The sequence below is a fragment of the Paraflavitalea pollutisoli genome (genome assembly GCF_029360705.1).
Taxonomy (GTDB): domain Bacteria; phylum Bacteroidota; class Bacteroidia; order Chitinophagales; family Chitinophagaceae; genus Paraflavitalea; species Paraflavitalea pollutisoli.
Genome location: NZ_JARKMX010000008.1, coordinates 1,098,633 through 1,213,975, shown reverse-complemented (window position 1 = coordinate 1,213,975; position 115,343 = coordinate 1,098,633). Strand labels below are relative to the sequence as shown.

The 115,343-nt window shown below is 52.0% G+C and carries 80 protein-coding genes (2 of these 80 cut by a window edge); 34 read left to right on the top strand and 46 right to left on the bottom strand.

Annotation, left to right across the window (positions count from 1 at the left end):
• The 5 genes from P2W70_RS18660 to P2W70_RS18640 all read left to right on the top strand — a co-directional run.
• Window positions 1-1,064: the 3' end of a SusC/RagA family TonB-linked outer membrane protein gene (locus P2W70_RS18660; protein WP_276483025.1), read on the top strand. It extends 2,332 nt beyond the left edge of the window; 1,064 of the gene's 3,396 nt are visible here — the last part of the coding sequence; its start codon lies beyond the left edge, outside the window; it ends in the stop codon at window positions 1,062-1,064.
• 94 nt (window positions 1,065-1,158) lie between these two features.
• Window positions 1,159-4,269: a SusC/RagA family TonB-linked outer membrane protein gene (locus P2W70_RS18655; protein WP_276483024.1), complete on the top strand. Its 3,111-nt coding sequence runs from the start codon at window positions 1,159-1,161 to the stop codon at window positions 4,267-4,269.
• A 35-nt stretch (window positions 4,270-4,304) separates the two neighbouring features.
• Window positions 4,305-5,945 carry a SusD/RagB family nutrient-binding outer membrane lipoprotein gene (locus tag P2W70_RS18650; protein WP_276483023.1) on the top strand — a complete coding sequence of 547 codons (1,641 nt, stop codon included), beginning with the start codon at window positions 4,305-4,307 and terminating at the stop codon, window positions 5,943-5,945.
• Window positions 5,946-6,372: 427 nt separating this feature from the next.
• On the top strand, window positions 6,373-7,515 hold the full coding sequence (locus P2W70_RS18645) for an endo-beta-N-acetylglucosaminidase H (protein WP_276483022.1): 1,143 nt from the start codon (window positions 6,373-6,375) through the stop codon (window positions 7,513-7,515).
• 255 nt (window positions 7,516-7,770) lie between these two features.
• Complete coding sequence (locus tag P2W70_RS18640; RefSeq protein WP_276483021.1) at window positions 7,771-8,559, top strand: alpha/beta hydrolase; 789 nt, start codon at window positions 7,771-7,773, stop codon at window positions 8,557-8,559.
• A gap of 129 nt (window positions 8,560-8,688) precedes the next feature.
• Here P2W70_RS18640 and P2W70_RS18635 read toward each other — a convergent pair whose 3' ends face one another.
• The 8 genes from P2W70_RS18635 to P2W70_RS18600 form a co-directional block, all read right to left on the bottom strand.
• Complete coding sequence (locus P2W70_RS18635; RefSeq protein ID WP_276483020.1) at window positions 8,689-10,332, bottom strand: TldD/PmbA family protein; 1,644 nt, start codon at window positions 10,330-10,332, stop codon at window positions 8,689-8,691.
• Between the two features lie 75 nt (window positions 10,333-10,407).
• Window positions 10,408-11,745, bottom strand: a complete 1,338-nt coding sequence (locus P2W70_RS18630; RefSeq protein ID WP_276483019.1) for a TldD/PmbA family protein — start codon at window positions 11,743-11,745, stop codon at window positions 10,408-10,410.
• A gap of 87 nt (window positions 11,746-11,832) precedes the next feature.
• The gene (locus P2W70_RS18625) at window positions 11,833-13,470 is read right to left on the bottom strand and encodes a TldD/PmbA family protein (RefSeq protein ID WP_276483018.1); all 1,638 of its coding nucleotides are present in this window, start codon (window positions 13,468-13,470) and stop codon (window positions 11,833-11,835) included.
• A 97-nt stretch (window positions 13,471-13,567) separates the two neighbouring features.
• Entirely contained in the window at window positions 13,568-15,358 is a 1,791-nt protein-coding gene (locus tag P2W70_RS18620) for a hypothetical protein (protein WP_276483017.1), read from the bottom strand.
• A complete protein-coding gene (locus tag P2W70_RS18615; RefSeq protein ID WP_276483016.1) occupies window positions 15,355-17,526 on the bottom strand; it encodes a hypothetical protein in 2,172 nt (723 codons plus the stop codon). Before P2W70_RS18615 ends, P2W70_RS18620 begins: the two co-directional genes overlap by 4 nt.
• Window positions 17,519-19,018, bottom strand: coding sequence for a BatA domain-containing protein (locus tag P2W70_RS18610; protein WP_276483015.1), 1,500 nt, complete (start codon window positions 19,016-19,018; stop codon window positions 17,519-17,521). Before P2W70_RS18610 ends, P2W70_RS18615 begins: the two co-directional genes overlap by 8 nt.
• 86 nt (window positions 19,019-19,104) lie before the next feature.
• Complete coding sequence (locus P2W70_RS18605; RefSeq protein ID WP_276483014.1) at window positions 19,105-19,986, bottom strand: DUF58 domain-containing protein; 882 nt, start codon at window positions 19,984-19,986, stop codon at window positions 19,105-19,107.
• Window positions 19,987-20,068: 82 nt separating this feature from the next.
• A complete protein-coding gene (locus tag P2W70_RS18600; protein ID WP_276483013.1) occupies window positions 20,069-21,064 on the bottom strand; it encodes an AAA family ATPase in 996 nt (331 codons plus the stop codon).
• Between the two features lie 251 nt (window positions 21,065-21,315).
• Between P2W70_RS18600 and P2W70_RS18595 the strand changes: the two genes are divergently transcribed.
• Both P2W70_RS18595 and P2W70_RS18590 read left to right on the top strand, forming a co-directional pair.
• The gene (locus tag P2W70_RS18595) at window positions 21,316-21,942 is read left to right on the top strand and encodes a DUF4159 domain-containing protein (RefSeq protein WP_276483012.1); all 627 of its coding nucleotides are present in this window, start codon (window positions 21,316-21,318) and stop codon (window positions 21,940-21,942) included.
• 354 nt (window positions 21,943-22,296) lie between these two features.
• Complete coding sequence (locus P2W70_RS18590) at window positions 22,297-24,297, top strand: ATP-binding protein (RefSeq protein WP_276483011.1); 2,001 nt, start codon at window positions 22,297-22,299, stop codon at window positions 24,295-24,297.
• A 58-nt stretch (window positions 24,298-24,355) separates the two neighbouring features.
• Here the strand turns inward: P2W70_RS18590 and P2W70_RS18585 are convergent, their stop codons facing one another.
• Window positions 24,356-24,922: a hypothetical protein gene (locus tag P2W70_RS18585; protein ID WP_276483010.1), complete on the bottom strand. Its 567-nt coding sequence runs from the start codon at window positions 24,920-24,922 to the stop codon at window positions 24,356-24,358.
• 170 nt (window positions 24,923-25,092) lie between these two features.
• On the opposite strand from P2W70_RS18585, the gene P2W70_RS18580 reads away from it, so the two are divergent.
• Window positions 25,093-25,446 (top strand): nuclear transport factor 2 family protein, encoded by a 354-nt coding sequence (locus P2W70_RS18580; protein WP_276483009.1) that lies wholly within the window; start codon window positions 25,093-25,095, stop codon window positions 25,444-25,446.
• Between the two features lie 62 nt (window positions 25,447-25,508).
• On the opposite strand, the gene P2W70_RS18575 is transcribed toward P2W70_RS18580, so the two are convergent.
• From P2W70_RS18575 to P2W70_RS18560, 4 genes are all read right to left on the bottom strand, one after another.
• Entirely contained in the window at window positions 25,509-25,820 is a 312-nt protein-coding gene (locus tag P2W70_RS18575) for a carboxypeptidase-like regulatory domain-containing protein (RefSeq protein WP_276483008.1), read from the bottom strand.
• Window positions 25,821-26,209: 389 nt separating this feature from the next.
• Window positions 26,210-27,292 carry a WD40/YVTN/BNR-like repeat-containing protein gene (locus tag P2W70_RS18570; RefSeq protein ID WP_276483007.1) on the bottom strand — a complete coding sequence of 361 codons (1,083 nt, stop codon included), beginning with the start codon at window positions 27,290-27,292 and terminating at the stop codon, window positions 26,210-26,212.
• Window positions 27,293-27,310: 18 nt separating this feature from the next.
• Window positions 27,311-27,583 carry a MoaD/ThiS family protein gene (locus tag P2W70_RS18565; protein WP_276483006.1) on the bottom strand — a complete coding sequence of 91 codons (273 nt, stop codon included), beginning with the start codon at window positions 27,581-27,583 and terminating at the stop codon, window positions 27,311-27,313.
• A 9-nt stretch (window positions 27,584-27,592) separates the two neighbouring features.
• Window positions 27,593-28,201 (bottom strand): DinB family protein, encoded by a 609-nt coding sequence (locus P2W70_RS18560; protein ID WP_276483005.1) that lies wholly within the window; start codon window positions 28,199-28,201, stop codon window positions 27,593-27,595.
• Between the two features lie 284 nt (window positions 28,202-28,485).
• On the opposite strand from P2W70_RS18560, the gene P2W70_RS18555 reads away from it, so the two are divergent.
• On the top strand, window positions 28,486-31,407 hold the full coding sequence (locus tag P2W70_RS18555) for a glycosyl hydrolase 115 family protein (protein WP_276483004.1): 2,922 nt from the start codon (window positions 28,486-28,488) through the stop codon (window positions 31,405-31,407).
• A gap of 3 nt (window positions 31,408-31,410) precedes the next feature.
• Here the strand turns inward: P2W70_RS18555 and P2W70_RS18550 are convergent, their stop codons facing one another.
• From P2W70_RS18550 to P2W70_RS18535, 4 genes are all read right to left on the bottom strand, one after another.
• Window positions 31,411-33,555: a DUF5916 domain-containing protein gene (locus tag P2W70_RS18550; RefSeq protein WP_276483003.1), complete on the bottom strand. Its 2,145-nt coding sequence runs from the start codon at window positions 33,553-33,555 to the stop codon at window positions 31,411-31,413.
• Window positions 33,556-33,690: 135 nt separating this feature from the next.
• Window positions 33,691-34,083: a sugar-binding protein gene (locus P2W70_RS18545; protein WP_276483002.1), complete on the bottom strand. Its 393-nt coding sequence runs from the start codon at window positions 34,081-34,083 to the stop codon at window positions 33,691-33,693.
• Between the two features lie 141 nt (window positions 34,084-34,224).
• Window positions 34,225-35,541 carry a S41 family peptidase gene (locus P2W70_RS18540; RefSeq protein ID WP_276483001.1) on the bottom strand — a complete coding sequence of 439 codons (1,317 nt, stop codon included), beginning with the start codon at window positions 35,539-35,541 and terminating at the stop codon, window positions 34,225-34,227.
• 182 nt (window positions 35,542-35,723) lie between these two features.
• Window positions 35,724-36,848 (bottom strand): RtcB family protein, encoded by a 1,125-nt coding sequence (locus P2W70_RS18535; RefSeq protein WP_276483000.1) that lies wholly within the window; start codon window positions 36,846-36,848, stop codon window positions 35,724-35,726.
• A gap of 480 nt (window positions 36,849-37,328) precedes the next feature.
• Here P2W70_RS18535 and P2W70_RS18530 point away from each other — a divergent pair, with 480 nt between their 5' ends.
• From P2W70_RS18530 to P2W70_RS18515, 4 genes are all read left to right on the top strand, one after another.
• Window positions 37,329-39,707, top strand: coding sequence for a tetratricopeptide repeat-containing sensor histidine kinase (locus tag P2W70_RS18530; protein ID WP_276482999.1), 2,379 nt, complete (start codon window positions 37,329-37,331; stop codon window positions 39,705-39,707).
• 97 nt (window positions 39,708-39,804) lie between these two features.
• Window positions 39,805-42,096, top strand: coding sequence for a histidine kinase dimerization/phosphoacceptor domain -containing protein (locus P2W70_RS18525; RefSeq protein WP_276482998.1), 2,292 nt, complete (start codon window positions 39,805-39,807; stop codon window positions 42,094-42,096).
• Window positions 42,097-42,185: 89 nt separating this feature from the next.
• Window positions 42,186-42,632 carry an SRPBCC family protein gene (locus P2W70_RS18520; protein ID WP_276482997.1) on the top strand — a complete coding sequence of 149 codons (447 nt, stop codon included), beginning with the start codon at window positions 42,186-42,188 and terminating at the stop codon, window positions 42,630-42,632.
• Window positions 42,633-42,639: 7 nt separating this feature from the next.
• Window positions 42,640-43,224, top strand: coding sequence for a hypothetical protein (locus tag P2W70_RS18515; RefSeq protein ID WP_276482996.1), 585 nt, complete (start codon window positions 42,640-42,642; stop codon window positions 43,222-43,224).
• A gap of 52 nt (window positions 43,225-43,276) precedes the next feature.
• On the opposite strand, the gene P2W70_RS18510 is transcribed toward P2W70_RS18515, so the two are convergent.
• The 10 genes from P2W70_RS18510 to P2W70_RS18465 all read right to left on the bottom strand — a co-directional run bounded on the left by P2W70_RS18510 (window position 43,277) and on the right by P2W70_RS18465 (window position 54,153).
• Window positions 43,277-44,365, bottom strand: coding sequence for a type I restriction endonuclease (locus P2W70_RS18510; protein ID WP_276482995.1), 1,089 nt, complete (start codon window positions 44,363-44,365; stop codon window positions 43,277-43,279).
• A 280-nt stretch (window positions 44,366-44,645) separates the two neighbouring features.
• Window positions 44,646-45,632 (bottom strand): T9SS type A sorting domain-containing protein, encoded by a 987-nt coding sequence (locus P2W70_RS18505; RefSeq protein ID WP_276482994.1) that lies wholly within the window; start codon window positions 45,630-45,632, stop codon window positions 44,646-44,648.
• A gap of 7 nt (window positions 45,633-45,639) precedes the next feature.
• Entirely contained in the window at window positions 45,640-46,821 is a 1,182-nt protein-coding gene (locus P2W70_RS18500) for a tail fiber domain-containing protein (RefSeq protein WP_276482993.1), read from the bottom strand.
• A 279-nt stretch (window positions 46,822-47,100) separates the two neighbouring features.
• Window positions 47,101-48,036 (bottom strand): subclass B3 metallo-beta-lactamase, encoded by a 936-nt coding sequence (gene bla, locus P2W70_RS18495; RefSeq protein WP_276482992.1) that lies wholly within the window; start codon window positions 48,034-48,036, stop codon window positions 47,101-47,103.
• A gap of 30 nt (window positions 48,037-48,066) precedes the next feature.
• Window positions 48,067-49,461, bottom strand: a complete 1,395-nt coding sequence (locus P2W70_RS18490; RefSeq protein WP_276482991.1) for a DUF1254 domain-containing protein — start codon at window positions 49,459-49,461, stop codon at window positions 48,067-48,069.
• Between the two features lie 104 nt (window positions 49,462-49,565).
• On the bottom strand, window positions 49,566-51,197 hold the full coding sequence (locus tag P2W70_RS18485; RefSeq protein ID WP_276482990.1) for a tetratricopeptide repeat protein: 1,632 nt from the start codon (window positions 51,195-51,197) through the stop codon (window positions 49,566-49,568).
• A gap of 131 nt (window positions 51,198-51,328) precedes the next feature.
• Window positions 51,329-51,733 carry a hypothetical protein gene (locus tag P2W70_RS18480; RefSeq protein WP_276482989.1) on the bottom strand — a complete coding sequence of 135 codons (405 nt, stop codon included), beginning with the start codon at window positions 51,731-51,733 and terminating at the stop codon, window positions 51,329-51,331.
• Between the two features lie 151 nt (window positions 51,734-51,884).
• On the bottom strand, window positions 51,885-52,349 hold the full coding sequence (locus P2W70_RS18475) for a T9SS type A sorting domain-containing protein (protein WP_276482988.1): 465 nt from the start codon (window positions 52,347-52,349) through the stop codon (window positions 51,885-51,887).
• 22 nt (window positions 52,350-52,371) lie between these two features.
• The gene (locus tag P2W70_RS18470; RefSeq protein WP_276482987.1) at window positions 52,372-53,187 is read right to left on the bottom strand and encodes a hypothetical protein; all 816 of its coding nucleotides are present in this window, start codon (window positions 53,185-53,187) and stop codon (window positions 52,372-52,374) included.
• Between the two features lie 129 nt (window positions 53,188-53,316).
• Window positions 53,317-54,153, bottom strand: a complete 837-nt coding sequence (locus tag P2W70_RS18465; protein WP_276482986.1) for an AraC family transcriptional regulator — start codon at window positions 54,151-54,153, stop codon at window positions 53,317-53,319.
• A gap of 146 nt (window positions 54,154-54,299) precedes the next feature.
• Between P2W70_RS18465 and xylA the strand changes: the two genes are divergently transcribed.
• Window positions 54,300-55,628: a xylose isomerase gene (gene xylA / locus P2W70_RS18460; RefSeq protein WP_276482985.1), complete on the top strand. Its 1,329-nt coding sequence runs from the start codon at window positions 54,300-54,302 to the stop codon at window positions 55,626-55,628.
• A gap of 1 nt (window position 55,629) precedes the next feature.
• On the top strand, window positions 55,630-56,721 hold the full coding sequence (locus tag P2W70_RS18455) for a glycoside hydrolase family 43 protein (protein ID WP_276482984.1): 1,092 nt from the start codon (window positions 55,630-55,632) through the stop codon (window positions 56,719-56,721).
• An 87-nt stretch (window positions 56,722-56,808) separates the two neighbouring features.
• On the opposite strand, the gene P2W70_RS18450 is transcribed toward P2W70_RS18455, so the two are convergent.
• The 3 genes from P2W70_RS18450 to P2W70_RS18440 form a co-directional block, all read right to left on the bottom strand.
• Window positions 56,809-57,990, bottom strand: coding sequence for a M23 family metallopeptidase (locus P2W70_RS18450; protein ID WP_276482983.1), 1,182 nt, complete (start codon window positions 57,988-57,990; stop codon window positions 56,809-56,811).
• 6 nt (window positions 57,991-57,996) lie between these two features.
• Entirely contained in the window at window positions 57,997-58,452 is a 456-nt protein-coding gene (locus P2W70_RS18445; RefSeq protein ID WP_276482982.1) for a hypothetical protein, read from the bottom strand.
• A gap of 353 nt (window positions 58,453-58,805) precedes the next feature.
• Window positions 58,806-59,636 carry a hypothetical protein gene (locus P2W70_RS18440; protein WP_276482981.1) on the bottom strand — a complete coding sequence of 277 codons (831 nt, stop codon included), beginning with the start codon at window positions 59,634-59,636 and terminating at the stop codon, window positions 58,806-58,808.
• A gap of 622 nt (window positions 59,637-60,258) precedes the next feature.
• On the opposite strand from P2W70_RS18440, the gene P2W70_RS18435 reads away from it, so the two are divergent.
• Window positions 60,259-60,903: an NAD(P)-dependent oxidoreductase gene (locus P2W70_RS18435; protein ID WP_276482980.1), complete on the top strand. Its 645-nt coding sequence runs from the start codon at window positions 60,259-60,261 to the stop codon at window positions 60,901-60,903.
• Window positions 60,904-60,978: 75 nt separating this feature from the next.
• Here the strand turns inward: P2W70_RS18435 and P2W70_RS18430 are convergent, their stop codons facing one another.
• Window positions 60,979-61,479 carry a RidA family protein gene (locus P2W70_RS18430; protein ID WP_276482979.1) on the bottom strand — a complete coding sequence of 167 codons (501 nt, stop codon included), beginning with the start codon at window positions 61,477-61,479 and terminating at the stop codon, window positions 60,979-60,981.
• Window positions 61,480-61,719: 240 nt separating this feature from the next.
• Here P2W70_RS18430 and P2W70_RS18425 point away from each other — a divergent pair, with 240 nt between their 5' ends.
• The 6 genes from P2W70_RS18425 to P2W70_RS18400 all read left to right on the top strand — a co-directional run bounded on the left by P2W70_RS18425 (window position 61,720) and on the right by P2W70_RS18400 (window position 74,723).
• Window positions 61,720-63,156, top strand: coding sequence for a hypothetical protein (locus tag P2W70_RS18425; RefSeq protein ID WP_276482978.1), 1,437 nt, complete (start codon window positions 61,720-61,722; stop codon window positions 63,154-63,156).
• A gap of 78 nt (window positions 63,157-63,234) precedes the next feature.
• On the top strand, window positions 63,235-63,741 hold the full coding sequence (locus P2W70_RS18420) for a glycoside hydrolase family 88 protein (RefSeq protein WP_276482977.1): 507 nt from the start codon (window positions 63,235-63,237) through the stop codon (window positions 63,739-63,741).
• Window positions 63,742-63,759: 18 nt separating this feature from the next.
• Window positions 63,760-67,935 carry a hybrid sensor histidine kinase/response regulator transcription factor gene (locus tag P2W70_RS18415; RefSeq protein ID WP_276482976.1) on the top strand — a complete coding sequence of 1,392 codons (4,176 nt, stop codon included), beginning with the start codon at window positions 63,760-63,762 and terminating at the stop codon, window positions 67,933-67,935.
• 233 nt (window positions 67,936-68,168) lie between these two features.
• The gene (lacZ, locus tag P2W70_RS18410) at window positions 68,169-71,288 is read left to right on the top strand and encodes a beta-galactosidase, LacZ type (RefSeq protein WP_276482975.1); all 3,120 of its coding nucleotides are present in this window, start codon (window positions 68,169-68,171) and stop codon (window positions 71,286-71,288) included.
• Between the two features lie 43 nt (window positions 71,289-71,331).
• Entirely contained in the window at window positions 71,332-72,570 is a 1,239-nt protein-coding gene (locus P2W70_RS18405) for a DUF2264 domain-containing protein (protein ID WP_276482974.1), read from the top strand.
• A gap of 20 nt (window positions 72,571-72,590) precedes the next feature.
• Window positions 72,591-74,723 carry a glycoside hydrolase family 43 protein gene (locus tag P2W70_RS18400; protein WP_276482973.1) on the top strand — a complete coding sequence of 711 codons (2,133 nt, stop codon included), beginning with the start codon at window positions 72,591-72,593 and terminating at the stop codon, window positions 74,721-74,723.
• A 67-nt stretch (window positions 74,724-74,790) separates the two neighbouring features.
• On the opposite strand, the gene P2W70_RS18395 is transcribed toward P2W70_RS18400, so the two are convergent.
• Complete coding sequence (locus P2W70_RS18395) at window positions 74,791-75,153, bottom strand: hypothetical protein (protein ID WP_276482972.1); 363 nt, start codon at window positions 75,151-75,153, stop codon at window positions 74,791-74,793.
• Window positions 75,154-75,387: 234 nt separating this feature from the next.
• Between P2W70_RS18395 and P2W70_RS18390 the strand changes: the two genes are divergently transcribed.
• On the top strand, window positions 75,388-78,006 hold the full coding sequence (locus P2W70_RS18390; RefSeq protein ID WP_276482971.1) for an alpha-L-arabinofuranosidase C-terminal domain-containing protein: 2,619 nt from the start codon (window positions 75,388-75,390) through the stop codon (window positions 78,004-78,006).
• Window positions 78,007-78,098: 92 nt separating this feature from the next.
• Here the strand turns inward: P2W70_RS18390 and P2W70_RS18385 are convergent, their stop codons facing one another.
• The 5 genes from P2W70_RS18385 to P2W70_RS18365 form a co-directional block, all read right to left on the bottom strand.
• A complete protein-coding gene (locus tag P2W70_RS18385; protein WP_276482970.1) occupies window positions 78,099-78,932 on the bottom strand; it encodes a class I SAM-dependent methyltransferase in 834 nt (277 codons plus the stop codon).
• A 275-nt stretch (window positions 78,933-79,207) separates the two neighbouring features.
• Window positions 79,208-79,741 carry a hypothetical protein gene (locus P2W70_RS18380; protein WP_276482969.1) on the bottom strand — a complete coding sequence of 178 codons (534 nt, stop codon included), beginning with the start codon at window positions 79,739-79,741 and terminating at the stop codon, window positions 79,208-79,210.
• A 6-nt stretch (window positions 79,742-79,747) separates the two neighbouring features.
• Window positions 79,748-80,725: a fasciclin domain-containing protein gene (locus tag P2W70_RS18375; protein WP_276482968.1), complete on the bottom strand. Its 978-nt coding sequence runs from the start codon at window positions 80,723-80,725 to the stop codon at window positions 79,748-79,750.
• A 253-nt stretch (window positions 80,726-80,978) separates the two neighbouring features.
• Window positions 80,979-81,689, bottom strand: a complete 711-nt coding sequence (locus tag P2W70_RS18370) for a hypothetical protein (RefSeq protein WP_276482967.1) — start codon at window positions 81,687-81,689, stop codon at window positions 80,979-80,981.
• 31 nt (window positions 81,690-81,720) lie between these two features.
• A complete protein-coding gene (locus tag P2W70_RS18365; RefSeq protein ID WP_276482966.1) occupies window positions 81,721-81,978 on the bottom strand; it encodes a hypothetical protein in 258 nt (85 codons plus the stop codon).
• Window positions 81,979-82,518: 540 nt separating this feature from the next.
• Here P2W70_RS18365 and P2W70_RS18360 point away from each other — a divergent pair.
• The 3 genes from P2W70_RS18360 to P2W70_RS18350 all read left to right on the top strand — a co-directional run bounded on the left by P2W70_RS18360 (window position 82,519) and on the right by P2W70_RS18350 (window position 86,096).
• Window positions 82,519-83,592, top strand: a complete 1,074-nt coding sequence (locus P2W70_RS18360; RefSeq protein ID WP_276482965.1) for a saccharopine dehydrogenase family protein — start codon at window positions 82,519-82,521, stop codon at window positions 83,590-83,592.
• Between the two features lie 5 nt (window positions 83,593-83,597).
• Window positions 83,598-84,503, top strand: coding sequence for a DUF1338 domain-containing protein (locus P2W70_RS18355; protein WP_276482964.1), 906 nt, complete (start codon window positions 83,598-83,600; stop codon window positions 84,501-84,503).
• A gap of 726 nt (window positions 84,504-85,229) precedes the next feature.
• Window positions 85,230-86,096, top strand: a complete 867-nt coding sequence (locus P2W70_RS18350) for a HEPN domain-containing protein (protein WP_276482963.1) — start codon at window positions 85,230-85,232, stop codon at window positions 86,094-86,096.
• A 52-nt stretch (window positions 86,097-86,148) separates the two neighbouring features.
• On the opposite strand, the gene P2W70_RS18345 is transcribed toward P2W70_RS18350, so the two are convergent.
• Both P2W70_RS18345 and P2W70_RS18340 read right to left on the bottom strand, forming a co-directional pair.
• A complete protein-coding gene (locus P2W70_RS18345) occupies window positions 86,149-86,790 on the bottom strand; it encodes a DUF6266 family protein (RefSeq protein ID WP_276482962.1) in 642 nt (213 codons plus the stop codon).
• Between the two features lie 904 nt (window positions 86,791-87,694).
• On the bottom strand, window positions 87,695-88,102 hold the full coding sequence (locus P2W70_RS18340; protein ID WP_276482961.1) for a DUF4421 family protein: 408 nt from the start codon (window positions 88,100-88,102) through the stop codon (window positions 87,695-87,697).
• 412 nt (window positions 88,103-88,514) lie between these two features.
• Here P2W70_RS18340 and P2W70_RS18335 point away from each other — a divergent pair, with 412 nt between their 5' ends.
• The 5 genes from P2W70_RS18335 to P2W70_RS18315 all read left to right on the top strand — a co-directional run bounded on the left by P2W70_RS18335 (window position 88,515) and on the right by P2W70_RS18315 (window position 97,680).
• On the top strand, window positions 88,515-89,093 hold the full coding sequence (locus P2W70_RS18335; RefSeq protein WP_276482960.1) for an RNA polymerase sigma factor: 579 nt from the start codon (window positions 88,515-88,517) through the stop codon (window positions 89,091-89,093).
• Window positions 89,094-89,151: 58 nt separating this feature from the next.
• Window positions 89,152-90,213, top strand: a complete 1,062-nt coding sequence (locus P2W70_RS18330) for a FecR family protein (RefSeq protein WP_276482959.1) — start codon at window positions 89,152-89,154, stop codon at window positions 90,211-90,213.
• A gap of 40 nt (window positions 90,214-90,253) precedes the next feature.
• On the top strand, window positions 90,254-93,535 hold the full coding sequence (locus P2W70_RS18325; RefSeq protein ID WP_276482958.1) for a SusC/RagA family TonB-linked outer membrane protein: 3,282 nt from the start codon (window positions 90,254-90,256) through the stop codon (window positions 93,533-93,535).
• Window positions 93,536-93,554: 19 nt separating this feature from the next.
• A complete protein-coding gene (locus tag P2W70_RS18320) occupies window positions 93,555-95,174 on the top strand; it encodes a RagB/SusD family nutrient uptake outer membrane protein (protein ID WP_276482957.1) in 1,620 nt (539 codons plus the stop codon).
• A 139-nt stretch (window positions 95,175-95,313) separates the two neighbouring features.
• Window positions 95,314-97,680, top strand: coding sequence for a glycoside hydrolase family 127 protein (locus P2W70_RS18315; protein ID WP_276482956.1), 2,367 nt, complete (start codon window positions 95,314-95,316; stop codon window positions 97,678-97,680).
• Here the strand turns inward: P2W70_RS18315 and dusB are convergent.
• The 5 genes from dusB to P2W70_RS18290 all read right to left on the bottom strand — a co-directional run bounded on the left by dusB (window position 97,675) and on the right by P2W70_RS18290 (window position 105,657).
• Window positions 97,675-98,712, bottom strand: a complete 1,038-nt coding sequence (dusB, locus tag P2W70_RS18310; protein ID WP_276482955.1) for a tRNA dihydrouridine synthase DusB — start codon at window positions 98,710-98,712, stop codon at window positions 97,675-97,677. The two genes, P2W70_RS18315 and dusB, sit on opposite strands and share 6 nt — an antisense overlap.
• A 96-nt stretch (window positions 98,713-98,808) precedes the next feature.
• The gene (locus P2W70_RS18305) at window positions 98,809-100,026 is read right to left on the bottom strand and encodes a family 16 glycosylhydrolase (RefSeq protein ID WP_276482954.1); all 1,218 of its coding nucleotides are present in this window, start codon (window positions 100,024-100,026) and stop codon (window positions 98,809-98,811) included.
• Between the two features lie 147 nt (window positions 100,027-100,173).
• The gene (locus P2W70_RS18300; RefSeq protein WP_276482953.1) at window positions 100,174-101,067 is read right to left on the bottom strand and encodes a PKD domain-containing protein; all 894 of its coding nucleotides are present in this window, start codon (window positions 101,065-101,067) and stop codon (window positions 100,174-100,176) included.
• Between the two features lie 18 nt (window positions 101,068-101,085).
• Window positions 101,086-102,588 (bottom strand): RagB/SusD family nutrient uptake outer membrane protein, encoded by a 1,503-nt coding sequence (locus tag P2W70_RS18295; protein WP_276482952.1) that lies wholly within the window; start codon window positions 102,586-102,588, stop codon window positions 101,086-101,088.
• A gap of 21 nt (window positions 102,589-102,609) precedes the next feature.
• Window positions 102,610-105,657 (bottom strand): SusC/RagA family TonB-linked outer membrane protein, encoded by a 3,048-nt coding sequence (locus P2W70_RS18290; RefSeq protein WP_276482951.1) that lies wholly within the window; start codon window positions 105,655-105,657, stop codon window positions 102,610-102,612.
• Between the two features lie 340 nt (window positions 105,658-105,997).
• On the opposite strand from P2W70_RS18290, the gene P2W70_RS18285 reads away from it, so the two are divergent.
• From P2W70_RS18285 to P2W70_RS18275, 3 genes are all read left to right on the top strand, one after another.
• On the top strand, window positions 105,998-108,901 hold the full coding sequence (locus tag P2W70_RS18285) for a ligand-binding sensor domain-containing protein (RefSeq protein ID WP_276482950.1): 2,904 nt from the start codon (window positions 105,998-106,000) through the stop codon (window positions 108,899-108,901).
• A gap of 252 nt (window positions 108,902-109,153) precedes the next feature.
• On the top strand, window positions 109,154-110,032 hold the full coding sequence (locus P2W70_RS18280) for a DUF6089 family protein (RefSeq protein ID WP_276482949.1): 879 nt from the start codon (window positions 109,154-109,156) through the stop codon (window positions 110,030-110,032).
• A 150-nt stretch (window positions 110,033-110,182) separates the two neighbouring features.
• Window positions 110,183-112,117: a menaquinone biosynthesis decarboxylase gene (locus tag P2W70_RS18275; RefSeq protein ID WP_276482948.1), complete on the top strand. Its 1,935-nt coding sequence runs from the start codon at window positions 110,183-110,185 to the stop codon at window positions 112,115-112,117.
• Between the two features lie 136 nt (window positions 112,118-112,253).
• Here the strand turns inward: P2W70_RS18275 and P2W70_RS18270 are convergent, their stop codons facing one another.
• Together P2W70_RS18270 and P2W70_RS18265 are read right to left on the bottom strand one after the other, a co-directional pair.
• Window positions 112,254-114,152: a DUF3857 domain-containing protein gene (locus P2W70_RS18270; RefSeq protein WP_276482947.1), complete on the bottom strand. Its 1,899-nt coding sequence runs from the start codon at window positions 114,150-114,152 to the stop codon at window positions 112,254-112,256.
• A gap of 6 nt (window positions 114,153-114,158) precedes the next feature.
• Window positions 114,159-115,343, bottom strand: the 3' portion of a protein-coding gene (locus P2W70_RS18265) for a DUF3857 domain-containing protein (RefSeq protein WP_276482946.1). Its footprint extends 765 nt past the window's final position; 1,185 of the gene's 1,950 nt are visible here — the last part of the coding sequence; the start codon falls outside the window, past its right edge; the stop codon is at window positions 114,159-114,161.

The window sequence follows — 115,343 nt, the reverse complement described above, 5'->3', positions numbered from 1 at the left end:
CGCCCGTGAGTGCGCCGGTGGGGGTGCCGGGTAAGGGACTGAAACCGGAGAAGAACCGTTCGCTGGAGGTAGGCCTGCAGTGGAAGTCGATGGACAACCGGGTGCAGTTGGATGCATCCTGGTACCGGTCAAATATCGTGAACCAATACTTTAAAGGAGTGGCATTGCCACCGGGCCTGGGTTCTGGTGGGTATGCCGATATCAATAGCGGTAATATCAGGAACGCGGGCGTGGAAGGCAGTGTGCGGGTAAGCTGGTGGAAGGCTACGGATTTCGAATGGGCTACCACGTTCAATGCGTCGCACAACAGCAACCGGGTGTTGGAACTGTTTGATCCCGCAATCGTACCGAGTACCACCCCCAATCAGCTTTACCGCTTGCAAGGCGGTACGGGCGGCTACGATGGTATTTTGAAGCAGGGTGGCAGTTATGGCGATTTTTATGGTAGTGGCTACCAGCGTGACGATCAGGGGCGCATCATCGTGTCGTCCGTATCTGGCTTACCCCTGGTGGCGGATGACCTGTTCCTGGGTAATCCCAATCCCAAACTGATCCTGGGCGTGCAAAACAGCATCACATTCCGCAATTGCACGGTCAGTTTTGTGGTGGATGGAAAATTTGGTGGTAAGGTAATGAGTATTGCAGAAGCTTATATGGACCAGTTGGGGGTGAGCAAGCGTTCGGGCAATGCACGCGACCGCGGCGGCCTGGTATACCTGGAGCATGCCGTCGATGAACATGGTCAGCCCTGGAAAACCGGAATCGAAGCTGAACGGTTCTATAAATTCATTGGAGGCAAAACGCCGCTGGCAGAAGCTTATATGTTCGATGCTACGGCCATTCGCTTGCGGGAAGTATCTGTTGCTTACCGGCTGCCGTTGCGCAACAAAAAGCTGGGCGACCTCCGGTTTGGTATCGTGGGCAGCAACCTGTTGTTCCTGAAACGTAGTGCACCCTTCGACCCCGAGCAGGTGGCGGGCGTAAACCCTGGTGGAGTAGGAGTAGATGTGTTTGGTTTGCCTTCCTACCGCAGCATTGGTTTTAGTCTGCAGTATTCGTTATAAAAAAGGTTAACTTTTTTTTAATTCAATAGGTACCCTTTTTTCGCCTGTGAGTCTTTTTGGAGGACTAATCATCAAACCTCTAAAATGATTGCTTATGAAACGATCTCTCCTTGGTTTCGGGCTGCTATTTGTTTCCGTAACGGTTTTCTCCCAAACCCGGACCGTGTCGGGCGTGGTCACAGAAGCCGGTGGTAAAGTAGTCAGTGCGGTATCCATCAAAGCAAGAGTGAGTGGCGCAGGGGCCGTATCCAACGACAACGGCCGCTTTACGATCGGGGTAGTCAACAACGATACCCTCGAGATCACCTCTACTGGTTTTGCGCGCCTGCTAATGCCCGTGGGCAGCAGCAATGAATTATCACTCGTACTCCAGGCCGATGCTAAAAATCTTGAAACGGTGGTCGTTACGGCCCTCGGTATCACGCGTAAGGCCAGGTCGGTTACCTATTCCACGCAGAGTATTGGTAACGAAGATTTGAGTACGGTAAAGAACACCAACGTACTGAACAGCCTCAATGGTAAGGTGGCGGGTGTGCAGGTCAACCGAACCTCTGGCGGTGCTGGTGGTTCCGTAAGGGTCACCTTGCGTGGTGACAAATCTACCCGCAACAGCCAACCGCTGTACGTGGTAGACGGTATGCCCATCGTGAACCAGATCGGCGGTCCGGATGCAGGCCTATATAATGGTGCACCCGATGCCGGCGACCTGTTGAGTACCATGAACCCCGACGATATCGAGTCGATGAGTGTGTTGAAAGGCGCCTCAGCTTCGGCTTTGTATGGTAGCCAGGGTAGCAATGGTGTTATCCTCATTACGACGAAAAAAGGTAAGAGTGGCACCGCCCGGCTTGATTTTTCGAGCAGTGTAACCATGGATAAAGTATCTGTATTGCCCAAGCTGCAATACGACTATGCGCAGTCTACGCCGGCTACGGCTGCTTCACCCGGTAGTGAAGACTCCTGGGGGGCAAAAGGCGCCGCCAATACTTCCGGCGACTATGTGAAGGACTTCTTCCAGACTGGTCTTACCTTCATCAACTCGGTAGGGCTTACCACGGGTAACGACAAATCGACCAACTACCTGTCTTATTCCAATACAGACAATAAAGGTATCCTGCCTTCGAGCACCCTGCGTCAACATACGTTGACCTTCCGTCAAACGACCAAGTTGTTGCAGGACAAGCTGATCCTCGACGGTACCTTCACCGGTAGCCTGCAAAAGGCACACAACCGGATGACACCGGGTATCTACTTCAACCCGCTGACCGGTCTGTACCTGTTTCCCCGCGGACAGAATTTCAACACTTTCAGAGACAATTTCGAATACCAGTCTCCTTCCCGTTACCTGTATGCACAGAACTGGTGGAACATCAACTATGACAAGGATCTCGCCAATGGCGGCGGTTGGGTAGGACAGGATTACCAGCAGAACCCTTACTGGGTAATGAACCGCAATACGGTAGATACCCGCAACCAGAATGTGTATGCTGCCTTGCTTGCCCGGTACGCCATAACACCCTGGTTGAGCCTGCAAATGCGTGGTAACATCAATAATTTCATCAACGAGTACCAACGTAATGTATACGCCAGTACGCAGGGAACACTGGCCCGCTTCAATGGTAACTACAATTCCACGCGTACCAATACCACCAACCTGTATGGTGATGTACTGATCATCGGTGATCGTCAACTCACCCAGGATATTGGTTTGAACTTCACTGCCGGTGCGGTGGTACAGGACCAAAGAGGTAAAATGCTGATCATAAACGGCTCGCCTACCGTTCCCAACGTATTCCTGGAATCGGCCCTCGACAAGGCTACGATCGATGTGCGCAACTACGACAATGGCAACCCTGCCCGTCGCAAAGTACAGTCGCTGCTGGGGTCTATTCAGTTGAACTGGAAGAACAGGATCTTCGTAGATTTCAGTGATCGTAACGACTGGTCATCTACGCTGGCCTTTACGCCTACCGAAAAGAAAGGCTACAACTACTACTCCGTCGGTGCGAGCGGCATCCTGAGCGATCTGTTCCGGTTGCCTGCTGCTATCGATTTTGCGAAAGTACGCGTGTCATACGCCGTGGTGGGTAACGATATCGGTGCGTTCAGCACGCTGCCGTTGTATACCTTCAGCCAGGGCGGTATGTCTTCGCCTCCCAACAGCTATCCATTGAGCGCTGCCAATCTGGATATCGACCTGAAGCCTGAAAAGAGCAAGGCTTTTGAGGTGGGTACACAATGGGGCTTTATGCAAAACAGGTTAACCCTCGATGTGACCTATTATAAAACGAACACGACCAACCAGTACTTCAGCGGTCTGTCGCTGCAAGGGTATTCGACCAAGTCGGACATCAATACCGGTAATATCCAGAACAGTGGTGTAGAAGCTTCCGTATCGTACAAAGTATTCAACTCCAAAAAGCTGAACTGGACTACAACGGTCAACTTCTCCCGCAACCAAAACAAAATCGTGCAGTTGTTTGATCCTGCCGTGGTGCCTGGTGCTACCAAAGATGCGAAGTATGTACTGGGTCAAAGCGGAAGCTATACAGCCCTGATGGAAGGCATTGCTTTCGGTACACTCTTTGGTCGTACATTCAAGACCGATGCACAGGGACGCACGGTTGTAGATGCTACGACGCACCTGCCTGAGTTTGTGGACAGCTTCTTTGCGAATCCCAACCCCAAATTCATTTTGGGCTGGAACAATACCTTCACGTTCGGCAACTTCACAGTCGGTATGCTGATCGACGGCAAGTTTGGTGGTAAAGTGCTGAGCATTACCGAAGCTTACCTGGATCAGTTTGGTGTGAGCCAGCGTACCGCTGATGCCCGCAACAGTGGTGGTAAGGTGAAGATCGACAATGCTGTCGACAATGCAGGCCATGCGTGGAGTGGTGATGTAGATGCTGCTACGTACTATCGCCATATTGGTGGTAAAACACCTGCGGGTGCGGCCTATTCGTACAGCGCCACCGCAGTACGTATGCGCGAGATCTCTATCGGCTACCAGATACCTTTGAACAGCAAAGTGGTGAAGAACCTGCGGATTGCTGCTATCGGCAACAACCTGTTCTTCTTCAAACGGGATGCACCGTTTGATCCTGAGCAAGTGGCTGGTGTCAATGCCGGTGGGGTAGGTATCGATGCGTTTGGTTTCCCTGCCTACCGCAGCTATGGTCTCAGTCTTAAATGTTCTTTCTAAAACAGGTATTTCTCCACGAATAAACGCATTCAATTATGAGCAAATCATCTTTATATAAATTGACGGCTGCCTGTTCGATTGCTGCGATGCTGGGAACAGGGTGTGCCAGGGATTTTCAGGATATCAATACCAATCCGGCGGGTGTAACAGTGGATGTGTTCCTCGCCGATTTTCAGGCGGTCATCCTTCCCCTGCAAAATGGACAACGTAGCCTGGTGCATTATGTGAACTGGCAGTACCAACTGCAGCAGAACCTCAATGCCGATATTTACAGTGGCTATATGATGAGCCCTACACCGTTCAATGGGGGCAACAACAATGGCAACTACTTCATGATGGACAACTGGAACGAGTGGGTGTTGAACATCGCTTATGATGGTGTGCTGCAGGCGACTTCCGACTTCGATAAATTCAGCCAACGTTATAAGGGCGCAGACCTGAATGACGCTGCAGCCATGGCCAAGATCCTCAATGTGATCGGTATGCACAAAGCAGCCGATGTATTTGGGCCGGTGATCTATACAAGATTTGGCAAACCCAATCCCGATCTGTCGATCGACTATGATTCGCAGCAGGATGCCTACAAGGCTTTCTTTGCCGACCTCGACGTAGCGGTGACCAACCTGAAGCCGTATGTAGCAGGTACCAAGAAAGTGGGTACGGCGTTCTCGAAAGCCGACCTGATCTATGGCGGCGATGCGGCCAAATGGTTGAAGCTGGCCAATACCTTGCGCCTGCGCCTGGCGCTGCGCATTGCTTATGCCGATGCGGCTACCGCGAAAACCCAGGGCGAAAAAGCACTGGATCCTGCCAATGGCGGATTGCTGTCGTCGATCGCAGAAGATGCCCTGGTAAAATATGGTACAGAAAGTCCCATTGGTGTGATCATCAATGATTGGGATGATATCCGTGCCGGTGCACCGCTGAGCTCGCTGATGAACGGTTACAGCGATCCCCGTATTGGTAAATACCTGTCACCCGCTTCTGATGCGGCTGTGGCTGGTCAATACATCGGTATCCGTAATGGAGTAGCCATCGACGCCAAGGCGCGTTATTCAGGTTATTCCAAGCCCATTGCATTGGCTGCTGTCGGTAATTATTTCGATAAGGCAGGCGGCCGCGCGAAGATCGCTTCTTCGGCAGAAGCCTGGTTCCTGAAGGCAGAAGCAGCGCTGCGTGGTTGGGCCAATGCCGGCGATATTCAGGTGAACTATGAAACCGGTATCGACCGTTCTTTTGAAGAATGGGGGGCTGGTTCTGCTACCGCCTATAAGGCGAACTCCACGAGTAAAGCGGCGCCTTATGTAGATACCAAATCACAGGTGGCAGGGGCCAACAACGTTCCTGCGGGGAATGCCAACCTGAGCACCATTACCATCAAATGGGATGGCGCTTCGACCAACGAACAGAAACTGGAAAGGATCATCACCCAGAAATGGCTGGCGGTGTATCCGGATGGCCAGGAAGCCTGGAGCGAGTTTCGCCGTACAGGTTATCCCAAACTGTTTCCGGTAGTGGTGAACAACAGCGGTGGTACGGTGACTGGTTTTATCAAGCGCCTGCCGATCCCGTCCAAGTTCAAGAACAGCAACAAGGCCGGTTACGACAAGGCGGTTGCTACGCTGGGTGGTCCCGACAATCCCGGCACCAAGCTCTGGTGGGATAAAAAACCATAGGCTGACCCAAACAACCAATAGTTGAGCATTTGCAAAGCCCGGGCGGGGGCCCGGGCTCTTTTTTTGCCCCATCGATAGGTATTCGTAGTCAGTACGTGCCATTCTCCCGATTTGCACCCCAGGCACCCTCTTCCGTGCCAGTATAACCATGGGCGGTTACAATAGCCGCATCAACCGTTAACCCCACGAAAGCAACCCTTGTTGCGTGCCGGCCCTTTACTACACGATCCCGACTCTCCGCCGAACTGATCTTATTTAGTCACCAAACCCGGTTGCCTATGGTAGCATGAACGATCTGTGCCCGTAGCGTATTCTTTTATTCATTAAACCACTTATTATGGTAAACCTATTCTATCTGAACAAAAGAAATCTAACGGTATCGGTCCTCTTAACGATGGCTTGCTTAACTTATTCCTGTAACAAAAACATGCCTGGCAACGATGAAGCCGTGACGGGCAACGATGAAGAAGTGGCCACCAATGCGGTCGGTGTAGCCGGCCCCAAAGCGGTGGTGTATGTAGAGGTCAACAGCAATGATTTTGCCAATGTGGGCAAGTATTCGCTGTCGACGGGTCAACCGCTATTCGACATCGGGATCATCTTTGCCGCCAACATCAATTACAACACGTCGACACAGTCGGCTTATCTGCACTTCAATACGCAGGTAACGAACGTTCTCAACAACCGCGCTACCACCATTCAACCGGTGCAAGCGAAAGGCATCAAGGTACTGCTGTCCATTTTGGGTAACCATCAGGGGGCAGGCATTTGTAATTTCCCCAGCCAGGCCGCCGCACAGGCTTTTGCCCAGGAGCTGGCCAATGCGGTCAACACCTATGGGCTCGATGGCATCGACTTCGATGATGAATATTCAGACTACGGCACCAATGGTACGGGCCAGCCGAATGCCAGTTCTTTCGTATACCTGGTGACGGCTTTGCGCAACCTGCTGCCCAACAAGATCATTTCCTTTTATTACTATGGGCCTGCTACGTCGCGTTTGTCGTACAACGGCGTAACAGTAGGCTCCAAAGTGAACTATAGCTGGAATGCGATTTACGGTACCTGGTCGGTGCCCAATGTGCCGGGGCTCACGGCCGCCAACCTGGGACCAGCTGCCGTCAACATCACATCGACCAGTTCTTCCACCGCTGCCTCCCTGGCCACGCAAACGAAGAACAACAACTACGGTATCTACCTCACCTACAACCTGCCCAACAATGATGTGAGTGGCTACCTCAGTAATATTTCCAATGTGCTGTACAGTCAGCCCACCGTGTACAACGGCGGTACGGGAACTACGGGCGTGAAGTTTTACCAGCACATCAATTACGGGGGCACTGCTACCAGCAGTATCCCGAAGGGCAATTATACGCTGGCACAGTTGCAGGCCTATGGGTTTGTCGACAACTGGGCTTCTTCACTCCAGGTGCCTGCCGGGTGGACGGTCATTATGTATACAAACAACAATTGGACGGGTACGTCCTGGACCCTGACGGCCAACAACGCTAATTTCACGGCGCTGTCGCCGACTGCGAATGACGTCGTTACGTCTGTCAGGATCCAATAATAGCAGTTTTAGTAAGCAAGGCCGCGTGCGTCTGCACGGGGCCATTTTTTTGCCTGCTATTGTGAGATCGATCCAGCGGGGCGAATTGGGGGCTGCTGCCCGGACGCATTCCGTATGATTTGGATACCAGGGGATTAATTGAATAAGGCAGGGGTATGCCTGCATAAGACAGGAAAATGTACAAGTTTTCCCCTTATTTGTCAATTGAAGGGGTTGGTGGGTAACTGTACTTTTGGGCTACAAACCAACCAGCTTATGTCTACCATCAATTCAAAATCAGTCATGTTCGTTACCGGCGCCTTCGTTATTCACAAGGGCTGGGACGACTGGGTCAAATACTTTGAAAGTAAAGGCTACAACTGTATCGCGCCCTCCTGGCCCTATAAGGATGGTGCTACTGCAGCAGAACTGCGCAACCGTCAGCCCAATGACACCAAACTGGCGCGGCTTACCCTCGCTGAAGTGATCGACTCCTATGCCAAACATGCGCAAAGTTTCCGGGAGAAACCCATCATCATTGGCCACTCGCTGGGTGGTATGATGACACAGATCCTGGTGAACCGGGGCTATGCGGCGGCTGGTGTAGCCATTCACCCGGTGCCACCATTGGGTGTGTTCCCTTACGAATTCTCTTTCCTGAAAGCTGGCTGGAAATCGCTGGGATTGTTTACCTCGCTAAACAAGACCTACCTCATGTCGCTGAAGGACTGGCAATATGCTTTTGTCAATGGTATGCCGCTCGAAGAGCAAAAAGCTACCTGGGAGGCCAATACGATTCCGGAGTCGAAGACGGTAGCCCGTGGTGGTCTGTCATCGATGGCCAAGCTCGATTGGAAGAAACCTCATGTGCCGTTGCTGATTACATCGGGTAGCGAAGACAATATCATTCCCGCGCATTTGAATTACCGCAATTACAAGGCGTACAAGCAAAATGGTTCTATACTCGAATACAAAGAGTTCAAAGGACGCAACCACTATGTACTGGGACAATCTACCTGGAAAGAAGACGCTGATTATATATTAGACTGGTTGAAGAAAATTTAGTTGTAAGGGTCAGGCATTTTAGTTTAGGCAGGCAAAAAAGCAAACAGGATGGAGGTAAGCCATCCTGTTTTGCTGTTTATGGTAGACTATTTTGTCTTCCTTGTTGCCTCTATACCTCGATGCCTTCCTCTACCCAATCTTACGACCAGTATTAATCACATTGACGCCTTCAAACTTGGCGGTTGAAGAGCCATGTGATACAGCGCTTGACTGCGAAGGTTGTCCTTTCCCATCGTTGAAGGTGCCGAAGAGGCGATAGTCGCTCTGGTCGGCGATATCTGTCATCGAATTCCAGAACTCCTGGGTATTGGACTGATAGGCTACATCGTTGAGCATGCCGACGATCTGTCCGTCTTTGATCTCATAGAACAGCTGACCGCCAAACTGGAAGTTGTAGCGTTGCTGATCGATGGAGTAGGAGCCCCGGCCTACGATGTAGATACCTTTCTTCACACTCTTGATGATGTCTTGTACGCTGCGCTTGTTCTTGTTGGGCATCAGCGATACGTTGGGCATGCGCTGGAATTGCACACTATCCCAGCTATCGGCATAGCAACAACCCTGCGAAGCTTTGAGGCCCAGGATATGAGCCTGGTCGCGAATGGTTTGGTAATTGACCAGGATGCCATCCTTGATGATGTCCCACTGTCCGCTGGGTACGCCTTCGTCGTCGTAACCAACAGCGCCAAGCGAACCTGGTTGCAGTTTATCGGCCTGCACGTTGACGAGCTTACTGCCGTAGTTGAAGTTTTTCGATTTCCATTTGTCGAGGGTCAGGAAACTGGTACCTGCATAGTTGGCTTCATAGCCCAGAACACGGTCCAGTTCGGTAGGGTGACCCGTCGCTTCGTGAATAGTGAGGCCAAGGTGCGTAGGGTCTAGTACCAGATCGTACTTGCCAGGTTCTACACTTCTGGCGGTGATTTTCTCGTGTACGTGTTGGGTAGCCGCTTTCACGTCTTCCAACATATCATAGCGTCCTTTGTACAAGGTAAGCGGACCATTGTTGACCTTGTGCTCCGGACCGGCATACATATACTCGTATCCCATGCCCATGGGAGCACTCAGCGCATCACGGGTCTGGAACTTGCCACTCGCCTTATCGGTCTTTGTAACCGTGAAGGAGGGCCAGATGCGGTGTACATCCTGATCGATATAAGAGCCGTCGGAGCTGGCGAAATACTTTTGCTCGTTGATCATGAAGATCGAAGCATTGATAAAGTTGGCGCCGCCTTTCAGGGCTGCATCGTTTACACTCAGCAGCAGGTCGACCTTTTCCTTTACCGGTATCTCAAAGCCATTCTTTTCGATGGGTGTTTTCCAGCTTACTTCACCCAGCCCTTTTTGTGGCGCCAGTTGCACGGACTCGATGATGAGTTTCGAATTCCCTTTGGCAATGGCGACGGCAAGAGCGGCTGTTTTCGCAATGCTGTCGTTGTCGAGTTTTTCGGTCGCAGCAAAACCCCAGCTACCGTTGGCGATCACGCGGATGCCGATGCCGTAGCTTTCGGTATTGGCCACGTTCTGTACGCGGTTGTCGCGTGTAATGACTGCCTGGTTAAGGTAGCGACCGATGCGTACGTCGGTATAGGTGGCGCCTTTGCTGCGGGCTGCCTGCAGGGCAATATCTGCCATGCGTTTTTTAGCGGCAGCATCGGCACGTTGTACCAGGAATTCCGCTTCTTCAATGGTGCGGCCCAGAACCGGGAATCCCTGTAGCAGGGCACCTGCGGCGCCCATGCCGGCGAGTCCAATAAAGTTTCTTCTTTTCAACGCTGGTAGTTTTAATAAAGGTTGCGGTAACCGAAAGGCCGGGCCTGCCGTTTACCGCAACCAGGTATAATTTGCTTAGATAGCGTCGGAGAGTGACGTGAACGTGAAATCCCGGATCTTCATCGGTGGCAGGATGGAGGAGCCGCTACGTACGGGCTTACCCAGTTCTTCCACATTGTTGAGCATGATGATCGGGCTTTCATTGAAACGGAAGTTCTTGATGGGGAACTTGATCTGACCGTTCTCGATGAAGAAAGTTCCGTCGCGCGTGAGGCCCGTTTGCACCAGTGTTTGCTGGTCGACCATGCGGATATACCAGAAGCGGGTCACGAGGATGCCTTTTTCCGTATTCTTGATCATTTCTTCGATGGATGCGGTGCCACCGGCCATGATCATACCGCCACCGCCAAAACGTCCACCACCAGGACCGGAGAGGGGCTGAACGCCTTTTTTCTGCGCCCAGTAACGGCTCACCGCCAGGTTCTTGACCACGCCATTCTCTACCCAGGTTGTTTTCCCTACAGGCATGCCATCTCCACTCCAGGTAGAGCCGGGCAACTCGGGGTTGAGTGGATCGCTCCAGATATTTACTTTTTCATCGAAGAGTTGTTCACCGAGACGGGTACCACCTCCCTTCTTGCTCATGAAGCTGCGGCCTTCGTCGGCAGTACGCAGATCGAATCCACGGATGATGCCGCCGAGCATATCGCTGGCTGCCAGTGGCTCGAGGATCACGGTATAACGGCCTGGTTCGATCGCTTTGGCACCCACCGAGCTGGTGGCTTTGTTGGCAGCGATCTTCGTAAGCGCGAGTGTGTCGAGTTTGCCGACATCGTTGTAGCTGTGATCTACATAACCAGAGCCCGTGCCTTCCTGGTTCCGTACAGTAACGGAGAAGGCTACATCGGTACTCTTGTTGTAGGCAAACAGCCCTTTGGAATTCATGACAGCGCGGAAACCGGCACTGTTCTGCAGGAAGCCTGCTGCTTCCAACTTATTGTCTTTGGCTACTTTCAGACTCTTGGCAACCATTTCAGCGCGGGTGTCGGGCGTCATGGCAGCGGTCTTCTCATTGTAGCCAATGGATTCTGCAAAATTGGAGGGGCCGAGGAGTGGCATGTATTCAGGATTCTCGGGAGCCAGGCGTGCCAGCTCTTCTGCGCGGCGTACGACCTTTTCGAGCGAAGCGTCATCAAACTCGTTGATGCTGGCGTTGCCAGTTCTTTTTCCGAAGGAAGAGCTTACGCCCAGGCTCAGGTTACTTACTTCACCTGCTGTAGATACCGCATTGCGGGCTGTGCGGATATTGCCGCTTTGTGAACCACCGAGGCTCACTTCTGTTTCGTCGGCTTTCGCGAAACTCAATACCTTTTTCAGAATGGCCTGGGTATCGTCTTTACTTAAAATAGCCATGTTTTTTATTGTGCTTTAAATACTGTTTGAAAATGTGTTTCTGCATCGATGCGGGCTTACTCTTTGCCTCGATGCCTTGGTGACTTCTTATCCAATCTTACGACCGGTATTGATCACGTTGACGCCATTGAACCGGGTGGTAGAGCTACCGTGCGATACAGCGCTGCTTTGACCAGGTTGTCCTTTACCGTCGTTGAACGAACCACCGAGGCGGTAGTCGCTTTCGTCGCAGATGGCTGCGCAGGAATTCCAGAACTCCTGGGTATTGGACTGGTAGGCTACGTCGTTGAGCATGCCGGTGATCTTACCGTTGGTGATCTCATAAAAGGTTTGTCCGCCAAACTGGAAGTTGTAGCGCTGCTGGTCGATAGAGTAGGAGCCATCTCCCAGGATATAGATACCTTTCTCTACATTTTTGATCATGTCGTCTACACTCAGCTTTTGCTTGCCGGGGCGCAGCGATACGTTGGGCATACGCTGGAACTGGATGTCGTCCCATCCCTGCGAGTAACAGCAACCTTGTGATTCTTTGAGGCCGATGATATGTGCCTGGTCGCGGATCGCCTGGTAATTGACGAGTACGCCATCCTTGATCAGGTCCCACTCTTTACATTTTACGCCTTCATCATCCCAACCTACAGCGCCCAGTGAGCCTTTTTGTAATTTGTCGGCTACGATGTTGACGTTCTTGTTGCCGAAGTTGAATTTCTTCGACTGCCATTTGTCGAGGGTGAGGAAGCTGGTACCGGCATAGTTGGCTTCGTAGCCGAGTACGCGGTCCAGTTCGGTGGGGTGACCAACCGATTCGTGGATAGTGAGCCACAGGTGCGAAGGATCGAGGATCACATCGTATTTGCCGGGCTCTACTGATTTTGCTTTCAGTTTGTCATCTACGTCTTTGGTCGCGTTCTTGACGTCTTCCAGGATATCGTAGCGGTCTTTGTAACGGGTAACGATGCCCTGGATCTTGTCTTGCGGACGTGCGTGCATGTATTCGTAGCCCATGCCCATGGGGGCACTGAAGGCGTTGCGTTGCATGAACTTACCAGCCGCACGATCGATCTTGGTCACGTTGAACGTGGGATAGATGCGGTGGATGTCCTGGTCGATATAGGAGCCGTCGGTAGACGCAAAATATTTCTGTTCGTTCACTGCAGAGATCATGGCCGTCACGAAGCTGGCGCCATTGGTGATGGCGATGTCGTTCACCTGGAGCAGGAGATCGACTTTTTCCTTGATGGGCACCTCAAAGGCATTGATCTCGATGGGACATTTCCAGTTCACCTCGCCATATCCTTTCTGGGGGGCGAGTTGCACGGGTTCCCCCTGCAGTTTGGCATTCGCTTTCGCTACTGCCACGGCCTGCTCGGCACATTTGGCGATCGCGTCTTTGGTGACGGTGTGGGTAGCAGCAAAACCCCAGGCGCCGTTGACGAGTACGCGGATACCGACACCATAGTTCTCGGTATTGGCAACACCCTGTACCCGCTTGTCGCGCGTGGCAACAAACTGGCGCAGGTAACGACCAATGCGTACATCGGCGTAGGCAGCTCCTTTGGATTTTGCAGCATTCAAGGCTACATCGGCCAGTTCACGCTTTACAGCAGCGTCAACGCCCTGCAGGGCTTCGGCCGGATCGATGTCGCGCGAGAAGGCGGACATGCCGGGGAGCATGAGCGATCCAAGGCTCAGCCCCGTGTACTTGATAAAGTCTTTCCGTTTCAATGTAGATTCCTCCGCAGTTTTAATGGTTCAAAAAAAGGATGATTTATATCGTGTTCTAAATCTACTGTTTATCTCGGGCCATGCCCGCTTTGGGTGATCAGGCCGTTGCCCGGGCCTTTTTTTCCTCCCACCACAAATAACTACAACAAGACAAGAAAACCAGCAAGAATATGACCGGCGGTACGGGTAATTGCTGCCGGCTGACCGGTTCCCGCTTAGACGCCGGTTCGCGGCTGGTTACTGCGCTGTATTGTTGATTGTTGTTGATGGACGTAAAGGCTTTTGCAGCAGCCCAGTCGGTGGCGCCAAACACATACAGGCGGGTACTGTCTTGCTCCTGGCGCAGGGGCTGCCAGCCTGCCTGCAACGGCCACCAGGTACCTGTAAACTGGTGGAGCAGCCAGGGATGTTGTGCCAGGGCAATGCTGCCATCGGGTGTTTGCAATGCCGGCAGTCCTGGCGTGTTTTTCTCGATCGTGAGCTGAACGGGCTGCCCTACGGTTGGCAGCGCGGTGACCTGTTGAAAGGTAGCCGCCGAAGAAGAGCGGCGAGCCGCTTTTTGCAATAAAGCCGTCCAGAAACGGGCGTAGTCGGCCTGGTGCCCGCCGAGCACCCAGCTATAGGTAGGGGCGATCGTATTGAGTACCAGTTTGCCGGCCCCGTACAGCGTAGCGGCTGCGACCAGGTGCCCCTGCTCATCAAGGACCAATGGTTGCACCAACGGTTGCTGGTCGATGGATAGCCATTGCGCCGGCTGTAAGGGGGCAGTCACTTGTTGGCCGGTTGGCACTACCAGCGTTTTCGCCGGTACGGTGGCCCCTGGTTGTTTCCTGACCTGCAGGCCGGCGGTCATCGGGTCTTTTCCGTCGGTACTGTCGACCTGGAGGATGATACCCATACCTTGCTGTACCTGCGCACGAATAGCATTTTTTTCACCGGGTGTAATGGCTGCCAGGGCACCCGCGTCGGCGATGACTACATCGAGTGGTTGTAGCAATGCCGGCGTGATGGATTGTAAGCCCGTCGCCGGTTGATTGAGAAATTGTTTACTGTATTTGTTTTGGCTTACCGTACTGCGAACAGCCACCTGGTATTGGTGATCGTGCAGCCAGGCGGCCAGGAACTTGTTGTCGAAGTCAGGTGATGAATTCAGTACCAACACCTGCAGTGGACTGGCTGCGGCAATGATCACAGGTAGTTTTTCCGTGGCCAATACCTGGCTGGTGGTGGAGGCTTCCAGTTGATACAGGGTTTGACCCAGGTGTTGCGGTTTGCACCGAAGATGGAATGGTTGCGTGGTTGATGGCGGAAGGGTCACCGAATCGAACCGTGTGCCGACGCCCGTCAGTACGATCCGTACACTATCACGGGTATTGTTGTGGTATTGTCCCTGCACTTCCAGCCATTCGCCTTTGCGCAACTGGCGTGGCCATCCTGCGGCCACAAAACCAGCCGGAGTAACGGGGACCTGATAAGTAATGGCGATTTGCCTTTCGCTGAGCTGATGCAGCAAGGCGGGTTCAAGACCGTTTCCGTATAATTGAATCGTTGTAATGCCTGGGTGCGCTTCGAGATAGCCTGGTAGGTTGGGGATATAGGCGATCTCGCGGTTGGAAAGGGTAGGGTCTGTCGTATAGGCCTGCTGCCGGGCAGTTGACGGAAGGTTTTTCCGATCGTATCCCGTCGTCAGCAGCAGAAGTGGTTGTCCGTCGTTGCTGTTTGCGGTCACGGTATACATGGGCGGAAAAAGCAGGGCTGCCAGAGCAGCTAAGGCGACCAGGCTACTGACGATGCGCAAGCCACGGTGCTGCCGTGCTGGTCGCTTCACTTCTTTCCAAATGAGAAAAGCGGCGAGTAGGGATAGTAATATGATAAGCGTGATGATCAACGGCTGTTTGCTTTCAGGTGTTTGTAATAAGCATCGGTCAGGCTTCCGGCAGCACCCTTGCCCGCCTGTTGCGGTAACACGGCCGGTGTTGCCTGCAAGCGTTGTAAAGCGGCCTGTGCTTTGGTAATGAGGGCTTTGCTGGCCTTGTCGGGCCCCTCACGAATGGTACGGAGGGCATTGAGCGCAGCCAGGTAATCAGCAGGCGCTTTGACGGCCTGCTCGCCGATCAGTTGTGTGGCATGGGTCAGCGCGGGCAGTAACAACGCAGCATCGTATTGACCGTGCTTCAGCGCTTCGAGTTGGGTGAGTGCCTGCGCTAGTTTGATAGCGCGTTCATCGACCTGCGGTGCTTGTTTGCTCGCTGTCGGGGTGCCAATCTTGTCCAACTCTCCCGTGAGTCTTTTTTCTGGTTTGAGGGGCGGCATTTTGACCGAGGTTTTGCTGACATACGCCCTGGACTTTTGTTGCATGTCTTTGAGCATGCGCAGGGCTTTGTAGGCATAGGGCAGCGCTTCGCGTGGATAGTAGGTGCGCAGCTTCAGCTCGCTGCTCCACATTTCATTCAGGATTAGTTTTAGTTGTGCTTTTTGTGCGGGCTCCAGGTATGAGGCGTCTTCTGCATTGTCGTGTTTGTGGGCATACTGGTCTTCGATGGCTTTGATGTCACCGATGGGCACCGTTTGCTCGGCGTGTTTTTCTTCGCCATGTTCTTCACCGGCGTGTTCCCCGTCGTGATCGTGCCCATCACCGGGAGTATGACCACCACTTTCCCATTCTTCACCTACAAACTTGCCATAACGCAGGCGTAGCAGTTTTTGATCGTCGCCAAGGATATTGCTGCGTTGTTTGAAGCTGTCGGCCGGTATAGCAGGTTGTTCTTTTAACAATTTCTCGATATCGATGATGATCTGCCGTTGGCTTCTGAAATATTCGGGTACCTGGCTGATACCGGATTCCATACCCGACATGCTGAGCAGTTCTGCGGTATCGGGCAGACTGATGAAATACATATCAGACCGGCTTTCCTGCCCGTGATTGTCCAGGGCTTTGATGTAGAAATAGAGTTCATCACCAGCCTTCAGGCCGAGGGCATGCAGGTCGAGTGTTTTGTGCAGGGTAATTTGTTGTTGGCCTTCCACCGGCGTATTGAAGGAGAGCTGTTGCTCCTGGAAGGAGACACTTTCTCCTTTACCACTGGCTTTGGTGGCCACAATACCTGCCTGACGGATACCATAATCGTCGGAGAGCTGCACCGACAAATTACTGACGGCAGCACGGCCGGGCTCTATCACACTGTATTGTTTGGGCGTGAGAATATGGATGTCTACCGGCTGATCGGGTATAGCCTCCAGCGTGTATAACTGCGAAGCCTGTCCGGCCAGTACTACCTGGTAGAAGCCCGTTTCCTGTAGGTCTTTTTGAAGTGCCCATTGTGTGCTATCTCCTGCAGCAGGTTGTAGCAGGAGGGTGTCTTTGGCGTTGAAGACGAGTTGTACCTGGTGCAAGGGTTGATTGGTATGGATCGTCCATTGCACCAGGCTGCCGGTTTCTGCTTTCACTGTGAACTGCTGTTGTTGCCGGGCAGCGCGATGGGTATAAGCGGGCGGGGTAATGTGTACGCTAAAGCCGCTGATGCCGGGTAATATTTTTTCAGTGATGACCGGAGCTGTCGATGCTTCCTCATCCTCTGAGGGCGTGCGCTGATGGGCAAATGCCATGGAGCCTGCAATGATCGTGATGCTGATGAGTACGCCTGCGAATAGCTTCCAAAAACCTTTGGTAACCGGCTTTACGACGGCTGGCGGCGCAGGCAGCGCTTCCAGTACCGGTGTTATTTTAGTTACCTGCAGTTGCTGCAGGAGGTTGAGGGATGGCGTGGGCACCAATAGCAATTGTGTGCTTTCCTCCAATTCGGGATAGGTATGGTTGAGGTAACTGGAGATATCGCTGGTGGTAAGGGTGCGTGGTCGCTTGCTGTACAAAACGACGATGGCGACAACGAGGGCCGAAAGCGCAGCCCCCCAGAGGGGCAGGTTGGCCACGAAATAAGCCAACGCGGCGACGGGCAATGCAGCGGCGATTGCAGTCAGCAGGGCGCCTGCGCGGTTATTACGGGTCCACCTGTCTGTAAGGGCCTGTAGCGTAGGTAGGCTTTGTTGTTCAGGCATGGTGGAGTTTGTTTTGTTGACGGTAAACCAATAGCCGTTCTGCCGCCAACGTGAGTATCACGAGCATTCCAATAAGCGTGGAAAGATCAGTTTGGTCATTGGCGTTATTGGTTGTCATATCCGCCCTGTTGAGTGGACGTGGAGTGGTGCTGGTAGTGGGCATCGCCTGTCGGTCGTCGATACTACGGATATCGTTGTCGCTCGTGGTAGCAGGTGTGGCGAGTACCAGGGGTAATAGCTGTTGTGCAAAATCACCAGACCATACCAGGTCGCCGGCAGCCGGATTAAATTGTGCTTTGAAGCGGAACACCTGTTTGCCGGCTGTGTCCTGTACCGTGAGCAACGGTTGTCCATTGGCCAACGTCCATAACGGTCTGCCTACCTGTTGACCGGGTATATAGCTATACGTTCGCTGCATGCTTGTACCGAGGGATACCAGGCCATCGGCTTGCTGCCAGCTCGCGTGACTGACCAGCTTGCCGGTATCGTACTTCAATAGTTTTCCTCCCGGGCTAAGTGCATCAAGTGGCAGGGCAGGTGTGGCATTCAGTTGAATGATCAGCTGTTGTGGTGCCGCAGGTAGCTGGCCTGTCGAAAGGGTTGAAATATCAAAGCGTAGTTCACTGACGTCGCCGATCGCTTGCAGAGCTGCCTTGAGGTAACGAGCATCGGCAGTGTTGGCGCCGGGATAAATGGCTATACGGTACAACGCTGTATCGACTTCGATGTCTTGCGGGAGGGTGTTGGCCGTCGTTACGGCATACTGCAGGGCGGCAGGGGTGGCTGTTTGCACCAGGGTCTTTATAGCCTGTTTGGGGCCGATCCAGGCAGCCATATTCGTCGTGATGGAAGAATCCGCGGGCAGGTAGCTGTGCCAGCGCAACGATAGGCTGGTGGCCGGTCGGGTGCCCTCGTATTGTGCCAGGCGATTACTCGTGAATACCTGTACGGCATAGCCGGCAGGTAAGCGGCTATCGAGTTCCTTCATCAGCGACCAGGTAGAGATAGCAGCTGTTTCCGTTTCGCCGGCCAGGTAAATACGGGGTGAGCCGGCGCCTTTATATTCCGATTGACTGGGCGGCGCGATCGGTTCGGAAATATTGAATGTCCTGAATCCTGTTCCCAGGTCATGCAGCTCCCATTTGGCAGCCAGCAAGGAGTCGATAGTAGTTTTGTATTGCGTATAAGCGAGGCGCCTTTCTGACTGGGGTATCAGTATCCATCCTTGCTGAACACCCGCTTTGGGTTGTTGTTGCCAAACGGGTTTTGCCAACAACAGCGCCAGCAGCAACACCAGCAAACAACGTAAGAGAAATAGTGGCCAGTTGTAGATGCGCAGGCTATTGGATTGGGTGCGGTTGCTATTCGCCAGCAGCCGGATGCTGCCGATGCGCAAGGTTTTGCCGATACGTTCACGCCAAAGGTGTACCAATACCGGTATCAGCACCGCGGTGGCGGCCAGGAGTCCTATGGGATTCAATAATTGTAGCACGTTTCTCTCATGTTTTTATACGAGGCAACCAGGCATCAAGGCAACGAGGAAACCCCCTGAAGGCTTCCAATTGCCACTCCCCATGATTATCGGTGTCTGCCCCTCGCCCTCAGGTAATCTCTCAACGCCTGGTCTATCGGTTGGTCTGTGATCATCAACCGGTAATCGATATGTCGACCTATCAGTTCTTTTTTAATGCCGTCCAGATGGGCGGCAAGTTTGGTGTCGTATTCCTTTTTCACGGCAGCGGTGTCTACTTTGATGGTTTGGCCCGTTTCCAGGTCTTCCAGCGTGGTATAGCCAGGGTAATTCAACTCCATTTCATTGCGCGCCATGAGGTGCAATACGATGATCTCGTGGCGCAGGGCACCCAGCAGGTCGAGGAGTTGATAGATCTCGTTATCCTGCTGGTACATATCCGTAACAAAGATCAGCAGCTCGCGCGTGCGGCCGCCGGCATAAATGTCTTTGTAATAAACCGACTCGGTAAACTTGCCGGCAGGTCCGGCTTGCTCCAGTTGATAGAACAAGCGGTTGAGGTTTTGAAAACCCTGTCGGGCGGCCAGCGAAAAAATGCCATCTTCCCGCATTACGTACAAGCCCACCGCATCGCCTTGCATATTGGCGAGGTAGGCCAGACTGGCAGCGAGGTAACGGGCATACTCCATCTTGCTGAATGATCCATCACGGTGCTCCATCGAAGCGGAAGCATCGACCAGCAGGCGCACGCTGATATTGGTCTCCGACTCCGATTCACGGATGTAATACCGGTCACTGCGGGCATACATCTTCCAATCCATCCAACGCAGATCGTCGCCCGGCATATAACTACGGTATTGGCTGAACTCCATACCGCTTCCCTTGATGGTGCTTTTGTTGGCGCCCGTCATGAACCCGTCGATGGTGGTTTTAGCCGCCAGCGCGAGGTTCCTTAAAGACAGCAATATGTTTGGGTCGGCTAATGCCATTGTATACTATTCATTACAGGTGATGCCCTGTGTAGGCAGGGCCTTTGTATTGCATGGCTGTATACCTGAAACGGGGTAGCCCCTAGAGGGCTTTGGGTCTTTCGATCACTTTCAACAGGTTGGCAGTGACCATATCCGAAGTAACTCTTTCTGCATCGGCTTTGAAGTTCATCAATATGCGGTGGCGCAGTACGGGGTAGGCCATGGCCTGGATATCGGCTGGTGTAACGGCGTATCGTCCGTGCAACAGGGCTCTCGCTTTGGCGGTAAGGATCAATGCCTGCCCCGCACGTGGACCGGCGCCCCAGCGTACCCATTCTTTTACATAGTCGGCAGTAGTGGTATCTGGCCGGGTCGCACGAACGATCTTGCCAGCCCAGGCTGTCAGGTCATCACTGATGGTAACATCCCGTACCATGTTCTGCAGCTGAATGATCTCTTCGCCGCTGACAATGGCTTCTACTTTATTTTTCTTTGAACCGGTGGTATTACTGAGAATGCGGATCTCTTCCTGTTCGGATGGGTAACCGATCTTCACATACAGCAGGAAGCGATCGAGCTGTGCTTCAGGCAGGGGATAGGTGCCTGCCTGTTCGATCGGGTTTTGCGTAGCCAGGATAAAGAAGGGACGATCGAGGTGGTAGGTTTTACCGGCATAGGTCACTTCAAATTCCTGCATGGCTTCCAGCAGGGCCGATTGTGTTTTGGGAGGTGTACGATTGATCTCGTCGGCCAGTAGTATATTGGCGAAGATGGGACCTTTGGTAAAGATGAACGAACGTTTACCGGTTACCAGGTCCTCTTCGAGAATCTCTGTGCCAACGATGTCGGAGGGCATCAGGTCGGGCGTAAACTGTATGCGGCGGAAACTGAGGTGGAGTGCCTGCGACATGGTGCGAACCATGAGTGTTTTGGCCAGGCCGGGAACGCCTTCCAGCAGACAGTGGCCACCGGCGAGCAAGGCTACCAGTATTTCTTCCAGGACCTCATCCTGTCCTACGATCACTTTCTGAATTTCCTGTTTGAGTAGGGAAACCTTTTTAAGCAGGTCGCCAACTTTTGATTCTGTCAGTACCAACGTCAATAGTAGTTTTGGTTAAGTGTCTTTCAATGGGTCAGCAATGGCGTCTATGAAGGTTTAATTGATAGGTGCTTTTTTACTCCGTAGCGACGGAAGTTCGGGAATTTTGACGTCAAATCATTTCTTTTTCTTTCGCCGAGTTTAAAATATTTCAATTTTAATGTCAATTTTATTCCGGTAATTCGCTTCCTTGCATCCGACACCAGTGGTAACTGGTAGCTGCAGGAACTGCATTAAGGATTCAAACTATGAGGCACGGCAACAAGTTTACATTTACCCGCATCAGCTACCATTCCGGCGACTGGGATACGGACCAGCGCATGCCGGTAAATTTATTGAACTCATTGATCGAGTACACTACCATTCCTGTAAATCCGCAGGAGCGTGTGGTGGCCTTGGATAGTGAGGATATTTTTTCCGCACCTTTCTGCTACCTCAGTGGCCACAAACTGGTACAGTTCAATGCACGGGAGCAAGCCAATTTCAAAAAATACGTGCAGAATGGTGGATTTGTTTTTGTAGACGACTGCAACCACGATATCGATGGGCTGTTTGCCAAATCTTTCGAGAACCAGATGGCTACGACGTTTGGGCAACAGGCGCTCAGGAAGATCCCCAATAACCACGAGCTATACCGCTCCTTTTTCACCTTCGAAAAAGGGCCTCCCCCAACTTCTTTCGAACTCAATGGCTGGGGCGATGACCTGATCCATGACTACCTGAAAGCCGTTGAGATCAACGGACGCATCGGAGTTTTGTACAGCAACAAAGATTATGGTTGCGAATGGGATTATGATTTCCGCAACAAGCGTTTCATGGCTGAAGACAACACGAAGTTTGGCTTGAATATTATCCTGTACGCGATGCAGGCATAGCCTGCCCGACGCTGTAGGGGGCTGCTCCCTGATTGCGTTACAACTCGAAAACGTCGATTTCCCCTATGATTGAGTACCACCCCGGTAGGAGTAGTAGAAAAGTGTTCGGCTTATAGCAGGCTGGTTACCAACCAGTAGCAAAGATTTTCCCGTAAACCCCAAAAACCAGCGTTCAACAAAGGGAAATACGGTAAAATGACGAAGCGGCATTCAAATTTGCACAATGCTTATTTGTTGATCCTTGATGAACAGGTCAATACTACGGTCGGAGAATCTGGACATTTTTTATGCTTGACAATGCTAATTTATTTAGTATAAATGCGTACTTTTAACTAAATATATTAACGGTCAGTTATGGCGAATATCGAGATCACGGGGAAGGGGATTCAGCGGGTACTGAGCAAATTCGATTATAAGCAGGCGATTGCAGAATACATCTGGAATGGCTTCGATGCGCGGGCAACGACGGTTAGGCTGGATTATGAAGCCAATGCCCTCGGTTTTGTAGCGAAGATTGAAGTGTCGGATAATGGGTATGGTATCGACCGCGCTAAATTGTCGGAGAAGTTTTCTCCCTTTTTCGATTCTCAAAAGGCCATCGAGATAGAGTCCCCCAAAAACACTTCTGCCGTGCACGGCAAAAACGGGGTGGGGCGACTGACCTTCTTTAAGTTTGCTGCTGAAGCTACCTGGCGAACTGTGTATGGGGAGAAGAAAAAACACTACGAATATTTTATCAACATCAAGTTTGGATCGATCAACCGCTACGAAAGTCCTGACTCTGGTATACGGGAGGTAAAGAAACCGACCGGCACTACGGTTACCTTTCACAACATCCTGCCCGATATCATCGAGGCGCGGCTCCAGGATGAGCTGATCCCCTTTCTCTGCCTGGAATTCGGCTGGTACCTGGAGCTCAACAAAGACAGCGGGCATGCCTTGCTGATCAACGGTCAGCCGCTGGATTACTCGGCGATCATCGGCGATACTGCCCACTTCATGTTGAATCATGATGATACCGGAAATGCCTTTGAGGTACAGTATGTGCGGTGGAATGAAAAGATCAACAAGGAGTTCTCCAAGTATTATTATATCGGATCGGATCATACGGAGCGGTTCAAGGAATTTACCTCGCTCAACAACAAAGGCGACCATTTCTTTCACAGTGTCTATATCAAGAGCCCCTATTTCGACCAGTTCCGTTTTAAAGGCGGTATCGGTGAAAACCAGTTGACCCTGATCGGCGGCAACCGGATGGATGCGGTATTCCGTTTTCTGCACAAGTGGCTCAACAATTACCTGCAGGATAAACGCAAGCCCTACCTGAAGCAATATACCGATGTTTTGATACAGCAATACGAAGCAGATAAGGTGTTTCCCACCTTTGCGGCAAACAGCTGGGATGGCATGCGTAAGGCAGAGTTGGAGAACCTGGTGCGCGGGCTTTACGAGATACAACCCAAGTTGTTCCTGAACCTCAATATCGAGCAGAAAAAAACCTTTGTTCGCCTGCTCAACCTGTTGCTCGATAGTGAAGAGCGCGACCGGCTGTTCGCCATTCTGGAGGGGGTGGTGGAGTTATCGACCGAAGAGCGGCAGCAGATGTCGGAGTTGATCAAAGTAACGCGCCTGTCGCGAATCAATCACACGATCCGGATGATCGAAGACCGTTATAAGACGATCGATGGCCTGCGGGACCTCCTCGTGCGCAAAGAGCTAAAAGCGAATGAACGGGATCATCTGCAACAGTTGATCGAAGCACATTACTGGATCTTTGGGGAGCAGTATCACCTGGTGACGGCAGCTGAGCCGAAATTTGATGAAGCCCTGCGCCGGCACATACACCTGTTACGTGGTGAGCAACCCGCCAAACCAGTGCAGCACGAAGACAAGTACCGGGAGATGGATATCTTTCTGTGCCGGCAGGATGTACTGACCAATGAGATCAGGAATATCGTGGTGGAGCTGAAGCATCCGGCCTTGAAACTGGGCGAGCAGGAACTGGCGCAGGTCAAGAAGTACATGAACGTGATCATGAATGAAGCGCAGTTCAATGGCGCCAATATGACCTGGACTTTTTACCTGGTAGGTACCGACTTCAACAGCAAAGGAGAGATCGAAGCGGCGCTGGACAACGCCCGGCCGCATGGTGAGCCATCGCTGGCATTCCGGACCGGACAGTACAAGATCTATGTGAAGAAATGGAGCGAGTTGATCAACGAATTTGAGATGAAGCACAAGTTTCTCAATGATAAACTGCAGTTGGAGCGCAAGCTTTTGTACCAGCCTGCTGCTACTGCTACAGAGACCGTGCAAAAGGTAAAGCGAAATACAGCGGCCAGGCAAGCTGACTGACAACGTGGTGGTGGAGTGCTGCCTGTTTTGTCTATTGTTCATTAAAGAAAACTGCCGTCTACAGTACCTGGTATTTCCGGATAAACCAGATCAGGTTGTACAAGAGGAAGAAGATCACCAGGGCTGCATGTACCTTTTCATTGCGCGACCGGATGGCCACCAGGCATAGGAGCACATGCACCATGATCCGCACCAGGTATTCGGTGCCCAACGACTGATAGTATTCGACGCCTTTGAGAAAGGTATCGCCCACGTCGAACAGAAAGGAGATGCCCAGAAAGGAGAAGATCCATTTTTTGCGGGAATAGTAATATCCCTTGTAGCCATCGTACTCCTTCATGTCGTCGGGGAAGAGCAGCGAGCAGATGATATAAAATACGACCACATAACAGATAATGAACAGGTAAGATTGAAAGCTCCATTCTTTAACGCCTTTCAACCTGATTTCCCACCACCAGAAATCGATGAGCGTTAGGAATATATACAATACCCAGGATAGGTGCACCCAATAGAGTTTTACTTTGGTGGGGTGCTCGATTAGTTTGGCAACCCCTTTCAGGAGTGTCGCCACGCTGAGACTGACGATAATGCTCATGAGCATCCGGATGTGGAAGAATTGGTCCATGCGATCGTGTTGGTTATTGAACGGTAGGGCAGGACTAGGATGTTGTTTTCAAGTAACTACAATATACTGAATTGTCGCAATACCCCCTGCGATTTGTCAGGTAGGTACCCGGCCAGGCTGGCACGGGATTGTTAGCTTTGTTGAACACACTTTAACGAAACCGTTTTGCTATGGACAATAAACAAATTTTGAATGGATTCCTGGGCGCATTCGACAGGAATGATACCGAGGCCATTTTAAGCTATGTTACTGATGATATGCATTGGGATATGATCGGGGATATGACGATTGATGGGAAGGATGCGCTGCGTAAATTCTTTACGGACAATGCGGATATGAAATTAGTCAGATCTACCCGCACTCATTTTATCTTGCAGGGCGAGGAGGCGGCTATTACAGGGGAAGTGCTGTGCCGCAATGACAAGACAGGTAAAGAGTACCATATGGACTATTGCGATGTATATCAGATGGAGAACGGGAAGATCAAAAAAATGGTAACTTACAATATCGATAAAAAGAAGTAATAGCCTCCTTATAAGTGAATCCTTGCTGTATGGTCGCAGCAGGGATTTTTTATGCCCTTTGTTTATTGTTTTTTATGCCGCATGGTGATCGTGTAATCATTGGAGCTGGTTAATTTGACATCCTGTTGCTCGTAATCCGAATGCGTGAACGTGAGCACAGAATCTTTCTCCTTCACAGGTATGTAGAATACGCCATCGGCCTGCGTGCCGGAAGTACGGTTGGTTCCTTTTACGGCAACCTGTACACCTTCTACCGGTGTATTGTCATCGGCAGTAACAATGGTGCCTGAAATGGTTCGATCAGCAGTTACAGACCAGGCCGCTGGAATGATCCAGGCCGTGAGCAATAATAGACGGGTGTATTTACGCAACATAGCCACGAGTTTAGTAGTCCACTAAAAATATAGACAAATATAGGCGATTATTTGGTAGAGTGTGTGTGATGCTATTATATTTGTTGTCTTCATCAACGTGGTCAGCTCCTTCTTGCGTACGAAATAGAGCCGTATTTATTATCTATTCAATAGTTGTCATACACTCAATACCTGTGTTTTTGACATAGGGTTCCTTTCTCCCATTGTAATGAGGTATAGTAATTAGAAGCAACTATTGGCAGCATGTTCTGTCCTTTGCCAGGAAATTTGAACTTGTTAGCGGAAGGGGAAGAAGCCCGCAAACATTGATTAAATGAGCGCGTGTTTATATTTGAAAGTAAGACGGCCCCTGGTGTATACAGGGGCCTCTTCATTCTCAGGAAGACCAGTCAATCGGCGAATTGTACAGAATGGATCATGGGCAGGTAATTGTTGACCACCTGCCAGTGTTCGCCTTTGTCTGGGGAAAAGAAGAGATTGCCGGTGGTAGTGCCAAAGGCAACACCATGGCCGGAACTAGTTAGGGCATGGCGGTATACGATGTCGAAGCAGTTGGATTGAGGAAGTCCATGGCGTTGCTCCTGCCAGGATCGCCCCCCATCATCCGTACGGCAAATACATAAGGCTCCATTTATGGCCGTACGTGTTTCATCGCTGTTGGCGGGTGCTACCCAGGCTTGCAATGGATTGTCGTCGGCTACTGCAATGGCAAAACCGAACCAGGCCGGGCCACCGGGTTGTCCTACATCTTCCCATTGCCGGGCTCCATTGACAGAACGAAAGATACCACAATGATTTTGTTGCCAGAGATGATCGGGGTTGCCCGGAGCGGCCACCAGTATGTGCGGATCATGCCCTACATCCGTGCTGGGGTCTGGCAGAAAGTTAGCGCGCAGTCCATGGTTGCGCACGTTCCAGGTTTTGCCGGCATCGGTCGTTTCGAATACACCGGCACAACTGATGCCGATATGAACATGATTTTCGTTGCGTGGGTCCACGACAATGGAATGTATGCCAGGCAGGTCGCGTCCTCCGCCCATCCAAAACTCTTTGCGGGAGGGGTGATCCCACAATGATGTTACCAACTCAAAACTATTTCCTTCGTCTTCGCTCACGAAAAGTCCGCCGGGATCGGTACCTGCCCACAAACGGGAGGGGTATTGTATGCCGCCATGTGCCATCGACCAGATATAGCGTGTGGAAGCGGGCTGACCATCTTTTACTTCGGCTCCTTCCGGATAGGCGGGTGCGGCCACCTCTTGCCAGTTGCGGCCCCGATCTCTGGATCGGTGGAGTTTTACACCCCAATGTCCATGGTCCAATGCCGCCCACCAGGTGCCATTACGAGGATCGGCATACGCGATGGATACGGGTTGGCCCTCGAAAGAAAGGTTGGCCGATTGCCAGGCACCATGCCTGTATTCATAGGCGATGAACCCTTTGCGGGTTCCCAGCAATAGCGTTGTTTTCATATAACGTTGGTTGAAGTGTTATCCGCCCGAAAGGGCTTGCAGGATGTAGATCTCGCTGTTGTCGTTGAAGGGGTCTGTGAGGTGTGTTTTGTCTTTGATGAGCGCACCATCGATGAAGATGTTTACATGTTTGCGCAGCCGGCCTTGTTCGTCGAGTAGATAACGGCGGATACCAGGAAAGTGCCCTTCCATTTCATCGAGAATGGCAGCGAGCGTTTTTCCGCCGGCCTGCATGTTCTGCAGGCCGGGGAAAAAACGTTTGAGAGCCTGGGTAAACTTGACGGTAGGCATGCCGGTACATTATTGCTTAGGAAATCCGGCGTCGGCTTTTACTTCACGTATTTGTTGTGTGTGCCGGTTGGTATGAGCCGCCAGGAACAACAGCATCTGGTAGCTGTCTACGCTGCCGAAAGGCATGGTCATCACGTGGCCGCGCAGGTCGTCGTTGGTGGTCTTGATATAGTCCTCCAGTTTTGTGCGACCTGTCTTGAACGCGTCGAGTGCCTCAGCCAGTGTGGCGTACTTGGTGTTTTCTGGTTTGAGCTGGTCGGAGGTCTTGCGCTTTTCGCTGCGGTCCTCAACCATCTTAACGGCTTGTTCGTCGGTCACTTTGATCTCACTGCGTTTTTCGGGATTGGCAGGCTGCTTGATAGCGGCTTCTGTCATTTGCCACAGCATACCTTCTGTAACTACAATGTGCTTCACACATTCTTCTACGCTCCAGCGATCAGGGGAAGGCTTGTACTTGAGTTGCGCTTCACTCAATCCTTTGATCTCATCCATCAATTCTTTTTGCGTGGAATGCAAGAGGTCGATGGCATCTTTTCTTTCTTTGTCGGTCAGCGGATTGGTAGGCACGATAAAAGCAAGTGTGGCCAGTGCCATGGCCATAAAGATCATCTTTTTCATAGCTGAGTAATTGTTGATGAATATGTTTTGATTCGTTGTGCGGGGTGCGGATCGTAGGCAGACTAAAATTACTGATATTTAGTACAGTGGCGGGGTCCGGCAGGCAGTTTGTCCGAATTGCCCCGCTATTTGTCGTTAACCACCCCTATACAACGGCTTTTGACCTATCATCGACACCCTGCCATTGCTCGTCCATACCCCATAGTACAGGATGAGTATGTTACAGTTATTCACCATTTTAGGGAGCGTTTTTGCACAACACACTACGGATAATGCCTTGCTATATGATTGCCTTCCTGCCCGTTCGCCACTGGCCGTTTTTCCTGATTTTACTCATCTTATTGCCAGTTGGGCTATTCGCCCGGCAGGCCGATCGTTTCCACCTGGTAAGCAAAGCCGGAACCGCTTCCATTGTATACCAGTCGGGCGGTGAAAAGCTGGATTCCATAGCGGCTCATTTATTGGCCGATGATATTCAGCGGGTCACTGGTAAGCGGCCTCCCGTGGTCACCCGGTTGGCGGGGGCTGGTAGGTGTGTGGTAGTCATCGGTCGCGTGGGCGCGCCATTGATCAGTCAGGTGATGGGCGTACATGGCCAGTGGCTGACTTCTTTATCAGGTGGCTGGGAGCGCTATGGCGTACGAGTGGTGAATCGCCCTATGCCTGAAATAGACCAGGCCCTGGTGATTGCAGGCAGCGATGTGCGCGGTATGGCTTATGGGGTATTTGCGCTGTCGGAGCAGATCGGCGTTTCTCCCTGGTATTGGTGGGCCAATGCACCAGTGCGGCGAAAAGCCACGTTGTCGATCCACCAGGCGCCGTATTTGTCACCAACGCCTTCCGTTAAATACCGCGGCATCTTTATCAACGATGAAGATTGGGGTTTGCAACCCTGGGCTGCCAAAACGTTTGAACGCGAAACGGGTGATATAGGCCCCAAAACCTACGCAAAGGTTTTTGAGTTGTTGCTCCGCCTGAAAGCCAACCTCATCTGGCCGGCAATGCACCCCAGTACCAAAGCATTTTATCACTATCCCGGTAATCCTGCGATGGCTGAAGCTTATGCCATCGTAGTAGGTACTTCTCACGCCGAACCTATGATGCGCAACAACGTGAGCGAATGGGAGGAGAGCTCCATGGGCCCCTTTAATTATATCACGAACCGCAACCGGGTATACCAATATTGGGAAGAACGGGTTCGGCAAACCGGCCAGCAATCGGTGATCTATTCAATGGGTATGCGTGGTGTACACGACAGTGGTATGGAAGGCATCAAAGATCCTGCAGCAGCCGTGCCTTTACTGGAACAGATCTTTCAGGACCAACGGGGGTTGCTGGCGAAATACCGACAAATGGATACTGCGCGTATCCCACAGGTATTCACGGCCTACAAAGAGGTATTGGATATTTACGATAAAGGGCTTCGGTTACCGGATGACATAACGCTGGTATGGCCCGATGATAACTATGGCTACATTCAACGGTTGAGTAATGAAACGGAACAAAAGCGCAAAGGCGGTGCCGGTGTGTACTACCATGCTTCTTACTGGGGGCGGCCGCATGATTACCTGTGGCTCGGTACGGCCCATCCCGGGTTGATGCGCGAAGAAATGATGAAAGCCTACGACCATGGTGCCCGGCAACTGTGGGTGTTGAATGTGGGCGATATCAAACCGCTGGAGTACAACACGCAACTGTTCCTCGACATGGCTTACGATGCCAGCGCTTTCAAAGACGGGCTCAGTCTGTACGGTCATTTGAACCGCTGGCTGGCCCAGCAGGTGGATAGAGGAACAGCGTCCGCGCTCTCTTCCATCATGTGGCAGTATTATCAAATGGCCTTCGAACGGCGGCCCGAGTTCATGGGCTGGAGCCAGACGGAGCCGACTACAAAAACAAGGCTGACGGGTTATAATCATTTTAGTTATCGCGACGAAGCCCAAAGACGTATTGATGGGTATTCCCGACTGGAGCAGACTGTGCGCGCTTTGCGCGGGCAGCTGTCAACTGATAGTCGCGCCGCTTTTTACCAACTGGTTTACTATCCCGTCATGGGGGCATCCTGGCTCAACAAGAAATTCCTGTACCGCGATAAAGCGTGGATCTATCACCAGCAAGGGCGTTTGGTGGCCAATGATTATGCGCGCTTGAGTAGGGCTATGCAGGATAGTATTGAACGCGAGACGGCCTTCTACAACGAACAACTCGCCGGCGGTAAGTGGAAGCATATTATGTCGATGCAGCCTCGGAATTTGCCGGTGTTTCTTCCCCCGGTATTGCCTGCAGGCAACCCGGCCGTGCAACGGGATTGGGCGGTGGCCGTGGAAGGGCAGGATACTAATACGGTCCATAACGCTGCTCCTGCCTTACCCGTCTTTACGGCCGGCCTGGAGGAGCAGCGGTTCATAGATGTTTTTCTGGGTGATACGATGGCGGTCGAGTGGACGGCAAAAACTTCAGCAGACTGGATACGGTTGTCGGCAACCCGTGGTCGGTTAACACAAGGCTATCCCAATAACAGCATCCGGCTTTGGGTGAGTATTGATGTTGCAAAGGCGCCAGCAGGTACTGTATCAAGCGGGTACATCGTTTTTCAGGCCAATGACCGGCAGGAACGTGTGTTGGTCAGCGCCAAGAGGCCAGGCATTGCAGGCTGGTCGGCGTACAAGGGGTTTGTGGAGCAAAACAAGCTGGTGTCAATAAAGGCTGCGGGAAGCAGTCTGCTAACGACTGGCATTGGCAGCTCCTGGCGTAGGGTGGCGAATCTCGGCCACTCTGGCGCATCGGTAGAAGCGAACGTCGAACGGCGCGCCTATGTCGCTTTGACCGATAGCCTGCCGGCAACAGGTGCTGCCACCATAGCGTATACGTTTTTCTCGCTCAGCCAGGAACCGCCTGTTGCTCGTATCTATACACTGCCTACCCATACATTGCACAACAGTGTCAGTATGAGATATGGTGTACGGCTGGATGATGGAGCTGTTCAGGTGGTGGATACCAGAACGTTGGGCCGCAGCGAAGAATGGAAGCAGAATGTGTTAAGTAATACGACGGTCCGTCAAATAGCATGGCCTTCTTTATTGCCCGGCAAACACCGGCTGACCATCTACGCCATCGACCCCGGTGTGATACTTGATAGAATACTGATCCGTTTTGGAAACGCGGCACCAGCTTACGGTGTAGTTCCAGAAACCATTAAACGTTGACGTTTATCGCACAAACCGGTACGTGCATTTCACCAGGAAGATATTTCTGGCCTGCTCGTTGCTGAAAGCATTGTTGACCAGGCTTCGGAACAGCGGGCGGTCAAGGTCCTGCGAGGCGTCGGGCGTATTGCCCTGCGACCATACCAGGTAAAGCTCCGAACCCGGTTTGTATTCCCAACGTATCACCAGGTTGGAACGGAATTGCACAAAATTGAAGTCGGGCTTGCGGAAGGTGTAATCGGTGACACCGTCTTTGTTTTCGTCAACCGAAAATAGTCCGTTGTTCTCACTGATCTCTCCCGGCTGATAGGGGTGGAAGCGGTTGTCGTAATGGCTGGCATGCGGGTCGGATACATATCCAAAATGATCATACAGTGGGCGGGTGGTATAAGGTTGTCCATAGTATTGCAGGGTAAGGTCGGGCGTAATATTATAGCTGAGGCGACCCGTGAAGCGCAGGGTATTTTGTGTTACTTCGCCCACAATGGTCCGGGTCATGCCGTTGAAGTCCGCGGTCGATACATATTGATCCTGCCGGCGCCAGTAATGCTGGTAGGCGCCACTGATGCTGAATTGCAACGCATTGATGGGTTGATAGGTAACACCAGCATTGATTTCATGGTTCTTAATGCTGTTTTCAGATCCCCACACATTGTAGAAGGAGAGATTGGCATAGACCTTTTTGCGCATATCGCTGTTCAGGTAAATGTTATGAGCCAATGCACCTGGCTGGCGCATGGACGTCGAACCACGTAAAGCGGTGTTGCTGACGTCATATACTGTCCAGGTAAGGCCCGTACCTGCCTGGTAGTTGTTGTTGAAAGTAGCGTGTGTATTGGTGTTGAAAGCCTGGTTCAGGAACTGGCCGCCAAAATCCCAGCGCGACCAATGGTTGTAGTTGATCCTGGCCTGGCGGAATACCAGGATAGGTTTTTGCCATTGTACACCAGCCCAGGTAAAATGGTTGATCTCATTGGCGGTCAGCATAAAGCCGATATCATTCAGCTCCAGCTCCGGTGACCGGAAAGTAACGCCGGTTTCAAAACGCAAGATCTCCCCATGTTTTCCCCTCTTGCCGCCTATTTTTCCAAAGCGGATTGTACCACCCATGCCTGCCAGTGAAGTGCGGTTACTGTCTACTGATACTTCGGGTGCATCCAGCCGCTGGAAGAGGTGCTCGAAGGCGGTTTGTGTATGCAGGATAGCTTCCTTGCTGCCCTGCACCTGGCTGAATACGATATTGCCCCGCAGGTACCACGCCCTGTTGCGCCAGTATTGTAGAAAATCGATGCCGGCCGAATAGGCACTTTTATGCAGGAAGTCATGAAGCCCTTTCTCGCGGTTCACGGCGGTGAAGATGCCACCGATAATGGTATTGCCCGATTTGATGTCTTTTTGCAGGCGCCCCACAAAGTAATTGGTAAGCGGTTCTACCAGTTCTTTGCGGCGATCACCGCTATGGTCGATGGTAGCCATCTCACGCTGGGTCACGCTCTCCAGGATGCCGATACTCCAGCCTTTCTTCGTTTTGCCGCTGAACTTGGCAGCCCCCAATATGGAAGTGTTTTGAGGCGATTTCATGTACTCGCCATTGCCGAGGTTGGGATAGCCATGGGGTGAACTGCCAACACGCCGCGAATAAAACAACAGGTCGGAGTCGTAATCGCCACCTGCTTCAGAACCGGTCAGTTGGTAATCAAAGATGTTGCGGCTTTCAATGAAGAAGGGGCGGCGCTCTTCGAAGAAGTTCTGGAACCCATCGATGCGCACTTGTGATGGATCGGCTTCTACCTGCCCGAAATCGGGGTTGATGGTAAAGTCGAGGATGAGGTCATTCGTAACGGCCAGTTTGCCATCGAGCCCTGCCGTAATTTTGCCATCGAGGCCTTTGGCGAAGGGATTGCCAGGTTGTTCTTTGTATTTATCGACTTGTGCAATAACATAAGGCGCAATTTCTACCTGGCGGTAAGTGGGGATGTCTTTTAATCCGCGCAGTTCACCAAAACGGCTCACCCATACGCCGGAGTTCTGCGGAATGTATTGCCAGTAGGAACGTTCTTCTTTGCGAAACAGGCGTCGGTTCACCTGCAGGCCCCATACCTTATCGGGTTCATTGCCATAGCGAAGCTGGCTAAGGGGAATCTTCACTTCGGCTGTCCACCCTTGTTGATCGATGCGGGTTTTGGCAAACCAGATGGGGTTCCAGTTGGCATCCCAGTTGTTGCCGTCATTGGAGGCGAATTCTTCGCTGCGTACACCCGAGGCAGATAGGGTGAAAGAAAATCAGGTACGCAGGTCATGGTAGCTGTCGATATTGATCTCGACCCAGTCGCCGGGAAAACGGTCACGGCGGTCCATGCGGCGCACGATAGAGTCGGGCGCCGAATCGTGGCAGCGATACGCTACGTAGAGAAATTTTTCGTCGTAGAGGATCTTGAAGCTGGTGGGCTGGGAGGGAGCGTTGCCTTCATGGGGTTGCCATTGGGTGAATTCGCCGCCCCACGGCACAGCATTCCAGGCTGCTTCATCGGGCACCCCGTCCAGGGTGATAGTACCTGTAAGACGTTGGGTATAATATTGTTTGCGAACGATGGCGGTATCGCCCTTGACGTTCTGGGCGGTAGCGAAGAAAGTACTGGCTATACTTACGAGTGCAAGCAGGGTTGTTTTGATCATGGCTCAATGTTACTAGGCGTTCCGCAGGCAAGATAGGTTTTTTGACCAAACGCCGCTTTATCATGATGTACAGGCGGCGTTTGGTCGGTCCTAACGGAGGCATTAACAAAGTGCTAACGGTACCCTGCTGTAGAGACTGGCTTAGGGGCCAGTCCGTTTGATCGTGTCGACCCAGCCATCATTCCAGTATAACTTAACGGTATCAGCTAGTCCCTGATCGTTTACGAAGAAGGCTACCTGCATGGAAGCGTTCACCTGAAACAGGTTCCGTTCAATAGATACTAGCCTGTTGGTTTGGTTGGACTGGTGTTTATTCACACAGACCAACTGACCATCGCGAACCAGGAAGACAAATTCTTCAAATTCGCCAGCCAGCGTCTTCAGTTCGTTGGCGGTGGGTGTCCACGCTGGTTGCTGCGCAGTCAGGTAGTTGATCTGCCATTGGATCTTTCGTTGTTCGTTTTCATGGGTGGTAGTCGTGAGTTGTCGCTGCAGGATGAGCTTTTGTGCTTGGGGCAAACTGTTGTTTTCTGAAGCGTATACATCCGGTAGCACCCCTGTGCCCTCCCAATCAGTATGGGTGACGGCGTTTTCGTGACGGGTGAAGGGAATAAAACCAACAAACCCATTGCCGAGACTGAAGCTGCGGGTAAGATGTGCACCACCCCGGGTCGTGTCACCTACTACGGTCGCTTTGCGTAATGTTTGTAACGTGTAGGCCAGTCCTTCCGCAGCTGAAAATGTGCGATGGCTGGTTAACAGGTAGATAGGCATATTCATATACAAGCCCTGCGTTACAGCGGGGTTGTTTTGTAGCCATTGATCCGTCCATTGATTGGTCAGCCGGTTGTAACTGCGACCGCCAAAGATTTTCTTATCGAAGAAGAAACCCGCGAACTCACCGGCCAGGATTCCATTGCCACCATAATTATTACGCAGGTCAATAATGATGGCGTCCGTATGCTCCAGAAATTGCAGCGCGGCCCGGATGGTTTTACGGGCGGCTGCGCTGGTATCAGCGAAATTGGTGAATTCGAGGTAGCCTATATTGGAAGGTAAGATCTCCAACTTCCTGAAGAAATAGTTCTGGCGTTGTTCCCTTTGTTGGTCCGCAGGGTCTGAACGTTTCGTGGTGTTGAAAGCGATAATCCTTTTTTGGAGGTCGGGGTCGAAGCGAATCACCAGGTGCTTGTCGTTGTAGATGGTCCGCAGGTCTTTATTCAGTTGGTTAGCCAGTTCGGCAGCACTGGAAGCGCTGTCGTATCGGTTGTTGCGCAGTTGTTGTGCGATGTGCCGACTCATCCCGTCGGCTTTATCAGGGTAGACGTAGTAGTGGTTGAGTGCGTGGGAGAGACTGTCGACCAGGGCCTGTTTTGTTCGGGTATCTGGTAGCGGTTGTGTTTGCGCGATGCAGGGGTACGGGAGTATGGCCAGCAGGGCGGCATAAAATTGCTTCATGGCGGTGTTTTCGGCAAAATTGCAGTGTCGCCCAGGCTAACCGAAATGATCTCTACCAACTGGCGCATCATGTCGACGTACAAGGCTGAATCCAATTCTCGATTGCCTGAAATGGTTTTGCAGGCCACATTGGTAGGGCAGGCATAAAAACAGGGGAACCGTTGAAGGTTCCCCTGGTACGATTAGATCTCACTGTATTTCACGGTGACAATTGGCCGCGTATGCGTTACTTCCTGCAGATAAGGCATATGATCCAGTATGTCGCCGGCCTCTTTATAGGCAAAGTCGAACTCCTGGATATAGCCGTTCGGAAAATTACCCGATCTATCCAGCAATTCACTGAACTGCTGACGGTAGGCTTTGCGTTGTTTCTCTTTCAACACTGTTTTCCAGTATTTCATGGTGTCGAAGCGCGAAAGTTTACGCCCGGCGCCATGGGCGCAAGAGTACAACGCATCGGCTGCTGCTCCCGTCGCTTTTACAAGAAGACTGCCGCGGGACATCGATAAGGGGATCACGGCCGTTTGCCCCGGTACTAACTCGGTACTGCCTTTGCGGTGTATCACGGAACCTGTCTGCCAGCGCAGGTGATTGTGCATGGAGTCCTCCAACCGATACGGTGTACCGTGCAGCACTCCCTGTGCATCGATCTGTCGATAGTCTCTTTGCGGGTAATCCCTCGGGATCGCAGGTTTGTGTGCCGCCAGGTAATTTGCCTGCTGCAGGAACACCAGTGTTTTCAGGCAAAATTGCTTCCGCCTTTCGTAGCCGTATTGCAACGTATCGTTGTAGTACCTGATAAAGGATTCGGACAGAAAATCACGGTGAACGAAATCCACGGATCGGCCATATTGCCTGGAAAAATCACGCGTCAGTTGAATACATTGCTGGTAAAGCGCAATGCCCCTGTCGCGGGTTCCGGTATGGCACAGGAGGTAGATATGGTCGTCGTCTTCCTCGATAGACAGGAAATGATTACCGCCGCCCAGTCCGTCGTCGGTCATTCTGGTATGCGCCAGCAGAAAAGCCCGGTAATGCTCCTGTTTGTTAAAGGGTTTGAGCCAATACTGTTTGCTGACCTTCAGGTACATCACGCCGCAGCCGATATCCTTCCCGGTGATCAGTGGGTAGCAATGATCGGTGGTTTGAAAAGCCACGCCTACCGGCAAGGCTTTTTCTGCGCAGAAATGGATATCTGTGAAAGCACATATTTTGTTGACATCCGGTTGCTGCGCATACTGTTGTAGTTGTTCCAATGCGTTTTGCTCAATGCTTTGTGCATCGCAATAGAATGCAATAGTTTGCATGTTCTCTAATTTGGGAAAATTTGAAAGATTAGTTCGTGGGGCCTTGGTAGGAACATCCGCCCCGTACAGAGATGTCAGCAGCCGAAATGATTCGGGAGGGCAAAGATAATAAAAGCGCTGGATTTGTCAAGTCCGGCAGCTGGTCGTCCTGCCGGGCCGGTAATTGCCACGCCTGTGTTAGCCAGCTTGCCGTGTATTTGTACAATGTTTCTTTGCCAAAAGGGTCGCGGAAACGCTGTGAGGGGCTACTGGCAGTTGATATGTACAACAGTCGCAGGTTGTTGATTTTCAGCGTTTATACGCAGCTGTTTCAGCGATTTGTTCCTTAGCTTTGCTGAGCGCCACCACAAACCTAACTGCACATGAAATTACTTCCGCCAACCTGGATTCTGTTGAGTGGGTGTACGGTTCGATCACCACAGCCAATAAAAGTCCAACTCCTGTTCATGGCCGGCAGGGAGGCTACAAAAGGCCGTAGCCATGCGTAATGCTTTATTTTTGCGGCGCAAAGGCAGCGGCGAAACGATCGGCGTAACACTGCCTGCATCAGCTATGTTGAAACACTTTTCAGTTACCCTACTTCTATTCTGTATTTTATCCAATGGTATTGCCCAGGATAAAGCGACTGCCACCATCCCCGAATTATTACAACAACTACGAGCTGCCAGTGGCCAGCAAGCCAGGGCGTCCCTGCTGCTCACGATTGCCGACGCCTATATTCTGAAACCAGGCGAAGAAAAGAAAGACCTGGATTCCGCCGGACGGCTCATCAGCCAGGCAATAGAACTCAATAAATCCATTGGTAGTAACGAACTGACGGGCATCAGCCTCATCGTACAGTCGAAACTATACCGTGAACAGGGCGCGAGAGAAAAAGGCAGGGCCTCGGCACAGCAAGCGATCGTGTGGGCCGATCAATACCACCTGATGGTGCAGATGGCCTATGCGCACGCAGAAATGGCCACCTATTATACCTGGGAGAAGGTGGAAGAACTGGATCCCAAAATAAAACACCTGCAAGTGGCGGCGGACTACTTTGGGAAATCCGACCGCGTGGAGATGAAGGCCCGTACCCTGGAGCACCTGGGGGATTGCCTGCTGGTAAAAGGCGACGACGAAAGCGCCCTGACCGTATTACACCAGTCTGTAGACTTGTATAAGCTGGCGGGTGTGGCGGAAATGCATGGGGTGTATGACCTGCTCGGTGGCTTATATGCAAGTCTGGGTGAGTACAAAGAAGGTCTCCGCTATGGTTTGCTGGCCGTCAAGACGATGGAGCAGGTCACCGATACATCCACCCACTGGCTGGCTATTTACAACTCCGTTGGTCTTATCTACAATCGCCTCAATGATTTTTCGGAGGCTGTAGCTTATTTTAAGAAGTCGGCCCGCATAGCGGAAAAGTTCAAAGACAGTGCTGCCCTGCGTTTGGTGTGGGGTAATATGGCCGTCGGTTATCAATCGCTGCATCAGCTGCCGCAGGCATTGCAAATGATCCAGCAGGTCAAAAGGTCTTTTCATCCGCAGGACGGCGATCCCATTTCCGTTGGGTTCTTTCACGCGGCTTTTGGTATATACCTCGATCTGAAACAGATGGACAGTGCCCGCGCCTACCTGCGTCGTATCGAGCATATTCACCAACTATTGCCCGCCGATCATCCGCGCAACAGTTTCTATTACTATGTAGCGATACGCTATAACCTGGCGATAAAAGATTTTACCAAAGCAGGCTCCCTGGCCGACAGTCTGCGGAATTTTGCCGAAAGGGTACACCTCAAACGCGAATTGGAGCGCTCCCATTTTTATAAATTCCAGGCAGATTCAGCCCTGGGCAATCTGTCTTCCGCCATCCGTCATTACCAGCAGTACATTACTGTCAAAGAGGCTACCCTGGGGGAGGCCACCCAACGCCAGATCAACCGGCTGAAGGTCGAGTTCCAGACCGAGAAAAAGGATTCAGATATTCAGGTATTGCAACATGAAAAGCAGGAAAAGGAAGTGCAGCTGCAACAAGCCGGTCTGCGTTTCAAACTCATCGTAGCCGGTATTGTGGTGTTACTCCTGTTACTGGTGCTGCTGTATAGCCGCTATAGCATCAAGAAAAAAAGCAACCGCCTGCTGCTGGAGCAAAAGCAAACCATCGATAGTAAAAATGAATCGCTCGAGTTGATGAATGCGGCACAACAAAAGTTGCTGGAGGAAAAAGAATGGCTCATCAAAGAGATCCATCACCGGGTCAAGAACAACCTGCAGATCGTGATGAGCCTGTTGAATACACAATCGTCCTTCCTCGAAAGCGCCAAAGCCAAAGATGCCATTCTGCAAAGCCAGCACCGCATGTACGCCCTGTCGCTGATCCATCAGCGACTGTACCAGACAGATAACCTGGCCGTCATAGCCATGCGTAGTTATATCGGTGAGTTGGTGGGGTACCTGCGGGAAGGGTTACAAAAGCCCGGCAAGATCCATTTTGTCCTTGAAGTGGATGATATGACCCTCGATACCGCGCAGGCAGTACCGATCGGATTGATCCTGAACGAAACGATCACCAACGCCCTCAAATATGCCTTTCCCGGAACACGTGCCGGCCTCATCACCGTACGGCTGAACAAAGCAGGTGAGGACTTGCTGCGGCTGGAGGTGACCGACAATGGGGTAGGCCTGGCAACCGGCATAGACCTGTTGGACAGTAATTCGATGGGGATGAACCTCATCCAGATCCTGACGCGGCAGCTGGAGGGCGAACTTCGTTTCTCCCGGCACGGCGGGCTCTCGGTAGAGGTGGTATTTCCCCTCACGGTGCCACCCGAAGGCCCGTCGGCGCAACCGGCTAGCGAACAACCGACTGCCGTTCACTGACGACTCGGGGGGGATGTGTCTGTTTCTGGCATCACGGCAATTGATCCATGAAAGAGACCTGCAAATGGCACAATAAAAAAGCTGAAACCTTCATCCGATGTATAGACAGCCATTTATTTTCCTGGTATTGGTGATGGCTGCGAGCAGTATCGCGGCGCAGGATAAGCCTGTCGATCCCATCCCGGTACTACAACAACAATTAAAGCAGGTACGGGTCGCAGGCGCCCAGGCCAAAGCGATGCTGGTGCTGGCAGATGCTTACATTTTAAAGCCCGGCGCAGAAAAGCAGGATATGGATTCCGCTTTGTTACTCATCAAAGCAGCCGGAGCCCTTGACAAAGGAGCGGCCAACCGCGAGTTAAAGGGGGTAAGCTTGATCCTGCTGTCCAAACTCTATCGGGAGCAAGGGCAACTGGATACCGGAAAACAAAGCTGCCTGCAGGCATTGAACTGGGCCCGTCAACATCAATTGCCCGTACAGTTGGCGTATGCCAACCGGGAAATAGCCAATTATTTCTCCTGGGAAAAGCCAGACGAACTGACTGCCAAGATTGGATACCTGCGCCAGGCGGTTGAGCATTTTAAGCGTACGGAGCGCATCAACGAAGAAGCACAGGCGCTGGAGCTGTTGGGTGATTGCCTGTCGTTGCAGGGCGATACGGAGGAAGCGCTCGGGGTATTGCATGCATCATTGGATCGTTACAAGGCTTCCGGTACTGGCGATCTACAGGGAGTACACATATTGTTGGGCAGGATCTACCTGCGGATATCCGAGTACCAGCAGGCGCTACGGTATACGATGGCAGCGTTGCGGTCGATGGAGTCGAAGAAAGATACCACCGTATACTGGATCAATATCTACAATGAAGTCGGGTTGAGTTACTCCAGGCTCAACGATCACCAGGAAGCGCAGTATTATTTTGAAAAAGGATATTCGCTGGCCGTGCGGTTCCAGGAGAAAATGGCAGAGCTATTGCTGGCCACCAATATAGCGCAAGCCATCTCCTTGCAGGGACGCCTCGCCGAGGCCATCGGTCGTTTAAAACGATTGGAGCCGGAACTGCCGGACAATGACAACGTGCGGGGCAATTTCTACCAGACCATTGGCAATATTTACATCAGTGCAAAAAGGCTCGATAGCGCACAGTACTATTTGCAGCAGCTGAACCGAATACATATCCGGTTGCCACAAGACCATTTAATGCAACGGCAATTTCTCGCGCTGGCGACGCGGTATTCCCTCGAAGCAGGTCAGTACGACAAGCTTGCCCTATTTGCAGACAGTAGCCGGGCCAACTCACTACAGATCAAAGATCCGGTCGGGTGGGTATCGTCATATTATTATCATTATAAAGCAGATTCGGCACGTGGGTTGTACCAGGCGGCAATCCGTAATCATGTACGGTTGCTGGAGATCAAAGATTCGTTAAATGCGCAAAAGAAAAACCGGGAGTTGAACCGCCTGAAAGTGGAGTTTGAATCCGAAAGAAAAGACGCGAATATCTTGTTGCTGCAACAAGAGCAGGCGTTGAAAGACCTGCAGTTGTCAAACGCCGCCCGGCGTATGAAATGGATCGTTGCCGGGGCGTTGTTGTTGCTGGCGTTGTTGGGTGGCTTGTACAGCCGGTACCGGTCCAAGCGCCGCAGCAATGAACTGTTGTTGCAGCAACAGGCGGTGATCGATGAAAAGAACCAGCGGCTCGAACAGGCGAACCAGGATCAGCAGCAGTTGCTGGACGAAAAAGAATGGCTGCTACGGGAGATCCATCACCGGGTACGCAACAACCTGCAGATCGTACTAAGTTTATTAAATACGCAGTCTGTATACCTGGACAACGACAAAGCTAGGGAAGCCATCCTGCAAAGCCAGCACCGCATGTACGCCATGTCGCTGATCCATCAACGGCTTTACCAGGCAGAACACGTATCGGCGATCGATATGGAGCCCTATGTGCTGGATATGGTACAGTACCTGCAGGAGGATGCCGTCAACAACAAGCTGTTGCAGTTTGTGGTAAGCGTGGATACCATCAGGCTCGATGCGGCGCAGGCGGTGCCCGTTGGGCTGATCCTCAACGAAGCGATCTCCAATGCGATACGGCACGCTTTCCCCGATGGCCGGTCGGGCACCATCCAGGTGTCCCTGCGCAGGCAGGAGGGGCTTATAGTACTGGAGGTAGTGGATGATGGCATCGGGTTGCTGGCGGGTACCGGCGCAGAAGAGCCGCACTCGATGGGTTTGGGACTGATCGCCGTGCTGACCAGGCAACTGGATGGACAGCTTGATATGGACGGCAAGAATGGATTGCGTGTTCAGATCACCTTTACACCCGACGACGCGCGAAGCCAGCGGATGAGTGGGGGAGGAGAAACGGTGATTGTCGTGTAACGCTTAGCAGGGATAGCGTGTTCCTTTTTGGAGTTGCCGAAGTATTTTGTATTTTGACGACGTGTGTAGGTAAACTTCATCATTATACCGTGAGTACTATCAAGTTTTCCGAAAAGATCCGCATAGATTGTAGCGCAGTGCGCGCTTTTGACTATACCCAGGATTATGGTCAGCGCCTGGTATGGGATACGTTCCTGAAGCGGGCCGATTTGATCGGGGGGGCGCAGGCTGCCGCGCTGGGTGTGAAAGCCTATTGCGTCGCAAAGAATGGGTTGGGCATGGAGACCGAGTATGTGTCTTTCAGTCGGCCCAAAGTGACCGCCGTCAAAATGACGAAGGGTCCCTATATGTTCAAGTCCTTTTTAGGGTCGTGGAATTTTAAGGAATTGGGCGAAGAGATGACAGACGTCGTCTTTTTGTATTCCTATGAGCTGCGGTTTCCATTCAATCTTGTTACTCCTTTCATCAAAAAAAAATTACGCTCCGACGTACGACAAAGATTGGTAGATCTGAAAACCAGTCTTGAGACCAAATGATTGCTGAATGATTACGACAGAAACCATTGCCCGTAAACTTACCCTGTTTATTCTCCGGAATTGGCGGCGCATGCTCAGCTGGGCAATGTTTGTTGTGGTAGTGGTGTGGCTGGCACCGATGCAACATGATCTTTACCTTTCGCATGACGTATGGCTTTTTCGTGTCGGTAGTTTTCAACGTGCCATGATCATAGCTGCGGCAACTATAATAACCGTGCTATTGGCCCTGGCGATAAAATATCGAAAGCCGCTGGTCCGTGCCCTATCGTGGTGGCTTTACGCATCCTTTTGCACGATTTGCCTATTGTTTATCTTTCACCAGGTATTGTTGGCTTCAGCTTTATTTGTCAACAAAGTGTATGTGAGGGAATCGGGAAATCGGGCATTTGTTGCAAGATACTCGTTGAGTACCAATGGAAAGCACCTTTTCTTTTCGGACCTGAAGGGGCATCACATTGATGTCGACTCGAAAATGCATGATGTCTTGTCTCGGGCACACGTAGCAGGAAACGACACAGTGCATGCCACCTGCGCAACCGGACTGTTGGGAATCCCCTTTTACCCGGACCTGAAGAGCACCACGATAAAATAATCAGAGAATAGCGCCGCCTTCCCAGGCAAACGACGCTTTCCGCTGACTGATATTAATTCGCCTGCACCTTCTCCCCGTCGTATTTCTCTACTGTTTTATGCAGCAGCTCACCGTACTTGAAAATATCGTCGACCGTGTTGATCTCGTGGCGGGTTTCTTTCTTTTGCTCATCGAAAGTGCCGATGTACTTTTTAGAACCGTTCAGGTATAGCCGGCAGATCGTTTTCCGGTTGTTGTCGTCGAGCAGAATGGCGAAATAAGATTGTGCATCCCGGTACACGATCCGGCTGGAATTGATACGCTGCCGTAAAATAGTTTTTACGATCAGGAACCCTTCTTTCTCTTCGTCGGTCGTTTCGATCTTGGATTCTTTTTCTTCCGCTGCTACTATTCCCGCTTCACTACCGGCTGTGGCCTGTTCTGCCTCGTTTTCCTTTTTCAGGGCCGACTTGAGGCGCTCCGTGATCAGGTCATTGATGTATTGCTGAATGGATCGCTTGGTCAGGCCTGTAAACTGCTCCACGATCTTGGCAGTCAGCATGCCCTGGTAGATCTGTTTGGCGAAATGCCTGACAAATCCCTCTGTGGGTGTTTGAAACTCCACGTTGATCAGTGTCTTTAGCTCATTCATGAACTTCAGTTCGCTGGCCGTATTCTGGATATTGCCGACATCGAAGTACGATTTGTGAAATTTCTTGAGCTCTTCTATCTGGTTATCCTTGATGTCGGTAACGTTAAATTCAAAGAAAGGCTTTTCATCCATCTTGTTGGGCTCTATCAGGTCGGTATAGAACCTGAAGATGATGCCGTTGGACAACAATCCAAACTTGGCTGAAGTGGTATGGAAATAGCGAAAGAGCTGCGAGTTATGCGGGTCCAGACTTTCGCCCCAATGTTTGCATTCCACCAGTATACAGGGCTCACCATCTTTCATGATGGCATAATCCACCTTCTCGCCTTTCTTGATGCCGATGTCGGCAATAAATTCAGGCACCACTTCAAAAGGGTTGAATACATCATACCCCAATGTTTTAATGAAGGGCATGATAAAGGCATTCTTGGTAGCTTCTTCCGTATTGATCTGGTCTTTCAGTTTTTCGACCCGGTCACCAAACAGTTTGATTTCGTCTTTGAAGTCCACGGCAATCGTTTTAGAGTTTATAAATGGGTTGTAGCACTTTCATTAAAAAAGCCCCGCATAGACATGCAGGGCATACACTAATCAAATTCGTTAACCATTAAACCTTATCCTTTATAGTATAACAACAAAACCCGGTTTCGGTACTAAAAGAAATATCGCTTTTTTCTGAAAATCTTTTTTGCGCTTGATCTGGGTTAAGTATTACGGTTACCATGTTGGATTTTAGCTCAAGGTGGTGCCTGCCGCTGCCCGTATCGGGTCTGCTGCAAGTTTACGCCTACTACTTCACCAGAAGTTTCCGGGTTTCCGTAATGCCCGAAATCAGTACGATCCGTATGTAATAGCTGCCCGGCGCTGCCGCAGGCAACGCAAATCTCGTCTGAAATCCTTTCCAGGTTTTCAAGATGGCCCCCGAGCTATTGTACATCGCCACGGAGCTGACCTTTTCGGGCAGGGTACCGGCAATGGAGAACCAGCTACTGGCCGGATTCGGTTGCACCTGGAGGGCTACCTCGGTATTGTCCGGTGCCACCTGCACGGAAGGCGACAGCGTATATCGCCCGTCCAGGTCCGTTTGGCGGATGCGGTAATGCAGCCATCCGGTATGCTGGGGATGGTCCGCCCGCAGGTATACCTGCGGTGTCGCCTGGTTGGTGGCTGGCACCCGGGCGATCGCCGTCGTCCAGGACTGGCCATCGTTACTCCGCTCTACATCAAAATGACTCACCTGCTGCTCCTGCTCCGTATGCCAGGTGATGACCACCTCCTGGTGTTGCCGCTGGGCCGTAACAGCGCCCCAGGTCAGGGGTAGGGCCAGACTGCCAGCCAGTATGAGTTCTCCCAGGGCCAGGTTGGTAATGCCCGTAGAGATCACCGTATTAACAACAGGATCTGGTGTACTCACGCCGGCATTTTGCCAGGAGCTGCCGTTGTACACCAGTAGAGAAAGTCCCGCCTCGGAGAGCCCATTCAATTCCGACTCGGCATATTCAAAAGCAATATCACCCGTAAACACGGGAGGCGAGGTGGTGAAAGTAAATACCCTGGTCACATAGGGATTGGCAAAGGGATGAGTGACAGCGCTACTCCGGTCCAGGGTGGCGCCGGTGAGTGTCAGCGCAGCTGTCGGCCTAAGGGTAAGGCCATTTCCCGTAAAGCTATTGCCGGCGTGCAAAGTGACCTGTCCACCATTCCCAATGACGATCTGCTGGGCCACAACAGGCTGCAGCAGGCACAGCAGGGTGCAGGCTGATAGAATTCGCTTCATGGTATAGTTATTTGGTGGATGGTTGAGCGTTGCGGCGGATCGTCAGTACAACCAGCAACAGGGCGCAGCCACCCAACGCAATCGTTAGTGGCAGACCGGCCTGGTTACGACCTGTGTTTTGCTCCAGTGTCTCCAGCCGTTTGCGCAGCGCGACATTTTCAACGGCCAGTTGCTCCAGCGAAGCAGCCTGTTCACGCGATCTTTGTTCTAGTGCCTGGATGCCGGCAAGGGCCACACCATCGGCGTCGACGGTGCCAATGCTTTTGTCATCATTGCCCAAACCAAAGCTGGCATAAAAGTCCTGCGCCATAGGGCCGATATGACGAATGGAGGCGTCTTCCGTATTATACCCCCAACTGCTGATCGGCAACTGACTGATCTTTTGCAGGATGTCGGCCGTGGCGATTGGCTGTATATCGTGTTTGCGGTTGATGTCGGAAGCGTTTTGCCATACCCCACCCGTCGTCAAGAGGGCGCCGGTAGAGGTGGAAATGACAGCGCTGGACTGCCCCCAGTTACTGACGCTGGCGCCGCTTTGCAGCGTAACACCCGTGCTGAGGTTGGACGAAGTGAAGATGCGGAAGCCGCCTGAAGTGCGCCAGTTGGCCGAATGGTTGACACCGGCACGTAGGGTGTCGACAGAAGACCGGTCGCAAAACACAAAACTGCCCTGGCGCGCATTGGTGTGCGCATGGTACCCCATAGCAACAGACGCGGCCCCGGTGGCAGTGCTCTGTTCGCCAATAGCAAAGGCAGATTGCTGCCCGGCCCAACAACGGAGGCCTAAGGCAGTGGAATTCGGATGAGATGCACGGTTGTCTTCCCCAAGCGCCACCGATCCATTACCGATATTGGCATTGTCCCATTGGGTGCCCGTCACCATGCCTGCCCGGAAAGCCGCTTTCTCGGGAAACCAGAGTAGCCGGGTGCCAGGGTCGCTGACTACTGGTTGCACCAGATCGTCCCCGGTATACGTGCCTCCAATATAGAAGCCACCATTGACATGCAGGCTCATGCGGGTGACTGCTGCATTATTGCGCAGCGCGATCAGGGTGTCGGGCACTTGTGCCTGTATTGTTTGCGTGCCACACACCAGGGTAATGGCTGTAGCAATTAGTAGTCGGCGAGCACCGATATAGTTTTGTCGATGCGAACCGTTGACCTGTCTTAAACGAAGGATCGTAATCATATGCTTGAGTTATGGTTTGTGAACAGACCGATAACGGCACAGGGAATGGCGTACACGCCGAAGGAAGCATGTGCGTTGCCGGGGTGGTGTGGTGATACTCGTGGTGGCGAACGGAGGCAACATTGGAAGTGAAAAGCGCTTCGTAGGATACAATGGAGATCAACATGGCAGCAGGTTAAACCTGGACAGCTTATTAAAGATAGGTGGTAGGTAAGAAAGATAAAAATTATTGTGGAGATTGACCGTGGGCGGGTATGTTTAACAACTGAAGTAACAGGACTATTGTCGCTGTTGCTGCTCTCGTAGTACGGCGGCTTTGAATTTTTGGAGCTCCCCGGCGATACGCTTTCGATAACCTGCCGGATCTACATAGGCCTTTACCCCCTCTTTTTCCGCTGCCCGGCGTTTCTGGTCAAATTGAAAGAAGTCAGTGTGAGGGGAAAGCCAGATATCGGGTTTCAATTCCGAAAGTCCTTCAAAGGTTTGCTCATATTCCTGCTGAATACCCGGGTAAGATGGATTGACGGAAAGGTGATAGCCAGGATTGATCGTGGTGCCGTCCGGACATACAATGTGGTACATACGCGCAGAGTCCTCTACATCAAAGTACCAGGTGGTACTTCCCATGGTATGGCCTGCTGTTAACAGGGCATGCATCGTAATATCGCCGAGTTGTATAGAATCACCATCGCGAACAATATGATCTGCCTTCACCGCTTCAAAATGAAAAGCCGGATAAGCACCATACTGAAAGTCTGTTTTGCCACCGCTTTCCAGCAGTTCCTTTTCCGCTTCCATGATGACGATATCTGCTCCGGATACCCGCTTCATGTAGGCATGTCCTCCTACATGGTCGATATGCGCATGGCCGCTCAGTATATACCGGATATCTTCCGGGTGAAAACCCAACGCGCGGATATTGCTGTCGATCATGGGCCCGCTCGAAGGCATGCCGGTATTCAACAGGATATGCCCGGCAAAACTGGTGATGAGGTAAGAAGCGAGCCCCCTGGTGCCTACGAAATACACTGGGCCCACGATCCTGGTTGGCCTGGCTGGTTCTTCCCAATGAAGTTGTTGTGCGGCCAGTTGAATAAACAGGTTGGGATTGTTGGCCAGTGAGTCGCGCGATTGTGACAATAAAGGAATGGGGAGGATATAAGCGATCCCCAACAGTATGGTACAAATGTTATGACGAGTTAACGCGTTTGTCACGATGAATTGCTTAGGATGAATGCCCGACGGTTACTGCTTCACCACCGGTGGAGGAATATAATTTCCCTGCAGCATCGCAGAGCTTGGCCAATATACGCGCATCAGCAGGTTGAAGTGGGAAGGTGGTGCGGGTAGCCAGTTGGTTGTTTTAACGCCTCCCGGGTCCCTTTGCTGCACATAAATGTCGATGGAGCCATCTGCATTCGGGCGCAACTGACTTCGGTCGCCGATGGCGTAGCGGTTGATCGGGTTGTTGACAAAATAACCGTCCTGGTCATAAAGGGTAAGCGACCAAAAAGCCTGGGCAGGAGGCGCCCCTCCCTTTGGAAAGTGGATCACGTATGGTTGGTTCCCGTCCAACGGCTGACCTTGCTGATCTACGTTGCACGATGGATAAATAGCATCCTCTCGCAGGTTAGCGCCAAGCCCCCATACTGCTACGCCCGCCCGGCTGGTGTAGTCTGTGCCATAGGTGCCAATGACCAGCGTGCCCATATTCCAGCCATTCACCAGCGAGGCGCTGGATGTTTTGGACTGACGTATGGCATTAAAAACCGTATGAGGAATGCTGTCTAATGTTGCATAGAAGGTCGTGGGAAGCGTGGGTCGTTGGAAGGCCTTGCCTGGCACGATACCAACGGTAGTCAATCGCCGAATTATGGGTGAATCAGCGGCGGGAGGCGGATTCTTTAGCATAAGTTCATTCAGGTAAGTAAAGAAACTGTCTACCGGCATACGTTCAAGAAGAGCATTGGGGTCGCCGATAGGGGCGGGAGGAGATGGCTTATGGGTGATTGCTTGCTTGGTGAAGGGTGTCAACCGTATTTGGTTTTGTAGCGGTACAACGGTTGCCTTGCCATCTTCCCGGCTATTGACCTGAATGCGCCCAATGATCCAAACGGTGTTGGTGGGGGCAGCTATCTCCTGCACGCCGGCGGGTACTGCTCCGTTCCAGCCAGGTCCCTTGATCAGCAAATCGACAGCCCCGTTCCCTGTTGTGCGGGTACCCGGTGCCGCAAAAACATTGGACCACGCATCCATCAGGGGCATCATATAATACCGGCCGTTGGTAGCTGGTAAAGATAGTTTTACCGGACCACCCGATAGGTCCAGCCAGGAGATAGAATAATACGTGTCGGCGTTGGGCCGCACTACATTCCGGAAGGAGGCGTCTGGAAAAGCATTATTATGGCGGAATTGATTGACGGGACTATACAGCGCCTTGTTCGACGGGTCCGTCATTTGCCGGCGGGTAATATCCATCAATACCAGTGGTAATCCATAAACGTATGCCTCGCGTAATACTACCAGCTGACTGTCTGGAGAAATACTGCTACCTGTGGATGGATTGGTAGCTGTTGGGGAACCGCAAGCTCCCACTATACCACCTATGAGTAGTAAAGAACCGGCATTGAGAAAGCGCATAGGAAACGTGATGGGCTTTTTAATGCTGCTGGCCAAAGAATAACCCGACCTTCTGCGCCCGATAAAAGACACTTTTCAGCAATAGTTTCCGCCAGCCGCCCTCATTAATGTCCCGAACGCTTGCGTAACTCGTTTACTTTCTGCGTGGCGTACATGGGCTCTATATCGCGGATATTCTCAAAGTGCTTGATGGCATTGGCCCACTGCTGTTTTTGTTCGTACAGCAAGCCCAGGCTGTTCTGCGTATTGAACCACTGATCGGGATAGTCCTTTTTGTTGTAAATAGTCAGCGCCGCTTCAAAAGCTTTCACCGCCTCGTCAAGAAGGGCCACGTTGCCACCGGCCGCACGGCTGTTTTCTTCCCATAAAGTAGTGCCCAGGTTGTATTGTGTACTGGCCCAGGCTGTGGGAGAGCCTTCTTTGGTACGCACCGTCAGGGCCGCACGAAAAGCCTCCACAGCTTCTGTCAGCAGATTACGGCCATCGATGCGGCGCCCTTGCTGAAACAGCGATACCCCGAGCTTGTGTTGCACCCAGCCGTACTCGTCGGGATCGTTCTTCGCCGTAAAAACCGTGAGGGCGGCTTTATAGGCTGCTACCGATTGCTGGAAAAGCGACAGTCCTTCACCACCTTTCGCTTCAGTCGCCTTGAACTGGTACATATTGCCAATATTGTATTGCGTCAGCGCCCAGTCGGCGGCATGATCCTTTTGCGTGTAAATATCCAGCGCCTCCCGGAAAGCAGTAATGGCTTCCTCGATTTTGCCCAGCTTGCTTTGGATCACGCCGATATTGTTCTTCATACGCGCCCAATCCTGCGGGTACTGGCCACGGGTGTACACCATGGTGGCTTCCAGGAAGGCATCATGCGCTTCTTTGTACAGGCTGTCGCCGCCTTCTATCAATTCACCCTGGGCTTCCAGGATAGTGCCCAGGTTGCTCTTGGTGCGGGCCCATTCTTCCGGGTAGGATGACCTGCTATAGCGTACCAGCAAGGCGCGCTCGAGGCTCAGACCCTGTGCTAGCAGCAGGTAGCCTTCGGTATCGCCAATGCGGCGACCTTCTTCGTAAAGGGCGGCCGCCAGCAGTTCTTCCACGTAACTTCTCATGGCCAGCAGGGGAGCTGGCATCAGGCTCGCATTCCCAAACGACAGCAGGCTGTCGGCACGGCGATACAAGCGTACTGCCCGAACGTAATTGCCCGCTTCGTTGGCGCTGTTACCAGCCAGGTACCAGGCCGTTACGGTATTGGCAATAGCGGGTGCAATGGTTACATCGTGCAGGTCTTCTGCCTTCAGCCGTGCGGGCAATACCACTTCCTGCTGCAGGGCCGATTGCTCAAACTGTTCGGAGGATTGCTGTAAACGGCGTAGGTAATAGTAGCGACTCGCCTGTACCTGGGTATTGCTGTCGGCCACCACCGCAGGCGATTGTGCCCATCGGTAGAGATAGCTGTGTAAGTTTTCTGGTGTAAACTGGTATTTGGCCGCAAAAGCCGCATAGCCAGGTGTTTTGTCGAGCTGGGTATGCCCACGTCCGGTCAAAGTGTGTTCGCTGACTTCGTAAGAGAGGTGGTTGAGGAAGGCAAGCAGAGAATCTTCCGGAATGACCGGCCCTTGAGCCACAACAGCTGAGAGAGAATCTGGCTGATGGGTTGTCGTGGAATCCTGTGCGGATAGCTCCAATGACCAGCATAGACCAAGAACCAGGACTGCAGGGGTAAATCTTTTGCACATAGGCTGTACGATTAATGGTGGAAGGGTACGTACAACGCGTCGTTCAAGAGCAATACCATAGCGGTATTAGTGGATCAGTGCCCAAAGATAATAAAAAAAGCTGCCTGAAACCCGGGAATATCCTGGTAGGTCTATTGACGGGTGATGCTGACGGAAGCCGAGGGGGTGACTGCTTCCCGGGGGCTTCGGCTGGGGTAGGGCAGGAGTTCTTGCAGGTGTATCTTGTAGCGGCCGATGGTAGTGTCATTGATAAACCTTCCAGCAGAAGTGGTAGACAGTGTCAGCGTATGGCGGTTGTTGTTAACGGTAAAGGTGAATTGTCCGATGGCAATGCCCTCCCAAACGCAGTTCACTTCTTTAGGACAACGCGAATCTTCGATCAGCGTTTCATAACAAAGAGATATTCGGTCTCCGCTCACTTGCTGGCTTTTGCATTGGCCCAGGGAAAGAGATTCTTCCTGAGTGCCTTCTGCCTGGTCTTTATCGCAGGCGGTAAAAGCAATACATATAACGGCGAGAAATAATAAGCGTCTCATTGTTGGCAGTTTGCATCATTGACACGAAATTACTGTAGGACGTTGCATGGACGGGATTACGCCAGCACACACTCCTGCGAAAAATGAAAAGAGCAGGAGCTTGCAACGCCCCTGCTCTTGAATAACTGCGGATCATCGGTCCCAAAGCCGGTTATTTCGCAATCATTAATTTTTGAGTAGTCCAGTTGCGACCGTCAAAGACGCGCAGAAAATAAGTACCGGCCGACAGGTCGGCCACCTGGTAGGATACCTGACTGCTACCCGGTGCATATTTCGTAGTGCGTAGTAGCACGCCCTGTATGTTGGTCAATTGAATTTCAGCAATGTAACCGACTCCGGTAGTTGATTTGCTGACGACAGCTTTTTGCTGATCAACAGCAATCGTTACCTGGGTGCTGGCAGGGTTGGGCGACACCGTCAATGCCATAGCGCAAGGTGGTGCCTCGAAAGCCACAAACTCCCTGGCAGAAGTGCCGCAGGGGGTAACGGCCTCTACACCCAATACATAGCTGTTGTCGCAGTCGTTGCGGCGTGTCGCAATCGTTACGTTGTTGACGGTTGTGTTGGTGCTGAAGGTGTTGTTTACATAGCAGTTGTAAGATGTGGCACCCGGCACAGTTTTAACCGTGGCTTTGATCCTACCGATGATGTAGTCCAGGTAAGCTACCTGGTAAGTAGGTGTTTCTGCCCCAATGATTACCGATCGCTGAATGCTGAACTGACCACAAGCCCCAAAGATATTGGCCGTTAAGGTGATCACCCCATTGCTGACGCGGTATCAGCCACAAGATCTTTTTCTCATACCATACTTTCCCGTTGTACACTTCTGTGGTGCCCGATGCGGGCGTTGTTTTAACACGGAACGAACATTTGATGTCGTTTCTGCCAGGGATGATGCCCAACAGGAATTGGGGGAAATTGGTATGCGAACCAATAAGGGCAGCAGGAATCGTGAACAATAAGGAGCCTAGCAACGTGGTATTGTAATGTCCCGACAGCCTGAGCAGGTCATTACCCGGCGTCAAAGGCAGGCCGGCCCCACATTCTGATCCATTGGCGATGGCGACATTGCGGGTGTTGACGGGGTAGCCCATACCTTTAAGGGTATTGTACAACTGGTCATGTGCGTTGTTGTACATCGTGAAACCATTTCCTTGCCTGATGACATAATAGGTGAGCAACTGACGGGCTGCAGGAGTTTCATAAACTTTTAAGGGAGATACGAAGTTGCCCACCGTCGTGATGTACGAGATGGGACCACCAGGAACACCAATCTTTACAGAAGTACTCGATAAGTGTGTATTAAGCGCTTGTAACCCCAGGGGAACATTGGCGCCCTGGTAGGGAGCGTCGAAGCTGACAAATAGCCGGGTCTGGTGACTGGTTGCATTCTGTTCCATTTGGCGGAGCGCGTAGCGGGCTACCAGGCCACCCATAATAGGGAAATGATACATGCAAAATGTCGTATACTAAAATTTTAATCTCGTTGTTGTAAGATCATAACGTAACCAGGATCCGTAGTTGTATTGGATGTGGCGGTGTCTGTATCCGGTATGTTCTTGATAGTCAGTATAGCTGGTCGTTTACAGGAACTGCTTCCTGAACTGGCTGGGCGTCTGGTCCTTCACTTCTTTGAACTGCTTGCTGAAATGAGCCCAGCTTTTATACCCGCTCTCATAACAGATCTCCAGGATGGGCTTGTCCGTACTCGTGAGTAGCTTGCACGCGTGGCTGATGCGCAGGTCACGGATAAAATCGAAGTAGGTCTTCTTGATGTTCTTTTTAAAGAACCGGCAAAAGGTGGGAATGGTCATATTGGCGATCGCTGCGATCTCATCCAGCGTTACCGGCTCCAGGAAATGTTTGAAAGAGTAATCGATGATCTTCTCGATGGCCGGGTTCACCGCCACCGCCGGATCATGGAAGTCTTCCGTCAGTACTTTGTATTGTGTAGAGCCACCGATCAATTGCAGGCAGCTGAACAGGCGCATCAGTTTGTCGAACCCTTTTGCCTGGTGAAGCGCCTGCATGGCCGGCAGCACCTCCTTTTTCAGTTTCTTTTGCAGTTGAATGCCATTGTTCTTTTTAAGCAAAGCTTGCACCGACTTCATCTCAGGCATTTGTAATAAGCCGTTGCCCCAGCAATCATCTGTAAAATGTACCACCAGTACCGAACAGCTCATTTGTGGTTGGTGCTTGCGAAACCAGTGGGGGAGGTTGCCCGCAATAAAGAATACGTCGTTGACCTTGTAGTCGCACACATGATCGCCGATCAGGGCCGTGCCATGCCCCTTGAGGATCGAGATGAGCTCAAATTCCGGATGCTTGTGCCAGTTGGTTTCGAAATTAGGGGTTTCATATACCCGGCAGGCAAAACTCTGGTTGACATCCGGTTCTACTTTTTGGATCAGCGTCTTCACTGGTGAATAGAAAGGATTTTATCAGTATTTAGCCCTAAATGTACCATCATTTGATAAGATAGCATATTTTCTTTTCATAATAGCGGTTGTTGACCGCAGTAAATCAGGCAATATTTGCAACGTGTATAAACATTAAAAACGATTATATGAAAATTGTTACTGGTGCTACAGAATTCTTCAAAGGAATTCCCGCCATTAAGTATGAAGGCTTGCAATCCGACAATCCATTTGCGTACCGCTGGTACGATGAGAACAAAACGGTAGCCGGCAAACCCATGAAAGAATGGCTTCGCTTTGCAGTGGCTTACTGGCACTCGTTCGTCGGATCAGGTGCAGATCCCTTTGGTGAAGCGACCCACCTGTTTCCCTGGGATGTAAAGACTGATGCTGTTGAAAGAGCCAAAGACAAAGCAGATGCTGCTTTTGAATTCATCACCAAACTGGGACTGCCCTACTACTGCTTCCACGATGTGGATGTAGTAGACTATACCAATGATATTGCCGACAACGACAAACGCCTGGCAGCGGTCACGGCGTACCTGAAAGAAAAGCAGGACGTCAGTGGTGTGAAGTTGCTGTGGGGTACGGCCAACCTGTTCAGTCACCGTCGTTACATGAACGGCGCCTCTACCAACCCCGACTTCCACGTGCTGACGCATGCTGCGGCACAGGTGAAAGCAGCCCTCGATGCTACCATCGCACTGGGTGGAGAAAACTACGTATTCTGGGGCGGTCGGGAAGGCTATATGAGCCTGCTCAATACCAATATGAAGAAGGAAAAAGAGCACCTGGCGCGCTTTCTTCATGCTTCTAAAGACTACGCCCGTAAAAATGGTTTCAAGGGTACGTTCTTCATCGAACCCAAACCTTGCGAACCTACCAAACACCAATACGATTACGATGCAGAAACCGTCATTGGCTTCCTGCGTCAGTATGACCTGCTGAACGATTTCAAACTGAACCTGGAAGTGAACCACGCCACACTCGCTGGTCATACCTTCCAGCACGAAGTACAGGTGGCTGTAGATGCAGGCCTGCTCGGTAGCATGGACGCCAACCGCGGCGACTACCAGAATGGCTGGGATACCGACCAGTTCCCCACCAATATCAATGAGCTCACCGAAACCATGCTCATCATCCTCGAAGGTGGTGGTTTCAAAGGCGGTGGTATCAACTTCGATGCGAAGATTCGTCGTAACTCTACCGATCCGGAAGATCTGTTCTATGCACACATCGGCGGCATCGACGCCTTTGCCCGTGCCCTCATCACGGCAGATGCTATTCTGGAGAAGAGCCAATACAAGAAGCTGCGTACCGATCGCTACAGCTCCTTCGATAGCGCCGAAGCAAAAGCATTCGAGAATGGTCAGTCCACACTCGAAGACCTGCGCGCCTACGCTGTTAAAAATGGCGAACCGGCTGTACGCAGTGGTAAACAGGAGCTCATCGAAAACATCATCAACAACTACCTGTAAGATGAAAAAGCTAACGATTATTCCTGCTGCCGTACTGGCGGCGCTTGCTATGGCCAGCTGCAACGACAGCGGCCACGAAGAACCCGGAAAAGCCGAAGCGGCCAAAGGCGATTCGGTGGTGAACGACAAATACCTGTCGCAACCCCTGGTCAGCCATATCTACACCGCCGACCCGTCGGCGCATGTGTTCAATGGCCGCATCTACGTCTATCCTTCACACGATACCGCTACCGGTACACCGGAGAATGACAATGGCGATCACTTCAATATGATGGACTACCACATCCTGTCGATGGACTCCGTAGGCGGTACCGTCACCGATCATGGCGTGGCCCTGTCGGTAAAGGACATTCCCTGGGGAGGACGTCAGTTGTGGGCGCCGGATGCCGCATTTAAAGATGGCACTTACTACCTGTACTTTCCGCTGAAAGACAAGCAGGATGTGTTCCGCATCGGCGTGGCTACCAGCAACAAGCCGGAAGGACCTTTCACGGCCGAAAAAGAACCCATCAAGGGAAGTTATAGCATGGACCCCACCGTCTTCAAAGACGACGATGGTTCGTATTACATGTATTTCGGTGGTATCTGGGGCGGACAGCTGCAGCGCTGGAACAACAACAAGTACGACAGTGCTGGTAAGTTGCGCCAGGGCGATGAACTGGCAGTGTTGCCACGTATCGCCAGGCTATCGGCCGACATGAAGTCCTTTGCAGAACCGGTACGCGAGATCAAACTCGTGGATAGCGCCGGTAACCTCTTCAAAGAAAAGGAAAACGACAAACGCTTCTTCGAAGCGGCCTGGATGCATAAGTACAATGGCAAGTATTACTTCTCGTATTCTACCGGTGATTCGCACAACCTGGCTTATGCCATTGGCGACAATCCCTACGGACCGTTCAAATACCAGGGTATTATCCTGTATCCCGTGGAAGGCTGGACCAACCACCATTCGATCATCGAAAAAGATGGCAAGTGGTATTTGTTCTATCATGATGTGCAGCTGTCGGGCAAAACCCACCTGCGCAACGTGAAAGTAACGGAGCTGAAGTACGATGCCGATGGAAAGATCATCCCCATCAGGGCACAAAAATAGTTAGTGTAATAAAGTGGGAAAAACGAGCCCATGCCGGCAACGGTGTGGGCTTTTTTGTTGTGCGGTCCCAACCGGGAACAAAGTTGCTTACTCAAAAACGACAACTGTGTTGGACGCAGGCATTGCGCGCTGAACATTTTTAGCCGCGATGCGCGTAAAGGTCACTTTACCAAACTGGCTGAAGTCCGGGTAATGGCCAATTTGCGTGAATCGATCAAATTCAAAAGGCACGCCTTCCGCACCCAATGGCGAGTTGCGATCAGCTACATGGAAGTGAAGGTGTGGACCAGTGGTTTGTCCCGTGAATCCCAGCCGGGCAATTACCGCACCTTTTTGTATGCGTTGCCCCGGTTTTACAGCAATAGAACCTGGTTGCAGGTGCTCATAAAAGACATATCGGTCAGGGGCAATCTTTAGGGAGATATAATTGCCCGTCGCTTGTGCGGCAGTGTAGGCGGGATGGGCGGCAAGGGTAGCGCTCTCCGGAAAGCTGTCACACACCGACGCAACTTCGCAATCGGCCACTGCCAGTACCTCGGCCCCATAACCAAACCAGGTAACGATGCTGTCTTCCTGACGGGCGTATTGGATCGAATCGACTTTCATGAAATCGATCGCCAAGCGACCGGGTATATGGGGGGCGCCGTCAGTAGTGTAGACAACGCGCCGGTGACCCCGCGTCCAGGAGGGATCATAAATGGCCGTCCAGTTGCCGCCGCGGAGTGGGGGAGAAAGCAATACCGGCTCCACCAGCTGCCAACGAAGAAGGTCGTTGTACAGGATTACATCGACAGCATCACTGCCGTCCAGTTGGTAACGCAGCAGGTGTTGCAGGCCAGGCGTACGCAGCTCGCTACTGCTGACCTCGATATATAGAATAGAAGAGGCGCCTGGCGGAATGCTGGCTCCTTGAACCTTGTTGTTGCCAGGCAACGGCGCCAACCGATGGCTCAGCGTTGCTTCATCATAATGAAGCAACGTATCACTGCGCCGCTTATTTTTTTGAAGGAGGTAAAGGTCACGTATAGTCAGACGAACACCCGCCTCATTGGTGATGTGCAATTCATACACGAGGGTGGGCTGCTTGTCGACGCGTACTGGTTGAACGAACTGTGGTTTGCGAATGGAGATCGGGTTGGCGGGCGTTCGGGGAGTAGGGTTACCTACCTGGCCCAATGCAGAGACTATACGGAACAACAACAGGAGCATGAACAATCTCCTGACGCTACCTGCCGTATGGTGCCAAAGACCTGGCCAGCATGCTTTCAAAGTCTGCTAAAAATCGTAAGAAAATAAATACGCCTTCCGTTTAGCGGCATTGTACCACAGGTACACCGCCGCTTGCTTCACGTTGTCGATGCGCACCAGGGGAGTAGCCTTGTCGGCATAATTATTATCCCACCAGGTGGCTGTTTCGGGAGCTGGTTGAGGAGCCGCCAGATGCGCGCCACTGACAGAAGCCTGCGCACTGAGTTGCAGTTTTTGCTTGATATAATCGATGGTAGAATCGGTGCAGTCAAAAGAAAACCAATGGGCTTCTTTGTTCGCAGGATCATCGCTGCGCACCGTAATGTTCTTGATATCTTTGGGTGGTGTAAAACCAAGCACGGTTCCCAGACGGTACCGGTTACTTAGGAAGAAAGAACTGCAGGCGATGAGCACGAGGCCCAGCAGCATGTACAATGATAGTAGCCCGTGGCGTTTTCCCCAGGTAATGAATGGTGTTGACATAGCAGTAATGGTCGATGGTTAAAAATAATGAAAACTTCAATTCCAATACTGGTGTTTGGGTAATTTGTTTGTTAACATATGGGTATTGATTGTATATTACGAAAAAATGCCTATCATTCCAGCCTAAGCTGGCCGTTGCAATTGTCTGCGTATTGAATACGGCTTGTCAGGAACCGGCAGGCCAGCCTAAACCAGGGGTCGGAGTATCGTCTGGCAAGGACACAGTAAAGGGCCAGACTGTACAGATAATAACAAAAGCCGTGCCTACCACACCGCATCCGGTAGATAGTGCTACAAAAACGTCTGGAACCTGGCTCCACCAATAACGAAGAAGGCCCTCGTACGCCTCCTGGTTACTTCAATTGTATATGTATATGATCATCGTGCCGCACCGCCCGGCAGCCATGAAACCTGACCTTCGGACTTTTAAGCTCCAGGCGGGCCTTGAGGTGAGGTTCTATGAATAATTTGCCGATGGCAGGATGGGCGGTAAGCCGCTCCGCCAACGCCTTGGTGCGGACTGCATCAAAAGGGTAGCGGCTCTTCCCACCCTGGGGTACCAGGTCTGCCAGCAAACTGTATTGCCAGAAGCCCTTGTCGGCACATTGCGCCGGCATATCTTCTTCGTCATGCCGCGGACCTTCACATACGGCATAGCCAATCGGGGAGGGACTTTCATTGACAGGTACACCGGTGACGCCGTCCTTGTAACAAAAGGCGAGATCGAGCTTTTGGCCATCGTTGTGACTGAGGTGCGGAAACAACGGAAAGCCGTTGAAGAAAGGGAAATTGCCGTCAAGGTAGTTGAGCCGGGTGCCGGGATAGGCCGTGTCCATATAATCGGCTACCTCGTAAACAGCCTCCCGCAAGGCGGGCCGCACATACTGGCGATTCAGCAACCAGGTTAGCGGGGTGACAGGTTGCAGGTGACGGGTGGTGCTGAAAGGCAGCGGCACCCGGCCAAACGGACGGGCCAGCAAAGGCACTACCACAAAAGTGGCGACAGTATACAGTACAAGAAACAACCCCACGCGGAACATACGCTGCAGCCAAGTACGGGTAGTAAGCCGGTCCGTGTACCGTTGCAACCACCGCAACAGCAGGTATACAAGGCCACCAATCTGCGTGAGTATAGTCAGCACGATAAAGAGGATCACGGAAACAGCAAGGCGTAGCAGGCGCATGCAGGTAGGGGTTTGGGTACTTCAAGATAGTTGATCCGCGCCTTAACAGCCATACATTTATTCCCGTCAGCTAGTAATGTCATGACATTTATTTAACGGTAAGTCCAAAATTTGGAAAGGGCATAATGGGAAGCGTAGTTTTGTATCCGGTTGTAAGTGCAGAAGGAGCTTCCAGGGCGAGACAAACTTTGTTGTGCAGGTATCGTACCCCAGGCGCTCCCGTACCCATCCCGTACCGTTCCCGTACCGATCCCGTATAAATAGCTCAACTTTCAAAACAAGGCCATTTTCGCTAAAAAAGGACGGGGCTTATGTGTCCGGAGGGTGCCGCTCCCCACTCGCTTCCATGCCGCTCCCTACTCGCTCCCATGGAAGTGTAATGAAAATAGCACAACTTTTCTAAATCAATCTCTTACACCAAAAGCGATAGGGCCCGGTGTGTCGGTCCCGCTACGCTACACAATTCCCACTTGTTCTTTTCCCGCAGGAACCCTATTTTGCAGGCATTAAACGCTTCTAAAATAAACAGGTAATCAGTCAGGGGCCAGCGGCTCCTGTTGTTCGCATGCATCATTACCCCCAGCATGCCCATGTTCTATTTTTTATTGTAAAGCGTTTTATCATGTCTACACCAACCATCGCCGTAATCGGCGGCACCGGCAAGTCCGGCCAATTCCTCGTTCAGCAATTAGTACAAGATGGATTTCATATACGATTGCTCGTCCGAAACCCAGCCCACGCACTGGCAGCTAGCCCGCAACTCACCATCGTGCCGGGTGAGGTAAGCAACTACCACAGTATCCTGCACCTGCTGCAAGGCTGCATCGCCATCATCAGCACACTCGGATTTGGATTGCCCGCCAGCGCACCCACCATCTTCACCCAATCGACCACGCACGTATTGGAGGCCATGCAGGCCCACGGCATCAGCAGGTATATATTAACGACCGGCCTCATGGTCGACACGCCGTTCGATCGAAAAGGAGAACAGACCATGTCGGCAACCAACTGGATGCGGCAAACCTATCCCGCTTCCACGACCAACAAGCAGGAAGAATACGAACTGCTTGCCACCAGCACCCTCGATTGGACGATGGCACGCCTGCCGGTGATCGAACAAGCCACCGAAGCGCCACCCATCGTCACCAGCCTGGAAGATTGCCCCGGCAACAAGATCAGCGCTAGCAGTCTGGCCCGCTTCCTGATCGATCAGTTGAACGATAAGGCTTTCTTCCGGAAAGCGCCGTTTATCGCCAACGCACCCTAATAAAAAGGGAAACGGTGAGCTCCCCAGCTCACCGTTTTACCACTAGAAACTGCTCTGATGGGTACGGTAACTTCTTTAATGCGGAATGACGGCAATGGCATCCAGCTCCAACAAGTAGTCGGGATGGGCCAGACCAGCCACATAGATCATCGATATCAAGGGCGGCGCCTTCAATTTGCTGAGCGGTTCCTGAAATACTTTAAATCCTTCCTGCAACGGTTGCCCCTGTTGAACATACAGGTTAAACTTGACGACATGCTCCATACCCGCACCACCTGCTTGTAAGGCTTTCTCCAGGTTGGCCAGCACCTGCCTGGTTTGTTCGGCAAAATCACCCTTGCCCACAATATTGCCCGCACTGTCTACCGCATTTTGTCCGCCGATGTATACTGTTTTGTGCAATCCCTCCACGATGGCCAGCTGTGAATAGGCGGGGTTCTTATGCATTCCTTCCGGACTGGTCAAGGTGACCTTGGTATTACTGTTCATATTCAATGGTTTTTCTGGCGCGCTGCTGTCGCAACCGGCCATCGCCAGCACCAACGATACAGCAACAGCCGCATAGATTGTTTTCATGACTATCGTTTACCGGAATACCCAAATAACAATGCCAGCATTGGCCCTGTCGCCGAAACCTCGATCTGTGGCGGATCCTGGCCAGTTGACATGGATCAACCCAATTCATACAACCGTTTTTACAGCACATACCTGCTACAATAGATGGCAGCTGGTTGCACGACTAACTTACACCCGCAATCACTAACATCCTCGTTGACGGGTGATAGCGATAGCATACTTCACATTAAACGTATAGCTATGAATAAGATGTTATGGGCTTTCAGCCTGTTAATGATTTGTATTGCCGTTGCCTGCAAAAAAGATACAGCCCCTGTGGATCCCACCGACCCCGGTGGCGGGCCCAATCCGACACCCAACCCGCCCATCGAATTACCGGAAGGCGAAAAGTGCAAACCGGGAACCATTATACCCGGTACCCTGCTGCAAAAGGAGATCGGTACTGGTGGCGGCGAGTTCGTATTGGGTAATGTAAAGTTTATATTCCCCGCAGGTGCTGTCGATAAACCAGCCACTTTCAAAATACAACGCCTGCTCAACACGGCTCCGAATGGCATCGATAGCATGGCATTTCGTTTCGAAACGGCCACTGATGTGGTCGTGAAGAAACCCGTTAAAATGATCTACACCTTTCCCCGCGATGCGGATGGCAACCCTTTTATCCCGGGCGGATCACCGAAAGTATTGGGTGGCGTGGCTATTCACAAAGTGCCACAGGGACAAACAGAAGGTATATACGAGAAAGTGCCCGGCATGCCCACCATCAACGAGGCGGCCGGCACAGCCACCCAGGATTTTCCATTACCTATCTCCAACGGCAAACTGGATATCGTCAACTTCCTGCAATACAAATTGTGGATCGGTGGACATGACGGTAGTAAGATCAGCAGCACCACGGTGGTATGCGACGACCAGGTCAATTATTGGGTCACCAAGGTGGGTGACCCGGAGCATGAACCCTCCGGCGAAATCTTTGTGCCCATCCCCAAAGAAGAACCGGTAGATGGCAAAAAGAAAAGCTATATCACCGAAATATACATCAATGGCAAAGCCCACGGCACCACCGGCCTGTATGGCCATATCCGCTCCAATAACAAAGACAACTTTTTTTGCTACGAAGCGCCCCGGGTGGTGCCCGGTGGTCCCGAGAAAACGGCTGTCGGATTTTCCATTGCCGTCGACATCATGACGATAAAGAATGATGTATCCAAATATTACCTGGTATCAGGAGTAAAGCTGATTAATGAATCTTCCATCAGCATCAAAGGCCGGATAGTCAAAAACCTGCGGCACGACGCCCTTGAAGAACAGGGGTGGCGTCACATCGGTATTAACCTCAACAGCATGGACCATCCCGGTACGCGCACCTCTGTAGCACTTACCATTAATCATATCTTTTACGGCGTAGGGAAGTTTGAGCTCAAGTATCCCGAACAATCCGATGTGAGCGCATCTGCCTCAGATGGAGAAGCCAGCTATGGCATGTCAGCACCCATTCCCGGCTCCAATGGTAGGCATGAGTATGCCAACGGTACCATCAACATCACTTATTGCAACAGGGGAGAAGGCATCATTAAAGGCGATTACACGCTGAGCCTTGTACGTACTTTCAACGGAAAAGTAGAACGGGTGCCGGTATCGGGCAAGTTCACCATACCCTTGGTAGTAGCCAATTAAGCGACCCTGAGTAAGTGTAGCATCTGCAGGATCGCAATTGTCAAAAATTAACTGTCAACCAGACAAATAACCCTATTTTTGACCAAACACATTTGCGATCCTGCTGTGATGAAAAACTTACCATTCGCCGGTCTGTTCACCGGTTACCGCGTTGCCCTAGGTTCCCTGTTGTTATTGACCATTGGGTCAGAATACACATCCTGTCGTTCTCTCCGGTCCGCCAACACCAGCAACCCGCCCGCCCGCCCCGAAGTGCTGGCCGCCATGCGCCTCGCCAATGGCTACTGGCAGCAAACGCATCCCGATCCAGGCAATCCCTTCTGGGACAATACCGCCTTCCATACCGGCAATAGGGAAGCCCTCCAATTGCTCGATAAAAAGACTTTTCTGCCCGTTGTCGCCAAAAGCTGGCGAAACCTGACCCAAACCTCCCTCCAGTCAGATGGAAAACTGGGTTATGTACAGCCCATCGGCGAAAGAGCGATCCCCGGACAGGTGGTCGATAAGCATTCAACCGCTAACTTTGGCGTTGGCGCTTTCCTCCTGGCAGCGGGTGAGATGGCCCGGTTGACGGATAAAAAATAGTAAACGATAATAGCTTCCTTGTCTCGTACACCGCATATCAACCAATCACTGGTCCGCATGAGCCTGGTGCTCTGCTTACTGGTAACCTGCTGCCGGGCACAGGCCAGCGATACCATGCGTATCAACCGGCTGGGCATTGAAAAAGGCCTGTCCAACAATTCCGTACGCTGCATCTACCAGGACCACAACGGCTTCATGTGGTTTGGCAGCTATGACGGCCTCAACCGCTACGACGGATACGAGTTCAAGATATTCCGCAACAGCCTGGCCGACAGCAACTCCTTGCCACACAACTTCATTTATGCTATACATGAAGATGCCGAACATAACCTGTGGATCGGCACCGGTCAGGGTATTGGCATCTACAGCGATGTGACCGGCGATTTTCGCCCTGCCTATCAGTTGCGGGCCAATGGGCGTCTCGATCGTATCACCAACAATGTCAATTCACTGGCAGCAGACCACGACGGCGATATGTACATCGGTACCAACGGCGCCGGACTCATGGTGCAGCACAAAGGCGCCGCAGGCGCCACCCAGATCCTGGTAGAGAAAGACGGTAAAAATGTGACCAACCTCAACGTCACCTCCATCCGGGTCGATAGCCGCAACAAGGTCTGGATGTTCATTTCGCCCTTAGGACTTTGTTACTACGACAAGGCCACACAAAAGATCATCGTGGTCAACAACACACTCGACCGCGCATCCACCATCGAAATCGACCCCAAGGGAGCTGTCCTCATCGGTTCCCCGTACGGTATCTATAAATTCATTTCTACCAACCTGCCACTACAACTGGTGTATTCGGAAGAGGGTGGCATGCTGCAGGCCAACAATGTCGTATCGCTTTGCCGCGGCGCCGATGGAAAGCTCTGGGCAGGCTCGCGCGGTGGCGGCGTGTCTATCATCGACGAAACAAAGCAGACGGTGCAGCAACTGCAACCAGGAGAAACCGCCTTCACTTTGTCCAGCGAATCCGTATCGGCTATCTATGAAGACCGCGAAGGAAGGAAATGGATGGGCACCCTGAAGGGTGGGGTAAATGTATATTCACCGGCGCGCCGCATGTTCCAGACCATCACCCACGAACCCAACAGCAGCAACAGCCTCATCAATAATTTCGCAGCAGCATTCTGGGAAGACCGCGACAAGCGCCTCTGGATAGGTACCGATGGCGGCGGCTTCAGCATCTGGAACCGGGCCACCAACCAGTTCACCAACTATCGGCACGAACCCGGTCGCCCCCAGTCACTCAGCAATAACCACGTCAGCTGCATCATACAGGATCGATTCGGCGATACCTGGATCTCGACCTTTGGCGGCGGCATCAACCGGTTCGATCCGGCCAGCAATAGTTTCAGGCATTATACCTGCGAGAACCCGGCGGCTGGTCTCGAAAACCAGGAGGTATGGATCATGTACGAAGACCGGCAGGGTATGCTATGGGCCACCACCTTCGGCAATGGCAGCCTGTATTATTTCGATCGCACCCTCGACCGGTTCCTGGTGTTCAGCCAGCAGATCAAAGATGTGCTCACGATGTTTGAAGACAGCCGGGGCGCCTTGTGGTGCGGAACACCCCAGGACCTCATCCGCATCGATCGCAACGACAAACAACATGTTCGCTATCCCATCCGCAAACCGGTACGGGCCATTCATGAAGACAAACTCGGCAATTTCTGGATCGGCTCCGAAGGCGGTGGCCTGCTCAGTTTCGACAGGCTGACCGGCAATACCGGCAAGCGCTATACCATGGAAGACGGCCTCGCCAACAATGCCGTATTGAACATACTGGAAGATAAATATGGCAACCTGTGGATGAGTACGTTCAACGGCTTGTCTCAATTAAATAGTAAAGACAATTCCTTCAAGAACTATTACCAGGACGACGGCCTGCAAAGCAACCAGTTCCTGTACAGTGCCGCCCTCAAACTGCGGTCCGGCGAAATGATCTTTGGCGGTATCCATGGGTTCAATATTTTCCACCCGGATAACATCGTCAGCACCCGCACGCCGGCCCCGGTACACCTCACGGGCCTGCGCATCAACAACCTGCCCTTGCCCCAGGCGGCCAAATACATCACCGCGGCGTCCGGCGGTCAGGTTCTGTCCATCGAGATCCCTTACGACGATGCCGTGCTCTCGGTCGATTTTGCAGCCCTTGAATACAGTGCCCCCAACAAGATTAGTTATGCCTACTACCTCGACGGGTGGGACAAAGACTGGAACTACAGCGGCAAAGTGCGTACCGCCACCTATACCAAACTGCACGAAGGCAGCTACCGCCTGCGCATCAAAGCAACCGATGCCGCCGGTGCCTGGACCGGCAAAGAGTGGGTAATGCAGGTAACCGTATTGCCGCCCTGGTACCGCAGCTGGTGGGCCTATGTTCTATACCTGTCCGCGATCATCTCGGCCATCGTGCTGTACCAGCGCTACCGGGCCAACCGGGCCCGGCTGCAGTACGAAGTAGCCATTGCCAACGCCAATGCCAGCCGGGAAAAAGCAGAGCGCGAACGTGCCGAAGCCGAACTGCAATCGCAGGCCGCGCAGCGCGAAACGGAAAAGGTAAAAGCCGAAAAAGAACAGGAGATCAACGACAAGCGACTGGCCTTCTTTACTAATATTTCACATGAGTTCAGAACACCGATCAGCCTCATCATCAATCCCGTAAAGGATTTGCTGGCGAAGCCGGAAGGGAAGAAGAATGACCTCGCCGGGCTCCAACTGGTGTACCGCAATGCCCGCCGTTTGCTGAGCCTGGTCGATCAGTTGCTGCTGTTCCGCAAAGCAGAAGCCGGTGCCGATCGCCTGCGCATCGTACCACTCGATCTGTGCGCCCTGTGCAAAGAGGTATTTTATGCTTTCGAACAACAGGCCCGGTCAGCCAATATGGACTATACCTTCCAATCCTCGGCAGAAACCATCGAAGTATACGCCGACCGCGAGAAGCTGGAGATCGCTTTTTACAACCTCCTGTCCAACGCCTTCAAGTATACACCCGCAGGGGGAGCCATCTCCCTGGAGGTCAAAGACGGACCAGGCACGGCCAGCGTATCGATCCGGGATACCGGCTATGGTATTCCTGCCCAGGTAGGCGATAAACTCTTCGACCGTTTCTTCCAGGTGCAGAAAAAGAATGGCCCTACCAAGCCAGGATTTGGTATCGGTCTCTACCTCGTACGGCACTTCGTGGAAAGCCTCAAAGGAAACATCCGGTATGAGAGTGAAGAGGGGACAGGCTCCTGCTTTTACGTGGAATTGCTGAAAGGCCGCGGGCATTTCGACGACGAACTGATCGTTGAACACCAGCCCGCCGAACCAACGCTGCTGAAAGAGTTGGTCGATGAACAGCCGGCAGGTTACGACAAGTTGCCCGACCACCTGAATATGCTCGACCCCGATACGATGTTCAACGAAAAGCGGTCGATGTTGGTGGTGGACGACGACGAACAGATACGACAGTACCTCGCCCGATTGTTCGATGCCGGGTTTACTGTGTACACGGCCGATAATGCGGTGGAGGGTTTCAAACTGGCCAGCCAGCATGTGCCGGATATCGTGATCAGCGATGTCAATATGGAAGGCATGGACGGCATTGAACTGTGTACCGCCATCAAAGAAGATCCATCGTTAAGTCATATTCCCGTGATCCTGCTCACCGGCAACGAGGCCCAGGAAACCAAACTGGAAGGACTGGAAGGAGGCGCCGATGATTACATCATGAAGCCGTTTGACAATGAACTGCTGATGGCGCGGGTGCAGAACATCCTCAAGAGCCGCACCACCCTCCAGAAATTCTTCTACAACGAGATCACACTCGGCAAAACGGCCTATAAAGTCACCGCCGAATACCAGGAGTTCCTAAAAAACTGTATCGCCATCGTAGAAGCCCACCTCGACAATCCCGATTTCGGCATCAAGATGCTGGCGACGGAATTGCGGATGGGGCAGTCGAACCTGTACAAAAAGGTCAAGTCCATCTCCGGGCAATCGCCCGTTGCCTTTATCCGGTTTATCCGCCTGCGCAAAGTGGCCAAGACCCTCATGGAAACCAATTACAATATCAATGAGGCAGCCTTCGATGCCGGGTTCAATGACATGAAGCATTTCCGAGAACATTTCACCAAACTGTTTGGCATGAAGCCCTCCGATTTTGTAAAGACGTACCGAAAAGGAGGTGGAGAAGCCTGATAATCGGTAGTATTAGACGATTTTCCCCCCATTAATTACTAATTACACCCCTATACATCGCCACGGTCTGGGTATTTTGCAGAAGCTGTGGTCGCAACAGACCCGCATCGATTGTAAAACTGATAATTGCCGTATGAGGAGACGAATGGCGTGTTTCCCGACCCCGGTACCCCCGGAAACCCTAACAGGCTCATCCTGATTCTCCCGGCTGTTATTCCTCATCTAAAACTGGCATGAAATTAAAACATTGGTGCAGCCTTGCCGCCCTGATCGGTACCCACATCGCCCTGGGCCAGCAAGCTGCCAACGACTGGGAAAACCCCGCCCTGTTTGAACGCAACAAAGAAAAAGCGCACGCTACTTTTATGGTCTTCCCCAAACAGGAAGACGTGGTGGCAGACGACTATACCCGTTCGCCCTGGTACCAATCGCTCAACGGCACCTGGAAATTCAAGTATGTGGACCAGCACGCCGACCGGCCCAAAGACTTTTACCTACCCGGCTTCGATGACTCCCGATGGAGCCAGCTGGCCGTTCCTTCCAACTGGGAAATGAAAGGATTCGGTATACCCATTTACACCAACATTACTTATCCGCACCCCAAAACGCCGCCCCGTATCGGAGACAACAATCCCGTAGGCACCTACCGCAGAACCTTTACTGTACCCGCCGAATGGCAGGGTAACCCGGTATTCCTGCACTTCGGCTCCATCTCGGGTTGTGCGTTCGTATACGTCAACGGGAAGGAAGTGGGCATGTCCAAAGCGGCCAAGTCGCCGGCTGAGTTCAATATTGCCCCCTACCTGAAAGCGGGCGAAAATACCCTGGCGGTACAGGTATACCGCTGGCACGACGGCAGCTACCTGGAAGACCAGGATTTCTGGCGCCTCTCCGGTATTGAAAGAGACGTGTTTCTGTATACGCTTCCCAAAACCTCCGTCTGGGACTTCTTCCTGAAGGCCGGACTGGATGACAAATACACGCAGGGACAATTCAGCGGCGAAGTGACACTCCGCCGTTTTGCAGCAGCCAAAGGCGCTGGAGAGGTCACCGTATCCCTCGTTACGCCCGACGGCAAAACCGTATTCACCCAAAAGACGAAAATAGCGGCAGGGACCGACAGCCTCGTCACCATTGCAGTGGCCGGCAAAGTCCCAACGCCGCAGAAATGGAGTGCCGAGTTACCCAACCTATACGACTGTATCATTGCCCTCAAAACCGACGATGGTCAACCCATCACCTATACAGGGGCCAAGATTGGTTTCCGCAAAGTGGAGATCAAAAATGCCCGCCTGCTGGTGAATGGCGTACCCGTCATGGTCAAGGGTGTCAACCGCCACGAGCACGACGATGTAGAAGGACATATGCCGGTGAAGGAAACCATGCTCAAAGACATCAGCCTGATGAAGCAATTCAACGTCAACGCCGTGCGTACCTCGCATTACCCCAATGATCCCTACTGGATCAAATTGTGCGATAAATACGGCTTGTATGTCGTCGATGAGGCCAATATCGAAACCCATGGTATGGGCGCTACCTTCCAGTCCTGGTTCGATACCACTCAGCATCCGGCCTACCGGCCCGAATGGGCGCCTGCACATATGGACCGCATGCAGCGCCTGGTAGAGCGCGACAAGAACCATCCTTCCGTCATCATCTGGTCAATGGGCAATGAGTGTGGCAATGGCAAAGTATTCCACGATGGTTACCTGTGGATGAAGCAGCGCGACAATACACGCCCCATACAATTTGAGCAGGCCGGAGAAGACTGGAACACCGATATCGTGTGCCCCATGTACCCCGGTATGAACTCCATGCACAAGTATGCCGACGCGAAGGATAAAACAAGGCCCTACATCATGTGCGAATTCTCGCACGCGATGGGCAACAGCAACGGTAATTTCCGTACCTACTGGGATATCATCAATGGCAGCCCGCACATGCAGGGTGGCTTTATCTGGGACTGGGTCGATCAGGGCATCAAAACCAAAGACGGCAATGGCAAAGTATTCTGGGCGTATGGCGGCGACCTCGGTTCCTTCTACTGGCAAAATGATGAGAACGGTGTGGCCGATGGCCTGCTCTCCAGCGACCGCACACCCGATCCTGGTTTGTACGAAGTGAAGAAAGTATACCAGAACATCACGTTTACGGCAAAGGATATACAGAAAGGACAGATCGCTGTGCGCAACTTGTTCGACTTCACCAACCTCAGCGCTTACGATTTTGCCTATGAGCTGATCGTGGATGGTAAGAAAACAGGTGGCAGCTCCTTTACCGTCACTGCAGCACCCCACAGCGAACAGCTGGTGCAATTGCCCGGCTTCAACCTGCCAGCCGGCGGCGAAGTATTCTGTAACGTGTACGCGTACAGCAAAACCGCTACCGACCTCGTGCCGAATGGGCATGAGCTGGCGCGCGAACAGTTTGCCGTCAGTGGCAACTATTTCAATACGGCTAAGAAGGCCGATGGTACCCTGAAGGTAGAGCGCAACGGCAACCAACTTCGGTTCACCGCTGGCGCGGTGACCGGCGAGTTCGATACCCGCTGGGGAAGGTTTACTGCGTATGCCTACAACAAAGAACGCGTACCGATCAACAACCTCGAGCCTTATTTCTGGCGTGCGCCCATCGACAATGATTTCGGCAGCAATATGCCGGTGAACATGGGTATCTGGCGTACGGCTCATACCAATCGCAGCATGAAAAAGGTAATCGTAGGTGAGCAGGATGACAACGGTATCAACATTAAAGTAGAATACCAACTGGCAGCGATCAATGTGCCCTACGTGGTCGAATACCAGGTCATGAAAGATGGTGCCGTGAAAGTAACCGCCTCCATCGACCTGCGTGGGCGCGAGTTGCCCGAGCTGCCGCGCTTCGGTATGCGCCTCACGCTGCCTGGCCGCTTCCAGGACCTGAGCTATTATGGCCGTGGTCCCTGGGAAAACTACAGCGACCGCAAAGAAGCGGCCCTGATCGGTCAGTACCAGGACAAGGTCAACAACCAATATTATGCAGGCTATATCCGTCCGCAGGAGAGTGGCTACAAGACTGATACCCGCTGGCTTACCCTCACCAGCGACAAGGTTGGTCTTCGGGTAGAAGGATTGCAGCCGATCTGCTTCAGTGCCACCCACCATTCGGTAGAAGAACTGGATCCCGGTTCTACCAAGAAGCAGCAGCATCCTACGGACCTGCCGCCTTCGCACCAGGTATACCTGCACATCGACCTCAACCAGCGTGGGGTAGGGGGCGACAACAGTTGGGGCGCCTTGCCACACGAAGAGTTCCGGATGCTGGCGAAGGAATACAGCTACAGTTATGTACTGAGTTTGTTTGGAACGAAATAGCTTTGAGGCGCCCGGCAACGGGCGCCTTCCTAAATAGTAACGAATGCTGACAAAGAACTATTCGATGGCTTGCCTGCTGGCCGCCTGCTTATTGCTGGTCACTACCCGCGTTGCAGCACAAACAACCGGCGCCGCCGACCGCACCCTGTGGTTGGAACAAATGGACAAGCTGGCCCGTCCCGTGATGGAGAACCTGGCCAATGGCACCTTGAAAACCAATATGCGCGTAGTGCTCGCCGATAAGGTCGACAACAAAGTGCACAGAACACAGGCATCTTACCTCGAAGCGTTTGGACGTACCCTCACCGGTATCAGTCCCTGGCTGCAAGGCGAAGGCGGTAATGCCAAAGAAATAGCACTGCGCAACCAGTACCGCCAGTGGGCGGTAAAAGCAGTAGCCAATGCCGTGAATCCAGCCTCCCCCGATTACCTCACCTGGACGGGTGGTCAACCCTTCGTCGATGCCTCCTTCTTTGCCCTGGGCCTTATCCGTTGCCCCTGGCTATGGGCGCACCTCGATGACTCTACCCAACAACGTACGGTTGCCGCCCTGCGTCTCTCGCGCAGCACCGTGCCGGTGTATTCCAACTGGATCCTGTTTACCGGAATGGTCGAAGCCTTCTTTTGTAAATATGGTTATGAATACGACAAGGTGCGCATCGAGTTTGGTATCCGCGAGTTTGCCAACCATTGGTATACCGGCGATGGTATGTTCTCCGATGGCATGAACTTCGCGATGGACTATTACAACAGTTATGTGATACAACCCTACCTCAACACCATCCTCGCCGTGCTCAACAGCAAGGGCAAAGCCTATGAATGGTTCCTGCCCAAACTGGACAAGATATCCAAACGCTATGCAGAACTGCAGGAGAAGGTGATCAATACCGATGGTTCCTTTCCTGCCACCGGCCGCTCAATCGTGTATCGGGGTGGAGCATTCCATCACCTGGCCGACATGAGTTATCGTTTGCAACTGCCGGCTTCTTTGCAGCCGGCGCAGGTGCGCGGTGCTTTGACCGCGGTATTGAAGAAGACCCTGCAGGCACCCAATACGTATAACAAGGAAGGCTGGCTGAACCTGGGCCTCTACGGCCACCAGCCAGGCCTGGCCGACTTCTATATCAATACCGGTAGTTTGTACCTGTGCTCGGCGTTGTTTTTGCCGCTGGGCTTATCGCCCGAAGACCCGTTCTGGTCTTCTCCTGCCGCACCGTGGAGTGCCGTGAAAATATGGAGTGGCCAGGATGCGGAAGCCGACCATGCGCTGCACCTCAATTGATCAACTTGAAAATGATGCATATGAACCGTTGGAAATACAAGTTACTGTATGTGACACTTTGCTTGTTAATGGCGCCCGCCTTGATAGCGCAGCCGAAGGATAAGCCGTCCGGTTATACCAAATATGTCTTCGCTTATTTTACCGGCAATACCGGTGACGAAGAAGCGATTCGTTTTGCACTGAGCAATGATGGCTACCATTACCAGGCCCTCAATGGCGACAAGCCCATCATCCCCTCGGCGGCCATCAGCGAAACCGGGGGTGTGCGCGACCCGCATATCCTGCGCGGGGCCGATGGCAAAAGCTTCTACATGGTAGTGACCGATATGGTGTCGGCACGTGGCTGGAACTCCAATCGGGGTATGGTGTTGCTGAAGTCCAAAGACATGATCAACTGGACGTCGAGCAAGATCAACTTCCAAAAACGCTTTGCCGGCAACGATAGCCTGTTACGCGTGTGGGCACCACAAACCATCTATGATGCAAAGGCGGGTAAATACATGATCTACTTCTCGCTCAAGCAGGGTAAAGATCCCGATAAGATCTACTATGCCTATGCCAATAAAGACTTCACCGACTTCGAGACGGAACCCAAGCAATTGTTCTTCAATCCCAGCGGCGGCGCTTGTATCGATGGAGATATCGTAGCAAAGGACGGTAAGTTTTACCTGTTCTTCAAAACCGAAGATGCCGGTGCAGGCTTGAAGATCGCCGTATCGGACAAGCTGACGGAAGGGTATATGCTGCGCGATCGTTTTGTGCAGCAAACCAAAGATCCGGTAGAAGGTTCTTCCGTCTTCAAGCTGAATGATGGTAGCGGGTATGTGCTGATGTATGATGTGTATACCAAGGGCACCTACCAGTTTACACGCTCCGAAGACCTGGAGCACTTCACCGTAATCGATAAAGAGATCTCCATGAACTTTCATCCCCGTCATGGCACCGTATTGCCGATCACGTCGGCAGAATACGCTCGCTTGCTGAAGCAATGGATGCGGCCGGAGGATGTGGTGATGACGGCGAAAGATCCCAATATCAGGAAGATCAATGTAGAACTGGATTCTGCGAAGCGCCAGCTCATCTTACCCGTGTCGCCAGGCGTTGATCCCAATAGCATCAAACCACAGTTTTTATCTATGACCGGCATCAGCGTTACGGCGGGTAAAGGCCATTTTGCCAATGGTCCGGTACCGTATACGGTATCTATCACTGGACGCAAGCCGGAAACCTATAGCGTCGTAGTGAAGGAAGTAAAGAATCCTATATTGCCCGGTTATTATGCCGATCCGGAAGTATTGTATTCCAACAAGACCGGTAAATATTATGTCTATCCCACCAGTGATGGCTTCAATGGCTGGTCGGGCACTTATTTCAAAACCTTCTCCTCCAGCGATCTCAAGCATTGGAAGGACGAAGGCGTGATCCTTGACCTGCCCAAAGACGTGAGCTGGGGCAAACGCAATGCCTGGGCGCCTTGTATTGTAGAAAAGAAGATCAATGGCGAATACAAATACTTCTATTACTTCACCGCAGCACAGAAGATCGGGGTGGCCGTGTCCGACAACCCTACAGGGCCCTTCGTGGATATGGGCAAACCGCTGATCGACAAGCTGCCCGCTGGTGTAAAGGGTGGACAGAATATCGACCCCGATGTGTTTACCGATCCGCAGACAGGTAAATCGTATTTCTATTGGGGCAATGGTTTTATGGCAGGCGTCGAGTTGAATGAAGACATGACCTCGCTTAAGACGGAAACCCTCACGATCCTCAACCCCGGCGCTACTTTCCGCGAAGGCACGGAAGTATTCTTCCGCAAGGGTAAATACTATTTTCTCTGGTCGGAGAACGATACCCGCGATGCGGACTACCGCGTACGGTATGGCACAGCTACTTCACCGCTGGGACCCATACAACCCGTGGAGAATAACCTGATCCTGGCGAAGGATGCCGCCACCGGTGTGTATGGCACGGGGCATAACTGTGTATTACAGGTACCTGGTAAAGATGAGTGGTATATCATTTACCATCGCTTCAATCGCCCGCAGGGCATTAAGATGGGGGGCGCTGCCGGTTTCCACCGCGAAGTATGTATCGATCCCATGACCTTTGCAGCAGATGGAAGCATTATACCCGTGAAACCTTCGGCTTACTAGAGGATTCGCAACGTATTGGAAGAGGGCGGCAAGGTCGCCCTTTTTTTATGTTAGCCGGTAGCGGTGATTAGTGCCGGATGTTGATACTGATGATCTCCGCAGTCAGGAATAGTGCGGTGAGGGTAATGCCTTTAATGACGAGTGGCTTGTCCTTCAGCACCATGGCGCGGAGCGTCAGGATGGCGGCACCCAGGAACAGGAGGCCAGCGATGAGCTGATAGCCCGAATAGGTAGCCGGTGTCTGGTAATACCAGGGGTATTGGTGCGTGCTACCCCAGGGATATGCGGCTGCAGAACCCCCGAAAGCGACATGGTAGAATTCAGAAAAGCTCAATAAGAAAAAGGAAAGACTGGCAAAGACCATGATGCCGGAACAGGTCCAGATCAGTTTGCCGGTGGTATCACGTGAGGTATGGGCGACAGTATTCATAATGGTAAGGGTCTACCAATATAGCAACAATATCCCGGACTTGCAATGGGGGAGGCGGCGGTGAGGGCTATTTTACCAACCGCTTAACATTTTCCCCAAATCGATGTGTTTGCATCCCTTAAAAGTAGGTAATTTCCCTATTGTCCGTATTGCTCCCTTTCAATCCTTCCTTGTCTGATTGCTGCAATAATTGTATTATTGACATTTAAATGAACCAACCCAACTTGTTTGCCCATGAGGTCTGCCATTAACGCCTGCTGCAGCCTGTTGCTGCTCATTTCCCTGTTCCATGTCCACGCCCTGGCGCAGCCGCAACAACGCCCCGGCGCCGTACGCCTGCTCGCCTACGGTACCGCTAAAAACAATTACCACAATGGTTTGCATTTTGCCTGGAGCCAGGACGGTGCCAACTGGTACCTCATTGGCAATGAAGCTGGCTTCGTGTACAGCGACTACGGCCGCTGGGGATCCGAAAAAAAGATGATTGATCCCTATCTCATCAAAGGACGCAACGGTGAATGGCATGCCGTATGGGCGCTCAATGACCGCGAAAAGATCTTCGCGCACGTAACCTCCAAAGACCTCGTGAACTGGGGACCGCAGGACTACCAGTTGGTCACTGCCGGCGCCAATGTAACGCGCCCAACCCTGCAATACCTGGCAACCGAAGACGCGTATGTGATCCAGTATGCCGATAAGAATAACCAGTATTTCCAGTTAACGACGAAAGATTTCAAAACCTATACGCCAGAAAAAGCGATACCCGCTGCGCAGTTTTACAATGCCAAAGAAACAACCCGGTTGCCCAATGGAGAGGCCAGCGGCAATGTAAACTGGGTGGCCTACGACGAAGTCGATCAACTGGTCAAAGCCTGGGAACAACGGCAATACCGCAATGGCCTGCACGGCGAGAACACCACGCAGGATGCACAACGTTTTGCCAACCTCAAGCCGGTCAATGCGAAGATCGTATTGAAGCCTGCGCAGCGTAAACCCATCAGCAACCTGCTGACAGGCGTTTTCTTTGAAGACATCAACTATGCCGCCGACGGCGGTATCTATGCCGAACTGGTACAAAACCGCGGCTTTGAATATGCCTTGTCCGATAAAGAAGGCCGCGACTCCACCTGGAAACAGGATTATGCCTGGAAGGCACAGGGCAACCAACTGCAATTCACCATTGCCACCGACGCCCCCCTCCACGCCAACAACCCGCATTATGCCGTATTGAAAACAACGGCGCCAGGCGGTTACCTCACCAATACCGGATTCGATGGCATCCCGGTGAAGAAAGGAGAGAACTACAAACTCAGCCTCTTTACCAAACAAACAACCGGCAACGGTAAGCTAAAGATAAGCCTGGTGGGCAAGGACGGTGCTGTGCTGGCAACTGCCTCCATTAGTCCTTCAAAAGGCAACTGGAAGCCCGCAAAAGCATTGCTGAAGGCCAATGCCGATGCTGCGGATGCACACCTCGAACTGGCGCCACTGGGTGCGGGTACCTTGCAGCTCGATATGGTATCATTGTTCCCGGAAAAGACCTTTATGGGCCGGGAGAATGGCCTGCGCGCCGACCTCGCCCAGACTGTAGCTGATATACACCCTCGATTTATCCGCTTCCCCGGTGGTTGCGTAGCGCACGGAGACGGACTGCACAATATCTATCAATGGAAGAACACCATCGGCCCACTCGAAGCACGGGTGCCCATGCGCAATCTGTGGGGTTACCACCAAACGGGCGGATTGGGCTACTTCGAATACTTCCGTTATTGCGAAGACATTGGGGCCGAGCCATTGCCCGTACTCGCTGCCGGTGTGCCTTGTCAGAACTCTGGCAGCAATGGCACCATGGGTGGTCAGCAAGGCGGCATACCGATGGAACAAATGGGTGCTTATGTTCAGGATATCCTGGATCTGGTAGAATACGCCAACGGCGATATTACCACGACCTGGGGTAAGAAGCGTGCCGAAGCCGGTCATCCGAAGCCGTTCAACCTGAAATACATCGGCATCGGCAACGAAGACCTCATCACCGACCTGTTTGAGGTACGCTTCGCCATGATACAACAAGCGCTAAAAGCAAAATATCCCAACCTCACAGTGATCGGCACCGTAGGGCCATTCTGGGAAGGAACGGATTACGACGAAGGCTGGAAACTGGCCGATAAACACAAGGTCTCCATGGTGGATGAGCACTACTATGTACCACCAGGCTGGATGATCAACAACCAGGACTTCTACGACAAATACGATCGCAGCCGCAGCAAAGTATACCTCGGTGAATATGCCGCCCACTTGCCCGGTCGGCCCAATAACCTCGAAACGGCACTGGCAGAAGCACTCTACCTCACGAGCCTGGAGCGCAATGGCGATGTGGTGTCGATGGCCTCATATGCGCCCTTGCTGGCCAAAGAAGGGCACACGCAATGGAATCCAGACCTGATCTATTTCAACAACACGGAAGTGAAACCCACCGTAGGGTATCACGTACAGAGGATCTATGGCCAATATGCCGGCGACCAGTATGTGCCTGCAGAGATCAATATATCATCCAACCAGGATGCCGTACGCAAAAGGATCGCTTATTCTGTCGTGCTGGACAGCGCCAAAGGAGAGGCAATCTTGAAGCTGGTCAATCTGCTACCCGTGGCTGTGACTACCAATGTGGAACTGGGTGCGCTGAAACCTGCGAGTACAACGGCCGATAAATTGGTACTGACTGGCGCGCCGGCGGATAAAGACGCGAAGCCGGTAGCCTCAACCATGAACCTGTCGGAACTTAGCGGCTTTTCGTTGGCGCCTTACTCGTTTACCGTGATCCGGTTCAAGATTGGCCCCATCACGAATCCTTAACATCCGATCGATGACTTTCAGGAAATAGAAAAGGGTGTATCACTACTGAGGTGATACACCCTTTTGTATGTCGTGGAATGGCTGGTAAGCGTTTATCGACGCGTAACGGTTACCCGTAGAAAATTGGCGGTGATCTTGCTGGTATCCGTACTGCCGCTGCTGTTCTGGCTGTTGAACAGGTCGGTTAACTCACGCCGCAGGTCATCTGCTTTCCCGCTTTTCTCAGCAGCTTCAAAGGCATTCATGGTAGGGCCATAAAACAGCCTGAATCTGTCTACGAGTTCAGACGGCGGACAGGCATATTCGAAAGTAAAGCTGTCTTTCAAAAAGGAGATGTCTTCGGGTGCCACACCGGCTGCCACAAACCGTTCTGTAACATGGCTTTCTACACCCCACAACATCGGGCTCACAAAACCTTCTGGTGGCGGTGGGGTATAGGCAGAGCTGATCTTTAAGATTTGTGCTACCAGCGTCGGGTCACCGGGTATCCAGTTGCCCATCACGATCCTGCCGCCGGGCTTGGTCACCCGCACCAGTTCTTTGGCTACATCCAGCGGTTTGGGGGCAAACATGGCCCCGAAGATCGTCACTACGAGATCGAATTGTTGGTCGTCGAGGTCGTGCAGGTCAGTGGCATCACCTTCCTGAAACAACACATTGGAAAGACCTTCCTCTTTCGCCCGGCGATTACCGGCTTCCACCAGGTTGCGCGCGATATCGACACCCAATACGTGGGCCCCTAGTTTCGCTTCGGGGATCGCCGTGGTGCCATCTCCGCAACCCAGGTCGAGCACCTGCATGCCTGGTTGAATACCTAATTGTGCCACCAGCGCGGTGCCGCTGTCACGCATGCTTTCGGCGATCTTGGTGAAGTCGCCTTTTTCCCATAATGCTTTGTTGGGGTTCATTGCTGTTGTAGTTGTCATTGTTTATTATTTAGGGCAATATTAGCCATTCGGTAGAGCGGGGACATGCCTGTGAAGTCCAGTTATATGACTGTAAAGTCCAGCGGTACGGAGGTGTTCATGCGGGCACTTTTACGAAGGGTGCGTTGCCAGGCGATCAACAAAGTAGTACAATTCAATGCCGGTCACAATCGCTCAAATGAGGTAGGTAAAAGACTTTACAGACTTCCTGAAAAAACAATAGCCCGCGAGAGCGGGCTATTGGTGAATTATTTACAGAATAATGCCGACCGTTGTTAACGGGCAGTTACTGGCGCCGTTGGCTTTTGCCGAAGCCCCTGTTTTTCCTGCCCGGTTACATATTTTGATTGCTGCAGGTAATTGTAAATGTTGTTGTACAACTTGTTGTCAGTTACAGCAGCCAGGTGGTTGATCAGGTACTGCTTGTCGGCCTTGATTTCGTCATTGTAGCCCAGCAACGAGGGTACATTGGTTTGGATGGTGAACCTCAGGTAGCGAAGTTCGATATCGCCGGGATGCGCCGCGAGGGCACTGTCCAGCACCTTTCTTCCTTTTTTGAAATACGACAGTTTGCTGAAAGGGCTGCCGGCATGTTTGGCCATCAACATGATCGCTGCACCCCGGTATCCCCAGACGGCTGGATCACCAGTGCGGCCACATTGCTGCAGCCTGGTGATGAACTGTGTGCAGGTATTTTCGGCGCCGGCCGCCTGCTCATACAATGTTCTCGCTTCCGCCAGGGTAGGGCACTGCGCCCGGGCGCCAGTACCGGCTAATGACAATAAAATGATCCAAAACCAATGTTTCATACGCTGTTAAGGTAATAAAACCTGGTCAACTGCGTGAATAACCCCATTTGTGGCCACCACATTGGCAATGGTAATATTGGCATTGGTGGTATTGCCCACGCCTTTGATCTTCGCGCCACCGGCCAGGGATACGGTCAGTTTATTGGCGCCCAGCGTCGACAATTGAGATCCGTCTACGAGGTCGGTGCTGAAGTTGCGACCGTTGACAACGTGGTTATACAATAAGATCTTGAGGTTGGCGGCACTGGCAGCCTGAACCGAAGCGATCGTGGGATAACCGGCATTGATGAACGCCTGGTTGGTAGGTGCAAAGGCGGTGAGCGGACCTGGGCCATTGAGTGCTACGATCACATCGAGACCGGCTTTCTGCGAAGCCGCGATCAGGTACGTGAAATTGGGATTGACGGCAATGGTTTCCGCCACTGTCGCCAATGGTGGATTCAATACCCGGTCTATTACATGGATTACGCCGTTGGAGGCGTTGATATCAGCTCTTTTCACTTTTACCCCGTTGATGTATACACCGGTGTTGTTGCGGGTAGTAAAGGCCACTTTTCCGCCTTTGGTGGTGACCTCGGCGTTGGGGCCTGCTGCTACATCGGCCGCCAGCACCTTGGTGGTGAGGACATGGTATTCGAGGAAGGTTTTGAGCAGGGCGGTATTGGTGCCGTCGAGGGCATTGATCTTGGCTTCGGTGTCCATATCGGCAATGCCGTCGCCATTGAGGTCGATGAGTTTAAAGGCCGCATCATCCGGAGCAAAGAGGGTCAGGTTGCCGTTGGCTGCCAGGGAGGTGGAGATGCCTGCTTTTACAATGGCTGCTTCCAGTAGGGTGAGGTCGCCATCGGCTGCTACATTTTCCGAGATCGTCTTCGAGGCGTTGCCGCCGCCGTTATTGTCTTTGTCTTTCTTGCAGCCGGTCGTCAGGGTCGCGGCAATCGTGGTCACATACAATACAGTGTGCAAAGAACGCAATGCTTTCATACAATAGTTATTTAAGTGGTGAGGTGCCGGCTTGCTATCAGGTACCGCCGGCTGGTCTCTCTACGGGTAGGTGGGTGTCCCTATATAACATGATCCGTGCCAGTTACCTGGCGGCAGCGGGAAAGGCAGCAAAGGAAAAAATTTTGGGTAGATGTTTCAACAACGGCAGCATGCGTTGGGACAGATGTTAATCACTGACCTGCTTCGATCAGCAAGAGTTGGTCGTTATATTTTATGCCAGTGCTAACAGGGACTACTGGTTCTTGGAGAGTTGTAACAGCTGTTCAAATTCTGGTAGTATGCGACCCTGTTCTGCGGCAAGCAGGATGTCGGTGACGGTGGGAGCGTCCTTTTCGAAATAAACCTGGTGCAGCAATTGATCAAGCAGAAAATAACTCCTGACCTTGTTGTAGGTTGTTTTAGCAGGATCCAGCAGTTGGGTATCGTTGTTTTCTTTCATGGAGGTGGAGTCGTAATGAATAGGGCGGTTATAGTTGGCTTGTTTTTCGTTGACAAGGGCCAGCTTGCCCTCTACTACATAGTATTCGACGAGTGCCTGCCCCGTCTCTCCAAAATACCAGGCGGTTATTTTTTGTAGTTGGTGGTTGCTATAATAGAATCTTGCTTCAGCGCCTTCGGTGGATACGCCCTCCAGTTCTTTGAATTCGACCTTATCCCATTTTTGAATGGCATTGATGCGTTGATAATGCTCCCGGATCGACACAAGTGCAGCGGCATGGTCATCATGGAGGATGGTGTCTGTTTCGTTCGTGGATTCTTTGAGTATGGCCGTTGCTTCCGGAATGGTATCAGCAGCGCCAGTCAGCGTATCGGTGTGGGGGATGGTGGATGGTGGCGCTTTTTCTTTACAGCTGATGAGCCATCCAGCCATTAGCAGCAGGAAAGAGAGGGAGGATAGGCGCAGGAATGAGCTGTGGGGCACGGATTGGGTGGGTTGTTGCACAAAAACAGGTTTATGTGCTAATATAGTCAACTTATTTGGGGAAACTAAACGCCAGCCAGGTCATCAGCAGGGCCATCAGGGTGGCGGAGACCAGCGAACCCCAGAAGAGGGCCCACCCGAAAGCAATCAGTACGGGCCGGTTGCGGGGAATGGCATATTGAAGGGCAGCGCCGGCGGATATAGCGAAGAGGATGAAGCCTGATATCCAGAAAAAGTTGTCGAGCAGCCTGGCCGATAGCAGGATGGCGAGGTGCGTGACAATAACAGCGCCGCAAAAAAATTCTTTCATAGTTTATTTATTTATCATCAATCTCTATGCCGGGTTCCCGTTTTTTAGACCCAGCTACTATTACCAGTTTTAGGTGAAAGGGGGATAGCGTCCTATGCTGCCGTTGGAGCCGACCTTGCCTTGCGAAAGTTATGCCACACGCTGTAAAAGATCATGGCACTGATTAACAAAGGAAAGGCGAAAAATGGGAAGTCTTCATGCGGCAATCACCAGCTCTGTATCAGGGTGCCAAGTTAATGCTTAACCGCTTTGTTGGCAAGTCTGCCTGGCAACGAAGGGGCGCCAGAACCAACACCAACACAAGGAATACGAGAGAGGTCCACGTCAAATTTTCAAAGGGGTATATTTGCCTTTGCCCCATATTTTCCCTAATATTGCAAGGCTCGTATGAATGACTCCTTCAAAATATTCTATTCGTACATGGCGTTCCTGCGGAGTGCCTGTGCGAACGTGCCATAATCTTCCTGCCTTTTTCCGTCCCTTTTATTGTTTGAACGCGTACATGGCGCGTGCCATATTATTCATCATAAATTCATTATTGTGAAACGAATTGCTGTTACCGGCATGGGTAAAGTGGGCTCATTGGTGGGTACTTTGCTGGCCGATCTGTTTTCCGTTACCGGTATCGATAAGCAGGCTCCTGCCATGCCGGTCAGTTTTCCTACAGTAGAAGGAAACGTAACCGACCCCACTACACTCCGGGAATTGTTGAAAGGCCATGATGCGGTAGTCTCCTGCCTGCCGTACAACCTCAACCTGGCCGTAGCGAAAACCGCTTATGAGTTGGGTATTCATTATTTCGATCTGACGGAAGATGTGGCTACCACGGCCGCTATCCGTGAGATGGCAACAACTGCCAAGGGCGTGATGATCCCCCAATGCGGGTTGGCGCCGGGCTTTATTGGTATTGTCGGTTCGCAACTGACCAAGTCGTTTACGAAGCTGCGCGATATTGAATTGCGGGTGGGTGCCTTGCCGCGTTATCCCAATGGCCTCATGGGCTATTCTTTTACCTGGTCGCCGGCGGGTGTGATCAATGAGTACATCAATGATGCCGAATGTATTCACAACGGAGCGCGTAAAATGGTGCCGTCGCTGGAAGGATTGGAGACGATCAACATAGAAGGGCAGGAGTTCGAGGCATTTACTACTTCTGGTGGGTTGGGTACACTCTGCGAAACCCTGGAAGGAAAAGTAGATACGCTCAATTACAAGACCATCCGTTATCCCGGCCATGCCAAACTGATGCGCTTTTTGTTGTACGAGCTGATCCTGAAAGAAAAGCGCGAGCTGACAGAGCAGATCCTGACAGAAGCCAAGCCACCTGTAAAAGAAGATGTGGTGTATGTATATGCGGTAGTGGAAGGTTGGGATGGTGATTTCCTGAAGCGGGAAGAATTTTACCGTGCCTATCACCCCATCGATATCCATGGCCGCAACTGGCGTGCGATATCCTGGACGACGGCTGCTTCGGTAGTAGCCGTGGTAGAGATGGTGGCCAATGGTAAACTGCCAGCCAAAGGTTTTGTGAAACAGGAAGATATTGGTCTCGATGATTTTTATGCAACACGTTGGGGTCGGCTGTATGCAGCGGACCAGTCCACTAAAAAGTAAATACGATGACTACAAGATCCAATACATTACAGGCAGTGCTCGATGGCCTCATGAGCCGTTATAAAGAGCGCGTGCCCGATGTGGCCACCATTCTCCAGGCGATGATCAGGGGTGGCATTATCAAAGAAGAGCAGGATATTGAAAATGATCATATCGCCTTTCGAACCTTGGGAGTACCGCACCTCGGGATCGCCTCGCTCGAAAAAGTGTTTTTGTATTATGGTTACCAACGGCGGGATGCGTATTTCTTCCAGGAGAAAAAGCTCAATGCCTATTGGTATGCGCCACCGGTCGCCGGAATGCCGCGCATCTTCATTTCAGAGCTGCGGGTAGCCGATCTGTCGGCCGAAGCGCAAAACATTATTCATCAGTATACCGATAAGGTACAGGTGGACCCGGTCGATCAACTGGATCTCGGCGATGCGGCCGCTGTGGATGAATACCTGCACAGCAGCTCCTGGGACCTGCCCACGCTCGCCGACTACGAGGCGCTGGCGAAGGAATCGGAATATGCAGCCTGGGCGATCTATAACCGGTATTACCTGAACCACTATACGTTGTCGGTCCACAACTTGCCGCAGCCTTATAATGACCTGGCAGCTTTCAATGCCTTTCTCGAACAGCAGGGCATCGTGCTGAACGATTCCGGTGGCAAGATCAAGCAAAGTCCGGATGGCAACCTGCTGCAAAGTAGTACGGTGGCAGGAATGGTAGAGGCTGCATTTGCCGGTGGCGATCACAAAACCATTCCCGGTTCTTACGTCGAGTTTGCCGAGCGCCGGGTGCTGGAGCAATTCCGCCACCTGCCAGCCAGTGAGATCACACCAGCCCATCGCCGTGAAGGGTTTGAAGCCGGCAATGCCGATAAGATATTCGAAAGCACCTATCTGGAGCAGGCGGGGAAACGATAAGCTTATAGGCCGGTAGGACGTCTTTGCCCGGTCTTGGAAAATGTAAACACCCGTTATAAACAGTTTTAGCGTAAAAGCTACTCAAAGTTTTAAAAACTGCGCAAAAGCGTATATAGCGCCCGATTTTCGGGCGCTTTTTTTATGCCTGGTTGCAAAAAAAGCCGGGTGTTTATAACGTGTATGTATCGTGATCCGGGGGCGTGTTTGCCCCAGCTTTGTGCTTTCAAAATGATTGATATGAAAACGAGATCAAACATACTTCGTACGTACGGCAACCAAGAGGTGGCGTCGTTTAGCGAAACAGGCAGGTCACTCGCCTGGCAGTTGCCTGCCGCAGCACTAGATATGCCCTGGCAATCCAACCCCTTACAGAACAGTGGCAGAACAGTGCCAGAGCTGTGCCAGAACAGTGGTATGTTTACCGACTGCCGGTTCGGACGGAGCGGGCAAGATGCCTTGCTGTCAATTGTTCAGGACTATACACCATTGAAGATCCTGGTCGATCAACTATTTCCCTTCATGCGTAATGATTGGTGGACGGGGCAAATTCGAAATAGAGGTTGTGTCACCTGCAAGCCTTTTGCTACTATTATATTTAGCAAAACTCAATCTGCCCCTGCCCCAAAATCGTATATACAACGAGTTGACATTGCCAGCTCCTTAGTTTTCTAGGGTCACCAGCAGGGATTTATTTTTATTACATCAATCAGTTAATTTTACTGTATCATGCAAACGTCTTTGGAACATTTACCGGAACACAAGCAAGCGCAGCTGCGGGAGATCTCTGCCATCATCGTAAAGGCGGTAGATCCCGAAAAGGTGATCCTGTTTGGTAGTCATGCAACGGGCCGTTGGGTACAGGAGCGCGGCACCGAGGATGGCCGGCTGTATGAGTATGTGAGCGACTACGATATATTGGTGATCACCCGGAAAGGCGATATACGGAAGGATTACGAGGTGCAGGATATTATCGAGAACCGCTGCGTGTACAAAACGCCGGTGAATGTGATTGTGCACGAAATTGGCTTTATCAACAAGATGCTGAGCGAGGGCCAGTACTTCTTTAGCGATATCGAGCAGGAAGGTATATTGTTGTATGATGCAGGAAGTACTCCGCTTGCCGAGCGAAAGGCGCTAAGCCCTGCGGAAGCCAAGGTGATTGCGCAGCAGTATTACGATCATTGGTTTGCCGGTGCTACAGACTTTTTAAAAGTTGCTTCCTTTTGCCTGCAACAAGAAAGGCTAAAGATTGGCGCCTTCAACCTGCATCAGGCAGCAGAGCGTACTTACAATGCGGTAATCCTGGTAGAAACGGGATATAAACCCAAGACGCACAATCTGGATAAACTGAAGCGGTATAGCAAGCGGTTTTCTGAAAAGCTCGACAGTATCTTTCCAGAGAACACGGCTGAAGAAATGAATTTGTTTGATCTTCTGACGCGAGGCTATATTGATGCGCGCTATAAAGACAATTATCACATTACTGCAGCTGAGTTAGGAGCATTGATTGAACGGGTTGAAGAACTGCAGGCCGTAGCAGGCCCGCTGTGCCTTGAAAAGATCGCCTCGTTTGAACGGATAACCACCGGATGATTTACCCATAAGTTTTAAGCGCTTAGTGTCACGATTCAGTATTTTGACAGCATCAAGCCACGGTAACCTCACCTGTGAACAGGCTATCCGCTAGATCCCGCTTGTCTTCAGAGATAAAGGTCAGCCAGGTTTGAACTGTTTTTCCGCTCAGTCCACTTGCATCGAGTGTATCGGTCATAGCAATCCGTGTGACGCCTTTACGATACCAGGCGCGGTTCAACTCCGGGCAATAAGCCACCAGCAATGCCTGGTCTTTCGGTCCGGCCTTGCCAAGGGGGATGTCCATATTTCCCCAGTTAAATTGAATCCCACCTGCAGACGCCGCTACTGCCTGCGCGCTGGCTGCATTGGGCAGGCTGCCCCGGCTGATCATCACCTGGCTGTACAGGATGTCGTAAAAGGGATACGTTCCGATCAGTGCCCGCTTCAAAAGGTCGGATATGGCGCTGTTGATGCCCGTCATCAGGTTGGCGTTTTTAGTGAAGGTTTCCATGAACAGGTCCTGGATAGTGCGGGTAAACCGGATGGCCGTGGCAAATTTAGCTTGTTGCTCCAGTTGTTTCTGCGACTGTTTCCTGCCTTTACGGGTAACGGGTTTGCTGCGGATATATTCGATCCCCTTCCAGTTTCCGCCAACTACCGATCCCACGGTACCGGAAAATCCGCCCAATACGCCTTTTGCTATTCTTCCCATACGATATTGCTTTAAAATAAACGATGACGATACTGTGTTGCCGGCAGGGTAACCGATATTGCCGGTGCTGCCGCATCAAATGTAACGGCGGCTCAACCGCTCCGCCAAATGCCCGTGTCGCAAAACGGAACATTTAATGCTAATAGGAACTTTAATTTGCAATTGCTGCCGGAAAACTGCCCCCAGGCTTCAAATAGCTGGTGGATTGTCTGCACTTTTGCCCGTGACTGATTCGTGAATCGTTCGTGTCTCGTTCGGGACTTCTTCGGGAAATCCCTGAGCATTCCCAATGAAATCACGAACAATTCCCGAAGAAAAGGTGAGGGAAGGGATACTATCTAACGGATTTGTGAGGTTAATGCTCGAATCCGACCGGTTCATCAGGGCACCGACCTTCTTTAGTCTGGCCCAAACCGGGTATTCGATTGTAAGGCTCTTTTTAGTAGACTTGTGAAGCTCTTTTTGCTGATGGGTATCTTTCTTGGTTTGTGTGGTTTAGTCGACTGTTGCGCCTAGAAGGTGTCTTAAATCGGATGCTGCATTGTTTGTGCAATTTTGGTCGGCACTTTTGGTGGCCATATTCTCTGCATGTTGTCTGTACATGTTCTACACATTGTCTACACATGCTCTGGCTTGTCAATGACGGGTGGCAATGTTTCTAAGGTATGTAGAGGATGTGTAGGCGGAATCCCGGCAATGTGGCACGACCAACGCCGGTCTTGCCAGGTTGGTTGGCTCGGACAAGTTGATCTGTCTGGTAAACAAGCGGGCGAATAACGGGCATAGGGTATGGTTAGTGGGTGCAGACTGTATGCGTGCTATTCCGGGAATGGCCTGAAAAAGCACGGGTATAGTATCGGGACTATACAGGCGTTTAGTGCATTCTCAGTGCATTCCTGGTGCATTACCAGTACATACCCCGCCCATTCGGCATATCCTTTTTATGGTCTGGTATCAGCAGGCTATTGTAGCTGTCATAAAATGGGTGAAACACCAGCTTCCGCCCGCCAAACCGGAAACGTATGCTGGTATATTGCAGTTTGACGTTCCTGTCTAGCTGTGTGCCGGGGAGATTAAAGGCGTATTGGAGCGACAACCACTTGTAATTGGCATAGGCGCCGAGGTAGTGGCTGCTGTTGGCCGATAACTTAAAGTTGCTGTTGCGCTCGCGCCTCCGGGAGAAGGTGAAGCTCATGCTGTACACCCCTGGTCCTGCCTCCACCATATTGGGCCGGGCAAATCGCTGGATATAACTGGTATCCACGCGGCCTACCTGAGCGTTCAATACGGCGCCTGTACAGAGCAGCAGCATCGTTATCAGCAATGAATTTACAGCACTGGGTCTCATCATGGTTGGTCGGGTCCTGGTCAAAACTACCCCGAAAATTATATATGTATATCGTTCATCATACTGGCCGGCCAATTGAGTAACATGAATTGTCCGGAACAGCCGGTAGACTGTCTGCGTGTAACAAAAGGTAGTTCACTAATCGGTCCAGGTGCCTGCGTTTTCGTAAGAAAAAGAAGTCTGGATTATTGAAGGCACGCAAATGGGAAGCTCCTTCCATTTGATCGTCCCACTCTCCGTGGAGCATTACCAGGTAAAGTCTGCGAAGACGCAGGCCTCCCTGCAACACCCTCCAATTAATTGTTGAACCAACACTTAAAAATTCCTACCTTGCCCTATACGACTGCCCCTAGCTGGAGGCTGCACCTACCTAACCATGCCGGATCAAACAGCGCCATATTTTGACCCTAACGACCCTGTTTCATACCGGACCCTCTATGTCCATTATTACAAGAAGCTTTATAACTATGGTCGCAAGTTTACCACCGACCATGTCCTCATAGAAGACAGCATCCAGGATATCTTTCTCGACTACTGGAACAAGCAGGACCGTATCGATCAGCCCGCTGCCCTCAACAGTTTTTTATTTACCGCTTTCCGCTATTCCCTGTTCCGCAAGATGCAGCGCGCGCAACGCCAGCTGCCGCTGACCGACCAGGCCGACGAACCGGCCTTTTATGCCAGTGCCTTTTTCACCCGCGACAATACCCCGGAGGAACTGGCCGAAAAGATCCGACTCGCTATGGAATCCCTTACTCCCCGTCAACGGGAAGCCCTGTTCCTGCGCTTTTATGAAGCACTTTCTTATGAAGAGATTGCCGACATCATGCACATAACCGTCAAAGCCTCCTATAAATTGATGGCCCGCAGCCTGTTGCAACTGAAACAGGCCCTTACCTCTGCTGCCTGGTGGTGGCTGGTGACCGCCTTAGTAGAGGCCCGGAAAAATTCTTAAAAAATAATTCATCCCCCGTGGGGTAATCCGGCCATAGGCCGGTACTAAATCAATAGCAATGGAGACGCCCGATTATAAAGACTATGTGCAGTGCACCAGCCGTGACCTTATCTGTGACCCGCTTTTCCAGCAATGGGTCATAGCACCCACCGCCGAAGCGGATGCATTTTGGGGGGAACTGGTGCGGCGTTACCCTGCCACTCAACAGCCGATGGAGGAGGCCCAACAGCTCCTGACCAGCTTGTCATTTCGGATCGATGAGCCGGGCGACGAAATAGCCAATAGTTCTTTCAATCAGGTAGCCGCTCAACTGGGTTGGCTCGCTGGAGACCGCGAGCCGGTGGCCGCCCCCGTCAGATCGATACGCCGCCGCATGTGGTGGTCTGCCGTAGCTGCTGCTGCCGTCGTCGCCATCATGTTGCTGCTCGTCAACCGGCAGTCGGATGCCGATCGGGAAAAAGTCGCGCACCAAACGTCTTACGGCAGCAAAAAGCAGGTCACGCTGCCGGATGGGTCGGTAGTGGTGCTCAACGCGCACTCGACCATTGAATACCCCGAAAATTGGGAAGGTCAGCCGGTACGCGAAGTGAGGTTGACAGGCGAAGGCTATTTCCAGGTTACCAGGCAATTCGTAGCCGGCACGAAAACCCCACAAGCCTTCAAAGTGCAGACCGATAACCTGGTGGTGGAAGTGCTGGGCACCAGTTTCGATATCCGCGAGCGCCGTGGTATCACGGAAGTAGTGCTGGAAACCGGTAAGATCGCGCTGCATTTCAACAATCCGTCGCACCAGGCCATTACCATGAAACCTGGAGATCGGGTGGTATACGATCCGGCCCGGCAACAGCCTGCCCGCGATACGGCCAATGCCAAAGATTTCAGCGCCTGGAAGCACAACAAGCTGATCCTGAAAGACCCCAATGTAGGCGAGATCATCCGGTACCTGGAAGACAATTACGGTAAAAAGATCATTCTCGAAGACCCGCGCATGGCGGAACGGGCGATCACCGGACCTATTTATTACGACAATTTGAACGACGCTTTATTTATACTATCAACTGTTTTGAATACACAGGTCATTAAACAAGACAGCATCATTGTCCTCCGGCCAAGGAACTGAGACTGCCTGCTGACTGACCGCTTATTTTAAAATTGCCACCATGATTGCTTATCATTTGAGAAGATGCCTTGTCGCATCCTGTTGCCTGCTATGGATAACCGCCTTTGAGCAGGCCCCATCTAAATCGATCTCCCTCCAGGACGCCCTGAAAAAAGTAACCCAGGCCTTCGGCACCCAGTTTGTCTACGATGCCGCTCTGCTCGATGGAAAACAAACCAGCTTCGACTTTACCAATGTAGAAAAACGAACGACCGAAGAAGTGCTCAAAGCAGTACTGTACCCACACAACATCGTTTTCCTCTACGTAAAACCTAATTATTATACCATCGTTGCCAAAGACCGTATAGAAGGCGCAGCAGCTGCTGCCAACAGTGGGCAACCAACCAGCGCGCCTGCCAGTACGGATCCGGTCAAGAAAAAGATTACCCTTACGGGTATCGTGCTCGACAGTGCCCGCAAAGGTATCCCGCAGGTGACCATCACTGAGCTGGGTACCCGCAACACCGCCATGTCGGGCAGCGACGGCAGCTTCAACATCACGCTTACTAAAGAGGCAGCCGTACTGAACTTCTCGTCGATCGGCTACCTGTCGCAAGACCTGCCCGCAGCCGGCAAAGCTTCCCTTACCGTGGTACTGCAAACGGCCTCTAAAAGCCTGACAGAAGTAGTGGTGATCGGTTACGGCGCCCAACGTAAAGCGGAAGTAACGAGTTCCATCGCTACCGTAAAGTCCGAGAATTTCACCAAGGGCAATGTGCTCGACGCCGGACAATTGTTGCAGGGCAAGGTAGCAGGTCTCTCAGTATCCGCTCCCAGCGGTGACCCCACCAGCGGCTCGCAGATCCTGCTGCGGGGTAGTACCACCTTGCTGGGTGCCAACAGCAACCCGCTGATCCTGGTAGACGGTATTCCCGGCGACCTGAAAACCGTTGCGCCGGAAGACATCGAATCGATCGATGTGCTGAAGGATGGATCGGCTGCCGCCATCTATGGTACCCGTGGTACCAATGGGGTGATCATCGTTACCACCCGGCGGGCCAGCGGCAATTACACCAGCTCGGTAGAATACAGTGGCTCTGTCAGCACCCAGAGCATTGCTCGCAAACTCGATATGCTGACGGCGGCCGATTACCGCGCGCAAATCGCCAGCGGTGACCGCGCTGCCGACCTCGATAAAGGTGCTTCCACCGATTGGCTCAACGAAATCTCGCAAACGCCCATCAGCAATATCCACAACCTGACTTTCCGGGGTGGCAACAGTACGACCAATTATCTCGCCAACCTCAACTTCCGTTTGCTGGAAGGGGTGTTCCTCAAGTCGAACAACAACACCTTTACGGGTCGCATCGATATCAACCACAACATGTTCAACAACCGGTTGAAGTTCAATTTTGGCGTCATCAATTCGCAGAACAAATACAACACCACCGGTGATGGCGCCAGCTTCAACGGATACACCTACCGGCAGGCGCTCATTCGCAATCCTACGCAGCCTATTAAAGATGCAGACGGACGCTGGGATGAACAGCCCGGTCAATTCAACTACGAGAACCCACTGGCGCGCCTCTACGAAAGCGATGGCCAGAATACCGCACAGAACACACGTTACAATACCAATATCACCATCCTGCCGGTTCGTGGTTTACGCCTCAATGCTTTGCTGTCCTACACCAAGTTTAACCAAAGCCGCGGCTATGCCGAAACCAAGGAACATATCTCCACCCGCCGTGACTCCCGCAATGGGTATGCCTCAGTAGGTGGCCGGGAATCTATCGATCGCCTCCTGGAACTGACCGCTGATTACAGCAAGACCATCGATGATCACCGGTTCTCCGTACTCGGCGGTTATAGCTACCAGGAGAATGAATACAGCGACCATTGGATGCAGAACTGGGATTTTCCCACCGACCAGTTTGGCTACAACAACATCGGCCTTGGCGGTGCCCTCAAAGAAGGTCTTGCCCCACAAAGCAGTACCAAAAGTGTGACCAACCTCATTGGCTTCTTCGGACGTGTTACGTATAGCTATGCTGATAAATACCTCTTGTTGGGTAGCTTGCGCTACGAAGCGGCCAGCCAACTCTATGGGGCCAAAAAGCCCTGGGGCCTGTTCCCGGCAGTATCGGTAGGTTGGCGCCTGACGAAGGAGAGCTTCATGCAGAACCAAACCCTGTTCGACGATATCAAGATCCGTGCAGGATACGGTGTTACCGGTACGCAGCCCAATGACCTGTTTCGCGGTGTATCCCTGCTTGGTTATACTGGTTGGTATTACCTCAATGGTCAGTGGACACAAACCCTCGGACCCACACAGAACCCCAATCCGGAGTTGAAATGGGAAGAGAAACACGAGACCAATATCGGAATGGACTTTTCCATGTTCAAAGGCAAAGTGTCTGGTAGCATCGACTATTATGTGCGCAACATCAAAGGCTTGTTGTACGACTACCAGGTGCCGAGTCCGCCCAACCTGTTCACCACGACCCGCGCCAATGTGGGCAAGATGCAGAACAAGGGCATCGAGGTGATCGTGAACTACACGCCGGTCCAGACGAAGACCTTTGTGTGGAATACCAGTGTCAACTTCTCGACCAACAGCAACAAGCTGATCAATCTTTCTAACGATCTGTATAAGCTCACGAATCCCTGGTTTACTGCCGGCGGTACCGGTGAGCCCATCCAGACCTTCACCCATATCGTAGAAGTAGGAAAGGAGATCGGAAATTTCTATGGCTTTAAAGTGATTGACGTTACGAACGATGGCAAATGGATCTATGAAGGCGCCGATGGTAAACCCGTCAATTACGATGACCTCGACCACGCCTTTGAAGACAAGAAAGTACTGGGCAATGGTTTGCCAAAATTCTATGCAGGCTGGAATAATAATTTCCGCTACAAGAACTGGGACCTCGGCATCACCATGCGGGGCGCCTTCAAATACCAGATACTGAACTTTCAGCGTATGTACTATGAGAATACGCAGATACAGCAATACAACCGGATGAAGTCGGCGTATGATAAAGTGTTTGGTAAAGCCGTATTGAGTAAGGACATGCCCCTTGAATTCAACAGCTACTACATCGAGGATGGCGATTTCTGGAAGATCGACAACATTACGCTCGGCTTCAACCTCAACAATACCGGCATCACGTTTATCAAATCGGCCCGCTTCTTTGTGTCGACGCTGAACACGTTTATGATCACCGGTTACAAAGGCATCGATCCGGAAGTGAACCGCCTGGGACTGACACCGGGTAATGACGATCGCGACAAATATCCTACGACGCGTACCTATACCATCGGAGTAAACTTAAATTTCTAACGATAAATACAGCATCATTATGAAACGATTCATCTATACCGCCGCTGTAGCTGCCACCTGTACCTTGTCTTGTACCAAACTCAAAGACACCAACTATAACGCTATCATTGCTTCGCAGTTCAACCCGTCGGGCGATGACCTCAACTCGCTGGTAGGCAGTGCCTATACCAATTGGCGCCTGCTGTTGCTCAACTGGAACGGTGTACACCGTGCTCAGGAAAACACCGCCGACCTGGTCGTGACACCTGCCCGTCCCAATGGGTGGGTAGATGGTGGCATCTACCGTCGCCTGCACGAGCACAAGTGGACAGCTGATGACGATGTGGTGCGCCCCTGCTGGGAGCGTACCTATGCAGGCATCACCAATTGCAACCGTATTATCTACCAGATCGAATCGGGTGGCATCCCGATGACAGAGGGCAAGGAGAACGTGCTGGCGGAATTGAAGGTGTTGCGCGCTTCTTACTATTATGTGTTGGTAGACCTATACGGCAATGTGCCGATCGTCACAGACTTCAACGTACCCGCCGGTTTCCTGCCACAGCAAAGCACGCGTAAACAGGTATATGATTTCATTGTAAAAGAGATCACGGACAATATCAGTTTGCTCAGCACGAAGAACGACCAGACCACTTACGCCCGTTTCAACAAATGGGCGGCACATACCCTGCTGGCCAAGATGTATCTCAATGCCCAGGTATTTGCCGGCACCGCCGAATGGCAGAAATGTATCGAGCAATGCGATGCGGTATTGAACTCGGGTGCCGGTTACGTATTGGAGGCCGACCAGCGCGAGGTGTTCAAGACGGAAAATGAAGGTTCGAAAGAGATCATCTTCGCCCTGCCCATTGACGAGAACTATACCACCGATTGGAATGCTTTCGATATACACATGCAAACCCTGCAGCCGGCCAACCAGGCTACGTATAACCTGAAGTCGGCCCCCTGGGGTGGCATCTGTGCCATTCCGCAGGCCATCAGTTCCTATGATCCCGATGATGCGCGGCTCAAAGCCAATTGGATACAAGGGCAGCAGTACACCGCCAGTGGTGTGCCCCTGGTGAGCAATATGGGCGCCTCCAACGGCAAGCCCCTCATCTTTGTGAACAGTGTGCCGGGTATCGATGAAAGTGATGAGACCAATGGGTTCCGCCTTGGTAAATTCGAGATCGCCAAAGGCGCCAACGTACAGCTCAACAACGACTGGCCGCTTTTCCGCTTTGCTGATATCAAGATGATGAAGGCGGAGTGCTTGCTGCGTACCGGGAAGGCCGATGAGGCAGCAGTAATCGTTACCGAAGTGCGTGCCCGCAATTTCCGGAGCAATCCAGGCAAAGCGACGGTGACGGGTGCACAACTGCAGGGCGGCAGTTCGTATGACTACGGTCTGCGCAACCACCTGGCCTCGACCAATGAAGGTGGTGCGGATATTCAGTATGGCCGTTTTCTAGACGAGCTGGGCTGGGAATTCAACCAGGAAGCCCGCCGTCGCCAGGACCTGATACGTTTTGGTGTGTTCACCAAAAAATCATGGTTCTCGCATTCCCCCAACGGTGACTACCGAGCCCTCTTCCCGATCCCCCGGGTAGAGATCAATAAAAATGGTAACCTGAAGCAGAATACGGGCTACCCGCAATAATAGCAATGGTCGATGGATCGTGGACCCAGGGAGCTAGGTTCGCGATCCTTTTTTTAAGCTGGTCTTAACGGCTCAATCTGACCCGCGACCGCTTTCCCTGCCCGAATTATTTTACTTTTAGCGTTGAAGAACGTATCATATGATCAAGCCACTTACCCTCGCTTTTTGTTTGACAGGTATCGCTGTAACTGGTTTTGCCCAAACGACCACCTTCCCGTTGCAGGAAGTTCGCCTGCTCGATGGCCCTTTCAAAGAAGCCCAGCAAACTGATCAGCAATATATACTGGCGCTCGATGCCGACCGTCTGTTGTTTCCATTCCTGCGCGAGGCCGGGCTGCCCATGAAAGCACCGTCTTATGGCAACTGGGAGAATACGGGCCTGGATGGTCATGTCGGCGGACATTACCTGACCGCTTTGTCGCTCATGTATGCCTCCACCGGTGAAAAAGCGTTGAAAGACCGCCTGGATTATATGGTAGGCCAACTGGCTCAATGCCAGCAGGCCAATGGTGACGGTTATGTGGGTGGCGTACCGGGCGGTAAAGCCATGTGGAAGGAGATTGCCGCGGGTAAGATCGATGCCGGCAGTTTTTCGCTCAATGGCAAATGGGTACCCTTATACAATATTCACAAGCTGTATGCGGGCCTGTATGATGCCTGGACGATTGGCGGTAACCAGCAAGCCAAAGAAGTGCTGGTTAAACTGACCGATTGGTGCGTGCGGCTGGTATCCAACCTCACCGACGAGCAGGTTCAACAAATGCTGCGCAGCGAACATGGTGGCCTCAATGAAGTGTTTGCGAATATAGGTGCCAGCACCGGTAACAAAGAATACCTCACACTGGCCCGTCGTTTCTCCGACCGGCGTATACTCGATCCGTTATTGCAAAACAAGGATGCACTTACGGGCATACATGCCAATACGCAGATACCGAAAGTGATCGGCTACCAACGTATCGCCAATATCGAAAAAGATACGGCCTGGCACCGCGCCGCCGACTTCTTCTGGCATACCGTGGTGGAGCACCGAACGGTGTCCATTGGTGGTAATAGTGTGCGGGAACATTTCCACCCGGCCAATGACTTCAGTTCGATGATCGAGTCGCGCGAAGGTCCGGAGACCTGCAACTCGTACAATATGCTGAAATTGTCGAAGGAGCTCTTCCTCGGCAAACCTGCGGGCCAGTATATGGATTATTACGAACGCACGCTCTATAATCATATTCTCTCTTCTCAAAGACCAGGTGGTGGTTTCGTATATTTTACACCGATGCGTCCCAATCATTACCGCGTGTACAGTCAGCCACAGGACGGCTTCTGGTGTTGTGTAGGATCGGGACTTGAAAACCACGGCAAGTATGGGGAGATGATTTACGCGCACGATAAAACCGATTTATACGTGAACCTGTTCATTCCCTCTGTGCTCAATTGGAAAGAGAAGGGCATTACGGTGACGCAGGAAACGGCTTTCCCTGCTGAATCGGCTAACACGATCAAGCTACAGTTGACGAAACCCCAAACATTTCAACTACGGCTGCGTCGCCCCGCGTGGGTAGCCGCCAATATGGTGATACGCGTGAACAAGAAGGTGGTAAAGCCGGTATACGATGCTGCATCTGGTTACTATACCATCAAACGGCTGTGGAAGACCGGTGACCAGGTCGGACTGGAATTGCCAATGGTCGTTACATCCGAATTTTTACCCGATCAGTCTTCCTGGATCTCGTTTGTATACGGTCCGCTTGTGCTGGCTGCCGCTACGGATACCGTACGTCTGGATGGATTGCTGGCCGATGGCAGCCGCATGGGACATATTGCCGCCGGCCCGCTGGAGCCACTGGAAAAAGCGCCCCTGGTCGTGGAAGCGGCGAATACGGGCCAACCTGCTGCTAACTGGAGCAGCCAGCTGGTGAACAAGGGGCAACTGCGGTTTGAAGCTACCCGGCTATTCGATCAGCCCGCCTACCAACACCTGCGTCTGCAACCCTTCTATACCATTCATAACAGCCGTTATGTTATTTATTTCCCCTACACGACGAAGGACAGCCTGCCACAGGTAAGGGAGCGTTTGAAAAGCATAGAAACTGCGGGACTGGCGCTTGAAGCACAGACTGTCGATGTGGTGCACTGCGGCGAGCAGCAACCTGAAAATGATCATGGTTTTACAGGTGCACAAACGGAGAATGGTTTATTCCGCGAGCGCAGTTTCCGCAATGCCAAAGGCTGGTTCAGTTATCAACTGCGCAACAGGGAGGGTAAAGCGAAAACCTTGCGGATTACGACCTGGGGCAAAGAGCGCAACCGGCGATATGAGGTGTATATGAATGACCAGTTGGTGACGACGGTATCCGCTGATGGCTCGGGACCAGAGCAATTCATCACCACAGATCTCCCGTTGCCCGCCAGCGTATTGGCAGATAAGCCAGCAGTCATCACCGTTAAATTTGTAGGCAAAGACAATATGTCCACGGCCAATATTTTTGAAGTGCGGCTGCTGCAATTATAAAGAGCAGGTTTCGTGGTAATTCTTCAATACGATGGGGGCTTGTTCAAACTGGTAACCCGCATAACGTGTCAGCATGTCCACCAACACCGTATCGGCGGTAGCGATATCGGGTGCAGTGACCAAACGTTGTTTTACTTCACTGAATCCGGGTAGTCCCTTGAAATAATAAAGATACTGGCGGCGCATGGCATAGATACCTGCTACCGGACCTTTCCAGGCTACAGATTTGAGGAGTTGTTTTCGGCTTACGGCCACACGCTCTTCGAGGGTGGGGGCGGGTAGCATTTCGCCTGTATTGAGGTAATGCCGGATCTCGCGGAAGATCCAGGGATAACCGATGGCGGCACGGCCTACCATGATACCGTCTACGCCATAGCGGTTCTTGTACTCCAGTGCTTTTTGTGGTGTATTGATATCGCCGTTGCCAAAGATGGGGATCTTGATGCGGGGATTGTTCTTCACTTTCGCGATGAGTGTCCAGTCGGCTTCGCCCTTGTACAACTGGCAACGGGTGCGGCCGTGTATGGCGAGTGCTTTGATGCCGGCATCCTGCAGGCGTTCAGCTACTTCTTCAATATTCTTCGTATCATCATCCCAACCCAGCCGGGTCTTTACCGTTACGGGAAGGCTGGTACTTTTCACACAGGCTTGGGTCAGTCGCACCATCAGGTCTACATCTTTCAACACCCCGGCACCAGCGCCCCGCGCTACAATGCCTTTGATGGGACAGCCGAAATTGATGTCGAGCAGGTCGGGTTTGGTCACGTCGACGATGCGGGCGGCCATGGCCATGCGTTCTTCATCGCCGCCAAATATTTGTATTCCTACCGGACGTTCTTCATCGAAAATATCCAGCTTACGTTTGGCTTTGATGGCGTCGCGGATCAATCCTTCGCTGGAGATGAATTCGGTGTAGAGCAGATCGGCGCCATTGTCTTTACACACCACCCGGAAAGGCGGATCGCTCACGTCTTCCATGGGCGCCAGCAAGAGCGGGAAATCGGGTAGTTGGATATGTGCTATATTGACCAAAACGTACTGGTATAAAAGCCGCAAAGTTACAAAAAAGAAAAATGCCGGCTCCCGTAAACACAGAAAGCCGGCACGATCCACTGAAAACCAATATGTTTAGGGCTGTTGGTACACCCTGATATAGTCTACGATCAGCCAGGCCGGAAAATAGGTATTGGGCTCCGGACTACCCGGCCAGTTACCACCCACCGCCAGGTTGAAGATCACGAAGAATTCTTCATTGAAAGGGTAGTTGTTGGCCCCCAGATCGGCCTTGTTGACCGTGGAGAATACCTGGCCATCTACCAGCCATTGGATCTGGTCCTGCTTCCACTCCAGCGAGAATACATGAAACTCATCATTGAAGGTTTTGGATGGGAGCGACCAGCTGCGGGTGATCTGTGTACTGCCCGGGCCTGGACCAAAATGCAAGGTGCCATGGGTTTTGGCAGGTTCGTGACCCACCACTTCCATCAGGTCGATCTCGCCACTTTTGGGCCATCCGCCGAATACACTTTTCTCCGGCATCAGCCAGAAGGCCGGCCAAATGCCTTTGCCGCGGGGTAATACCGCGCGGATATCGATACGGCCAAACTTGATCGGCTGTTTGCCCTGCGTGATGATCTTGGAGGAGGTATAGTTTTTACCCTGGAAAGCTTCCGGACGCGCTTCGATGATCAGCTTACCATTCTGGAAAAACAGGTTCTCGGGGCGATCGGTATAGTATTCCAGTTCATTGTTGCCCCAGCCGCAGACGTTGGGACAACCATCACCATTCTGGTGACTCCAAATGGTGGTGTTGAGTGACGTGGCATTGAACTCGTCGGCCCATTTCAAAACATAACCCGGGTAAGAAGTCGGGGCATCGTACCCGGTGTTGTTATAGCCTATTTTAGTATCGTCGTTACGGATGGTACCGCCGCCGGATGTTTTTAGCAGGGTGCCGTTTACCGGGCTTTGCAACTGAACGGTGAAGTCGTCGTCTCCTTCCTTGATATCATCGCCTACCACAAGTACGATCAGTTTGGCGCTGGTGGCCCCCGCAGGGATGGTAATGCTGGTGTTGGTGGGTACGATATAATCCTGCCCGGCTACCGCTTTGCCTGCCGTGATGCTATATTGCAGGGACACCTCTTTCGTCGTCTTTTTATCGAGGGTGATGGCAAATTCAAATTCGGTGTTGCTGCTATTGCCTTCAAAGAGTGTAACGTCGTTGATGGAAATAGCGGGTACCACAGGAATATCGCCGCCGTTGCCGCCCCCTCCGCTGCTTTTACTGCAGCCGGCAGAAGACAGCCCGAGCGACAATAAACAAGTCGCAATCGTTATTAGCATGGGATGAACCGTTCTTGTTTGCATAATAAAATATTCAATTCGGGTATAAGATCAACATGAGGGTAGCGGCTGGTTGAAAACCGCCCTTCCTGCGGTCACGAAGACCCGGAAGGGCGGTGGCTGCTGTTATTAACTGTGACGCAAAACTTACTTGGCCTTGAAGGTGAACTTCCACTGGCCCCAGTCATATTTTTTGTTGAGCACCATTTTGGTAGCGGTCATTTCCAGAATATCATAGGTGATTACGCTTTCCGGTACGCCAGAGGTGCCCGCTTCCCCGGCTTTGTACAGGGCCATATAAGCGCCATTGCCGATCACCTGCAGTTTGTTGTTGGCAATTACTTTAAACGTGAAATTTCCATTGCCCCATGCCTGGTATTTGGCAGGTATCTGTGCCATCGTAGCGCAACCAACCGGCAAGGCAATATCGGTAGGCCAGGGATTGCCACCCTCGTCATCTACCCGTACATCGCCTTTTACATCGCGTATAAAGCTACCGTCTTTTTTGAAGGTATATTCATCATTAAAGGCGCAGGGGCGTCCTGCCACATCACCTTCTCCGCTGGCCCACCACTGGCCACCGCCGGGATCACCTACCCATAAAGCACCACCACCGGGTTGGTCGAGTACCCAGGTCTTGGACGAGCAACCCGTCAACAAGGCTTTACGGCCCGAACAGCCATTGGGATCATCGGCTGCCACCGATACTTTGATGTTGGCCGAGTCGATGCCGCCATCGCTCATCACGAGTAACTTAATGGTATAGTCGCCCTTGTCGGGGTAGTAAGCCGTGTCGATCTTTTTGCCCACGCGCGCGCCGCCCCCATCACCGATATTCCAACGGAAATAGAAGGCGTCATCGGTTGAACTGGTCAGCAGGTATTTATTGACCTGGCCACTGATGGGGGTTACTGTAAAGGCAGCCTTGGGTTTGGTGCCGATATCGCCATAACTGCTTTTGGGGCTACAACCCGGAAAAAGGGTAGGCGTAGCCAGCAGGAGTAACCAGGAAAACTTATAGGGATTGAACCGCTGTTGCATAGTTGATAGTTTAAAGGATTAATAGCCCTTGTTTTGTTCAAGCACTTTGTTCGTTACATCGATCTCTTGCTGGGGGATCGGCAGCACCTCGTTTTTATTGGCTTTGAAACCACGGGGGCCCAGTACTTCCACCGCTTTACCGCTCCGTACCAGGTCGAAGAAACGATGTCCTTCGGTGGCCAGTTCGAGCCGGCGTTCTTTGTAGATGTTGTCGAGGGTAGCGGGTACGGTGGCAAGTCCCACACGATGGCGCACGGTATCGAGCAGGTACTGTGCCCGGTTGGCATCGGCACCTCCACGTACGAGTGCTTCTGCTTCCAGCAGGTAGGTGTCCGCCAGGCGGATCTCGATCTCATTGACCGGCCAGTTGATCTCGGCGGTACCGACGCTGCTGCGGTAAGCAGTCACCGGAGCATATTTACGGATGAAGTAGTCGGTATTCTGGTAGCGCGCATTGTATTTCGCGCCTTGCGCCTGCATGGCCTTTCCATCGATTATGGTATGTACAAAACGCGGATCATTCTTCAGGGCGTCCACCAGGGACTCGGTAATCGGGGCAAATCCCCAACCTCCTGAGAAGGTAGGGCCATTGTAGTCGGCGGCGCCGACGAACTGAGGGGCTACATTGCCTTCACCACCATTGATCCAGTTCCAGTCGCCCCAGGCAGCCAGGTTGGAGTGGGGGATCTCGAGTATCGACTCTGCATGGAACTTATTATCGGGGCGGAAGATATCGCCATAATTGGCCAGGAGGTGATAGGCAGGTGAGGTGTTGACTTCCTTCAGCAACGCTGCTGCTTCGGCCATCCTGTTTTGCGCATTTTGGTAGAGAATAACCTTGCCAAGTATAGCCGTGGCAACCCCTCTCGGGAAACGGCCATATTCAGCTGCCGGTAGGGTGAGGGGCAGGTCGGGACGTGCTTCCTTCAGGTCTTTCTCGATCTGTGCATAGACGGCGGGCGCTTCAACCTGCTTTTGACTATACAATTCGGAAGTAGGGATGGCGCCCAGTATCAGCGGTACACGGCCGAAGAAACGCACCAGGTCGAAGTAGAAATAAGCACGCAGCGTTTTAGCTTCTGCGATCGTACGTGCTTTGAAGGCGGGAGACAGGCTTTGTACTTTCTCGATCTTCTCCAGCAGAAGATTGGCGCGGTATACGCCCGTATAGGCTTTCTGCCAAAGCCCCAGTTGCGGACCACGGAAAGGATCGAGCGTAAAATCATCGTAGGCTACCCAGCTGGGCTGATCACTGGCATCACTGCCACCGGCATACGCATCGTCGGAGGCTGCCGATAACAAAGGCATCTTCATGGTATAGCCACCCGAGTTGCCCCATTGCATCACATCGTATACAGCAATCAGTCCCTGAAATACCTGGTCCTGGTTCTTATAAAAATTGTCTTCCAGTTCGGTGCCGCGTGGCTCCAGTTCCAAAAAGCTTTTGCTGCAGGAGGTGGTGGTAAGCAGCCCTCCGAGCAATACGGGCAACCATTGTATGGATAAAGAATGTCGTTTCATGATTTGAATAGTTTAAGAGGATTAAAAACCAAGGTTAAGGCCGACCATCAAAGCACGTGCTTGTGGATAGATACCGCGGTCGATGCCAAAGCTGTCGCCGCCGATCTCCGGATCAAAGCCATTGTATTTGGTAAAGGTGAACAGGTTGTTGCCGGTCAGGTATACCCGTACTTTGTTCAGACCTGCTTTTTGTGCCAGGCTGCCGGGTAGTGTATAACCGATCTGCAATACCTTGATGCGGAAATAATCCCCTTTCTGTAAATAGAAGTCGGAACTGCGGCTGAAGTTCTGGTTGGGATCGTTGTAGACCAGGCGTGGGAACTTATTGGAAGTGCCCGGGCCTGTCCAGCGGCTCAACGCTTCTGTGGTCCAGTTGGCAGTAGGCAGGTCGAAACGACGCAAGGCCTGGAATACCTGGTTGCCTGCTACTCCCTGTCCAAATACGAGGACGTCAAATCCTTTCCACGATGCTTCTGCGGTAAAACCAAAGCTCACATCCGGTGTAGGATTGCCGATGATGGTGCGGTCATCGTTATCGATCTTGCCATCCTGGTTATAATCTACAAAGCGGATATCGCCGGCGCTGGCAGCGGGTTGCAACAGCGCACCATCTTTGTTTTTATAGGCCGCTACGTCTTCCGGTGTTTGAAACAGTCCATTGGTCTTGAAACCATAGAATGACCAGACCGCATAGCCTACGGCCGCACGGGTGATCTCTACACCCTGTGGGCCGAAACGCTGACCATTGAGGAAGGTCTTGTCGGCGCCCAGGTAGGTGACCTCATTCTTCAGGTAAGAGATATTACCATTGATCTTGAAGTCGACTTCTCCAATGCGGTTGCGGTAGCCCAGTTCAAGTTCAACCCCGCGGTTCTCCATGTCTGCTATATTGCCTACAGGGCCGGTATTGCCGACATAACCCGGCACGACGATATCGAGCAGCATACCACTGGTCTTCTTATTGAAGACCTCGAATGTCAGGGTGAAGTTGTTGAACAGTACTGCATCCAGGCCCAAGTTCAATTGCGAAGTCTCTTCCCATTTCAGGTCCGGGTTCGAGAGTGCATTGGGGCTCACACCGTTCACGAGTACAGGCGACAGTCCGGTGGTGAAATTTCTGCCGCCGCCAACGGTGGCGAGGTAGCGGAAACGGCCGATGCGGTCATTACCCACCACCCCATAAGAGGCGCGCAATTTTAAGAAGCTGACTACATCATTGACCGGGAAGAAGTCCTCGCGCGAAGCGACCCAGCCTGCAGACACAGACGGGAATACGCCATACTTATTGTTGGGGCCGAAGGTGGAAGAACCATCCCGGCGGATAATACCCGTGAGCAGGTATTTGTCGTCGTAACTGTAAATCGCACGCCCAAAAATCGACGACAAAGCCTCTTCGTATTCGCCTCCCCAGAAGTATTGATTGGTTTGCGCAACGGGAAATTGCAGGGAGGCATCCTTGATATCGTTCACAGGCAGTCCACGCAGGGTGCCTCCCTGGGTTTTGCCGTCATTCTTTTGTCCCGTGGTACCAGCGAGGGCGGTAATGCTGTGTTTGCCAAAGGCGCGTTGGTACGAAAGTTGGTTTTCCCAGATCCATACCACGCCGCGGTTGGAGTTGCGGGTATAGCCATTCAGGGTCACCTGGTTGGTGGTATTGAGGTAATGAACGGGCGAAAAGCTTTCGTCGCCCCAGAAGGCGAGGTCCGTGGCAATGGTGCTGCGCAGTTTAAGGCCTTTGATCGGTTCTACTTCTACAAAGGCGTTGGCAACGACTTTGTCCGACCAACTGCTACCCTGGGCCACTTTCAGGGCTGCGACGGGGTTCAGTATTTCCGAAGTGACCAGGTTGGAAATGCCATATGGGTTACCGTTGGCATCACGCACTACAGGCTGATTACTGTAGGGAGGGGCGTTCACGAGTGCCGGGTTGGTTTCGATCAGCGGCGTGATGGGGTCGAGGTTGATGGCGCGGTTGAGCGGGGTGCCCCACTCGCCATTGGTACCTACGCCTACCGACGAAATACGGGTGTAGCCGATATTGGTGCCGAAGGTGATATTGCTGGTGATCTTGTGCGATGAATTGAAACGTACCGTGAAACGTTTGAACTTGGAGTTGTCGGGCGCCACAATCCCTTTCTGGTCGAGGAAACTGAAAGAGGAGTAGTAGGTAGAGCGTTCGGAACCGCCCGAAAGGCTGAGGTCATGGTTCTGGATGGGGGAGCCATCGGAGAACACCTGGTCTTGCCAGTCGGTACCCTTGCCAAAAGATTCGGGATTGGCAAAACGGGCTTCCTGTCCGTTGGCGATAACGGCTTCATTGAGCAGGTGGGCATATTGGGTGGCATCGAGTAGTTTCAGCCTTCTCCAGGCTTTCTGGGTGCCATAGTAACCGTTGTAGTTGACGGCTATTTTGCCCGACTTACCACGTTTGGTGGTTACCAGGATAACGCCGTTGGCGGCACGGGTACCATAAATGGCGGCTGCCGCAGCATCCTTCAGGACATCGATCGATTCGATATCGTTTTGGTTGAGGTATTCCAGTCCACCCCCGATGGGGATACCGTCTACTATATATAAGGGATCGCTGAATCCGGTGCTGGAAGCCCCGCGGATGCGAACGGTAGAGGCGGCACCGGGCTGACCCGAGCTGCTGGTGATGCTGACGCCCGATACCCGGCCCTGGAGCGATTGCTCGATGCGCTGAACGGGCATATTGTCAAGGTCGCCGGCCTTAACACTTGAAATAGCGTTGGTGACGGCGCCGCGGCGTTGGGTCTGGCTATACCCCACTACCACGACCTCGTCCATGCTATTGGCCCTTTCTTCCAGTTGGATGGAGAGGTTGCTGCCATCGCGTACCGTTACTTCCTGGGCGGGCATGCCGGTGTGTGAAATGACCAGAATGGAACCGGCCCGGGGTACGGTGATGGAGAATTTGCCTTCCGCATTGGCGCTGGTGGCCGTAGAACTTCCTTTGAGGACGATGGTGGCGCCTGGAACCGGGGCGCCTGTAACCTTGCTGGTGATGGTTCCTGAAACCGGGATCGATTGGGCATAGGCCCGGTTCATTAGCAGTGCTTGGCATAGTACCGCACATAAAAGCAGTACAACTTTCATTTTCATAAGCAAACAATTTTGATTGAAGGATGAGGCAATTGGTGTTAACCACTATCGCTCCGGACGGGGCAGGAACGGCGGGTGATTGCCACTTCCTAAAATTATTATACGGTACTGCAAGTGCGTGTTTTGTAACTACATCACCGCTACATCAGCCTGTTGTAAGTCAATAAAATCAAGCTTTTTAGCTACAACAATACTACATCATCCAAAAAAGTGTAACTTTCACATAGGCCCGTTACCGTATCTTACTATCCGAGCCGCCAAGGTTCGGATGTTCGTTAACTTGCTTATGAAAAGATCAAAACGATTGCTGCTGATGCTGCTGGTTTCGGGCATATCATGCCTGGGCCAGAACACCATTGGTTTGCCTGAGATCATCAATTACTCCAAGCACATTTACGGGGGAGGCACCCAAAACTGGGATGTGCAGCAGGATGCCAATGGCATCATGTATTTTGCCAATAATGAAGGTGTGCTCAGCTTCGATGGCACACATTGGCGTATCTACCCCCTTCCCAACAAAACCATCGTACGTTCTATTGCTATCGGACCCGACGGCCGTATTTATGCGGGTGGGCAGGATGAGATCGGTTATTTTGCGCCCGACTCGGCCGGCACCCTTACTTATACCTCCATCAAGCACCTGATACCGGCCAGGGAGCGGTCGATTGCCGACATCTGGGATATCATACCCTGGGGCAATGATGTATTCTTCCGGTCCATCACTAAAATATTGCAGCTCAGCAACCAGCACATCATCGTGTATCCCGCAGTGTCGGAATGGGCGTATATGGGTATGCACGAGGGCCAGCTCGTAGCCCAGGATATGAGCCACGGTTTGCTGCGCTTCAGCCAGGGTACCTGGCAGCCGATGATGCGGCAGGAAGACCAGCCTCCGGGGTTGTATATCAGCGCCCTTATTCCGATGGGTAAAGACAGTTCCCTGCTGGCCACCCTGAAAGATGGGGTGTACCTGTTGACGGCCAATAAGCTCCTGCCTTTTCATTCCCCCGATCTCGACCGGGTAGCACGCGAAACAATCTATGGCGGCATTGCGCTCGAACGTAACCGGTTTGCCCTGGCTACCAGCCTGGGTGGTTGTCATATATTCAATCGGCGGGGTGAGTTAGTGCAAAGTTTCTCCCGCAAGGAGGGGCTGCAGAACAATAATATTACCAGCATCTTCCGCGACCGGGCCAATAATTTATGGCTGGGACTCGATAACGGGATCGATTTTGTGGCTTACGACAATGCGATCAAACATATTCATCCCGAAAACGGGAACGATGGTTCGGGGTACGCTGCCCTGCTGCACAACGAGCGGCTTTACCTGGGTACGACCAATGGGTTGTACACGGTGCCCCTGACGCCGATGGAAGACCTGAGCTTTGTAAAAGGACAATTTGCTGCGGTGCCCAATACCAAGGGGCAGGTATGGGGATTGTCGGGCATCAATGGTCAGGTGTTGATGGGGCACCACGATGGGGCCTACCAGGTACTGCCTGGGGGCGCCATTCCTGTCCATGCGCGGCCCGGCGCCGGTTATTGGACCTATCTGCCGGTGAGCAAGGTGCTGCCCTCGGCGCAAGTACTGGCAGGCACCTATCATGGGCTGGAGCTGATGGAATACCACAATGGCCGGTTCCTGGCTGGCAAAGCTGTGCCCGGCCTGGACGAGCCTGCCCGGTTTGTGACGTTCGACAACAACAATATCGCCTGGGCATCGCATCCTTATCGGGGAGTGTACCGCATCGATATGAGTGTGCAGCCGGCACAGATCAAGTTGTATACACAACAGGACGGACTGCCCTCCTTTATGAATAACCACGTGTACCAGGTCAGGAACCAGGTGGTGATCGCCACCGAGAAAGGGGTGTACCAATACCAGCCACAAACGGATCGGTTTGAACCGGCGCGTGATTTCCAGCCGGTGTTCGGGCAGTTGAGCATCCGGTACCTGAAAGAAGATACCGAGGGTAATATCTGGTTCATCCACGAAAAGCAGTTGGGGGTAGCTGACTATACCGGCACCTCCCCGCAGATCGTTTATTTACCCGACCTCAATGGTAAAATGGTCAGTGGGTTCGAGCACCTGTACACGGTCAATGCCCGCAATATCTTTATGGGCGGGGAAACAGGTTTCTACCATATCAACTACGAGCAATACCGGCGCACCAAAACGAAATTGCAGGCACTCATCAATTCTGTCAATGCTACCGGGCCTACGACCCGCCAGGTTTTTGGAGGATATTTTGGGAAGACCGTAACGCCCGATATTCCCTGGAAATGGAACTCCCTGCATGTTGAATATGCATCGACCTTATATGGTCAGCAAGCGAATATCAGCTATAGTTATCAATTGAAAGGGTTTGATGCCGGCTGGTCGGAGTGGTCACGGAAGACGGAGAAGGATTACACCAACCTGCCGCCTGGCACCTATACCTTTGAGGTGAAGGCGCGCAACAACCTTGGCAATGAATCGGCGGTAGCCAGTTATGTGTTTCGGGTCATGCCGCCCTGGTACCAGAGTTGGTGGGCCTATGCCGTGTACCTGCTGGCACTTTGTTGTTTAGCCGTCGCTTTGTACAAGCGGCAGCAAAAGAAGTTTGCCCGTCAACAGCAGCGTCATGAGGAAGAGCAGCGGCGACTGCAATACCTGCATCAGCTCGAACTGGAGAAGTCGGAGAAAGAGATCATGCAGCTGCGCAATGAAAAGCTCGTGTCGGAGATCGATCATAAGAACAAAGAGCTGGCTTCCTCTGCCATGCACCTGGTACAAAAGGGCGAGTTGATCAGCCGCATCAAAGATGAGTTGACCCGGTTGAAGAAGATGCCTTCACACAGCGACGAAGGCGATGAGCTAAAAAAACTCCTGCGCATTTTACATGAAGAAGATAAGGTAGACCAGGGGTGGGAGCAATTTGCCTTTCACTTCGATCGTGTACACAGCGATTTCCTGGTGGCGCTCAAGCAAACTTACCCGGCGCTTACGGCCAATGAGATCAAGCTTTGCGCTTATCTGCGTATGAATCTTTCTACCAAAGAGATTGCGCAGTTGATGAACATTTCGGTACGTGGTGTCGAGATCAGTCGGTACCGCCTCCGCAAGAAATTACAGATAACCACCGATACCAACCTGTTTCAATTCCTCCTCACGATCCGGCAGGCAGACAGCGAACCCGGGAAAAAATAATATACACCCAACCAGACAGCCCCGCAGGTCGTATCTACACAAAAGCACAATCGACGGAGGGAGAGTAAATTATCCACATGCGTTGTTGCCTATAGCCTTATGTTGCAAGTGGTTGAATAAATTGGCGCGAAACTTGCGTTCAAACATTCAATCTATAAATCTTTACGTTGATCGCATCCGTAAATCTAGAACACTATCTGAAGAAATTTACCCAGCCTTAAATCGCGCTAATCACAAAAAAAGAAAGAACGTATGCGAAAAACGACCGCATTGTTATGCGTGCTATTGCCTGTACTTGTTCAGGCGCAGGAAACCCGCCGTCTCCACCTCACGTTGTTTGGTGGGGTGACCAACTACCAGGGCGATCTGCAGGAAAAAGCCTTCACACTCCAACAGTCCAATCTAGGCCTTGGTGTCGGCCTCAAGTACGACCTTACGCCTCATTTTGCCGTGCGTGGGGGTATTCAGTATGGTTCGGTAGAAGCCAGTGATAAAAAATCGACCGACACCCTGCGGCAGGCGCGCAACCTAAGCTTTCAAAGCAAGATACTGGAGGGTAACCTGATGCTGGAGTATACTTTGTTTAACCTGGAGAACAAGAAAATATCGCCCTATATCTTCGGGGGGATTGCGTTGTACCATTTCGATCCATTTGCCTATGATACGCTGGGCAATAAAATATTCCTGCAGCCGCTGAGTACTGAGGGGCAGGGGATACAACAATATCCCGATCGTAAGCCGTATGCCCGCAACCAATTTGCGATTCCATTTGGCGGCGGTATTAAATTCCGCATCAGCGACAATGTGGTGCTGGGTTATGAGATCGGCCTGCGTAAATTGTTTACGGACTATCTCGACGATGTCAGTACGCGATATGTCGATGCAACTGCACTCGATGTTGAAAGAGGCGCCAAAGCTGTAGAAATGTCCTACCGCGGCAGAGAGCTGAAGAATGGCGATCCCAACTATCCGGCCGAAGGCACGCTACGGGGTAATGCCAAAGTGAAGGATTGGTATTATTTCCAGGGCCTTACCCTTACCATCGGTATCGGTGGCACCGGTAACAATGGTGGTTTCGGCGGCGGTGGTGGTGGCAAGAGCCGGCTCGGTTGTCCCAAAAATGTGTATTAACCAGTTTCTTACTATCTGCCGATATGTGAAGGCCTCCTGCATGCCAGGGGGCCTTGCTTTTTGCCGGAATTCTGCGGCCGGTTTGCCGGTATTGTCACCAGACGGTCCGCGTCGCTTTCTGTCGTAACTTTGCCCCGCAAAAAACAAAGCATGGCATACCGGAATCAGCAGCAGTTTATCGATACCCTGGAGCAGGCAGGCGAATTGATCCGTATCAAAGAATATGTAGACCCCAAACTGGAGATCGCCGAGATCACCGACCGGGTCAGTAAAATGCCGGGTGGCGGCAAAGCATTGCTCTTCGAAAATACGGGGTACGATTTCCCCGTGCTGATGAATGCCTATGGCAGCGACAAGCGGATGTGCCTGGCCCTTGGCGTCAACCACCTCGATGATGTTGCCCGCAACATCGAAGACCTTTTCAAGCTGCTGGCTGCTCCCAAGGAAAGTATCCTGGATAAACTGAAATTGCTGCCTAAACTGGGCGAGTTTGCCTCCTGGATGCCCAAAGTAAAGGGAGGAAGAGGTGCCTGCCAGGAAGTGGTGTGGGAAGGCGCACAAGCGGATATTTCCAAACTGCCGGTAATAACCTGCTGGCCCAAAGATGGCGGTCCCTTTGTGACCCTGCCTATCATTCATACCAAAGACCCCCACACCAATACCCGCAACGTGGGTATGTACCGCATGCAGGTGTTTGGCCCGCAGTTGACGGGTATGCACTGGCATCGCCATAAAGTGAGTGCCAAACACTTCAGCGAATACAAAAAACTCGGTACCCGGATGCCCGTGGCAGTTGCACTGGGCGGCGATCCCGTGTACGCCTATTCTGCTACGGCACCCCTGCCGGAGAACGTGGACGAATACATGCTCGCCGGTTTCCTGCGCAAAAAGAAGGTAGAACTGGTGAAATGTATCTCCCAGCCGGCGATCGAAGTGCCGGCCGATGCAGACTTCGTGATCGAAGGGTATGTAGACCCCCATGACGAATTGATCTGGGAAGGCCCTTTTGGCGACCATACCGGTTATTATTCATTGCCCGACTGGTACCCCAAATTTCATATTACCGCTATCACACATAAAAAGAACCCGGTATACCCTGCCACCATTGTGGGCATTCCACCCCAGGAAGATGCCTGGCTGGGGAAGGCTACTGAACGCATTTTCCTCGCACCGATCAAGATGACGATGGTACCTGAGATCGTCGACATGGACATGCCGGTGGAAGGTGTATTCCACAACCTGGTGATCACTAAGATCAACAAGGAATACCCCGGTCAGGGACAAAAGGTGATGAATGCCATGTGGGGCGCCGGTCAGATGATGTTCAACAAGATCCTGGCTTTGACCGATGGTACTACCCCCATCACCGACTACAAAGCCCTGGCCCAGTATATGTTCAGGCACCTCAATCCGGCTACGGATATTTATTTTTCGCAAGGCCCGATGGATGTACTCGACCACAGCTGCAGCAAGCTGGGCTTTGGCGGTAAGATGTGTATCGATGGTACGCGCAAACTGGAAGAGGAAACCGATGATTCGTATTGCCTGCAAAGCAATGGGGTGAAAGTGGATGATAAAGCAGTGCTGGCAACGTTTGCCGATATCAAAAGCATCAACACACAATTGCTGGCACTAGATATACCCTGCATCGTGGTTTCGGTACAGAAAAACCGCAAAGGACATGTACGCGAGCTGCACCAACAACTCTGTCAGTCCAATGCTATTGAAGGCGTAAAGGTGGTATTGTATGTGGAGCATACGGTAGACGCGGGCGATCTGGCGGTAGCGCTCTGGCGCTTCTGCAACAACCTCGATCCCCGTCGCGATAGCCTGCCTTTCGAGCAACCCTCCACGCAGCAGGTCGGGAAGAAATGGGCTTGTATGGGCTTCGACGGCACCATTAAAACCAAAGAACACGACGATTTTCAGCGCGACTGGCCCAATATCATCGTGGCCGACGATACCACCATTGCATCGGTCGACCAGAAATGGTCTTCGCTGGGATTGGGGGCATTTCAACCTTCGCCCTCGCTCAAATTTAAAGGACAGATCTACGGAGAAGAAGCGGTGGTGGAGCATGTGTGAGAAGGGGCATGAAGGCAGCCAGCCATAGAGATGACTGAGAGACAGGAGTGATCCAGACAGCATGTATATAACAAACGGGTGATGCTTTATCAGCGTCACCCGTTTGTTATTATTACTTGTTGCCTCTATGCCTCTCTTACTGTTTTTTGATGACAATACGCTGCGCATCATCGAGCGCCACTTCATCGAAGAACTTCTTGATGGCTGGATATTCGGCGGCTGGTATCCGGTGCTGGTTCAGCACAAGGGTAGTTGCAGAATAGACGGCTTTGGTATCTTGATCGAACCAGCATTTGCTGATATAGCTGGCCATGGGGCATTTGATCTCCTTGGGCTGGGGCAGGGCGTCTACCGAAAAGCCTTCCGGTAATTGTATCACCGTCGTGTCGTTTTTCTGGTAAGGATTGTGGAAAAAATAGTCCATTTTCCGGTCCTCGCTTTTGGGCAGGATACTACCTGTCATTTTATACTGGCGTGGACTCAGGAACATTTTGTTGCCGGCAATGAACTCCGGTACTTTCTCGACCACCATTTCCAGTTCGGTCTCCATCTTGCCGGCAGCTTCCTTTTTGATCAGGTTGAATTCATCAGGCTGTTTGAATCCCATGCCATTGATGATGAAGTTCTTCTGGTCGTCTTTTTTATCTTCCATCAGATCGCCGATCACATCCTTGTATTCTCCGGTGATGCGAAACGTACTGACCAGCTTGCCCGACCCATCGGGCTGTATGGTGACTTTCGTCAGCACGTTGAACAGGTTGTCTTTGCTGTTGCTTCTGGGGGTACTCACCAGCACTCCGCCTTCTTCCGTGACCAGCAGGGCATTCCTGTTTTCAGTGAATACGCCCAGCACGCCAAAGTCATTGGTCTTACTGGTACACTCGAGCCAGATACTGTCTTTGGGTTGCGGAACACAAAGGATCACATGGTTGAAGCCGCTCATGGGAAAATTAGGATCTACCGGTTCTTTGTTGTATGTCGCATTGATCAAGGCCGGATGACTTTTGATGCCCACGGCCCTCAGGGCGGCATACATATAATTGGTAAGGCCTTTGCAATCGCCGTACTTCTTTTGGTCGGTAAACGTGGCCGGCAATGATTTCCAGCCGCCGATGCCCAGCTGAATACTTACGTAGCGAAAGTTCTTCTGCAGGTAATCGTAGACCAGTCTTACTTTTTCGCGGTCATCCTTGGCGTCTTTCACCAGGTTTTGCAAAAAAGCCTTCCGGTCATCGGGCAGTACTTCCAGTCCTTTGTGCAGGTTGTTGTACCAAAGACCCAGGTTCTTCCAGCTGCTCATATCGCCTTCGTAATCGTCCATCTTGAAACGGTTGGCCGCCAGAATGATGCGGGGATACCGGCTTTCAGGGCTTACGGCATTGGGCTCCGATTTGATGGCCGCCAGGTTACTGACCGACCAGGTATAGGTCTTGTATTTTTCATCCTCGGTTACAGTCGGTGGTAATTTGATCTGCTGCTCTTTGTAGCGCAGGTCAAGCGCCTTGGGTACCTTGACGGCAAAGGTGGATTGTTGTATCCCTTCGTCCGGTACGATCACGCTGTACGATGGAAGGAACAAGGACCCTTTGAACTTCGACTCTATCACCGTTTCGATGGTGATGGGATAGGAGGGGGCAGGCACCCTGATGAAAGCATATTTATTGTCATCGATCAGACCGTCGCTGCCGCCATAGGTCATCATGTCTTTCTTCTTGTATTTGTTGATCTGCTTACCGGTGGCATCGTACACCCGTATGTCGACGTTTTCAAGAAAGAAGAATTTGTTGTCGAATTGTTCCGTGATATTCAGGCGCGAAGCGCCGTCTTCGTTCAGGATGGTATATACCTCATGGGTCTTCAGGTACCCCCGGTCAATATCAGTGATCTCGAAAAACGAGTTTTCATAGCGCTTGATGACAGAAGCATTCTTCTTGAGCGAATCCGGGATGGCCGACACCGCCAGCGGTGGCAGTTGTGCCTGGCTCCATATGGCCAGTAACAGCGACGGGACCATCAACAAGGGACTTTTTCTCATAGTTCGTTACTTTTTCTTGAATACAATTTGCTCATTCAGCATATCGAACATACGCTTGTAAAATTCTTTCAGTTCGCCGTATTCATCGACCGAATACAGGCTTTTCTTCATTTCGATCTTCAATCGTGCCAGTACCTTGTTGGTATTGGCGTCTTGAAAAAGCTCGCGGGCAAAGACAACTGTTTTGTCGCTGTTGACCACCTGAAGTGATTTGGGTAGCGCGTCTACCACATAGCCCGCAGGTATTTCGATATACGTGCTGAAGTTGATCAGGCGACGATACCCGAAATTGATATCACTGAAGCGGTTGTTGGCGAGGAAGGGATTCGTTTCGAAACCCGAGAACAGGTTGACGGGTACGAAGATATAGTCGCCGGTAGCTGTTGCCGGTGTCCTGAACTGGATTTGCTGACTCAGGGGCAACGAATCGTTGTTTTCGTTTTTAATACTAACAGAGTCTACCGCGATCTTCATATCCTTGGTCTCGAAGCCACTCAGGTAGCGGTCGCGGCCCCTTTTCCAGTCACCCAGCCGTTCTGTACGGGCATATTGCGCGCTATTGATGTAAGCTACGCCCTGTAGGTGCTGATTGCTGTCGAGCTTCAGCGAAATGGTGACGCTTTCCTTGAATTGCAGGGCGTCGTCGGTGATGTTGACCAGCCCGCCTTTTTTACGGTGTACGACAAAAGCGGTGGTATTCAGCACGTCGAAGGGGATCATTTCCGGTTGTCCCAGTACATCGGTGGCATCGAGGTAATATCGTTTATCACCGATGATGACGGCTACATAAGTAGCGTTGAACTGGTCGACAAAGGGATACTGGGTATTGACCTTGCCATGGTGCCGCGTACTCACCAGCATAGGGTAAGCCTCCAGACCTGCCTCGGTGAGCAGGTTGAGCAATACAAAGTTCACTTCAGCTACGTTGCCCTTGCGTTTGCTCCAGGCGGTTTTTACGCCATCGCTGCTGCCGTAACCGGTGAAACCGGTCCAGCTCATGTTGCTGCGGGTGTACTGATAGATCTCACGCATCTTTTCCTCCGGTGTTGGTAGCCTTTTCAAGGCCGCCAGGAAGGCTTCGGTGCCGCTGAGGCTCTTGCCTACCTGCGAACCAAAATAAGAAGCGGCACCCAATTCTTTGGTGACCTCATCCCAGGAGGTCATGTATTTGGTGCGACCAAAACCGCTGTT

Coding starts and splice junctions, on each gene's coding strand:
- P2W70_RS18580 (WP_276483009.1), top strand. CDS start 25,093: ATGGACAATAAACAAATTTTGAATGGATTCCTGGGCGCATTCGACAGG.
- P2W70_RS18650 (WP_276483023.1), top strand. CDS start 4,305: ATGAGCAAATCATCTTTATATAAATTGACGGCTGCCTGTTCGATTGCT.
- P2W70_RS18325 (WP_276482958.1), top strand. CDS start 90,254: ATGATTGCTTATCATTTGAGAAGATGCCTTGTCGCATCCTGTTGCCTG.
- P2W70_RS18575 (WP_276483008.1), bottom strand. CDS start 25,820: ATGTTGCGTAAATACACCCGTCTATTATTGCTCACGGCCTGGATCATT.
- P2W70_RS18345 (WP_276482962.1), bottom strand. CDS start 86,790: ATGGGAAGAATAGCAAAAGGCGTATTGGGCGGATTTTCCGGTACCGTG.
- P2W70_RS18290 (WP_276482951.1), bottom strand. CDS start 105,657: ATGAACCGGGCCTATGCCCAATCGATCCCGGTTTCAGGAACCATCACC.
- P2W70_RS18470 (WP_276482987.1), bottom strand. CDS start 53,187: ATGTATCATTTCCCTATTATGGGTGGCCTGGTAGCCCGCTACGCGCTC.
- P2W70_RS18425 (WP_276482978.1), top strand. CDS start 61,720: ATGAATAAGATGTTATGGGCTTTCAGCCTGTTAATGATTTGTATTGCC.
- P2W70_RS18640 (WP_276483021.1), top strand. CDS start 7,771: ATGTCTACCATCAATTCAAAATCAGTCATGTTCGTTACCGGCGCCTTC.
- P2W70_RS18375 (WP_276482968.1), bottom strand. CDS start 80,725: ATGAAAGCATTGCGTTCTTTGCACACTGTATTGTATGTGACCACGATT.
- P2W70_RS18530 (WP_276482999.1), top strand. CDS start 37,329: ATGCGTAATGCTTTATTTTTGCGGCGCAAAGGCAGCGGCGAAACGATC.
- P2W70_RS18395 (WP_276482972.1), bottom strand. CDS start 75,153: ATGAATACTGTCGCCCATACCTCACGTGATACCACCGGCAAACTGATC.
- P2W70_RS18455 (WP_276482984.1), top strand. CDS start 55,630: ATGAAAAAGCTAACGATTATTCCTGCTGCCGTACTGGCGGCGCTTGCT.
- P2W70_RS18515 (WP_276482996.1), top strand. CDS start 42,640: ATGATTACGACAGAAACCATTGCCCGTAAACTTACCCTGTTTATTCTC.
- P2W70_RS18545 (WP_276483002.1), bottom strand. CDS start 34,083: ATGATCAAAACAACCCTGCTTGCACTCGTAAGTATAGCCAGTACTTTC.
- P2W70_RS18615 (WP_276483016.1), bottom strand. CDS start 17,526: ATGCCTGAACAACAAAGCCTACCTACGCTACAGGCCCTTACAGACAGG.
- P2W70_RS18490 (WP_276482991.1), bottom strand. CDS start 49,461: ATGCGCTTTCTCAATGCCGGTTCTTTACTACTCATAGGTGGTATAGTG.
- P2W70_RS18535 (WP_276483000.1), bottom strand. CDS start 36,848: ATGCAAACTATTGCATTCTATTGCGATGCACAAAGCATTGAGCAAAAC.
- P2W70_RS18295 (WP_276482952.1), bottom strand. CDS start 102,588: ATGAAACGACATTCTTTATCCATACAATGGTTGCCCGTATTGCTCGGA.
- P2W70_RS18380 (WP_276482969.1), bottom strand. CDS start 79,741: ATGAAACATTGGTTTTGGATCATTTTATTGTCATTAGCCGGTACTGGC.
- P2W70_RS18365 (WP_276482966.1), bottom strand. CDS start 81,978: ATGAAAGAATTTTTTTGCGGCGCTGTTATTGTCACGCACCTCGCCATC.
- P2W70_RS18335 (WP_276482960.1), top strand. CDS start 88,515: ATGCCGGATCAAACAGCGCCATATTTTGACCCTAACGACCCTGTTTCA.
- P2W70_RS18305 (WP_276482954.1), bottom strand. CDS start 100,026: ATGCTAATAACGATTGCGACTTGTTTATTGTCGCTCGGGCTGTCTTCT.
- P2W70_RS18430 (WP_276482979.1), bottom strand. CDS start 61,479: ATGAAAACAATCTATGCGGCTGTTGCTGTATCGTTGGTGCTGGCGATG.
- P2W70_RS18270 (WP_276482947.1), bottom strand. CDS start 114,152: ATGAGAAAAAGTCCCTTGTTGATGGTCCCGTCGCTGTTACTGGCCATA.
- P2W70_RS18595 (WP_276483012.1), top strand. CDS start 21,316: ATGAGGCACGGCAACAAGTTTACATTTACCCGCATCAGCTACCATTCC.
- P2W70_RS18390 (WP_276482971.1), top strand. CDS start 75,388: ATGAGGTCTGCCATTAACGCCTGCTGCAGCCTGTTGCTGCTCATTTCC.
- P2W70_RS18560 (WP_276483005.1), bottom strand. CDS start 28,201: ATGAAAAAGATGATCTTTATGGCCATGGCACTGGCCACACTTGCTTTT.
- P2W70_RS18500 (WP_276482993.1), bottom strand. CDS start 46,821: ATGATTACGATCCTTCGTTTAAGACAGGTCAACGGTTCGCATCGACAA.
- P2W70_RS18355 (WP_276482964.1), top strand. CDS start 83,598: ATGACTACAAGATCCAATACATTACAGGCAGTGCTCGATGGCCTCATG.
- P2W70_RS18340 (WP_276482961.1), bottom strand. CDS start 88,102: ATGCTGCTGCTCTGTACAGGCGCCGTATTGAACGCTCAGGTAGGCCGC.
- P2W70_RS18435 (WP_276482980.1), top strand. CDS start 60,259: ATGTCTACACCAACCATCGCCGTAATCGGCGGCACCGGCAAGTCCGGC.
- P2W70_RS18565 (WP_276483006.1), bottom strand. CDS start 27,583: ATGCCTACCGTCAAGTTTACCCAGGCTCTCAAACGTTTTTTCCCCGGC.
- P2W70_RS18280 (WP_276482949.1), top strand. CDS start 109,154: ATGCGAAAAACGACCGCATTGTTATGCGTGCTATTGCCTGTACTTGTT.
- P2W70_RS18445 (WP_276482982.1), bottom strand. CDS start 58,452: ATGTCAACACCATTCATTACCTGGGGAAAACGCCACGGGCTACTATCA.
- P2W70_RS18570 (WP_276483007.1), bottom strand. CDS start 27,292: ATGAAAACAACGCTATTGCTGGGAACCCGCAAAGGGTTCATCGCCTAT.
- P2W70_RS18315 (WP_276482956.1), top strand. CDS start 95,314: ATGATCAAGCCACTTACCCTCGCTTTTTGTTTGACAGGTATCGCTGTA.
- P2W70_RS18555 (WP_276483004.1), top strand. CDS start 28,486: ATGATTGCCTTCCTGCCCGTTCGCCACTGGCCGTTTTTCCTGATTTTA.
- P2W70_RS18480 (WP_276482989.1), bottom strand. CDS start 51,733: ATGAGACGCTTATTATTTCTCGCCGTTATATGTATTGCTTTTACCGCC.
- P2W70_RS18330 (WP_276482959.1), top strand. CDS start 89,152: ATGGAGACGCCCGATTATAAAGACTATGTGCAGTGCACCAGCCGTGAC.
- P2W70_RS18605 (WP_276483014.1), bottom strand. CDS start 19,986: ATGGCATTAGCCGACCCAAACATATTGCTGTCTTTAAGGAACCTCGCG.
- P2W70_RS18630 (WP_276483019.1), bottom strand. CDS start 11,745: ATGGCTATTTTAAGTAAAGACGATACCCAGGCCATTCTGAAAAAGGTA.
- P2W70_RS18485 (WP_276482990.1), bottom strand. CDS start 51,197: ATGTGCAAAAGATTTACCCCTGCAGTCCTGGTTCTTGGTCTATGCTGG.
- P2W70_RS18275 (WP_276482948.1), top strand. CDS start 110,183: ATGGCATACCGGAATCAGCAGCAGTTTATCGATACCCTGGAGCAGGCA.
- P2W70_RS18645 (WP_276483022.1), top strand. CDS start 6,373: ATGCCTGGCAACGATGAAGCCGTGACGGGCAACGATGAAGAAGTGGCC.
- P2W70_RS18350 (WP_276482963.1), top strand. CDS start 85,230: ATGCAAACGTCTTTGGAACATTTACCGGAACACAAGCAAGCGCAGCTG.
- P2W70_RS18505 (WP_276482994.1), bottom strand. CDS start 45,632: ATGAAGCGAATTCTATCAGCCTGCACCCTGCTGTGCCTGCTGCAGCCT.
- P2W70_RS18655 (WP_276483024.1), top strand. CDS start 1,159: ATGAAACGATCTCTCCTTGGTTTCGGGCTGCTATTTGTTTCCGTAACG.
- P2W70_RS18300 (WP_276482953.1), bottom strand. CDS start 101,067: ATGCAACAGCGGTTCAATCCCTATAAGTTTTCCTGGTTACTCCTGCTG.
- P2W70_RS18585 (WP_276483010.1), bottom strand. CDS start 24,922: ATGGACCAATTCTTCCACATCCGGATGCTCATGAGCATTATCGTCAGT.
- P2W70_RS18400 (WP_276482973.1), top strand. CDS start 72,591: ATGAACCGTTGGAAATACAAGTTACTGTATGTGACACTTTGCTTGTTA.
- lacZ (WP_276482975.1), top strand. CDS start 68,169: ATGAAATTAAAACATTGGTGCAGCCTTGCCGCCCTGATCGGTACCCAC.
- xylA (WP_276482985.1), top strand. CDS start 54,300: ATGAAAATTGTTACTGGTGCTACAGAATTCTTCAAAGGAATTCCCGCC.
- P2W70_RS18440 (WP_276482981.1), bottom strand. CDS start 59,636: ATGCGCCTGCTACGCCTTGCTGTTTCCGTGATCCTCTTTATCGTGCTG.
- P2W70_RS18540 (WP_276483001.1), bottom strand. CDS start 35,541: ATGAAGCAATTTTATGCCGCCCTGCTGGCCATACTCCCGTACCCCTGC.
- P2W70_RS18320 (WP_276482957.1), top strand. CDS start 93,555: ATGAAACGATTCATCTATACCGCCGCTGTAGCTGCCACCTGTACCTTG.
- P2W70_RS18525 (WP_276482998.1), top strand. CDS start 39,805: ATGTATAGACAGCCATTTATTTTCCTGGTATTGGTGATGGCTGCGAGC.
- P2W70_RS18385 (WP_276482970.1), bottom strand. CDS start 78,932: ATGACAACTACAACAGCAATGAACCCCAACAAAGCATTATGGGAAAAA.
- P2W70_RS18590 (WP_276483011.1), top strand. CDS start 22,297: ATGGCGAATATCGAGATCACGGGGAAGGGGATTCAGCGGGTACTGAGC.
- P2W70_RS18405 (WP_276482974.1), top strand. CDS start 71,332: ATGCTGACAAAGAACTATTCGATGGCTTGCCTGCTGGCCGCCTGCTTA.
- P2W70_RS18285 (WP_276482950.1), top strand. CDS start 105,998: ATGAAAAGATCAAAACGATTGCTGCTGATGCTGCTGGTTTCGGGCATA.